Raw genomic sequence first — 113,824 nt, 5'->3', positions numbered from 1 at the left:
CAGCTTGGCCGCCATGATCATATGGGCAAGACCAAGCACGTTGGCGGCACCGCCCATGTCTTTTTTCATCAATGCCATGGAGCTGCCGGGTTTGATGTTCAAACCACCTGTATCGAAGGTCACGCCTTTGCCGACAAGCGTGATTTTGGCATGGCTCGCCTTACCCCATTTCATGTCCAACACACGCGGCGCATCTGTTGAAGCGCGGCCAACGGCGTGGACCATCGGGAAATTCTTTTTCAGCAGATCATTGCCTTTAATCACATTCACTTTCGCTTTGTGAGCACTGGCAATTTTGCGAAACGCTTTCTCGAGCTGGCTCGGCCCCATATCATTGGCAGGTGTGTTGATCAGGTCACGAGCCATAAACACGCCCTGAACTTGGAGCGCTGCCGTATCGCCTCCCGTCGCCACCAACTTGGCAGGCTTGGCGCTCTTTTTGCGATAGCGGGCAAAGTCGTATCCGCCCATCGCCCAGCCAAGATCTGCGGCAAGGGCATCTTTCGGCTTCTTCGCGAAGCGATAAGTCCCCTGCGGCAAAGCGCGGGCCAAAGCGCCGTGGGCCAAGCCGTTTTGCGGTTCGCCTTCCTCTCCCGTGCCAAACAAAACGCAGGCGATTGCACCTTTCTCATCGGGCACCACGCAATGCTGACCGGACTTTGCTGTAAAACCATTAGCCTTCGCCCAAGCAATTGCTTCTTTGCCCAGCGCGGCCGGCGGCTTCTTCATATCGTCTTTTGTGAGCGTATGAATTGGCACGGCCTTGTTGGAACGGGCTGCAAAAAGAGCGGAAGGGTCTGTATCGAATTTCATGGAGAAAGGCTTTCGTAAATGACGATGGGCGAACGCGATTGTCAGCCGATATTAACCAAGCATTAGGGTTAACAGAATACTTCTAAAAGCCACAATGGGTGCCCTCATGGGCGCAAGGCGGGCGCTCCGAAAAGCGCCTTTCGGGCACGGAAGCAAAAGTAATGACACATTCGATTTCCCTTTCCAAAACAGAGACAAGCAACACTGCTCGTTCGCTGATGGTTGCAGGAATTTTGGCGCTCAGCGTTGCCGTGAGCGGCTGCGCCTCGAAACGCCTGAGCACCGGCTCGGTCAATTCCAAGCCCGTTGACCAGATGTCCCAGACAGAGTTGAAGAGCGCTGCTGACGCTTGGGAGAAGCGCTACAAAGCCAACCCTGCAGACAAGAAAACAGGTCTGAATTTTGCCACCGCCTTGCGTATGACGGGCCGCAATGAGCAAGCGCTTGCTGTGATGAAATATCTCGCTATCCGCCATTCCACAGATGAAGAAGTACTGGCCGCTTATGGCAAAGCGCTTGCTGGTGCAGGACAGTTGAAAAAAGCGCTCACCGTCATTCAACGCGCACAGACACCAGACACACCGGATTGGCGATTACACTCCGCAGCTGGCGCGATCTACGACCAGCTTGGCAACCCCAAACAAGCGCGGATTGAATACCGCAAGGCGCTTGACCTGAAACCGAACGAACCGTCCGTCATATCCAACCTTGGCATGTCTTATCTGCTCACCGGCGATATGCGTGGAGCGGAGACGCATCTTCGCCAAGCGATTGCATTGCCGGGTGCGGACAGCCAAGTGCGCCAGAACCTTGCTCTCGTGATCGGCCTACAGGGTCGCTTTGCCGAGGCGGAAACGGTTGCCGCTGGTGAATTGTCTCCACAGCAGGCGAGCGAAAACATCGCATTCCTGCGTCAGATGCTTTCGGAACAAAACTCTTGGACCGAGTTGAAAGACAAAAAAGTAAAGCCGGCTGGCTAAACGGCCGAGAAGCGCCTTAGGCAGGTGACTGCCTGGGAAACCATCTCTTCTATGATATCGGCGGCGGGCCTTACGTCTTTGATCATGCCTGTGCCCTCGCCAACAAAGGTGTTGGCGATCTCGACATTTCCCTCTTGCCAAGCCTTGCCCCACATCTCCGCTTGTGCGCTTTGATCGGCCATCAGTCCTTCGAGATCATCGTGCCAACGCTCAGTGAACGGGTTCTTCAAAACACGCGCAGTGTAACGGTTGGGCCATTTCAACAGCCGGGCAAGATCCATGACGCTTGAGCGGATTGTGTCATCGCCCGTAGCCTTGATTGCCGCTTGCAGCATATTGGGGTGAACAAGCGCCTCTTCGCTGGCCCACAACCGGGAACCTACAAGCACGCCGTCCGCACCGAGCATGAGAGAGGCCGCCAGGCCCCTTCCATCGGCAATTCCTCCAGCAGCAACAAGCAGCGTGTCGGGCGCTGACCTGGCGAGCATGTCAGCAACTTCCGGCACGATGGTCATCGTGGCACGCTTTTCACCGTGACCGCCGGCCTCTGCCCCTTGAGCGATGATCACTTTCGCTCCGCAATCGACCGCATGACAGGCATCACGCAGACTTTGCACCTGACAGATGAGAGGGACGCCAGCGTCTGAAATCGCCGTGGCGAATGGCTTGGGATCGCCAAAGGAGAGAAACAGCGCTTGCGGCTTGCGGTCGAGCACCTGCTCTAACAGTTCAGGCTTTTGCGTCAGCGACCATGTGATGAAACCGCAGCCGACAGCCGTGTTACCCGCTTGTGCGAACTCGTTGGTCAACCAGTCGGCATCGCCATATCCGCCCCCGATAAAGCCCAATCCACCTGCCCGCGTCACGGCAGAAGCCAAGCGACCACCCGCTGCCAACGCCATGGGCGCAGACAGGATCGGGTGGTCGATATTGAAGAATTCGGTGAGCCTGGTTGAGAGCGGTTTTATGACAGCCTGTCCATCGCAGTGATAATTGCAGGGCCGAGGATGACACAGAAGATGATCGGCAGGAAGAAGATCATCATTGGAACAGTCATTTTTGGTGGCAATGCAGCCGCCTTTTTCTCGGCCTTGGTCATGCGTTCGTCGCGGTTTTCACGGCTGAGAACCCGCAGGGCTTGCGACAGCGGCGTACCGTATTTCTCTGCCTGAACGAGCGACATAACGATGTTCTTAACCGACTCAAGACCAGTGCGAGATGCAAAATTTTCCAGCGCCTGTCGACGTTCCTGAAGATAGGATAGTTCGGCAACTGTAATCATAAGCTCTTCAGCCAGCGGTAAAGACTGCGTACCGATCTCCTCCGAAACGCGGCGGAAAGAGTTTTCAATAGTCATGCCGGATTCAACGCAGATCAATGAAAGATCGAGTGCGTCTGGAAGGGCCATCGTCATGTCTTTCTGACGTGCTGACTTCTTGTTGTAGACCCACAAAACCGGCAGATAAAATCCGACGCCGCCAATCATCAGACTGAACAATATCTTCTGAAAGACACCACGCTCTGTGGGATCAATTAGAAAGAAATAGAGCAGACCAAGAATGATGAATGCGATCGGCAAAATTACCCGCATCGCCAAAAACAAGAACAAAGGTGACTGGCCCCGCATACCTGCCTGGTTGAGCGCAGCAACTGTTTTTTCATCCGCTAAAGCGTCGCGAAGGTTAAAGCGCTCGACGATGTCTTTAACCGCACGGTCCGGCTCACGGCGTTTTGCGCCCTGGCGAGGGCCTTTTTCGCTGGCAAGACGCTGCCGCTCGCGAGAGCGTATCTGATCGCGCTCAAGGGCCACGGATTTCATTCGGCTGCCCAGCCTGTCACCGCTGAACAGCGGCACGATAACTGTGTACACCGTTGCCATCACGCCAATAATGACGGCAAGAAACATGAGATTTTCGGGTTGAGTGAGGAACTCCATCAGACACGCTTTCCTAGAATTTGAAGTTCATCATTTTGTAAATTGAGCCGATGCCCATCGCGTAGAGAATAGCGATCGCAACGAGAATTTTGTGGCCCTGCTGCGTCTGCCAAAGGGGAGCCAGGAAGTCTGGTGAAACCACAAACAGCAGTGTCGCAATGGCGATTGGCAGTGAGCCAATGATGTAGGATGAAGCTTTCGCCTCCATCGCCATGGCTTTGATTTTGTCGGCCATAGCCTTGCGCTCGCGCAGTGTCCGGGAGAGGTTTTCAAGCGCTTCGGCCAAGTTACCGCCAGCGCCCGACTGGATCGAAATCACAATGGCGAAGAAGTTTGTCTCGGCAGACGGCACGTTTTCGTATAGACGCTTACAAGCATCAGGCACGGAGAGACCGACCTGTGTGGATTCAACCAGCTTTTGAAACTCGCTCTTCACTGGCTCACGCGCATCGTTGCCGATAATTCGAAGGCAATCGTTGAGCGGCAAGCCAGACTTGATACCACGTGTGATGATATCGATGGCACCGGGAAAGGCCATAATAAACTTCTTGATGCGCCGCTTGCGCTTGAAGCTGACAAACCAGTTGGTGATGCCCCAGCCAAAAATGAAGGACATGCCGGCTGCCACGTATAGCGGCGCGCCAAACATGAGCGGGAGAAGGAAAAACACCACCGAAATAACAACGCAACGCACGTAGAATTTCTTGGGCGTAATCGTCATGCCAGCCTGTTGCAATTTGCGCGCAAGGTCGGGCTTATTGACGTCCTTGTTCTGCGACTTCTGATTGTTGAGCTTTTTAATCGACTCTTCGCGCTGTTTACGCCGTTGCTTCTCATCGCTCGCATTGTTCTGCTTCTGAACTTTTTGTGCTTTGGAATGCGAAAGGCTTTTTCTGCGCTGCTCGATCTTCTTCTGGTTCGAAATAGAATTGTAGAAGACAGCGTAGACAATCAGACCCACGACGAGCATCGCGAGAGCTGCAAATATCAGGAAGTTTCTATCCATAAGCATAGCGTGTTTCCCTGTGTTCCCTATCGATCTTCTGCTGCATCAAGGGCCGCCGCGAGGCGCTGCTCTTCATTGAAGTAACGTGCGCGGTCCCACATGTGCGGACGGCCAACGCCGGTGGAGCGGTGCTTACCAATAATCTTGCCGTCAGCGTCTTCCCCCGTCATGTCGTAGATGAAGAGATCTTGCGTGATAACGACGTCACCTTCCATACCCACCACCTCGGTGATGTGCGTGATACGGCGCGAACCATCACGAAGGCGGCGAGCCTGAATGATGATGTCGACCGAACCGGTGATGATTTCGCGAACGGTTTTTTGCGGCAGCGTGAAACCGCCCATGGCGATCATGGATTCCATACGAGACAAGCACTCACGGGGTGAGTTGGCGTGAATCGTGCCCATCGAGCCATCGTGGCCAGTGTTCATGGCCTGCAAAAGGTCGAACACTTCCGGACCACGCACCTCACCCACGATGATCCGCTCAGGGCGCATACGCAGGCAGTTTTTGACGAGATCAGTCATGGTGATCTGACCTTCGCCCTCAAGGTTTGGCGGGCGTGTTTCCAGCCGCACCACATGGGGCTGCTGAAGCTGAAGTTCGGCGGAGTCTTCGCATGTGATAACCCGCTCGTCTTCGTCGATATAGTTGGTCATACAATTGAGTAGGGTCGTCTTACCCGAACCCGTACCGCCGGAAATAACGATGTTACAGCGGACCCGGCCAATGATTTTGAGGATCTCGGCACCTTCGGGCGAAATCGCACCGAAGTTTACAAGTTGATCAAGCGTGAGCTTGTCCTTCTTAAACTTACGAATGGTGAGCGTAGGGCCATCCAGCGCCAGCGGCGGCGCGATGACATTAACACGTGAACCGTCCATCAAACGGGCGTCACAAATCGGGCTGGCTTCGTCAACGCGACGGCCAACTTGGGACACGATGCGCTGACAGATGTTCATCAGCTGGTCGTTATCGCGAAACTTGACGTTGGTCGGCTCGGTTTTACCGTTCACTTCAATGTAAGTGTTCTTCGCGCCATTGACCATGATATCGGCGATGTCATCGCGCTCCAGCAGCGGCTCCAGAGGTCCGAAACCAAGAACGTCGTTGCATATATCTGCGAGAAGTTCTTCCTGCTCGGAAATCGACATGACGATTGATTTGATCGCGATGATGTCATTGACAATATCGCGGATTTCTTCGCGCGCGCCATCAGCATCCAGCTTGGAAAGCTGGGATAGGTCAATCGTATCGATGAGGGCTGAAAAGACCTGGGTTTTGACGTCGTAATAGTCTTCGGTCTTGATCTTGATGTGGTTGACATCAACCACCTCTTCCTCTTCCTCCGCGAAGGGGGCAGCGATCTTTTTGACCTTTTTCTGCCCTGTTGCGGTCAAACCTTGGCTGACCGTCGCCGGCAGAGTTTGCATGGGTGCACCGGCAGCAGGTGCGGGTGTTGCAGGCTGCAACGGCTGCGTCATGCCGGGTTGGGGCGCTGCTGTCGGAGGTGCCGTTGGCGCGGCTGCAGGCGGCTGCTGCGGTGCCATGGGTGGTTGCGCAGGCGCAGCAGGTGGAGCTTGGGGAGGCTGCGGCGCAGCGGCTTGCGGCGGCGCTTGGTGAGCTTCTGGCGGCATGGCGAGAGGCTGCTTGAAGCCACCTGCCCCACTACCATTGTCGGTCGTTCCACCCTTTTTCCCAAACATCCCTGATGCTCCTGTTACGCTTTTATACTGTTCGCCCCATTGCGGGGCATGGAGATTTTTCTGGCTCAACCCCTTTCGGGATTAAGCCTTTTTGCGGCTCAAAAATGAGAGCAGCGAACTGGTTTTCTTGCCCGGCTTCTCGCTGGCGTCGCGACGGTTTGTCAGCGTGTGCGCAAGGTTTTGAATTGCGGCTGCCACCTCTGACTTCGGATCAGCTTCAGCGATCATCTGACCGTTGTTTGATGCGTTACCGAAGAGAGCAGGTTCAAATGGAATGACTGCGGCGGCTTTCAGCTCTAGAGGCTCCATGAAATCATCAATTGAGATTTCAGGGCGCTTTGGAACGTTCACCTGATTGAGAACTATCAATGGTGCCTCGTCATTAGGACGGATCTCTTTGAGCGTCTCCAGCAGGTTTTTGGTGTTCCGCAAACTTGCAAGATCAGGCATGGCGGTAATCACAACACGGTCCGATGCCGCCAAGACATTGCGCGACCAGCCAGTCCAAACATGGGGCATGTCCAGCACAACGTTCGGCGTGCCACGTTGGGCAACTTCGAGCAATTGCATGAAGTCTTGCGGGCCGAAATCGTATTCGCGCTCCAGCGTGGAAGGCGCAGCCAGCAAGCTGAGATGGTCGGAGCACTTGGCAAGCAGGCGATCAAGATATGTGTCATCGATGCGGTCTGAGGAGAAAACAGCGTCAGCAATGCCCTGGGCCGGATCTTGGTCAAAATCGATATTGGCTGTGCCAAAGGGCAAGTCCATATCAGCAAGGATGACGTCGCTCTCGAATTCCGAAGAGATGGCGAAGGCAATGTTATGCGCCAAGGTGGACGAGCCAACGCCACCCTTGGCTCCGATGAACGTCATCGTGTTGCCGAGCGGCTCAGAATCCGGATTAACGAAGAGATCGTTCACAATGGTCATCAATTGCACCATCGTGATGGGCGCCACGAGGTATTCAGACACGCCGCGCGACATCAGTTCACGGTACAGCTGCACATCGTTGGCATGGCCAACGACCATAACGTTAGAGCCTTCGTCACAAACCTCTGCCAGACCCTGAAGCAATTGCAGTAAGCCCTCGTCGCGCAACTGGCTTTCCACGATAATGAGGTTCGGTGTCGCTGCGGTTTGGTAATAATCAGTCGCGGCAGGAATACCGCCCAATTGCACACTCACGTGCGCTTTGGCCATGCGACGGTCATTTGCGGCGCGGTCGATGATGCCGGCAACAGCTTCGGTTTCGCAAAAAGCCTGAATGGAAACGCGCGGCACCGGGCGCACGCCGGACATATCTTCTTCCGGCCCAACATAAGCATAGCCACCCATAGGGGCTTCCTGTGCTGTGGACTCAGCTTCTGGAAACACCGAAGCATCACTCATAGCCGGATCGGCATAGGCAAAGTCTTGCGCGGGTTCTGGCGCATAGCCTTGCGGCTGCAATGGCTCTCCAAAACCTTGGTCAGGGTCGGTTGGCATCACGGGTGCGGCCATTGCCGGATTAACCATTGATGCCGACATAGCATCCGCCATTGGCGGCGCTGTGGGGGCAACTGCGGGATCTTGTACAGGCATAGCCAAGCCCGCTGGCATGGGGTTAGCCTGCATCACCGGGTCTGTATAACCTGTCGGCTCGGCTGGCATGGCCAGACCAGAGACAGGCTCCATTGCTGCGGCAGCCGGGTCTCCCGGCACTGCCATAGGATCGTAACCCTGCGGGACTTGCATGTCTGGTGCCATAGGCTGATCGCCATGCGCGGCATCGACGGGAACGGCCATCGAGATAGCGTTTGGATCTTGGGCGGTGTCTGACATCTTCTTCTTTTCCTGACTGACTTACGCTTTGAGCGACAGAACTTGACGGTTTGACTTAGTCCCAGACCGGCTCGGGCATGGTTGTGAATTCCCGTGGCGGGGTCAGGGTTTCTTCACCCTTGCGATACTTGTCGATCACGTCCGCACGGCGAGCTGCATCCAGTGGTGACTGGCCTCTTGGTGCGATCAGATCCGCCGGATTGGCGATGATTGCTGCCAAGTTCTTTTGCGATGCACAGCCGAAATTGGAGTAATTGCGGTTTTCAGTGTGATTGCCGAGATCAGTATCCCACTTTCCGCATTCTCCTACTTCAGCGCGAACAGCACCGAAGGATAGGCGTATCGGTGCAGCAGTGCCGTGCTCACCTGCATAATAGGAGACGGTTGAAATGCGGTGTCTTGGAACGCCAACATTTGAGACAATGTCTACGATCTGAGGCGAAACATTCGCGGCAGCCTGCTCGTTTGGCGAGCCTTGCGGCAACATTATTGTGAACGTGCCATTGGCTGAGCGCTTGTAAGCCCGCGCAAAGCCTTCGATGGCGCTCGCATTGGGTGCGGAGATGCCATAGGAAGAGCTTGCAATCGGCATATCAAGCGTCTGCTCCCGTTCGCTCAACTCAATCGCGTGTCGCTTTTCGTAGTGATCCGGTGTCGAGCCGACCACGAAATGCCTCTTGGAGACATTTGCGCAACCCTGCAACACCATCAAAGGCGCGATTGTCGCGAGCGCCAAAATGGCGGTCTTTTTGCGAAGCGTGCCCGGCTTGCCCCGGTGGTTTTGTGCCTTGCGGTCTGAATGGGTCATGACGCTGTTACCTTTGCCCCTTATTTGAAAATGAAACCGACAGAACCTGTGTAGCGGCCCTTGGGAAGTTTGCCCTGCTTGGTGCCGTAGACGCGGTTAATGCGGCCCAGCAGATAGCCAGTGGAGTCGGAAGCTGGCTGGAAGTTCTTATCCGGCGTCGTCAGATTGCGGCGCGCGGTTGGCTTGACCAGATATGGCGTGACAATGATCACCACCTCACTCTCGTTGCGCACGAATTCACGTGACCGGAACAAGGTGCCGAAGAACGGAATGTCTTTCAGCCAGGGTTGGCCGTTAATGGCCTGACGAATGTTGTCTTGCACCAAACCGGCAATCACCATCGAGCCGCCGGATGGCAGTTCAACCGTGGTGTCAGCCAAGCGTTTGCGGGTTGTGAAAAGGCTTGCCCGAGACGTCAGTGCGTAAGTGCCCTGAGCCGTTGGCTCGGAGACTTCCGTGCGCAACTTCAGACTGATGCGACCCTGTGTCAGCACAACTGGCACAAAAGAGAGAGCGATACCGTAATCGAGCGATTCAAACTCGATGCCGCCGTCACCCTTAATTTCTTTGGGCGTCCAATAGGAACCACCGACGCGGAAGTGGGCCTTTTCGCCCGAAATTGCAGTCAGACTTGGCTCGGCAAGCGTGCGCATGACGCCCGTGCGTTCCAGTGCCCGATAGGTTGCACCAAATGTGCCTAGCGAATCCGAAGCAAGGAAGCGGCCACCCGCAACGCCAGCAGTTTCAAGCGTGGAGGCTTGGCCACCGAGGATTTGGAAACCCAGGCCATCAGTGCCTTCGCCAATGCCGTTGGAGGCGTTGAAAATATTAGGCTCAATACCAAGTTGCTTAACAACGGAGCGCTGAATTTCTGCGATAACAACTTTCAGGTGAACCTGATCTTCACCATCAACACGAAGCATGTTGATGATCGGGTCAGGCTTTTCCTCATCATTGCTGGATGTGTCGCCAACGACCAGCTGTCCAGATCCGGCAGCACCAGAATCGTCGTCGGTCTCGCGGCCCTCAACAAAAACACGCGCGATACGCATGGCACTTGCAGAATCTTGCGGCGTTGCCACGTAGCCGGTCAGCACGAGATTGTCGTTGATCATTTCCGCTTTCACGTTGGAATTCGGGATCAAACGATGGATTGTCTCTTCCAGCATGGCGATGTCGCGCTCAATGCTGAGTTCCAGCGCTGCAATCTGTTTGCCGCGACCGTCAAAGATAAAAATGTTGGTCTGACCGATCTCTTTACCGAACAGATAAATCCGGCGTGAAGTGCGGGTGACAGCATCTGCAACTTCTGGGTTTGCAACCAGAATGTCGTGCGCATCTGCTGGCAGATCAATCACGATGGACTTGTTAAGTCCCAGTCTAACCGCCTGAGTTTTGCGTGAATCGGCAACTTCCAACTTGATGTAGTTGCGCGGGCTTTCCTGTGCCGAAGCTTGTTGAGGCAAGACGATGCCCTGTGAAAACACGCTGGATAGCGCGAGGCTGACGGCGGCGGCTAAGCTCAGGCCAGATCTTGCGACAGACCGCATGCTAAAGGAGGCGGCTGATGCAGTGGTATGTGCGTTTGTGTGTTTCATTGCAAAGGACTCTGTTTCAACCGGTTTATTTTTTGGTGCGAACATCGGAGCTGTCACCACCACGGATCATCCGAACGGTGCTACCGACTTCTTCTTCTTTTGAGCCCAGGTCCGTTTTAGACGTACCTGAGAGAGATGGATTGGAATCAGCCACACTGCGCAGAACAAGCGTCAGCTGATTGCTGGAGGCGGCTTTCGAAACGGTCAGGACTTCTGCCTGATAAGCGGATAGTTCCAGCGTTGCCGTTTCGCCGATCTGGAATTTCTCGCCGTCTTTTTCTTCAACCAATTGGTCAATCGCCAAGACGCGGACATTGGTGAGAATGGTGTTCGTCATCCAACGGTCCTGATTGTCTTTGTAACTCATGATCACGTCGACGCGGTCATTGGGCAGAATGAAGCCGCCGGCGGATGTTTCAGCCTGAATGCGAACCGATGCGGCGCGCTTACCAGCAGGAAGAATTGCTGAAAGGTAGCCCGATTCAGACTGAACGAGTTTCTGCTGGCGGATTGGCTCACCTTCGAAGAAGGAAGAGCGGGCAATCTGCTTGGCATACGTCTCAAGCGCTTCTGGATCGCTTTCACGGGTGATGAAGCTGTCGCGCAAGCTGGTTTGCGGCCATTCTTCCCAGGCTAGACGCTCCTCGGTCAGCGAAGAACCCATCGGGATAGCTTCGTTGGCCACGAGCACGTCCACAGTCGGGATGCTCTGCACAGGGGCATTGGATGCCACCACAACAGGGGCGGCTGATGGGGCCATCATGTTGCGGGCTACGAAGGCAAGGCCTACGGCTGCAATCAAGGCAATTCCCAAAACGATCATCTGCATTGGTTTCATGGAACCAAACTCCGTTACGCGTGACAGTCACACTCACGGTCAGTTTTGAACGTCATTGGTGTAATTATAGTTAATGGGCGGCTGACAAAGATGGTGAATGAAAAGTTTATGCTTTCAAAGCCGCCAAAAGCCCACAAAAAAGCCCGCCGGATGGGCGGGCTTCGATGTCTGGTATGGGGCCAGCTGTGTTTAGAGCACAGCCATTTTGAACAATTGCGTGCTGGCAATCGCGTACAGACCAGCAATGCCCAGCGGCACTCCATAAGGCACACCGCCCATCGGATTGACCAGCCAAGCATGAAAGAAGGGCACTCTCTCAGCAAGCGAAAGAGGAGTGAGCTTTCGGGCGGCAAAAACCAGCGCGATGAGAACCACGCTACTGATCGCAAGCGCGTTGATGTAAGGCCCAACAGCAACCGGCCCAACCCAAAGAACGGATGAGAACATCATTTTGACGTCTCCTGCCCCCATTCCGCCGAGCAGAAACATCAGGAAACCGATGGCGAACACGACAATGCCGATCAGCATTGTTATACCCAGCAATTGCCAACTCATGCCGATCAAAGGCACCGAGATAGCAAAACCAGCCAGCAAAGCCAGCGACAAATGGTTGGAAATCTTCTGCGTGAGAATATCGGAAATCATGGCGATAATCATGCAGCAGACGAACAGCGTCAGCAAAAGTGTTGCGATCATGGGTCGGTCTCGGTGTTCACAGAATGCCGCGTAGCGGCTTGATCGAAGCAGGATAGTGTCGCTGGCTTAAATGCTGGTTAAATGCGAAGCCGCCTTCCAATGCAAAAAAAGGCCACCTCCGAGGAGATGACCTTTCTTTTGCGTCCGGGACGAGTGCCCGCGAGGGGCGCCCGATCCGTCCGATCCTGGAATTAGATGACCAGGAAAGGAACAACGCCGTTGAAGAGGTTCAACAGGCCGCCACCAAGCGCCTGGAAACCAGCAACGGCAGCAACGCCGATAAGAGCAGCCAGAAGGCCGTACTCGATAGCAGTTGCACCGGATTCGTCTTTGAAGAATTTTTTGATCATAGTCATTGTGGTATTCCTTACTCCACGTGTTACAGCAAAATCTGCCAGAGTGTTTCCCCCGATCAGATGAGCCCAACTTACGGCTGGCGATTTAGGATTGGTTTAAGGAATATGGTTGACGAAACCTAACAGCGCCAGATTGTCGCTCATGGTTTCGACTTGGCTAATTGCATCGCTAAAATTGCATCTCGCAGCGCCCGGGATCGGCTGAAGTGTCAACCTGAATTCTCCGTATTATAATGTATAGGCGAAAACCAAGGCCAAATAGGCCTGTTTCAGCCCTTCGGCGTCAACGTTGAAACCCTTAAAACAAAATTCACCATTTTCGCGGACCATGCTTGCAGTAATCAGGGTAACAAGTCTGGCGTATCCCATCATGAAGAAAATCTTCTCATTGTCTTTGAAGTCACTTGCGGCTTTGTCTGTTTTGACTACGGCTGCAGCTATCGTGACACCGATGCAGGCACAGGCCGAAGGTCAGGGTGCGTTCGCTCCATCTGGCAATGCGCTGAAGGTAATCGTTGATCGGGCGAAAGTTGTTCGGTTTGACCGCAGCGCCAGCACCATCATCATTGGCAATCCGCTGATTGTTGATGCGACCTTGCAAGACTCTCAGACAATCGTTTTGACTGGCCGTAGTTTTGGCGTGACCAATCTCATCGTCATCGATGAAGCCGGTGAAGCCATCATGGACGAGACCGTGGTTGTGGGCGCACACGAGACCAACTCCGTGCGCATCTACCGCCGCACAAACCGCGAAACGCTGGCTTGTTCTCCAGTTTGCGAACCGACGCTGACAATCGGCGATCAGGCTGCAACATTCGACAACACGCTGGATCAGGTTAAACGCCGCAACGAGCTTTCCAGGCCTCAGCGCTAGCGTACAAAAGCCGTCTTCACGAAGGCGGGGTACTTTGGTCAACAAATGGTAAACCAAACCCCGACAATTTGAGGGGTCTGTGGAAGAGTTTTTCAACCCGTTTCATCTAGCATTCAGGCGAGGGACATATCTGTCCGGGCTGGATGAAATGAGATGGAAATGGAAAAGCAGAATAAAACCCCTGTGAAAAACAGGTGGCAGCCATTCAAGCGCTTCAGAAAAAGCGAAGACGGTGCCACCGCTGTTGAATTCGCGATGATTTGCGCACCGTTCTTCATGATTGTCGGTTCGATCTTTGAATTTGCGGTCGCCTATTTGGTGCAAGGGATGCTGCATCACGGCGCAGCGGATGTAGCCCGCTTGGTGCGCACAAACCAGATTACTGCCGGCACGCACACTGAAGCGCAGTTCAAGCAGGTGGTTTGCGGGCTACCTTATATGGGCCTGTTCGATTGCGAACGGCTTGTGGTTGATCTTCAGACCGTTGCCCAGTTTGGCGCACCGGGAACGCCGCGCAACGCGGACGGCACTCTCAACACCCAAAACATGAGCTTCAGCCCCGGCGGACCGAATTCAATCAACGTTATGCGTTTGTACTACGAGTTTCCCGTGCTGATGGCATGGATGCAGGGACTTGGCACTGATGCGACACCGAATGGCCGACTGATGACCGCCACCCAGGCGTTCATGATCGAGCCATAGGAGAGGGATGATGACGATGACAATGGAAAAGAACATGCGCAAAGCAAAGCGCACGATCCGCCGCTTCCTTCGAGAACAAAAGGCGCTGGCAGCAACTGAATTTGCGCTTGCCCTGCCCTTCTTGCTGACACTCTATCTGGGTTTTGCCCAGCTCGCTCGGGTGGACGCTTATCATTCCCGCGTTGGCGATACGGCATCAACGATCAACGACCTTGTGGCAAAGCTGCCGCAGGTTGGAACAGCTCAACTGGACGCTGTGATGTTGGCCGGAGCGGCCATTGCCGGTTCCATAGGGCCGCAAATACAGGTGCAGGTGATTGGTGTTTCAGTGGACGATCAGGGAGACGCGACAGTGCTTTGGTCTCGCGGCCGAAACGCTACGCCGCCTGCCGCTGGCTTGCCTTACGATCTGCCGGATAGCCTGACAAACGAGGCCGGATTTATCGTGGTCACCAAAAGCGAATACAACTACGACTGGTCGCCTACTAAATTTGCGCCCATGCCGCCGGTGAACATCAAATACAACTATTACCATGTGCCGCGTTCGAGCGACATCACGGACTGCGTTGGCTGCAATACTTAAGCCATTCCAACGCTAGGAAACAAAGGCCCGACAGCTCAATATTTGGAGCGGTCGGGCTTTTTTGCTTTAGAGCCCGAACAGTCGGTTGAACCATAAGTCAATCAGCAGCGAGACGCCTGCTGAGATGGCGAAAAACGTGAAGGCTTGGCCATTTGATATGCTGAGCGATATACGCAACAACCGCACTCCAATGACGACCAGACACGCAATAGCGCCAAACAAAATGATCGTCGCAAGGCTGCCAGATGGTTCGGGGTGGCTGAATGCCTCCAGCTTCAACAACACAAAGAACGGCACTGCAAAGATAAGGCTCACCACCGGTGAGGCCCAATTGTGCACGATCACAGCGGTGGAAAATCGCCGCTGGAGATCTTCCGTCCGGCACAGCAAAAACAGCGCCAACATTGAGGCAATGTAGGCCATTAGGGCGATGAACAGCATCGTCGCGGCAAAAACGAGTGGGTTTTCGATTTTGGTGACTTCAATATCGAAGCGCGCACCGTGGGTGAATACCATAATCGCTCCATCGATCAGGGCGACCAGCGCCAACCCTTTGAATGATCGGTAAAAGCCATCTGCACTGGTATCCAGTCGCTCCAGCCCACGCTCCCGACCCAAAATGACGTCAGTTGCGGCGCTAAGGTTTGCGATCACGGTCATGTGGCTCGGCCGAGATAGTCTTCCAGGAACCGCTCATACACGGCGGTGAGCTGATCCAAATCAGCCAGCGGCACGTGCTCATCCACCTGGTGCATAGTCTGACCAACAAGTCCGAATTCAACGACCGGGCAAACATCTTTGATGAAGCGCGCATCAGAGGTTCCACCGCCAGTCGTCAAAGCAGGCGCTTGGCCGGTGACGGCCTCAACGGAAGACGACAAGGCTGCGATGAGAGCATCATCGCGGGTTAGGAAAACGTGGCTTGGGCGCTCGGTGTAAGCAATTGAGTACGAGACCGGCGGGCGACGTCCACCCTTTTCCGGCTTGCGCAGGCGTTCTTCGCGGGCGGCTCTGGCCAAGCGTTGTTCGATCTCTTGTTTAATCGTGTCTGCTGTCCACGTATCATTGAACCGCACGTTGAACGTGGCCGTGGCCCGCGCGGCGATAACATTGAACGATGGATTGCCCACATCGACGCTGGTGACCTCCAGATTGGTAGGCTGGAAAGCGTCAGTTCCTTCATCAAATGGTTCCCACAAAAGACCATCAATCAACATCGTCATTCCGCGAACGGGATTATCGGCCAAATGCGGATAGGCGGCGTGGCCCTGAACACCCTCGACAGTAATGGTGCCCGATACCGAGCCGCGTCGACCAATCTTGATCGTGTCGCCCAAGTGATTTGCATTGGTTGGCTCGCCGACGATGCAGGCCTCGATGCCCTCTCCCTGCTGAACCAGCCAGTCCAGAATGGCTTTTGTGCCATTTATTGCCGGTCCCTCTTCGTCACCCGTTATCAGCAGTGAGATGGAGCCCGCTATTGGCTTGCCCGCTGCCAGATGTGCTTCCACGGCTGCAAGAAAGCAGGCAATGCCACCTTTCATGTCTACCGCGCCGCGCCCAAACATGATGCCGTCGCTTACATCGCCACCGAACGGTCCGTGGGACCAGGCGGTTTCATCGCCAACAGGAACAACATCTGTGTGACCGGCAAAGCAAAGATTGGGCGCAGCCTCTCCCAATCGTGCGTAGAGATTTTCAACGTCTGGTGTGCCCGGTGCAGAAAACGTTTTGCGCACCGTGCGAAAGCCCAGCGCATCCAGCCGCGTTTGGAGATAGGTAAGCGCTCCGCCTTCTTCCGGCGTTACCGAAGGACAGCGAATGAGGTCACGCAAGATTGCGGCGGGGGGCGTAAGGCTGGTCATGCAAGCGGTTTATGACCGACGCGCTAATGGGTCAATCGGTGAGATCAATCAAAGCTGCGCGGAGCATAGGAAACGCCGGGCATCAGCATCACGGTTGGCTGTTTTGGAAGGTTGCGCAATGAGAGAACCAACTTCTTCTCGCTCACCGTTTGAACCGGAATGTCGTCTCCCAAATGCGCGAGAAACTGCGGCAATGCACCTGCGAAGCGCACATGCATGGGCAAAATCACTGAGGAGCGCAGTCTGTCGAGCAATTCGCGAACGCTGTCATGGCGCAATGTCAGGCCACCATCCACCGGCACCATCACAACATCCAAACGGCCGATCTTCGCCAAATGATCTTCCGACAATTTGTGATGCAAATGCCCTAGATGGCCGATGCACAAACCGGCAACCTCGAAAATGAAAATCGAATTGCCATCTGGAACCGTTCCATACCGCAGCAGATCTGTCGTCACGTTGCGCACGATAACATCGTTGATTTGCTCATTATGTTCGGCAATTTTTCCGGGCTCGTTGTTCCACCCGCGAAAAGCGCGGGTGACATTCGGATCGTAGCTGTTGGTGTAGTGCGAAGAGTGCGCTTGGTTCATCGTTGCAATTGTCGGGACAACGCCGTCCGTCGTCCAACCCGCATAATCTGTGATGATGCGCTCGCCCGATGCGGTTTCGATAAGATACATCGAATGGCCCTGGTATGAGATTGCAACTTCAAACTGGCTCAATTCTGCGCTCTTGAAAGAGGCGAATTGAACATGAGGCATCTCCGGTCCGCGCAAATTGTCAGCGACAGCGAGGCATGTGCTTACCGGACCCTTTGATTGTGCAGATGCGGGGATGAGTTGCGCAACGAAAGCAAACGCAGCTGTGGCAAGCGCGAGAGATGTCTTTCGGGGGGAGAACATGGGGCTGAGCACTCCTTTGGTTATTCCAAGGCTATGTCTGCCAACAAGGGTTCGGCAACCCCCCTAAAACGCCGCAGGTGGTCGCGCGCTATTCAAAAACCTCAACATCAACCTCACCAACACCCAACGGGTTGGGACCGAAACGGTTGGGGCCGTCAGTGCCGCGCAGAAATCCCAACTCAACGAAAAACCAGAGAAACACAATAAATGTTCCGAACGAGCCCATCACAGCCAAAATAGAAGATGGACCCTGAATTTCTTGGATAAAGCCTTGCACCGCGCCTATGGCAACCGGCAGCAGGATCCACCAGCCGGACTTGTTGCGGTCATGCAAACGACGGACTGCAAGAGAGAATATCGAAACATAAAAGGCAAGAACAAACGGAATCACCACAACGATGAGCCCGAAAATGCCGATTACAGAATTGGCGGTCCCCGAGCCGAGGGAGCCGATGCCCACCATCAAGACGGCAGCAGCTGCATAGAGGGCTAAAATGCAGCCCAAGAAAGCGAAATACCTCAACCAAAAGGGTTGGCGGTTGAGGCGTCCTTGAAACGAGAAATATCTGCCGAGCAACGCCTTAATCGTCTATACCCTTTGTCCAGCTAGTGATTCAATCGCGCAGCAATTCGTTGATGCCTGTCTTCGAGCGTGTTTTTTCGTCAACGGTTTTCACGATCACTGCGCAATAGAGGCTTGGGCCAGGTTCGCCATTGCCCATCGGCTTGCCGGGCATAGCGCCTGCAACGACCACCGAATAAGGCGGGACTTCGCCGTAAGTGATCTCGCCCGTTGCACGGTTCACGATCTTGGTGGACTGGCCGATATAGACGCCCATTCCCAACACCGAGCCTTCACGCACGATGCAGCCTTCAACCACTTCTGAGCGCGCGCCGATGAAACAATTGTCTTCGATAATGGTCGGGCCAGCTTGCAGCGGCTCCAAAACGCCGCCGATTCCAACACCGCCGGAGAGGTGCACGTTCTTGCCGATCTGCGCGCAAGAGCCAACGGTTGCCCAGCCATCGACCATTGAACCATCATCTACGTAAGCACCAAGGTTCACGAAGGACGGCATCAGCACGACGTTCTTGCCAATATAAGCTGCGTGGCGGCAGATCGCGCCGGGAACAGCGCGGAAACCGGCTTCGCGGAACTGTGCAGCACCCCAGCCTTCAAACTTGGATGGCACCTTATCCCACCAGACGGACTTTCCGTTTCCGCCGTCAATCACTTCCATATCGTTCAAGCGGAAAGACAACAGCACGGCTTGTTTCAGCCATTGATTGACGACCCAATTGCCGTCGTCGCCCTTGTGCGCAACGCGCGCTTTGCCACTGTCGAGCAGATTCAGCGCTTCTTCCACCGCTTCGCGCACCGCACCTTGGGTGTTGATGGAGACGCTGTCGCGTTCTTCGAAGGCTTTTTCGATGGTAGCTTGCAGGTCGGCGTGGCTCATGGGTTTCTCGCAGTCTTGAAGTTTTGTTGCGCCTTTATAGCGGTGCGCCTGTTCGCTGCAACGGCTTTTGCACTTTGACGCATCGCGCCCCTATCGTTATGCGTTCGCGTTGGACGCATACGCGTCAAATTCCATGCTCCATCAGGAAAATTTCATGGCAAAAAATCAGATGCCCCAGCCGCACAACCCGTTGAAGCGTTCGTCAAAAGACCGCGAGCAGGTCAAAGCCGTTCCCGACACGCCACAAACGCGATCGCCTGCCTATAAGCTAGCCTTTGATGACCCCGACTTTCTGTGCAGGCCAGAGACACGGCCAATCCGGTTACAGTTAGAACTTCTCAAGCCGGAAATGATGCTGGAAGAGGCTGGAATTGTTTCCACCACAGTGCTTTTCGGCGGTGCTCGCATTGCAGAACCAGGCACGGAGCCTTGGGCTGCGAAGAACGAAACCCAGCGTAAGAACCTCAAAGCGAGTTCGAAATACTACACCGAGGCCCGCCGTTTCTCCCAGTTGGCGTCGGAGGCTTCGGCCAAGACAGGTTTCACTGAGTACGTTGTCGTCACAGGCGGTGGCCCCGGCGTCATGGAAGCAGGATCGCGCGGCGCACTGGATGTTGGCGCACCCAATATCGGCCTCAACATCGTGCTGCCCCACGAACAAGCGCCCAACGAATATGTAACGCCGGAATTTTCGTTCAACTTCCACTATTTCGCGATCCGCAAAATGCACTTTTTAATGCGGGCATCTTCAGTTGCAGTCTTCCCCGGTGGCTTTGGCACATTGGACGAGTTTTTTGAAACGCTGACGCTAATCCAAACAGGGCGCATGGAGCGGGTGCCTGTTTTGTTGTTTGGAAAACACTTTTGGGACCGAGCCATAAACATCGAAGCGCTTGCAGAAGAGGGCACGATTTCGCCGGATGACATGAACCTGTTCACCATCGTCGATAGCGCTGAAGAGGGCTGGAAAGTCGTCAGCGATTTTTACGGATTGTCAGCGTGAGCGAGCCAACACCGGAGGAGCTTGAACGCGCCGCAAGAAAGGGCGCGGGGCGAAAGTTCTTTGCCAATCCATGGATTTTTGTGCGTGGTGTGCCGTCAATGGAGTTTCTGCCGCCGGAAGGTCCGTCTGAAATTGCGTTTGCGGGCCGCTCCAATGTGGGCAAGTCTTCGCTCATCAATGCACTGACGGGTACTAAAGGATTGGCGCGAACATCAAATACGCCCGGGCGGACGCAGGAACTGAATTTCTTCGTTCAGGAGGGTGAGTTCGAAGACGGCATTCCGCCGCTCGCGCTGGTTGATATGCCCGGTTATGGCTTCGCGAAAGCACCAAAAGAAGCCGTCGACAAATGGCAGCAGTTGATCTTCTCTTACCTACAGGGTCGAACCACCCTGAAGCGCGTGTTCGTGCTGATCGACAGCCGTCATGGCATCAAGAAAAATGATGAAGCTGTGCTCGACCTGCTGGACAAGGCTGCCGTCTCGTATCAAATCGTTTTGACGAAGGGCGACAAGATTAAAGCGCCTGCGCTGGTAAAGCTGGAGGCGGACACGCTGCTGCGGATTAAAAAACGTCCCGCCGCTTTTCCAGAGCTTGTATCCACATCGAGTGAAAAAAGCGCAGGGATCGACGATTTAAAGGCCGCAATAATGTATTCCGCCGGGCTCGCTTGAGCCGGCGGCATCATTAAATTCCTGAAAGCCGGGTTTGCTTAGAAAGCGTAGGCTAGGCCGAAGCGTGCCAGCATCAGCTTGTTGTCAAACGTGTAGTTGATTTCCTGACCGGGGAAGTTGGTCGGATCAACGGCGTTGACTGTAACATCACCCAAATCGACATGCTGGAGTTCCAACGAGAAGCGCCAATTATCCGTGATCTGGTGCTCCACACCGATGCCGAGCACGAGGCCCGTCAAACGATTTTTCTCAGCCCAGTTCGGCGAAGTATAGGCAAGTTCCGGGATCTCAAGGTCAAAGCGGTTTTCGACTTCCGCGGTTGCAACACCGGCTGTGCCATAGATCATTGTACGGTCAAACGCATAACCCATACGCAGGCGTGCAGTCGCCAAGTAATCAACCTTGGTCATATAAGCCGTGTTGGTGTTCACGCCCGTAAATGGTGGGTTTGGGTTGGGATCAACCCGCGCGAAGGTGTTCGTGACGTCAATATTGGAGAACGTCAGATCACCCGCGACGCCCAAGACAACGTTGCCAATTTGATAGTCATAGCCAGCGTCAATGCCGCCGGCAAAAGAATTGTTATCAGCAGAGATGAGGTCCGGGAAAAGCCCGTTATAGACATCAAGGTTGATAAGATCGCCAGCCGTATCGCCCAAATTGGCGTCGGCGGATGTGTGCGTGATACCGGCATGGATACCAAGCCGAAGGCCGGTCCATCTGATAGGTTGCACTTCTGCTTCATACTGCGGTGCTGGCTCGTACTGCGTCTCGTGAACCATGTCGGCAGATATGGCTGGCGTCGTCATGAGCAAGACTGAAATTAACGACTTTTTAAACATGTGGCCCAGTTCCCTGTCCCTAATACTGTGAGGCGGAACCGACAGACCAAAAGGCGCCGCACAGCTCGTTCCCGTGGACCCAAGAAACACCGAAATGGCTAACGAACCTTTAATTGAGAATGGGTTGGGGCGAAAAAAGTTAATCATACCCGCAGCATCCAACGTTTACGGATCGGCAATGCCTTTGATCTAAAGTGAGTTCATCAATGCGTGCGGAAAGTTTCGTTTGATCGAAAAGACCCGCACCGACGGCCCAACCGTTCGTTGCATATATAAGAGCACCGACGGCCAAGGGGAGATGGGGAACCTTATGAGCAACGTCACCACAGCCACAAGAAGCGGTGTCTTCCAGTCTATTGCGAGCGCCTACCAGCGTTTGATCGATTTCTTCGTGCCAGCATCCATCAAGGGTGATCGGCAGGAAGAAAATCAGGCCAGGATGTTCCTGATTTCGCACACAATGGGTCCGGTTCTTGGCAATACTGTGCCTTTGGCGTTGTTCCTCTTTGATCCCACACCCGGCATTGACATGCTTGTGCTGGCGCTTTCGATCACCTCGTTTTGGCTGTTTCCGCCTCTGCTACGTTGGGGTGTGTCTTACAAAAAACTGGTTCTGACTTCCGTTGTGAACTTGAACTTCTGCATTTTATGGAGCTGCTATTTCTACGGCGGCGTGGCGTCGCCCACGCTGCCTTGGCTTCTGATCATTCCAATCCTGTCGCTGTTCTATATTGGAGGTGAGCGGCGCTTGCAGCCGCATCTGTTTGGTATTTCTGGCGGGTGTTTCATCACATTTGTGGCGTTTTACACTCTGACGACGCCGCCAATAAACGATATACCGCTGGTTGCAGCGCAGGGTCTTGGCCTCATCTCCACCATCGCTGCTCTGTGCTACGTGGCTACGATGGCGATCTATTATTCGCGCATCTTTGATGCCGGTATCGAGATGGAGAACGAAGTAAAGCGCCGGATGCAGGCAACGGACGAGCTTCGCCAAGCGGTTGCCTATGCTGATCGCGTTTCTTCAATGAAATCCGAATTTCTCGCTCGAATGAGCCACGAACTGCGCACACCGTTGAATGCCGTCCTTGGCTATAGCGAATTGTTGCGTGAAGACGCGGACGAATCGGGCGACGATTTCATGCGCCGTGACGTGGACCGGATTCACGATGCAGCCACTTATCTGATCCGCATGATCAACATGATCCTCGATCTGTCGAAGATTGAAGCGGGCCGTATGGGCTTTGACTTCAAATCGCAGAAACTGAGCGATACGATTCAAAACTCGGTGGACGCAAAGACCGCGCTGATTGAGAAAAACAACAACCGCGTCGAATATCACCTTGGTGACATTGATGCTGTGATCGACGAAGGCCGCTTGCAACAGGTGCTGGAATCAGTTGTCGAAAACGCAGCCAAGCACACCGAAAATGGCATTATTACACTTGCCTCCCGCACGTTCACCTATGCCAATGGCAAAACAATGATCCAGATTGACGTTCGCGATACAGGCTGCGGCATTAGAGCGGAAGACATGGCGACAGTGTTCGAGACTTTCTCAGCTTCGCGTGAGGCCTCCGATGGACGCTATGGTGGCACGGGCTTGTCGCTCACAGTCGCACGCAAGATGTGTCAGGCTATGGGCGGCTCCATCAACGTTCAAAGTCAGGCAGGTGTGGGAAGCACGTTCATTATCACGCTGCCGCTCAAGGGGCACGTGGATATGTCTCAACCCGACACAGAAGGCGACGTGCTGCCGGAAGACAATGTTGCGGGCCGCGCCAGCGCTGCTTGAAGGCAACAATGCAAAGGCGGCGTGGATCGTTAAATACGTCGCCTTTCGATCAACCCTTGCTTAACCACCAATTCAGAAGAGCCCTTTGAGGGGCCAAGTCTTATCGCCGCTTTAACCAGAGCCGTCCAAAATTGGCGTTCTAGAGTTAAGGATGGGAAACCTGTCATGACGATACAGACAGCTACATTGGATACGCGCGAAACGGTTGGCTTCAAAGCCTCGCACCGCTTAGTGCAATTGGGCCTCACCGCCGCAGCACTTGCAGGACTTGCAGCGGTAGCCCCTTCAGGCATCACCACATTTGTTGGCGGCGCAGTGCTTTCAGCCGGCCTCGCGGGCTGGAGCGTTGTTCGCGTGATCCGCGCTGACCGTTTGGGCCTATCAAACAGACCTTCCATTGTTGAAATGGCTGCAGGTGCCCTGCTCGTCGCTTCGATGATTTGGCTGGCGCATGTGCTTACTGTCGGCCTCTTTGCCGGCGGTCTTGCTTCCACTATCGCACTGTTAAGTGCATTGGCTGTTATCGCAGTGATTGAGACGGTTGATTCAGCTTTGGCCTGCTATGTGATCAAGCGGTTTGCGGCAACCGGCGCAATTGGCGCGGAAGTTGCGGTGATGCTCAACATGCAACAGAAATATGCCATATCGCTAGACGGCACAGATAGATAATCAAACCGACCCACGGGTCGCAAACAAAAGGCCGCTTCGGTAATCCCGAGGCGGCCTTTTGGTTTGCTCGATTGATCAGCATGCCTAGTCAGGCTGGTCATCTTTTTCCAAAATGCGCTCCGCCGCACCTGCCATGTCTTCATATTGGCCGCTGCGAAGCGACCATATGAAAGCTGCCAACCCGACTGCTCCTAAGCCAAGGGCAACGGGGATAAGGATCAGAACCTGGTTCATGACACTGCCTGCTTTGGTGAGAGGCCTACGGAATTGGAAGGTGGCACAGGAGCCACTTCGCTGCCAGCCTCAGCCGTCATCGCGCCCGCCACCCAGTTGAGACGCATAGAATTCGCGACCACGACAATAGAAGATGCTGACATCGCAATCGCAGCAATCAGGGGCGTGACGTGGCCTGCCATTGCGAGTGGCACGGAGATGCAGTTGTAGGCCAGCGCGATGCCGAAATTTTGCTGGATCAGGCGGCGCGTTTTCAAAGAAACCGTGTGAGCGAATGGAACGGCAGAGAGATCTTTGCGCAAGAACACGAAATCCGATGCCAGACGCCCAATCTCGGACGCCGATGCCGGTGCCATGGATACGTGAGCCGCGGCAAGGGATGGCGCATCGTTGAGACCATCGCCCAGCATCAAGACCTTGTTGCCCCTGCTTGAAAGACCAGCCAGATGGTCCAACTTGCCCTTCGGGGTTAGCTGCGCCTGATAGTCGGGAATGCCGAGTTGTGCAGCGACCGGCGCGACATTGGCGGCGCGGTCACCTGACAGAATTTCTACACTCAAATTGTGGGCCTTCAGCGCATCGACAGTTTCGCGTGCGCCAGAACGGATTTTGTCCGTCAGATAGAACAGTGCGGGTGCTTCACCTTCGATGCAAAACGCGCTGGTTGCTGTCTCATCAATGCTATCACCTTGGGAAATTTCAACGACCCATTCCGGACGACCCAAACGCACCGTCTTGCCATCGATATGCGCTTGCAAGCCAAAGCCCGCGATCTCTTCTATATCGTCAAGCTCCACAGTCTGCTGATCGCTAAAGTGCACACAAAGCGCGTTGGCGACAGGATGACTGGAGCGGGCGGCGAGTGCAGCAATGATCTTTCCATCGTTCTTGGTGACGTCGGTAGCCTTGGTCAAACACGGCGTGCCGAGCGTCAGCGTGCCGGTCTTGTCGAAGGCCACACGATCGATTTCCGCCATGCGCTCAAAGGCGGACCCGTCGCGCATGAAAATGCCCTCTTTGAGCAAGCGGCCAGCGCCAATGACGTGAACCACGGGGACCGCCAGGCCCAACGCGCATGGGCATGTGATGATGAGAACGGCAATGGCGCAGTAGAGCGAAGCCTTCCAATCGCCGCCTGTCGCAACCAACCAGCCAACAAATGTAACCAATGCGAGCAGGTGGACTGCGGGGGCGTAAATGGTCGCCATGCGTTCGGCAACGCGAACATAACGGCCTCTGCCATTTTGTGCAGCTTCCATCATCTGCATCATTTCAGCGAGGAACGAATTGGAGGCATCGCTGGTGGCGATGATATCAATCGGGCGGGTAAGGTTCAGGACACCGGCCTCAATAGTTTCACCAACGCTTGCCAAACAGCCATCGCTTTCTCCGGTCACGAGCGACCGGTCGATGTCGGTTGCACCTTCAACGATTGTGCCGTCTACGGGAAAGCGCTCTCCGGGCATAATGCGCAGGCGCTGACCCGGTTGCAGGGCTGATTGCGGCAGATAGCTCAGCTCACCGTCGTTGCCGACGACGACCCCGCCTCGAGCGGTAAGCTTGGCCAGACTCTCCACTGAGCCACGGGCGCGCTCACGCATCATATGGTCAAGATATCGGCCAATGAGCAGGAAGAAGAGCAGCATTACGCAAGCGTCGAAATAGGCTTCCTGGCCATCGCCAAGACTTTCATAAAGACCCATCAAAAGGGCCAACAGGACGGCGAGCGAAATCGGCACGTCCATGTTCAAACGACCGGCAGACAGGGCTTTCAGGGCAGACGAAAAGAACGGACGACCGGCATAAGCCACGGCCGGCACGGCAATCATGCCGGAAATGAGATGGAATAGCTTGGCCGTCTCCGCATCGGCGCCGGACCATACAGAGACGGAAAGCAGCATGATGTTGGCAGAGGCAAAGCCCGCTACAGCGAGCGACATCAGCAATTGACGGCCTTTGGCCGAGACGGTGTCATTCTCCGGTTCGTCGCCAGAATATAGCGTGTGATCGAAGCCCAAACCATCAAGTGTTTGATCCAGCGCCAACGCGTCGCCCCGGTCGGGGTTCCAAACGATACTCACACGGCGGTTGGAGAGATTTGCGCGGGCTTGTTCGACTTGCGGCAGCTTGGCGAGGCTCTTCTCGATTTTCGAGATACAAGCGACGCAGTGCATTTCGGGTACAATGAAATCGGTTTGCAGCAAGCCGTTGCCAAGTGAGCGAGCGGCAAGACGGATCTCCTCGCTGGCGAGATGCGCTTGGGCTGTGCGGTGTTCGCCAGTGCCTTGGTCAGACGTGAGGGGAACGCTGCAGCAGGTCATTTTATGCGACCGGAGAATTTATGGTTTGTGGTCAGGCCAGCATCGCGGCGATAGGGCTTGCCATCAATTGTTCCCGTGACCTGCACGAACCATTCACCCGATGCCAGATTGACGTCGACTGCGTATTGCCCCTGCCCAACTGGCACCAAATCAACTGTTTGATCCTGTTGTTCAAAGGCCGGTCGCCCAAAGGTAACACGTGCCGCATTCAGCATCAGTGGTTCACCCTCTTTGCCTGTGAGCGAAACCGACAGACGCCCATCTTGATAAGCCAGTTGCGATTTCCAGCCGGCAACCTGCTGTGCACGTGCCGCAGCCAATTCGGCATTGAAGGTTTGGCTGGCGACATAGGAATTTTTGACAATCAAGCCGGTCCAAGTGCTGGAAGCGAGTGTCGCCATAAAAACATTGACGACAATAATGACACCAAAGAAAGCGATGAACATGGATAGAACGTGCCAGCCCTTAAGGCGGAAACCATTGTCGTTTTCCATCTGAACACTCATTTTGAAACCTCCGCTGGCGCTTCGAAATTGGCGCCGGTGCTTGTCGTTTCCGCACCGCGCAGGGCGGTTACTTTGAAGCGGAACGGTGTCTTCTCAGCCGAAAGATTTTCCCTCGGTACGATGACGAAAATTCTAGTCGCTCGTAGTTTGTCCGCATTGACCTCGATCAACAATGATTCCGTCGCTTTGTTCTGCGATCCAGCAGTTTTCATGGTCGCACCTTCCAAGCCCTCAGTCTGCACCCAGAACTGGCGGGTTTCGCCGCGCATGTTGAGAATTTTGACCTCATAGCCGTTGCGGATTGAACCGTCGCTTAGTTGCACAAAAAGCGGATTGCGGTCGTGCAGCACGTTGACATCCAACGTTTCGCGCATTGCTAGAACGGTGAGCAGTGCAGCACCAATCAAGGCATAAATCGCTAGGTAAATATAGGTGCGCAGGGTCATTACCGAGCGCCAAGTTGTGTGCTTTACCTGATCGACCAGTTCGCCCGCTTTGGTGCGGACGTTGAACGGTTTGACCTGATTGTAAACGCGGTTCGACGTAACCTCTCCAACGTCACCAGAAACGCCCGCCAACCGCATATTGCCCATGTAGGTGTCGAGCGTGCTGTAGGCGATCAGGCCTTTTTCAAGGCCGAGTTTTTCCATCACGTTATCGCAGGCATCAATGCACAGGGCGCAAGTGATGCACTCCATCTGCTGGCCATCGCGAATGTCGATACCTTGGGGACAGACAGCAACGCAGGCGTTGCAATCGACACAATCACCAACAGGCTTGCCCTCTTTGCGCAGGCGCATTGCGCCCTTCGCACGGCCTTCGCCCCGCCATGCGTTGTAGGTAACGGTGAGCGAATTTTCGTCTAGCATTGCCGCCTGAATACGCGGCCATGGGCACATATAAGTGCATACCTGTTCGCGCATGAAACCACCGAATACATAAGTGGTGGCTGTAAGGATCGCGATGGTAATATAGGCTTCGGGGATCGCTTGGCCGGTTACAAGGTTCCAAAGCAGGGTTGGAGCATCGGCAAAATAGAAGACCCACGCGCCACCTGTAAGAACAGCAATCACCAGCCAGACGGCATGTTTGCCCGTTCGTTTGGCGAGCTTTGAGCCAGACATCGGTGCGCTGTCGAGCTTAATGCGCGCATTGCGGTCGCCTTCGAAGAAGCGCTCCACCACTAGAAACAGATCAACCCATACCGTTTGCGGGCACGCATAGCCGCACCACGCGCGACCCAGCGTTGAGGTTACGAGAAACAGCGCGATACCGGCCATGACCAGCATTCCGGCCACGTAAAAAAATTCATGCGGCCAGATTTCGATGAAGAAGAAATAGAAGCGCCTGTTGGCAAGATCGACCAGAACCGCCTGATCGGGTGCGCCAGGACCGCGATCCCAGCGCAACCAAGGCGTCAGATAATAGATGCCAAGTGTGACGCCCATAATCCACCATTTGAACGTGCGGAAGAAACCCGTCGTTGCTTTCGGGTGGATCTTTTTGCGGGCCTCGTAGAGCGCCTGATTTTGCTTGGAATTGACCGCCTCCGCGTCAAAGGTTTCGACGTCAGTTTTTATGGCGGTCTTTTCCGGTGCGATCTGGTCCATCAGGTTTTTATACTACTCTTCTTTGTCGGCTTCGCCGCCGCCCAGAGAGTGAACGTAGATGGCCAACTGCTTGATGTTGGCGTCACCTAAACGAGCGATCCACGGCGGCATGGCACCCTGTTGTGGGTTCCATATTTGCGCGCGAAGGCTTTCACGATCACTGCCGTAAAGTGCAATTGCGTCTGTCAAATTTGGCGCACCCAGATCGCGGATGCCTTTGCCGTTTTCGCCGTGGCAAGCGCTGCACTGTTCGGCAAAGGTCGCTTGGCCTTGGCCAGCCAACGCGGCATCGTGTTCCTTGCCGGAGATTTGCAGCACGTATTCGGCCACCGCGTTGACCTCTTCACGCGAGAGCAGCTCATCCTTGCCATAGGCAGGCATGGCCGATTGGCGCGCATCGTCGTCTTCGTCATTGCGGACGCCGTGGGCGATTGTGATATAGATCGCTTCCAGATCACCACCCCAAAGCCAGTCATCATCAGACAGGTTCGGATAGCCCTCGCCACCCTGCGCAGCAGCGCCGTGGCACTGGGAACAATTCACCTTGTAGAGCGACGAGCCGCCAGCGGTTGCGAAACGCACAAGCTCTTCGTTCTTGGCTACTTCCGTGATGTCTTGCTCAGCCAACAGCGCAACCTTATCGCGCCGGGCTAAATCTGCCGCGTCCATCTCGACCTTGAGATTGCCCCGAGCAGTGACGCCTGAAATGCCCATAGTTGAGCCTTCAATAAGCGGGATCGCCGGATAGTAGACCATATAGCCAACAGACCAGATGATCGTGGCGTAGAAGGTCCACAACCACCAACGCGGTAGCGGGTTGTTCAGTTCTTTGATGCCATCCCATTCGTGGCCGGTCGTCTCTACGCCGGTGGGTTGGTCAATGTCTTTTTCTTGGTCAGACATTTGGCTCATCCTTATCAAACGGGATCTGTGAAACCTTCTTGGCGATCTCTTTCGAGCCGGGGCGGAAGGTGAAGAAGATGACGCCCAGGAACAGCGCAAACAGGTAGAGAAGTCCCCAGGAGTCCGCGAAGATGCGGAAGATTTCGTAGTCCATTCGGGTTCTCCTTAACGCAGGTTTTCGTTCTGCTCGTAGGCCTTGCGGTCCACGAGAGTGCCGAGCATTTGCAGGTAAGCGACAAGCGCATCCATTTCCGTGAGCTGGCCGGGCTGGCCGTCAAAGTCGCGGATGCGGATGTTGCTGTAGCGGCTTTCCAACCCGTCAGTATCGGCCTCCGGGTCGGCTTGCGCCTGCATGTCGAGAACGGCGTTCTCGATCATTTCGGCGTTGTAAGGCACACCAACCATCGCGTTGGCCTGTAGATGAGCACCGAAGTTTTCGGTGTTCAGCGGCGTATTAGCGAGGAACGAGTACGGCGGCATGATCGACTCTGGCACCACGCTGCGCGGGTCTTTCAAGTGCTGCACGTGCCACTCGTCCGAATAGCGCCCACCAACACGGGCCAGGTCTGGCCCAGTGCGTTTGGAGCCCCACTGGAAGGGGTGGTCGTACATGCTTTCAGCCGCCAGCGAATATGCGCCGTAGCGTTCCACTTCGTCGCGGAACGGGCGGATCATCTGCGAGTGGCAAAGATAGCAGCCCTCACGGATGTAGACGTTGCGTCCCGCCAGTTCGAGCGGGGTGTAAGGGCGCATGCCCTCAACCTTCTCGATCGTGTTCTTGACGTAGAACAGTGGTGCGATTTCCACGATGCCACCCACCAGCACCGCCAGAAGCGAGCCAACGAAAAGCAGCGAGAGGTTGCGTTCAAGTTTCTTGTGTTTGTCGAGGAAAGACATTGCTCAACCCCTCCTATTCGGCTGGCGCGGTGGCGGGCTGGGAATAAGCGCCACCAATGGGCGCCTCTTCCCGGATGTCGCCACGGATCGTGCGCCAGATGTTGTAAGCCATGACCAGACCGCCTGCGAGATAAAGCAAGCCGCCAAAGGTGCGCATGACGTATTCAGGGTGAATGGCCGAAACGGTTTCGATGAAGGAGTTCACGAGGAAGCCCTGGTCATCGTATTCGCGCCACATCAGACCTTGCGTGATACCGGCAACCCACATCACAGCGGCGTAGACAACGATGCCGATTGTGGCGAGCCACAGATGCCAGTTGACCAGTCGCATAGAATAAAGCTGCGAACGGCCCCACAATTTGGGCACCAGATAATAGAGCGAGGCGAATGTGACCATACCGTTCCAACCCAGCGCACCAGAGTGGACGTGACCAATGGTCCAGTCGGTGTAGTGCGACAGCGAGTTGACCGCCTTGATGGACATCATCGGACCTTCGAAGGTCGACATGCCGTAGAAGGCGAGCGCGATGACGAACATGCGCAGGATAGGGTCCGTGCGGAGTTTGTCCCAAGCGCCTTGCAGCGTCATCAGGCCGTTGATCATGCCACCCCATGAGGGCATCCACAGCATGATAGAGAACACCATGCCCAGCGTCTGTGCCCAATCGGGCAGCGCCGTGTAGTGGAGGTGGTGCGGACCAGCCCAGATATACAGGAAGATCAGCGCCCAGAAGTGAATGATCGACAGGCGATAGGAAAAGATCGGCCGGTCGGCCTGTTTCGGCACGAAGTAATACATCATGCCCAGAAAGCCAGCGGTGAGAAAGAAGCCAACGGCGTTGTGACCATACCACCACTGGGTCAGCGCATCCTGCACACCCGCGAAGGCAGAATAAGATTTTACGCCGAGCAGGGAGACCGGGATCGAAGCGTTGTTGACCAAATGCAACATCGCAACGGTGATGATGAACGATAGGTAAAACCAGTTGGCCACATAAATGTGAGGCTCTTTACGCCGCACAATCGTGCCCATGAAAACGATGAGATAAGCAACCCAAACAACCGTCAGCCAGATATCAACATACCATTCCGGCTCAGCGTATTCTTTCGACTGGGTGATGCCGAGCAGGTAGCCGGTAGCAGCCATCACGATAAAGAGCTGATAACCCCAGAAGACGAACCAAGCGAGGTTTCCGCCGAAGAGTCGCGCTTTACAGGTGCGCTGAACGACGTAAAAGCTGGTGCACAAGAGCGCATTGCCGCCAAAGGCGAAGATAACCGCCGATGTATGCAGCGGGCGCAGCCGTCCGAAGTTGAACCATGGTTCGATGTTCAAAATTGGCCAGGCAAGCTGGGCTGCAATAAGCACACCAACCAAAAAGCCTGTAATGCCCCAGAACAAAGTAGCGATGACGCCGTAGCGCACCACATCGTCCATGTAGCCAGATGTGTCTTTCGGCGGCAGCGTTTGGCCTGCTGGCACAAATTCCACACGACGGATCAGGATGATCGTCGTGATGGACAGAACTGCCACCAATATCCATGCATGCGCGCGGAACAGATCGTCCTGTGCGAAGGCTGCGCCAAGCAGCGCTACAAGGGTAGCTAACCCCAGCGCGATGGCTTCCGTTGCGTTTCTCATGAATGTCTCCCTTCAGACATGCTCTTTGAAAATGACAAGAGCGGAGATCTCGCGGGAGCTAATTTAAGTGAGGTCAAAGGCAGATGGTCCGGCTCCCCTTGGACCACCTGCTTGCCTTCAAATAAGCGATAATGAGATTTTCGTTCGTTGATCTCGATCAAGGACGCAGACGTTTTTGATGGGCAAAGTCATCGGCAATTCTAGGAGGAGCTCGCCATGACGACCCCGCATACAAACATCACCAACGGTGCATCTGTTCACGCCGCAGCAATGGCGCTGTGCGAAACGCCTTGCACCACAAAATGCAATTGCCGAAGCCATCCCGAATGCGCTGGAGAAATCAAACGATTGATGAACGATCACCATCAGCGTCAACTTTCTCTATGCTCCGAACTTGAATCGATTGCCGACGGTCTGCCCGATCATGCTGATACGCAGCACATGCTGGTTGTTTCGCGCAGCCTCTACAGCACTGTGAAAGCTGCCCATGACTTTGAAGAGAAGCGGGTCTTCCCATTCCTGCAAGCGATGGGCCTTGAAGATGAAGCAATGGCCCAAAGCCTTGAACGGCTGCGCTTTGAACATTGGGAAGACGAGAGCTTTGCGGAAGAATTGTCTGATGGTTTGCGCCGTCAGGTGATGCAGGGTGACGAACACTCCAGCGAAACGCTTTCCTATATGTTGCGAGGCTTCTTCGAGGGCATCCGCCGCCACATCGCTTTCGAGGTTGAGCACGTTCTGCCCATCATGATGAATTCGCAAAAGGCGTCCCAATGATCGACCCTAAAGCGATACTTGATAAACACCCCGGCTCCGTGCCGCGGTATACCAGTTACCCGACCGCTCCACACTTTCAGCCCGATCAAGGGCCGCAGATGATGGGTGCGTTGATCGACGGGCTTTCCTCCCGCCAGCCGATCTCGCTGTACGCCCATATTCCCTTCTGTGACCGGCTTTGCTGGTTTTGTGGTTGCCACACCAAGCACACGAAACAGTACGCACCCGTTTCGACCTATGTGGGTTTCCTCGCCCGCGAGATGGCGCTTGTGGCGGAGCGGTCGGGTAAGTCCATTCCGGTCAGCCAGGTCCATTTCGGCGGTGGCTCACCCAGCATGTTGCGCAGCCAGGACGCGATTCGATTGGGCTATGCCCTGCGCGACAATTTTCTGCTGACTGATAAAACTGAGATTTCCGTTGAGATCGACCCATCGGACGTATCTGGCGACACGTTAGCCGGACTGAACGAACTGGGCATTACCCGCGCCAGCCTGGGCGTGCAGGACTTTGACCCCAAGGTGCAAAAGGCTATCAACCGTCCCCAGACCTTTGAACAGACCGAAACGGTGATCCGCTCGCTTCGCGATGTGGGGGTCGGTTCGCTGAACATCGATGTGCTTTACGGCCTGCCGTATCAGACCATCGCCACGATGAGCGACACGATCAACAAAGTGATTGAGCTTGATCCAGACCGCATTGCGTTGTTTGGCTATGCCCATGTGCCGTGGATGAAAAAGCATCAACAGATGATACCAACCGAAGCGCTGCCGGACACCCAAGAGCGGTTTCGCCAAGCGCGCCACGCAGAAGAATTGCTGAAAGAAGCAGGTTATGTAGCCATCGGCATCGACCATTTTGCCAAGCCAAATGACGCGATGGCTAAGGCGGCTGCCAGCGGTCGCCTGCGCCGCAACTTCCAAGGCTATACCACGGATGAATGTTCTACCCTTCTCGGCCTTGGTGGATCGTCGATCTCGCGCTTTGACGGCGGGTATATCCAAAATGTCTTGCCGACTGCTCAGTATCAACAAGCGATTTCGGAAGGCCGCTTGCCCGCCAATAAAGGCATGGCGCTTTCCACCGACGATCTCATCCGCGGCTTCATTATTGAGCGGCTGATGTGTGATTTCGAATTGCGGTTTGGAGATTTGGAGCGCCGCTTTGGCGGTTTGGCCGGGCCGTATCTGGCCGAGGCTAAATTGTTAGCGAAATCCGACAATGATGGATTATGCGGAATGGTCGGCGACACTTTCGTTATTCCAGAAAATGCACGTCCTTTCGCACGCATCGTTGCTTCTTGGTTCGACGCCTATATGGCCGAAACAAAGCACCGCTACTCGGTGGCCGTCTAAACGAAAACTATCGCGAAAGATCCTGCGACGTCGCGCTGTGCAGGCGGTGCAGATCCGCTACGAACACAGTGCGGCGATCCACGACATCAATCACGCCACGCTTGCGCAGCTTGGTGATATTGCGGCTGACCGTCTCGATCGTGAGCCCTAGAAAATCCGCGATGTCTCCGCGCTTCATGGGCAGATCGATGGTGATATCCGTCGTGCCATTCTGGCCTTCTGGGTCCACGTGTGTGGCGATGAGATAGAGGAAGCTGGCAACTTTTTCTTCGGCATTTTTCCGACCCAGCGTGAGCATCCACTCGCGTGCCTCGTCCAGTTCTCTCAAAGTCTGGCGATGCAAACGTTGCTCAAGCTCAGGCTCCTCTTCCATCAAACCTTCCAGGGTTTCACGCGGGAAAGAGCAAACGCGCACGTCGGTCGCAGCTTCCACGGTGATGCCATCAGCATTAGCGAAAGGACGGCCCACGAAGTCAGGAGCGAACTGCAGACCAACGATCTGTTGGCGACCATCGGCCATCAATTTTGAAAGTTTAACCACGCCGCTCATAATGTTGGCATAGCGTTCTGCCGAACGACCGCCCGTTGTCAGCTCGGCCGCATGGCTTATGGCGTGGCGCTTAGTGTGCTTGCTCAGTCTCATCAACTGCTCGCCATTCAGCGCACCGCACACGCCGCGATGGCGCACTTCACAGGCCTGACAAACTACCGGGACTTCTGAATTGTGTATGTCTTTGCGCTGGCTATTGTTCATATCTGTGCCGTCCTATTCTCGGTAACGACACTCCCTTGCCGTCAAGCAAAGATTACACATTGAAATGTCACTTGTGAAGTTAGGTTGACACCATTTCATCCAGACACATTAACGCTCTGACTTCTATGCAGTTTCCGCCATTATTTCGAAACGGGCGGCGTTTGGACAGAATTCCGGGGCGGCTCCCTTGCCCCGGTTTTCAGCCTGCCATTTCTGGCAGGTGTCCCCGCTTTTGCACGACAAACATGTTGTCATGGCGCGGCGAAGCGCAATTTCAACCATTCGTGATGTGCCCAATCGTTTAAGCGCATCAGTGCGGTTGGCCATCTTGGAGAGCATGTCGAGACGTTTGCTGAACGGTTTGAAGACCACGGGACGAAGCCCTCCATTGATTTGATGAACCATCAATAGGTCAGTCGCAATGTCCTATCTTTGATTCAGATCAACAAATTGCAACTTTCAAACCCTCTCTAGCCATCAGCCAAAGCCTGCAAAATGCGCACCCATGAACGGGTGCCTTTGTGGTAGCTGGCAAGCTCATATTTCTCGTTGGGCGAATGGATGTTGTCCTCTGCCAAGCCGAAGCCGACGAGAAGCGAGTCCATTCCCAGTTCGCGCTTGAAATTGCCAACAATCGGGATCGACCCTCCCATCGCGATCAGCGCGGCAGGCTTGCCCCACTCTTCGGTCAACGCGGTTGAAGCCTGCTTTAGCGCAGGCAGCGCATAGTCCAATTGGGTGGCCTTCGAGCGCCCGTGGGGAATGTATTCTACAGAACAATCGTCTGGCAGATGCGTTTCGACGTGTTTGTGGAAGGCTGCGATGACTTTGTGCGGGTCTTGTTCGCCTACCAGCCGGAAAGATACTTTGGCCGAAGCGATGGCCGGAATGACGGTCTTAAAGCCTTTGCCCGTATAACCACCGATAACGCCGTTCACTTCTGCCGTGGGACGCGACCAGATGTGTTCCAGAGCCGAATAGCCCACTTCACCTGCGGTCTTCTTCAAGCCTACATCGCCCAGAAATTCTGTTTCGGAAAAGCCTAATTCGTCCCACATGGCGCGAATATCATCCGGCACTGGAGCAACGCCTTCATAGAAGCCGTCCAACGTGACCCGGCCCTTATCGTTGTGAAGAGCCGACAGGATGGACGAAAGAATGTGAATCGGGTTTTGGGCAGCGCCGCCATAATAGCCGGAATGAAGATCGCGCGATGGACCGTGAACCACGATTTCTTCGCTTGCCATACCACGAAGTGCGGTTGCGATTGCTGGAGTTGATGCGTCCCACATGTTCGTGTCGCAAACCAAAGCGAGGTCGGCTTTCAACTCTTCTCCATGTGCCGCCAGGAAAGGCAGCAGACTGGGGGAGCCGGATTCCTCTTCGCCTTCGAACAATATAGTCACCTTGCACGGCAACGCGCCTGTCGCTTCCTTCCAAGAGCGGCAAGCTTCCACGAAGGTCATCAACTGGCCTTTATCATCGGACGTTCCGCGCCCACGCAGACGTTTAGCACCGTTGACCTCGATAATATCTGGTTGGAACGGATGGGTGTCCCAAAGATCAAGCGGGTCCACCGGCTGAACGTCATAATGACCGTAGAAGAGCACATGCGGCGCCCCGTCCGGCCCATCATGGTGGGCAACCACCATCGGATGACCCTCGGTGTGGTGCAGGCTGGCATCAAAACCCAAGTCATTGAGCGTATCCACCAGCCATTGCCCGGCCTTTTCGCACTCTCCTGCATAGGCGGGATCGGTGGAAATGCTCTCGATGCGCAACAGATCAAACAGGCGCTCGATCGACGCATCGAGATTGCTGTCGACCGTGCTGAGAACCGTTTCGATATCACTCATATTTCATCTCTCCCGATGGCTTTTATTCTCCAGCCATAAGCCGAAACCAACCAGACGCCAAGCGGGCAAAAAAGAGCCTCGAAAGCCGATACTCGCGGCTTTCGAGGCTCAGGACGCTTTGCAAACTGGCCTCAGGAGAGGGGAAAAGGGGCCAGTTTGTCTGCATTCGGGTTCTTGGGGGGATCACAACCACGAACGCGGCCGATGCGTCATCGGCGTGATGACAAAATGATTGCCAAAATTGGCCTTTTCAAGACGCGAAAGTGACCATTTTGGACACGCTTGCGTGAGCCTTGCGTGACGAGAAACAGCTGTTTTCTATGCTGCTCAACCCTTGCATTGAAGCGGCGGCTTGGCCATCGTTCGGGTCGTGTTGTTATCCATGCCGGAAAGGCATTTCCCTTGAAAAAAGGCGATCACCTGTTTCTTGTCGATGGCTCGGCTTATATTTTCCGCGCTTATCACGCTTTGCCGCCTCTGACGCGCAAATCCGACGGCTTGCCGATTGGCGCCGTGTCCGGTTTTTGCAACATGCTGTGGAAACTGCTGCAAGAAGCGCGTGACACGTCTGTGGGTGTCACACCTACCCATTTCGCCGTGATTTTCGACCACTCGTCGACCACGTTCCGCAACGAAATATACCCTGAATACAAGGCCAACCGCGACGCGCCGCCGGAAGATTTGCGCCCGCAATTTGCGATCATCCGTGAGGCAACCCGCGCGTTTGACGTGCCGTGCATCGAGAAAGAAGGCTATGAGGCCGACGACATCATTGCCTCCTATGCGCGAGAGGCGGTGGCGGCAGGCGGCGATGTGACGATCATTTCGTCAGACAAAGACCTGATGCAGCTCATCAACGATAACGTCATCATGTATGACACGATGAAGGACAAACGGGTTGCTAGCGCCGAAGTGATCGAGAAATTCGGCGTTGGGCCGGAGAAAATGATCGACCTGCAATCACTGGCGGGGGATTCAACCGACAACATTCCCGGCGTTCCTGGAATCGGACCGAAGACGGCGGCGCAATTGCTGGAAGAGTTTGGTGATCTGGAAACGCTGCTGGAGCGGGCGGGTGAGATTAAACAAAACAAGCGGCGCGAAAACCTGATCGAATTTGCCGATCAAGCGCGGCTATCCAAACGCCTCGTCACGCTGGACGTGAACACGCCGCTGGATGTGCCGGTGGAAGACTTGGCGCTGAATTCAGTCGATGGCCCCAAACTGATCGCCTTCCTGAAAGGGCTGGAACTCAACACGCTCACGCGCCGCGTGGCAGCGGAAACGGAAGCCGATGCGGCAGCCATCGACGCCAGCGAGATTTCCGCAGACGGCTACGAACAGCGCGGGCCGGACTTCGATGCACCGGCCGAAAGCGCTTCCACCGAGGGCGGCAGCACACCGTCAGGTTTGGTTGAAAAAGTCACTGCGGCGATGGCCGCAATGCCGGTGGACACGAGCGCTTATGAGACCGTCCGCGACGAGGCGGCTCTGCAAAGCTGGATCGACGCAGCGCACGAGGCAGGTGTGGTGGCAGTGGACACCGAGACGGATTCGCTCGACGCCATGCAGGCGCAGCTGGTGGGCGTGTCGTTAGCCGTTGCGCCGGGCAAGGCTTGCTACATTCCTCTCGGGCATATGTCTGGCGAGGGCGACATGTTTGGAGGCGGCTTGGTGGCGGACCAGATCGACCGCAACCGCGCATTGGAGATGCTCAAACCGCTGCTGGAAGATGCGTCCGTTCTGAAAATCGCGCAGAACATGAAATACGACTGGCTGCTTCTCTCACGCCCTGAAAATGGCGGGATCCACATCGCACCGTTTGATGACACGATGCTGCTTTCCTACGTGCTGGACGCTGGCCGCACCAAGCACGGCATGGACGCGCTGAGCGAAGCCATTCTTGGCCACACGCCGATCTCCTACAAAGACGTGGCAGGCACAGGCAAAAGCGCGGTATCGTTCGCGCAGGTGGAGATCGATAAAGCCACAGCCTACGCCGCCGAAGACGCTGACATCACCCTGCGGCTTTGGAAAATCCTCAAAGCGCGGCTTACGGCAGAAGGAATGAACACGGTCTATGAGCGGCTGGAACGCCCTCTTGTGCCGGTGATCTGCCGGATGGAAGCGCGGGGCATTTCCGTTGACCGTCAAATTCTATCGCGCCTTTCCGGCGAACTGGCTCAGAAAGCGGCGGCTATTGAATCAGAAATTTATGAGTTGGCCGGGCGGAAATTCAATGTCGGTTCGCCCAAGCAATTGGGTGAAATTCTGTTTGACGAAATGAACCTGCCGGGCGGCAAGAAAACCAAGACGGGCCAATGGGCGACGGGCGCACAGCAACTGGAAGACCTCGCCGCAGAGGGCCACGATCTGCCGCGCAAAATCGTCGATTGGCGGCAGCTTTCGAAGTTGAAATCGACCTACACCGACGCCCTGCCCGGCTTTATCAACCCGCAGACCAAGCGGGTCCACACATCCTATGCGATGGCCTCCACGTCTACGGGGCGGCTGTCGTCATCCGATCCAAACCTGCAGAACATTCCCGTTCGTACGGAAGAGGGACGCAAAATCCGCACAGCTTTCGTGGCTGAGCCGGGCTTCAAGCTGGTCAGCGCCGATTACAGCCAAATCGAACTGCGCGTGCTGGCCCATGTGGCCGATATTCCGCAGCTCAAGCAGGCTTTTGCCGATGGCATCGACATTCACGCCATGACGGCGAGCGAGATGTTCAACGTGCCTGTGGAAGGCATGGACCCGATGATCCGCCGTCAGGCCAAGGCGATCAACTTTGGCATTATCTACGGCATTTCCGCCTTTGGATTGGCGAACAATCTGGGTATCGGACGGTCGGAGGCGGGCGACTACATCAAGATGTATTTCGAGCGCTTCCCCGGCATCCGCGACTACATGGACAGCACAAAAAAGTTCGCCAAAGAGCATGGATTTGTGGAAACGATCTTTGGCCGTAAAGCACACTACGAAGAAATCCGCTCGTCCAACCCGCAAGTGCGTGCGTTCAACGAACGCGCCGCCATCAACGCGCCCATTCAAGGCAGCGCGGCCGACATTATCCGCCGCGCCATGGTGCAGATGGAAGGTGCTTTAGGCGAGGCCAAACTGAACGCGGAAATGCTGCTACAGGTCCATGATGAACTGATCTTCGAGGTGCCGGAAGCCGAGGTGGACGAAACCATCACGCTGGTAACGAAAATCATGGAAAACGCCACAATGCCGGTGATGCAGTTGAGTGTTCCCCTGCAGGTGGACGCACGCGCGGCAGACAATTGGGACGAGGCGCACTAATTTACGCGCTCAAGTTGCCACCATCACTGATGGTCTGAAGCCGCTTTGCGACTTGTGCATTTTTGCACATCGCGGAGCACGGGAGTGTTTGATTATGGAAACCATCAAGGCGAGCTATCGCCAATTAAAGGTTCATAAATTACACTTCGAGAGGCAAACACCATGACCACGCAATTGATCTTTGCTGCTGCCGTTGTTGCAATCGGCAGCATCTTTGTACCGCAGGTTTCCCACGCCGCGGGAGCGAAAGGCACCGTATCAAATCCATACAGCCGGAAAAGTACATCTGAGGTAAACCGTCTGACAAAAAATCGCAGTATTCCGCGGACCTGCGGCACGAGAACAACCAAGAGCAAGAGCGGGATTGCGGGAACGAGGCAGCGCAAAACCATCCGAGCATGCGCGACATTCACCTACAAATAGCCTAGCGCAACTCACTGCCGGCTATCCGATACACCTGCCCGTTGCCGCGCATGAGAGCGTGGAAGTTGCGGCCTTCGAACAGGCCCGCATAAGCCTCGTGGCGCACGTCCAAGCCGCCGGTATAAGCGCCGAAGCTGGGGAGGATCATGCGGGTTTCGCTGGCGGCGAAGCATGAGCGACGCACGTTGCGACCGCGACGCATCAAGCGTGCTTTGGGATGCAAATGTCCTGCTAATTCACCCAAGGCATCTTCCACTTGCGGTTCGTGACGGAAGATCAGGCCAGCTTCGCGCAGTTCGTCAGCGACATCGCCGCCGAGGCCGACGGGTGGTTCGGGGTCGTGGTTTCCGGTGATCCACAGCCAATCGCGACCCTTCATAAAGCCGCTGATTGTTGCTTGGTTGGCGGGCGAGAGCCGCGCAGAAGCGTCTGTATCGTGGAAAGAGTCCCCCAAGGCGATCACCCGCTTGGGGTTCCACTTTTCAATCATTTTGTCGAAGCGGCGCAGTGTCGTCTTTGTGTCGTAAGGTGGGATCAATTGGCCACGGCGGGCGAAGCTGGAGCCTTTCTCCAAGTGTAGATCGGCGACAATGAGAGTGTCAGCAGCTTCCCAAAAAGCGATGCCTTCAGCGTCCGTGAGCAACCAATGGCCGTTGATCTGATGCGGGCAGCAGCCTGACGTATCGCGCGTTGATTGAAGCGCCGCGCTTTCGTCCAAGGCCAATTGCAATTGTGCCATCAGGGTGTCGTCGTCCACGTTTTGCGACGCTTTCACCGTTCGCGCACCACGCCCCATTGGCGGCTGGCGATAAGGAAGGGTCGAATCATTCACGCCGTCACCATACAGCACAAACCACGAACATCCACCGCGCCGGTCATCAGTCTTCCAGCCTCACGATGGGCGCGGGAATATCGGTGGTCTTCTCCCGCGATTTGCACAGATCGGCGATGACGCAGGCTTCGCAATCGGGCTTGCGGGCCTTGCAGACATAGCGACCATGCAAAATGAGCCAGTGATGGGCATGGAACAAATAATCGCGTGGGATGCGCCGCTCCAGAATGAACTCCACATCATCGACCGTCTTGCCCGGCGCGATGCCGCAGCGGTTGCCTATGCGGAAAATATGGGTATCGACGGCAATCGTCGGCACGCCGAATGACATCGACAACACCACATTGGCCGTCTTGCGCCCGACGCCCGCCAGTTCCACCAGCGCGTCACGGTCTTGGGGCACGATGCCGCCGTGGCGCTCGATCAATTGCTCGCAAAGTTTGATGACGTTCTTGGCCTTGTTGCGATAAAGGCCGATTGTTTTGATGTAGTCGCGCACCTTCTCTTCGCCCAACGCCAACATCTTTTGCGGCGTGTCGGCTACCTTAAACAATTCCTTGGTCGCCTTGTTCACCCCCACATCAGTCGCCTGCGCAGATAGAACGACGGCCACAAGAAGTGTGAACGGATTGACGTGGTCCAACTCGCCCTTTGGTTCCGGCCTTTGCTGGCGGAAGCGCTCAAAGATCTCGACCAATTCGTCTTGAGTGTATTTCGCCCGTGGCAGCTTGCGTTTCAGCTTGAGACGCGGCGGATCGGGCCGCTCGATATCGCGAAACGGTGCCTGCGACGATTTTTGATTTTCCTGTTTCATGGGGTGATCTATACTGAGCAAATGAGCGCGCACAACATCACCGCCGACGATCTCGTTTTTGCCGCACGGCTAACCCCCTATCGCTCGCTCGATGGGCAGGGTTTTCGCATTCTCATGGGCGTGTTCGGGCTGATCTGTTTTGGTGTGGGTGTTTTTTTCTTTGCGCTGGGTCTGTGGCCTGTCCTTGGCTTTATGGGGCTGGATTTTCTGCTGATTTATTGGGCCTTTAAAGCCAATTACCGTTCGGCTAAAGCTTATGAGGATGTGGAAGTTTCCCGCGCGCACGTTCTGGTGCGCAAAGTAACGCCAAAAGGGCGCGAGCAAGAGCATCGCTTCGACCAATTTGGCACACGGTTTGAAGTGGAACGCCACGACGAGATCGGCATCACGAAAATGCGGGTTGCGAATCGCGCAAAGGCCGTGGAGTTGGGCTATTTCCTCAACCCACTCGACCGCGAAAGTTTCGCTGAAGCATTTTCCAACGCCCTTTCCCGCGCCAAGCGATAGTTTTCTTCCTCGTGCAGGTATCGGGTGGCTGTGTACGGCGCGATGCGGTTTGCTGACTTCACACAAACGATGTGCGAGGTTTTGCCATGACATACCAACCCGACATGACCAGCCTGACCCCGTCAGCCGATCTGCATGAGCGCCACAGTGACTATGTGATCGTGCGGCAGGTTCTGGAGCATCTGACGGAAAACTGGCGCGATCACCCGACGATGGACGAGTTGTCGGCACTGACCGGTCTTGGCGAAACACGGCTGCAAAAGACGTTCACCCGCTGGGCGGGGCTGTCGCCCAAGGCTTTCCTGCAGGCACTCACCTTAGACCACGCCAAGCGGCTGCTTGGCGATGGCTTGCCGCTGTTGGATACGGCTTATGAGCTTGGCCTTTCCGGCCCGGGGCGGCTGCACGATCTGTTCGTGACCCATGAAGCCATGTCGCCGGGGCAATTCAAGGCAAAGGGCGAGGGGTTGGAAATTCGTTATGGGTTTCACCCATCCCCTTTTGGTATGGCGCTCATCATGGCCACGGATCGCGGGCTTGCTGGCATCGCTTTTGCCGATGATGATACGGGCGAAAGTCTTGGGCGGCACCAGGGCAAGAGCCAGATTTTTGACCGCAAGACGGCGCTGGAAGATATGGTGAAGCGCTGGCCTAAAGCGCAGTATTTCGAGGACGAAGCGGCGACTGCGCCCTATGCGGCGCGGGTGTTCGACCCTTCCAAGTGGCGTGCGGAGGAGCCTTTGCGGGTTGTCTTGATTGGCACGGATTTTCAAATTCGTGTTTGGGAAGGTCTGCTCAACATTCCGCTCGGTGGTGCGACGACCTATTCGGGCCTTGCGCAATCACTGGGCCGCCCCGATGCGCCCCGCGCTGTGGGAACGGCGGTTGGCCGCAACCCGATTTCGTTTGTGGTGCCGTGTCATCGTGTCCTTGGAAAAGACGGCACGCTGACCGGTTATCACTGGGGTCTGACGCGCAAACGCGCCATGCTCGGCTGGGAAGCGGGCGTTGTGAACGCCGCATAGCGGAGAACTCTATGAGTCAAGCCAAACGCAAAGCCTTTGCCGAAGACCTGCTGAAGCCCAAACAGGTGGAAGAGCTCTACCGGCTGATGGAAAGCAACATGCCGGGCCGAACGCCGACTGCCAAAGGCCCGAAAGATCAGCCGGACCCTTTTCGCTCTTGTGTGTCGTGCATGCTGTCCGCCCAAAGCCGTGATCAAAACACGGCTGCCGCCTCACAGGCATTGTTCGCGCTGGCCGATACGCCCGGCGGGATATTGGCACTGGACGATGACGTGGTGGCACAGGCGATCAAGCCTGCTGGCCTCTACAACACGAAAACACGCAATCTGAAAAAGATGTGCCGTGCGCTGCTCGACGATCATGGCGGCGTGGTGCCGCAAACCCGCGAGGGCCTGATGAGCCTGCCCGGGATCGGGCGCAAATGCGCGGACATCGTGATGAGCTTCACCTTTGACCACGACGTTATCGCGGTGGACACCCACGTTCACCGCGTCTGCAACCGCACTGGCCTGGCGCAGGGCAAGACCGAAGCGCAGACCGCGCAAAGCCTCGAAGACCGCACACCCGACTGGGCCAAGCGCGATGGACATTTCTGGTTGCTGGAATTTGGCAAGAAGGTTTGCGCCTCACGCGCACCCAAATGCGAGACGTGTTTCGTCAACCACCTGTGCGTGTTTTACGCGGGGCGCGATTAAGCCAACAGCGCTTCCACGCTTTCAATCGTGTCCGCCTCGTTCGGCGGCTTGTCCCAGCGCAGACGGGAAATGCGTGGGAAACGCATGGCCACCCCGGATTTGTGACGCGTTGACCGTTGCAGGCCCTCGAAGGCGACTTCCAACACCAAGCCTTGCCCCCGGTTGGCAGTGACTGACCGGACGGGGCCGAAGCGCTCGCGGGTGTTGTCGCGGACATATTTGTCGATCTGCTTCAGTTCCTCGTCGGTGAATCCGAAATAGGCCTTGCCGACGGGCACGAGTTCATCGCCCTTCCAGACGCCGAACGTGTAGTCCGAATAATAGCTTGAGCGCTTGCCGTGGCCGCGCTGGGCGTACATCAGCACGGCGTCGATCAGCATCGGGTCGCGTTTCCATTTGAACCACGGGCCTTTGGGGCGACCGGGCACATAGACCGAGTCCCACCGCTTGATCATCACCCCTTCGATCACCGGATGGGGCAGGTTTTCGCGTGTGCTGGCCAGATGATCCCAATCCTCGAATTCAACCAATGGCGACAGATCAAACCCTGTCGTGTCGAGGTTTGGCAGAAAATCTTCCAGCCGCTTTCGACGGTCGCTGAAAGGGTCTTCGCGCAGGTTACGGCTTCCATCGGCCAGCAGATCGTAGGCCCGCACGAAGACAGGATGGGAGGCGAGCAGCTTCTTGGAGACCGTCTTGCGGTTAAGCCGCTGCTGCAAATCGCTGAACGAACCCACTTCAATCGTGCCATCGGATTGCGGACGGCCCACCAGCAGTTCGCCATCGAGCGAACCTTCAAAATCCATACGCTCCAGCAAATCGGGAAAGGCGCGGCCAATGTCGTCACCGGTTCGCGAATAGAGACGGCGCGTGCCCGCCTCACTCGTCACCTGAACGCGAATGCCGTCCCATTTCCACTCAGCCGCATAGTCCTGCGGATCGAGTTTGCGCATGTCGGTATCGGCCAGCGGATTGGCGAGCATGACAGGGCGAAAGGGTGCGGCAGCGAGGTGTTTGGGCTTCGGCGCGCCGCCCGTCAGCCAGGCGAAGAGATCGGTGTAGGGGATTTCCAGCCCGTGCCAGAGTTCCTCGATTTCGATGACATCAAGGTTGCCCAGTTGCGCCAGCGCCTGTTTGGCCAGCCGTGCCGACACGCCGATCCGCATGCCGCCGGTAATGAGTTTCAGCAGCGCATAGCGGCCAGAAGCGTCCAGTTGATCCAACCAATCCGCCACCTGCCGCATGGCCTGCGTCTTGCCAAGGCTGTTCAGCGTTTCAACGATGTGGGTGAGCGTGAGCGGGATAGCTTCCTCGCTTGAAGCGGGTTGGGCGGGGGCTGCCCCCGGTTTCATGGTGCGCCGGTCGGCATCCCAAACCAATGCGACAGTCTCCGCCAAATCGCCCACATAGTCATAGGAAAGCCGAAACAACTCCTCGTCCATCCGCTCCGCCACGAGCTCGCGCAACATGGCAGGCTTCACCGAAGCCACATCCAAATCCCGCGTAATCGCCGCCAGCGCATAGCCCCGATCCGGGTCCGGCGTGCGCGAAAAATAATCCACCATCAAAGCAATCTTCTGATTGCGCGATGGGGTGAGGACTAGGCGGTCTAGAAGGTGGGCGAAGGATTTCACTCGTTCTCATCCTCATACCCAACCAAATGAAGCGGGCGGGCTTTGATGTTGTTCATGGTACACCAGCGCACCAGCGCGTCGTCGCGGCCGTGGGTGACCCAGACCTCCTTGGGGGCGACTTCCAAAATTGTGTCGAGCAGTTCGTCCCAGTCGCAGTGATCGGACAGGATGATGGGCAGTTCGACGCCGCGTTGTTTGGCGCGTTGGCGCACCTGCATCCAGCCGGAGCAGAAACAGGTGATTGGGTCAGGGAAGCGCCGTGCCCATTTGTCGGTGAAGGCCGATGGCGGGCCAAGCACGATCGCGCCCGCAAAGTCGCCCTTCTTGCTGTTGGCCACCGTTGCCGGTTCCAGAACCCCCAGATCAATTCCCTGGCTTTCGTAGTAGTCGCACAATTTGGCCAGCGAACCGTGAATGTAGATGGGAGCGTTGTGGCCAGCCCCGCGGATAAGGCTGATGACCCGCTGCGCCTTACCCAAGGCATAGACGCCAACCAGATGGGCGCTTTCGGGGAATTGGCGCACGGAAGCTATAAGTTTGTCGATTTCGGCGCGGTCGTTGGGGTGGCGGAAGACGGGGAGCGCGAAGGTGGCTTCTGTTATGAACACGTCGCAGGCGACGGGCTCAAATGGCTCGCAGGTCGGGTCTTTACGGCGCTTATAGTCGCCCGATGCGACGATTCGGGTGCCGTCGAATTCGACCAGAATCTGTGCTGAACCCAGCACATGGCCAGCGGGGTAGAAGCCGACTGTCACACCGTTCAGCGAAAACGTCTCGCGTAAATCAACAGCGTGGGGAGCTGTGCAGTGGTCTGCCCCGTAACGGATGGCCATGATGTCGAGCGTTTGCTGTGTGGCGAAAACCGTGTCGTGCCCTGCCCTTGCATGATCCGCATGGCCGTGGGTAATCAGCGCGGTTTCGACGGGCTGAACGGGATCAATATAGAAATCGCCGGGCGGGCAATACAGGCCCTTGGGCGTGGGGTGGAGAAGATCGTCAGGGCGCATAAAACGAGCTTAGCGCAAATCCTGCCAAACTTCCCACTTGCGATCAGCCTGCGGCACGCGGGGAGAGCTGTATCCGGCAATTGCGGGCGCTGCTGCCACTTCCAGATCGCGGGCTTCAGCAAATTCCGCTAACGCCTTTTCAGCCGCTTCAATGCGCTCCGGCGTGCGCGGACCTATGAAACCAAAGACAATGCGGCGCTCCTCCTCAAGCTGAACCAGCTTTACATTCTCGTCCAGCGGCTTGGGCAGTGTTTCCATCGTCCATTTGGATGGCATGGTGAAGCGCACGGTGTAGCTGCCGCTTTCGCTAGGGGCGGTCGTCACAGGCGCCGTCATGGCAATCTTCTCACCCGCTTGCGGCGTGGTCGTCACGGGTGCGGTCATTGCGATTTTATCGGAGCTGATGTTCTGACCGAAAATGTAGTTGGCCAGCGGACCGAAGCCCATGCTCGACGCCGCCTCGCGCGACGGGGCAGCAACGGTTACCTCAGCGACGATGCGTGGAGAATAAACGCGCAGCTCCACACCATCAGCTTGCTCGATAATTGCGTATTTCGGGGTTTCGATCCCACTTTCTGAGGCGGTGGCGTTAAACAGGTTCATTGTGGCGAGACCTGCAAGAAAAATGGTGAGGGCTTTGCGCGGCATGGGGACTTCCAGTCTTAAAGGACGGTTTTCTCTCTACCCCATAACGTGAGTGTTGGCTGCGAAAACGCCATGCGGCTAAATCTCTTCGTCGCGGGTCCAATCATAGGTGCCTTTGTCGCGCTCTTTCACAGCCTGTTTCCAACCCACCTTTTCAGAGCGGTGTTTGAAGTTGATCCCTTCAGGCGAATGACGGGTGATGCCATCAAACAGTGTGGCGAGGCGCTGGGTATTCATCAAGCCGGTCGCTTCGATGGCCTGATTGATTACCATTTTCTGCATGGCGAGTTGGTTGATCGGCACCGACGCCATTCGCGCGGCCATGGCTTCGACCTCATCATCAAGCTTTTCAGCTGGAACAGACTTGAGAATAAGGCCCATCTCCTCCGCCTCTTTGCCGGAGACCTTATCGCCTGTCAGCATCATGCGCTTCGCCTTTTCTGGGCCAAGCCGATAGACCCACATGGCTGTCGTCGGACAACCCCAAACACGGGCAGGCATGTAACCGATCTGCGCGTCGTCAGCCATGTAAGTAAGATCAGCGCACAGCGCGATGTCGGAACCACCGGCTACAGCATAGCCGTGAACCTTGCAGATGACTGGCTTCATCGCACGCCATATAGACATGAAGTGCTGCGTGTTGGCCCACATGAACTGGTAATCCTGCAGCGGATCCCATGGCATGTCTTGCGTGAACGGATTGTCGGGATCGGCGGCATATTCGGCCATGTCATAGCCAGCACAAAATGCTTTGCCAGCGCCAGACAAGATCATCACATGCACACCGCGGTCAGTGTCCGCCCGCTTTACCGCGTCTTCAAGAGCAGCAGGCAGATCATCGTCGATAGCGTTCATCCGTTCGGGACGATTGAGGATGATGCGGCCGATCCGGCCATCTTTTTCATAGAGAACCGGATCAGCCATAGTCGTATTCCTTCTGGCGAGTGCTTAGCCGTTGGGTGCGTCTGGGAACCAGCCACCGACGGCTTTGACTTCGAGGAACTCATCCATACCCCAAACACCGCCTTCGCGACCATTGCCGGACTGTTTGTAACCACCAAAGGGCGAACGAGCCGAGCGGCCCATGCCGTTCATGTCCACCATGCCCGTGCGCATGCGCCGGGCGACGCGATTGGCCTTTTCGCCGTCTTCGGTCTGGATGTAGTTGGTAAGCCCGTAGTCGGTGTCGTTGGCGATTTCGATGGCTTCTTCTTCGGTGTCGAAGGGCATCATCGCCAGAACAGGTCCGAAAATTTCCTCTCGCATGATCTTCATGTCGTTGTGGCAATCGGCGAAGATCGTCGGGCGCACGAAATAGCCGCGGTTCATGCCGTCGGGGCGGCCCAAACCACCGGCAACCAATGTCGCTTTATCTTCTTTGATACCAGCCTCGATCAGCGCCTGCACTTTGTCATACTGCATCTGCGAGACGAGAGGGCCGATGTGGCGGCCTTCGCGGGAAGCGAGGTCTACGGCAGTTTTTTCGGCTTGTGCCTTTGCCTGCTCCACAGCCTCGTCGTAGCGTGAGCGCTCGACCAACATGCGGGTCGGTGCGTTACACGATTGTCCAGTGTTGTTGAAGCACCGCATCACGCCCTGCTGAACCGCTTTTTCTGGCGCATCGGCAAACACGATGTTCGCGCCCTTGCCGCCCAGTTCCAGCGATACGCGCTTGACTGTTTCAGCAGCATTTTTGGTGATCAGACGACCAGCGCGGGTTGAGCCGGTGAAGGAAACCATGTCCACATCCTTGTGGCCAGACAGCGTTGTGCCGACGCCGGGGCCATCACCATTCACCAAATTGAAGACACCCTTGGGCACCCCCGCCTCATGGAGAATGTCGGCAAACAACATGCCGGACAGCGGAGACAGTTCCGATGGCTTCAAGATCATGGTGCAGCCGGTGGCGAGTGCGGGCATGACCTTCAGCGCGATCTGGTTCATTGGCCAGTTCCACGGTGTAATCAGGCCGCAAACGCCAATTGGCTCGTACAAAATTTTGTCGCGCGGAGCGTCTTCGCGCAGCGGGCGCTCGAATTCGAATTCCTCCAGCGTGTCAATAAAGCCCTGAATGTGATATGAGCCCGTGCCCGACTGAGATGTCTTTGACATATCAACGGGAGCGCCCATTTCCTTGGAAATTGTTTCGCCCATTTCGTCGGCGCGCTTGTTATAGATATCGAGAATCGAGCGCATCAGATCGAGTCTCTCTTTCTTGGTCGACCAAGCCCATGTTTTGAAAGCCGTCTTCGCCGCAGCGATTGCCGCTTCAGAATCAGCGGTGCCGCCGAGCGAAATCGTGTCCACAACTTCTTCGGTTGATGGATTGATTACGTCGAGGTCAGTGCCATCTATTGGATCAACCCATTGGCCGTTTATGTAAAATTGTTTTGCGTTGTTCATGCGCTTGCCCTCTCGGCGGTGCTAAATTCGTCCTGAGTGCCATTTAGGGCTTGGAAGGGCGTTGGACCACCCCCGAATTTGCGCAGGCGTCACTTTTCCGCCACGACATCACGGTGGAAAACGGCTATAGAGGCATCATATCCGCTCACGCCCTGCCCGTTTAATTTCCATGACCCGCTTTTCGATATTCTTCGCAGCCCTTGTCTTTGCAATTTTGCAGATAACGCCGAGCTTTGCGGCAAGTGTTGTGCCTCCTGGGAACCGCAATGCGACGCAGCCGAAAATTCCGGGGGGCTCCATCAAACGCACAAAGGCACGCAAAACGACGTTCGATAAAAAGTATCTGAAAATCCGAAATCTACTAGCGCGGGACAAGAAGCTGCGCGGCAAAATCAACAGCGCAGCAAAAGCATTTGGCATTGATCCGATTCATATCGCAGGAGCGCTTGTGGGCGAGCACACCTACAATGTGGACGCTTACGACCGCCTCCAGAATTATTACACGAAGGCGCTGTCCTATCTCGGCCAATCACTTTCGTTTGAATATGACGGGGTATCGGTGGTTGAGCTTATCAACCAGCCAGCTTTTAAGAAGTGCGGATCGCTGCGCAGCGATTATGACAAGTGGACGTGTCGCGAGTCCGTTTGGAACACGGCGTATCGGGGCAAAACAGTTGCCGGAAAGCGCTGGCCCAACTCACGATTTGGGCGCGTGTTCTTCCAGCCACTTTACGCAGGTCAGACATTCGGTCTTGGCCAGCTAAACCCGCTGACGGCGCTAAAGGTGAATGACCTCGTTCGCTCGAAATTTCCCCGCGAGCCGCGCCTTCGGGCAACACGTGCACCAGAAGTTTACAATACGATCATGGAGCCGGACTCGACGCTGATTTATATGGCCGCCGTGTTGCGCCATTCGATTGACGTCTATCGCTCAACCGCCGGCTACGACATTTCGCAAAATCCCGGTGTGACAGCGACGCTTTACAATCTTGGCAATGTAACGATACGGGCCCGACAATTGGCGGCAAAAAACAAGCGGCGCAAAGCACAAGGCAAGGCCGCGCTGCTGCCGCAGGAAAACTATTACGGCTGGTTGATCAACGATAAGCTCAGCGATCTGCGCACGCTGTTTTAGGTCAACTCAAGTCTTCGGCAGCGCTTGAGTAAGACGTTCAATTGTCTCTTCATCCCAGTGAGCAATATCTTCCGCGATCAAACATGCCAGCAAGGTGGCCTTGTCGGACAGATCAGAGGTATCGATCACCGCCTTTGGATCCGACAATTGTGCAAGGCGTTCTACGGCCTCCGCCTCGTCCCAAATCACGCCTAGATAACCGATAATCCTTTGCAGCAACGCGAAAGAAGGTTTGCCGCGTTTGCCGTGTTCCAGCGCAGATAGATACGCAGAAGACACGCCGATCCCCGCTGCCATTTCTTTTTGCGATATGCCCAACGCAGCGCGTTTGTCGCGCAGGTAGATACCCAACGGTGTCCAATTTTCACTGTTTTTGATACCGCGCCGCGTTACCATATCAGCGAAGGCCCCTGCCGCCTTTTTCACGCGGACGCCGCAAGCGTACATAAAAGGCGCCATCGCCGCCGTGTGTCGGATGGGCAACACGGAAGCCGTTGACGAGATGTGTGCACGGCGGCAATTCCAGCCAATGTGGCAGGCTTTGGCGCAACACACCGCGGCCGTCCATTCCCTTGCCGGTAATCACCAAAACGATGCGGTGTCCTGCGGCGCGCGAGAGTTCGAGGAAATCCACCAAGGCAAATCGCGCGCGGTCCGAGGTCATGCCATGCAGGTCCAGCCTAGCATCGACGTCGAGCCTGCCCTTGGCGAGCTTCTTCAGCACGGGCGGGTCAATGGGTTGGGCAGGCGTCAAAGGCTTGTGGCTGCTGGGCGTTGCTGGCGCAGGCGACGGCCGCGTATGAGGCGGTTGTGGCGGGTGAACTTTGCGGAAGGCTGGCGGTGGCGAGTGTTGGCTCGTGCTGTCCTCAAGCAAGGCGGCCAGTTCCGATTCCAAATCACGCTTACGCTCCGACATCGGCGTGGTTGAGCGTGCGACGCGACGCCACAAATGCTTGTCTTCGCCTGATAACATTTTGCGTTTCATCAGACCGTCAGCGCCTTTGGCATGAGCACGATCATGTCTGCAGCGTGCTGAATACGTCCAGCTTGCATCCCCGCAGCATCACCCGTGCCGCAGAAAATATCGCCACGTGCCGGCCCAACAATCGCGGAACCCGTATCATGGGCGATCATCAGCTTGCGGAACGGTGTGGTTTCGCCCGGCAGCGGTGTGTGGGTGGAAATGAAGAACGGAACGCCAAATGTGTGCAAGCTGCGGTCTACTGCAAGAGAGCGATGGGGCATGAGCGGCACTTTTGCAGCTGCGATTGGACCATCAACTTCGCCTGCCTCGCTTGCTTCAAAGAAAATATATGAACGGTTATGCGCCAGAACCTCGTCAAGTTGAGCGGGATTCTCCATCATCCAGTCGCGCAGCACGTCGCTGGTCATTTGCGCGGTTGTCACGCCCAAACGCTCGCACAACAAGCGGCCCAATGATGTGTAAGGATGACCGGTTTTTCCAGCATAGGTAACGCGTAGGCTTTCACCATCGGGCAGCATCAACTTCGCGGCGCCCTGAACGTGAATGAAGAACGCATCAACACGGTTACGCATCCACGCGATTTCAAGACCAAGCTCCGCAAGGGCTCCGGCATTGATGGCACCACGGTCCGGGCTTTGGACGATCTTTCCATTCGCCAGCCAGCCGTAGCGGTAAGTCTCGTCCAATTCCGGCGGGCGGTTATCGTCATTGAGATCAACAAGCTCAGGCGGACGGGCATACAGTGGTTCGGGAAAGGCTTCGCTTTGCTGGAGTGATGCTTGCATCTCCGGCTCAAAGAAGCCTGTCATGAAACCAGCGGCGGCATCTTGCTGAGGCATTACATGGTGCGGTTGAAAATGACGCTCGAAAAAAACTTTTGCATCAGAGGCGCTTGTATTGTCCGCCGCCAGGGCCTTTTCGCCAATAGCGGCTAAAGCAGTCCCGTCTTCGCCAAGCGCGCGGGTCTTGTAGGGCTTTTGCGCCATGCGGCGTGCGCTGCGCAGGAAAGCGGCAAAGGCTTGAGCGTGATCGTCCTGCGCCCACCCCTTGATGGAATCAAAGCTAAGCGGCTTGAGGGATGCAGTTTCCACGGCAGCTACTGCGCGAAATTAAGCATCGGTAGCAACGAGTTTCCAGTTTGGATCGCGGGACTTCACGGGGCGCGCAAAAGTCCAAACATCGACGATTTCGGCAACTTCCTGCAAATCTCCATCAACCACATCACCGGCTTCATTAAGCGTGGCAGAAATCATCTGGCTGACAAACCGCATAGTGATCTGCGCCTCTGTCTTGACCAGTTCGGCTGAGTCGATGTCAGCTTTTTCGATACCCACAAAACTCGCCTGAACGTGCTCGCCACGCTCGCGGCGCTCGTCGATTACGGCTTCGAAATTATCATAGACCTCACGGGACAGGAGTCCTTTAAGTGCGCGTTTGTCGCCATCGGCAAAGCCGGTAACGATCATTTCATAGGCGATCTTTGCGCCGTCGATGAATTCATCCGGGTCAAAATTGGGATCACGGGAACGGATGGCGGTCAGGCCCTGCTTCAGCGCGCTTTTCTTGCCAGCGATCGCCTCGATACGCTCGGCTACAGCGTCCGTGCCAGCCTCATCTGTCGCGCGGCGGGTCCGTGAGCCGGGCAAAGTGACCACATTGTCGTTGGCCTCAGCCGCTTCCGCGCCATCAGCAGCATCCTTCTTGTCGTCGTAAGGATTGAATGGCGGGGGCGCTTCATTTCCATTTCTGGTGCCCAGAACTTGACGCAAACGCCAGAATACGAAGATCGCCACAGCAAGCGGCAACAAGGTGAAAATGTCGAATTCCATGGTGCGTATCTTTCGATCTTCTAATTTGGTGCCGCAAACAGGAGGCATGCCCAATAGAGCAGGTGTTAGGCTTCATATAGCGATTTGAGACAACCATTCAAATGGCCGCAGCAATACCTATGTAAGAAACACGCCGTCAGCATATCCTTTAAGATGGCTACAAGACGCTTTTTTGGAAAGAATGCTATGCCCTTTGCCCTCATACCCTTCATGTTGCTGGTTGTGCCGATTGTCGAGATCGCTGCATTTATCGCCATCGGCCAGCAAATTGGCATTGGTCTGACGTTGCTGATGATCCTGGTCACCGCGATTATCGGCACTTTCCTGCTCCGCAGTCAGGGTTTTGCGATATTGGAGACGATCAAGACAGAAACCAACGCTGGCCGTGTTCCCGGTCGCGCTCTGGGTGATGGTGCGATGATCCTTGTCGCAGGCATTCTGCTGCTCACACCGGGCTTTGTGACCGATACTCTGGGTTTTCTGCTGTTCGTACCAGGCGTTCGAGGCGCGATCTGGAAGTTCCTTTCATCGCGAATCACGGTGGTTACACCAATGGATGCCGCCTTTAGGGACCGGGAACCGAGCAGTCCTTATGCGTCGGATGATGTGATCGATCTTGATGACAACGAATACCATGTCCAAGACCGCGATCCGAATTCACCCTGGAAAAAAGACTGACGCACTTGCTGTTAGAACGAGCTTTGCTTGCCTGAAATCATCGCGCATGTTACCGCGCGTAACGAAATTTGCGGGTTGCCTTAGCCTGCGCGAACAAGACAACAGGAATGGGAGCCGACATGGCCAAAAAAGCTGCACCTAAGAAATCGAAAAAAGACGAAGCGCCAGCGGCAGAAGCAGCCGGCGGTGCAGCTGAGGGTGGCGCGCCTTCGCTGGGCATTATGGCGCAATACATCAAGGATCTTTCCTTTGAAAACCCACATGCCCCCCATTCGCTGCGCCCACGCGAGAAGTCGCCTGAGATCAACATCAACATCAATGTGAACGCAAACCCGCTTTCGGAAACCGACTTTGAAGTCGAGCTGAAAATGGATGCAAGCGCCGGTGAAGGCGCGGATACAATGTTCAACGTGGAGTTGACCTATGGTGGCGTTTTCCGCTTGCAGAATATGCCGCAAGAATCGGTCGCCCCTGCGATTTTGATCGAGTGCCCGCGTCTGCTGTTCCCGTTTGCACGCCAAATCATCGCGGAAGCAACGCGCAACGGTGGCTTCCCGCCGCTGTTGATTGATCCGGTTGATTTTGCAGCCCTGTTCCAGCAGCGGATGGCTGAAGAGCAGGTGAAGAGTCAGGTTACAACGTAATCTGCGATTTTATCGGCCAACAATCGATGGGGCGCGCTCTCGGGGTGCGCCCTTTTTCTTTGGCGGACCCGGCAACGAATCATCTATAAAGCGATGATGCTCAATCTTCTCAAAAAACGCCCTCCGCCCAAGCAAGGCAAAGTTGAACGCTGGACCTTGCTCGAAATTGATGGGCGCAACGTTGATGTCCGTGTCGTGGAAAATCCGCGCACGTCGCGGCTGACGTTGCGGCTCGTGCCTGCGTCAAAAACCGAAGAGAGCCTGAAAGTCACCGTTCCACCGGGAACGCCGGAAGATGAGGTCGATGGCTTTTTGCAACGCAACCGCGCCTGGGCCGCTTCGCGCCTGTCGCGCTTGCCGGAAGTTACCCGTATTGCCGATGGGGTGACCATACCCTTGCGCGGCGTGCCACACAGGATCGTTCATTCCGGCATCGGGCGGGGCGTGGTTTCCATCGGCATGGAAGACGATGGGAAGGTCATCCGCGTTTTCGGCGATCCGAAGTTTCTGCCGCGCAAAGTGGCGGATTTTCTCAAGCGCCAAGCCAAGCAGGATTTGACCAAAGCAGTTGCTCATTACGCCGATGCCTTGGGCGTGAAACCCAAATCGATCACCATGCGGGATACAACAAGCCGCTGGGGCTCGTGCTCGTCTTCAGGTGCGCTCAATTTTTCGTGGCGCATCATTCTGGCGCCGCCCGAAGTGCTGAACTATCTGGCCGCACACGAAGTGGCGCATTTGCGTGAAATGAACCATTCGGACCGCTTCTGGGCGCATGTGCGTGACATTTGCCCCGATATGGAAACCCACAAAGCATGGCTGCGCCAGCATGGGGCAAAACTGCACGCGGTTGTTGCCTAGACTCTGCTGGCGCTGCGTGGCAGCAAACGCACCATGAGCATACCCGTCAAAATCTGCGGTCTTTCAACGCCCGAATCCGTGATCGCAGCCCGCGACGGCGGGGCTTCGCATTTGGGCTTTATTTTCTTTGTGAAAAGCCCTCGCCACGTTTCGCCAGAGCAAGCGCGAGATTTGGTGGCGCTGTCGGGCGATTGTCAGACGGTTGCTGTGAGTGTCGATGCAGATGACGCCTATCTCGATGCGATTGTCGGGACGATGGAACCTGATCTGTTGCAATTGCACGGCAGCGAGAGCCTGGAGCGTGTCGCAGAGGTGAAGTCGCGGTACGGTTTGCCCGTGATGAAAGCGCTTGCCGTGCGCGGGATTGATGATCTGGCGCGGGCGCAAATCTATGAAGGCCACGTTGATCTGTTGTTGCTGGACGCCAAGCCGCCAAAGGGCGCTGAACTGCCCGGCGGCAATGGCGTTTCTTTTGATTGGTCGTTGGTGGAGAATTTGCAAAGCCAAACGCCCATTTTACTGTCAGGTGGGATAGACCAATCCAACGTTAAAGAAGCCATCGCCCTTGTGCGCGATGCGGCGAATGGACTTGTTGGTCTCGATCTTTCATCTGGCGTTGAAAGCGCACCGGGTGTTAAAGACATGGCCAAGATAGCAGCCCTGCTGGAAGCCTCCAAAACGGGCGCGTAGAGAGAGTATTTGTTATGAACGTTCAGTCACCCAACTCATTCCGCATGGGGCCAGACGACGACGGCCAATTCGGTATTTTCGGCGGTCGATTCGTAGCCGAAACGCTTATGCCGAACATTTTGGAACTGGATGAAGCGTATAAAACCGCCAAGAACGATCCGGCTTTTCATGCCGAAATCGAAAACCTCAACACCCATTATACGGGCCGCCCAAGCGCGCTTTATTTTGCAGAGCGGCTGACCGAACATCTGGGCGGCGCTAAGGTTTATTTCAAACGAGACGAGCTGAACCACACCGGCAGCCACAAGATCAACAATTGCTTGGGGCAAATTTTGCTTGCCAAGCGCATGGGCAAAACGCGGATTATCGCGGAAACGGGTGCGGGCCAGCACGGCGTTGCAGCGGCGACGGTTGCCGCCCGTTTCGGCTTCCCCTGCATTGTCTACATGGGCGCGAAGGACGTGAAACGCCAATCGCCCAATGTGTTCCGCATGAAACTGTTGGGTGCTGAGATCGTCCCTGTGGAATCAGGTGCCGGCACGCTTAAAGACGCGATGAACGAAGCTCTGCGCGATTGGGTGACAAATGTTGAAGACACTTATTACCTTATTGGAACAGCCGCTGGCCCACATCCTTATCCGGAACTCGTGCGCGACTTCCAAAGCGTGATCGGTAAAGAGTGCCGCGAGCAAATGATGGCCGCCGAGGGCCGCTTGCCCGACATGCTTATCGCCTCCGTCGGCGGTGGCTCCAACGCTATCGGCCTGTTCCACCCGTTCCTTGATGATGAAGACGTGAGGATCGTCGGCGTTGAGGCGGGTGGCAAAGGTCTGGAAGGCGACGAGCATTGTGCTTCGCTGACCGCAGGCAAGCCTGGCGTGCTTCACGGCAACCGCACCTATTTGCTGCAAGATTCCGAAGGCCAAATCGAGGAAGGCGCGTCGATTTCTGCGGGGCTGGATTATCCCGGCATCGGGCCGGAACATTCATGGCTGAAAGACATTGGCCGCGTCGAATACGTGCCGATTATGGACACCGAAGCGCTCGAAGCGTTCCAGCTGCTGTGCAGGCTTGAAGGCATCATCCCCGCACTCGAACCCAGCCACGCGCTCGCCGAAGTCATCAAACGCGCGCCGACCATGGACAAAGACCAGATCATCGTGATGAACCTGTGCGGCCGTGGCGACAAAGATGTGCACACTGTCAGCGAACATTTGGGCGTGGAGCTTTAAAACATGACCCAACGCATGGACACACGCTTCGCCAAATTGGCGGAAGAGAACCGGCCTGCTTTCGTCACCTATTTCATGGGCGGCGATCCGGATTTGAAGACTTCCATCGAGATCATGAAGGGCCTGCCAGCGGCGGGGGCTGATGTGATTGAACTTGGTATGCCGTTTTCTGACCCTATGGCCGATGGCCCTGCCATTCAGGCGGCCGGTCTGCGGGCGCTCAAAGGTGGTCACACGATGGCGGCCACGTTTGCGATGGTGCGGGCGTTTCGTGAGACGGACAAAGAGACGCCGATCGTGGTCATGGGTTATTACAATCCGATCTATCAATATGGGCCGGAGCGGTTTCTTGACGAGGCGCTTGAGGCTGGCATTGATGGGATGATCGTTGTCGATCTACCACCGGAAATGGATGAGGAATTGTGCATTCCCGCCACCAAGCGCGACCTGAACTTCATCCGTCTGGCAACGCCAACGACCGACGCAAAGCGTCTGCCCAAAGTGCTCTCCAACACGTCCGGCTTTGTCTACTACGTCTCGATCAACGGCATTACGGGTGCAGCGACCCCGGACCCAACCCAAGTGTCCCAATCGGTTGCCCATATCAAAGCAAAGACCGACCTACCGATCTGCGTGGGCTTCGGCGTTCGCAATGCGGAGCAGGCGGCGATGATTGGGCGTGCGGCGGATGGCGTGGTGGTTGGCTCGGCCATCGTTTCAACAGTGGCAGACAGCCTGACCAACGGAATTGCCGGTGGCGAGACGGTTTCCGCGCCACTCGCATTGGTCTCGCAGATCGCAGAAGGTGTGCGCAACGCGCGTGCGTAGAGGCATCGTTCTGGTCATGGGCGCAAAAAATTGGCAATTCGGGATGCAGGCTCCATATTAAGCCGACACCATCAGCGGCGCAGGTCGACCGCGCAACAAAGAGCGATGCGATGAACTGGATCTCCGACTACGTTCGCCCAAAGTTTGATTTTTTTTCCCGCCGTGACATGCCGGAGAACCTCTGGATCAAAGATCCCGAGAGCGGCGAAATGGTGTTTCACAAGGATTTGGAGGCCAACCAGTGGGTTGTGCCTTCGTCCGGCCATCACATGTATATTCCAGCCGCAGAACGGCTGAGCCATTTTTATGACGATGGCGCGTTTGAGGTTTTGAAGCAGCCAGAAGTGGCTCAAGATCCGTTGAAGTTTCGCGACGAGCGGCGATACATTGACAAGCTGAAAGAGAGCCGGACCAAAACCAAGATGGACGACACCATCATGGGCGCTGTCGGCAAACTGTTTGGCATGGAAGTCACCTGCGCCGTTCATGAATATAAATTCATGGGCGGTTCGCTTGGCATGGCGGCTGGGGAAGCCATCGTGAAAGCGATGGAGGAAGCGGTGAAGCGCAAAACACCGTTTATCATGTACACCGCATCGGGGGGCGCTCGGATGCAAGAAGGTATTTTGAGCCTCATGCAATTGCCGCGCACCACGGTCGCTGTGCAAATGCTGCGAGAAGCCGGTCTTCCCTATATCGTCGTGCTCACCAATCCCACCACAGGCGGCGTGTCTGCCTCTTATGCGATGCTGGGCGATATTCACATCGCCGAACCGGGCGCGCTCATCTGTTTTGCCGGCCCGCGCGTGATTGAACAGACAATCCGCGAAAAGCTGCCTGAAGGTTTTCAGCGCGCAGAGTATCTAAAGGAACACGGCATGGTCGACATGGTTGTGCCACGCACTCAGCTTCGCGAAACGATTGGCGATTTACTATCTTTGCTGACAAAGCAGCCCAAGCGTGAAGAGATAGAGATCGTTGAAGAAGAAGCGTCTAACGAAGCGCCGACGGTAAAAGCGGAAGGCAAACCCGAAAAATCGGCTTCGAAAGCAGACTGACAGACTTCGCTCTTTTGAGGCCCGCGCCATGACCAGTGCTGCCGAGCGCATTGAAGCGCTGATGCAAATTCACCCCAAGGGCTTCGATCTTTCGTTGGATCGAATGATGGGCCTGCTGGAAAAACTCGGCAATCCGCAAAACACCATGCCGCCGGTCATCCATTTTGCGGGAACCAACGGCAAAGGCTCGACCATCGCGTTCACTCGCGCGATTTTGGAAGCTGTGGGTCTTTCCGTCCACGTCCACACATCGCCCCATCTGGTCAATTGGCACGAGCGCTATCGCATGGGCCGCACGGGCGCATCGGGTGCATTGGTGGATGATGCGGTGTTTGCCGACGCTATCCGGCGTGTGGCCGAGGCCAATGGCGGCAAGCCGATAACGGTTTTTGAGGTGCTTTCGGCAGTCATGTTCGTTTTGTTCAGCGAACACGAAGCGGACGTCGCACTTGTTGAAGTTGGTCTTGGTGGACGGTTCGATGCAACCAACGTCATGGAACGCACGGATCTGTCAGTAATCACGCCCATATCGCTAGACCACGAGGCGTATCTTGGCGACACGATTGCGAAGATCGCGTTTGAAAAAGCGGGTATAATCAAACCCGGCGTTCCCGTGGTTGTGTCGGTACAAGAAGACGATGCACTGGATGTGATTGAACGTCAGGCGGCGCGTCAAAAGGCGGATGTAATCGCCGCAGGTCAACACTTTTCCGCCCAAGCGGAGGACGGACGGCTGGTATATCAGGGCGAGGATGTTCTGCTCGACCTTCCCCTGCCAAAAATGCAGGGCCGCCATCAGATCGAAAATGCGGCCACCGCTATCACTGCCTGTCGGCGCTTCGCTGCAGATCGTGGTTTTTCGTTGACGGATAAAGCCATAGAGCGAGGCATTGAGACCGCCTTTTGGCATGGCAGAATGCAATCTCTTGACCATGGCAAACTGGTTCAGGCCGCACCGGACGGCGCGGAAATCTGGCTGGATGGTGGGCACAATCCGGGTGCAGCGGTGGCGATTGCCGATTGGCTGGATGCTCGCAACCGCATCAGCCCGAAACCGCTGACGCTGATTTGCGGTATGCTGACGACAAAAGGCCCGAAGGGCTATTTCGACAATCTGGTGCGTTACCAGCCCGATGTAGTTTGCGTCCCGATCGTCTCCAGCGACGCGGGTGTGGAACCAAAAGCGTTAGCCGACGTGGCGCGCAGTTGCGGGCTTTCCGTTACAACAGCTCCCGATTTGGCAACTGCCTTGGCGTCAATCGAGCCTGCTGGTGAGCGGCGCATTCTGATTGCGGGGTCGCTCTATCTGGTTGGCGATGCGCTGGAGCAGAATGAAACTCCACCAAGCTGAATCCAATAAGTCTATTGACCGCAATGGCTTAGGATTCAAGAATAGTTTTTTATGGCTAATTCTTGGGTAACGCCATGCAGTCTCTTTCAGCGTTTTCGCTGTTTTCTGAACTCGATGAAACGCATATTCAAGCGCTCGATCAGCGGTGTACGTGGCGAAGCTACGAACCCAACGAACTGGTCATAGACTTTGAGGAAGACACCCGCGATGTTCGGTTTTTGACCGTTGGATGGGTGCGTATAATCTTGCGCATCGCTACCGGCAAAGAGATGATTTTGACCGAAATGAAGGATGGCGAGTTCTTCGGAGAAATTGCGGCTATCGACAATCATTCCCGCTCGGCCAACGTCACCGCGCTGAGCAAATGCCAATTATGCATTATGCCGCAAAATGTGTTTCTTGAACTTCTGGACAGCCATCGTTCGGTTAATCGTTCGGTGATGAGCATCCTGGCAAGTCGTGTTCGCTCGCTTAACACGCGTCTGGCAGAGCACTCGTTTTTGCAAACCAAACATCGGCTCTACTGCGAGCTCCTGCGCCTTTCAAAGCCGCGCATGGGACATGAAGGCCAGCGTTCTATCAGCCCCCCGCCAACGCAAAAGGAACTGGCCTCGCGCATTGGCACGCGGCGGGAAGTGGTATCCCGAGAGATTGCAAACATGAAGCGTTCCGGGGTTTTGGACAAAACCACCGGAGCGCTGGTTCTGACCGACGTGGCTAAACTCAACGCGATGATTTCTGCCGGATGGGCGGAGGCAGAATAGGACAAACGTCACGCGCTTGATTGCGCAACGTTTAGTAAAGGCCCTAGACTGCGCTTTGCTCTGAAGCGTGAGGCAACGGTGGACAAACCACTACCCAAATGGATGCTTTTTGCCTGCCTGCTGACCTTCGGGTTCCTGTGGGGTTGCACTGTTCCGGCTCAGAAAATCGCTGTTGAAACGGGCCATCATCCAATCGGAATGATTTTCTGGCAATTGGTGATTGCTGTGGTGCTGCTCACTCCTGTGGCCTTGATACGCGGCTCGAAACTGGTGCTGGACGCGCGGCATTTGAGGTTTTTTCTCTTCGTGGCTTTGTGCGGAACAATCGTCCCAAACTCATTTTCTCTCATCGCCAGTTTCCATCTCCCCGGCGGGGTGATGGCGTTGGCAATTGCAACTGTGCCCGTGTTCTCGTTGATGTTTGCAGTACTGTTGAGGATTGAGCAAATTCAGGCACGCAGATTATTGGGTGTTCTATGTGGTGCAGTGGCGGTTTCGCTGCTGATTGTTCCCGAAGCTAGCCTGCCAGATCCGTCGAAGTGGTTGTTCGTTTTCGTCGCGCTTATCGCACCGATTGCTTACGGACTGGAAGGCAATTACTTGGCACTGTCAAACCCGCCAGCCACCGGCCCAGTCGCGACTTTGCTTGGCGCTTCAATCTTGGGCGCATTGATTTGCGTGCCATTGGTGGTCGCTTTGGGAGCGTTTATCAATCCGGTTGAGATCGGTATGGGCCGGTCGGAGTGGGCCTTGTTTGCCTCCAGCGCTCTGCACGTTGCAGCGTATCTGGGGTATATCTGGCTCGTGTCACGCGCCGGGCCTGTCTTCACCAGCCAAGTCGCCTATATCGTCACACCTGCGGGCGTCGTTTTGAGCGCAATCGTTTTGGGCGAAACCCACTCGCCGTGGCTTTGGGCATCACTCGCCATCATGCTGCTAGCGCTAACATTGGTTCAGCCAAGGCGCAAAAAAGTTGCCGAGGCTGTAGCAGTCTAAAATTTGGTGCGAGAGCGCATGGCGGCTGAGAGCGTGCCCTCGTCCAAATAGTCCAACTCGCCACCGACAGGCACGCCGTGTGCCAAGCGGGAAATAGAGACGGTGAAGTCTTCCAACTGGTCCGTGATATAATGGGCGGTGGTTTGCCCTTCGACTGTGGCGTTGACGGCAATGACAATTTCTTTAACGCCGCCCTGCGCTACGCGGTCAACCAGTGCCGAAATCGTAAGATCTTCGGGCCCAACACCATCGAGCGGCGACAGCACACCGCCGAGCACATGGTAAGATGCGTTCAACACCGCAGCGCGTTCAAGCGCCCAGAGGTCGGAGACGTCTTCCACCACAATGATTGTGTTTCGGTCGCGGCGGTGGTCTGTGCACAGTGTGCAGGGATCGCTGGTATCGACATTGCCGCATGTGGAGCAGGTCACCACATTTTCCACCGCTTCCACCATCGCATCGGCAAGCGGCGCCATAAGCACATCTTTTTTCTTGATGAGATGGAGAGCCGCGCGGCGGGCCGAACGGGGGCCAAGGCCCGGCAAGCGGGCGAGCAGTTGTATTAACCGCTCAATTTCCTGGCCTGTTATGGAATCCGACATGGAGAAATCCGTTTGCGAGATTGTCCCTCAATGCCGGATTTGTTCACGCAATCCAAGCCCGAACGGACGGGCTTAGATCGCTTCGACGGCCTGCACTTCCGGGATGAAGTGTTTGAGCAGGTTTTGAATTCCGTGCTGCAATGTCGCCGTTGACGACGGGCAACCAGCGCACGCGCCACGCATGTGCAGGTAGACGTGGCCATCGCGGTAGCCGTGGAAAGTGATATCTCCGCCATCTTGCGCCACTGCCGGACGCACGCGCGTTTCGAGCAGTTCTTTGATGGTCGCAACGATCTCCTCAGAGCCTTCGTCGTTGACCTCTTCATCCAGATTCGGCTGTTCTGCCTGATCGGACAGCATGACGGGAGCGCCAGACATGAAGTGCTCCATGATACCGCCCAAAATGGCAGGCTTCAGGTGCGCCCAGTCTTTGTCTTCCGCCTTGGTGACAGTGACGAAATCAAAGCCGAAAAACACGCCGGTTACGCCATTGATTGCAAAAAGGTTGGCTGCGAGCGGGGAACGCTCCTCAGCGTCCTGTGCCGATTTGAAATCAAAAGGACCGTTTTGCACAACGGTCTCGCCGGGCAGAAATTTCAGCGTTGCTGGGTTTGGCGTCGCTTCGGTTTGGATGAACATTTCAGTCTCCGTGGAGCAAATCGGTTCGTGCAAATCGCACGTTGTTTGGAACGATTCCAAAATAGGGGCTTTGTAGCCGCCAATCAAGAAAACACTGCGCGGCGAATTGGACCTTTTTGGGTCCGATATCCCGCCGCGCAGCACACTTTATTTATCGCGCCGCACTTTCTGCTTTTGCTGGCCCAAACCTTCAATGCCCAGTTCCATCACATCGCCTTCTTTCAGGAAGACGGGCTTTGGTTTCATACCGAGGCCAACACCAGGGGGCGTGCCGGTAGAAATCACGTCGCCCGGGTGCAGCGTCATGAGTTGTGACAGGTGCTCGATGATTTCTGCAACGGTGAAAATCATCGTCTTGGTGCTGCCAGTCTGCATGCGCTTGCCGTTAACATCCAGCCACATGTCCAGACTTTGTGGGTCTTTCACTTCATCTTTCGTCACCAGCCAAGGGCCAGTCGGGCCAAACGTGTCGCAGCTTTTTCCTTTGGTCCATTGGCCGGTCAGTTCGGTCTGAAATTCGCGCTCGGAAACGTCGTTCACGACGCAATACCCTGCCACATAGTTCAGTGCCTTCTCTTTGGTCACGTATTTGCACTTGCGGCCGATCACGACCCCAAGCTCAACCTCCCAATCGCCCTTCTTGGAATTGCGGGGCAGATAAACGGGATCGTTTGCGCCCTGCACGGCCGAATTGGCCTTAAAGAACAGGATTGGGTGTTCGGGGATGGCGGCACCTGTCTCCGCCGCATGGTCGGAGTAGTTCAGCCCAATGCAGAGAAACTTACCAATGTTGCCGACGCAGGGACCGAAGCGCTGTTTGCCTTCAACCTTTTTCAGCTTTTTCGGGTTCAGCTCCCGCAGCATTTTCAGCGTCTTGGCGTCGAGCGTGTCGCCGGTGATGTCTTTCACCTTTTTCGACAGATCGCGCAGATTGCCCTCGTCATCAATCAGGCCCGGCTTTTCTTCTCCGGCCTTGCCGTATCGTACCAATTTCATGTCGTGTGATCCCCGTTGTTGTTTGGTCGCAACTTTTCCCAAAGCGCCGCGCGATGCAAGGGTTACAGGTCAATCTCTAGAACACCATCCGGCTCGGCAGCCCGGCTTTGGCACAAGATCATGCGGGTTTCGCGCTGCTTCTTCGACAGCACGAAATCGCGATGCTCCACCTCGCCAGCAATAACATCGCACTGACACACGCCACACAGGCCATCGGAGCATTTCACATCGACATGGATGCCAGCAGCCAACAGGGCATCGGTGGGCAGTTGATCGGCAGCGACGTGGACATCTTTGCCGCTCTTGACGAGACGGAGCGTGAAATCGTGGTTCACATAATCCGGTGCTTCGGGAACCGAGAAAAATTCCTTGTGCACCTGTTCATCGGGCCAACCCGCTTTTTCAGCCGCTTCCAAAATGGCGTTCATGTGACGGTCAGGCCCGCAAGTGTAGATGTGAACCCCATTCTGCGGCTTTGCCAGCAAAGCTGCCACATCAAGACGGGTTCCTTCGTCGGAGAAATGGAAAGTGATTTTGTCCCTCCACGGCACGGCGGCCAGATCGTCCATGAAAGAAGCGACCTCCCGGCTCTTGCAGGAATAGCGAAATTCAAAATCAGCCCTACGCGCGTGCATTTCATGCGCCATAGCGATCATCGGTGTAATGCCTATGCCGCCGCCAAGCAGAATGGTTTTCTTCGCGTCCTCCAGCAGATGGAAATGATTGATCGGGCGCGAAATGAAAACCGTGCGGCCTTGCGTGAAAATGCGGTGCATGAGGGCGGAGCCACCGCGTCCTTCGTCCTCGCGCAAAACCGCAATTTGATATTTTGAGCGATCAGCAGGGTCGCCCGACATCGAATATTGCCGCAAGAATTCGGGGGCAACGACGATATCCAGATGAGCGCCGGCGCTCCATTCCGGCAAGGGTGAACCGTCGAGGGTTTCGAACTCGTATTTGGTGATGTCAGGCGTCATTGCTTCTGCTTTGGACACTCGCACAGGAATCACAGGCGCGTCGCCATCGGGCAGATTGTAGACATGGCCGGATGGATTCTCCTCGCCCGCCTCTTTGCGCTTGCGGTATTCATCAGCGGATATCATCCGCTCATACGCCTCGATGCCCTTATCGCGATCCATCGGGAAGGGAAAGGGATATGGCGGCGGTGCGAGCGGGGCGGGGTAGACGGCGAGCGTCTGGTCTTCATATTTCAGATCGAGGTCTTTTTGCAGGTCGCGCTCGTTGAGCGGCTTGTCGGTGGGCGCGTAGTTCCCTTGCGGCTGAAGCTCCAGATCCCACCACCACTTTTTCGTCAGGTTAAGTCCGCCATTGCCCACCATGTCATCCAGCTTGGCCAGCACCGGCGCAGCCTTTGGCATGTTCATCGCCGCCCAGCGGAAGGGCGCTTCGGCAAACAGGCCCTCTAAGTTCCAAGGGCAGGTTTTCATGCAGCGTCCGCACATCGCGCCGCCTTCGGTTGTGATGCGGTAAGTGGCGCATTTCTGGCTGTCGGATTTCCAGATCTCATAGCCGTTGAACATCCGCTTCGGACCAGCTGTGATCGCTCCGGAGGGGCATTCGCGGGCGCACTTGTTGCAGCTTTCGCAGAACTTCTGCATGCCGAAATCAATCGGTTTGTCGTGGACCATCGGCATGGTGGTGGTCACCGCGCCGGACTTCAGACGCGGACCGAGATAGGGGTTGAGGATCACTTCACCGATGCGCGAAACCTCGCCGAGACCCGAGAGCAACAGAAGCGGCGGCTGCAACACTTCGCCATCCATCACCGAATGGGCCTTCGCGGAAAAACCAAGATTGCGGATGTGCTTGGCAACGACACCGCCAAGCAACGAGAAACGCAGATAAGCGCGCATGGATTGGGCGACCGAAATCCAGTCGTCGCCCGATGCGCCTTCCATTGTCTCGTAGCCTTGGTCGATAATCATCGAAATTGCTTGATCGTGCGGCGGGTCGATGGGGTCGCCGCGGGCATCGTGGGAATACCATGTCCAATCGGGACAGCGAGACAGGCCCACGGCATCCACGCCGAGGAAATAGCAGGCAGCCTTGATGTTGTCGGCATTGCGCTGTGCGTCACTTGCCAGCGGCGATGGTGTCTCAGCCCATGCGCCGTCTTGCAGCAAGACGAAAGCACCGAGAGCGCGGCGCTGGCCGGCTGACGGTGCGGCTTTGATCGCGTATTTGCCGCCGGTCGCATTGGCTTGAACGGCCTTGCCCATATCGCCAAACTGGGCACGGGCGAACATGTCGGCCCGTTTGGGCACACGGGCAACTTGGTCTTCGTCGATATAGGTCGTCGGCTTGTCCACGCGCTTGAGTTTCTCAAACGGGTGGGCACCCGCAACATAGTCTCGCTTGGCGAAGGGATCGCGGTTCAGTGCCGACTTGCCAGTGCCCTTGCCGTATTTCCAAGCAAAGCCGTTGACTACCGAACGCGGCTGCTCTGCGAAAGGCGCGAGTGTCCGGTCTGGCTTCATCTCGAAAGTGGTGGTGATGGCTGCTAAACCGAAGCGGGAGCCGAGGTAAGGATTGTGCAAGCCGTCGCTTTCCAATGTCGCCAAACCGGCTGCTACGGCCAGCGCGTTCAGGTTCACATCGCTCGTCGTGCCGCTGTGGCACCGCGCGTCGAAGCCAAGCGTGCGCAGGTAGTTTGCCATGACAGAGGCCGTCTCTGTAGCTCTCAAACACGCCCGGTGATCTTGAGCGTCCATGATCCATTCGCTCCCCGGTTCGTCAGGGCGCGGGTCTCGGTAATGCTCGTAGAGAAAAACGATAGCGTGGGTGTGATGGTCGCAATCGGTTGGCGGCGCGTCCATGGATTCCTTCAGGCTTGCCATGATCATGTCGATGCCTGCTGCCAGTGTTTTCGTCTGCTTGGTGCGCAGATCATTGGCTAGGCGCTCAATGTCGAGATTACGGGTTGGGGTTTGAAGAAATGTCTCTTTCGGCAGTTCGCAAACTCCGACCATCGAAGCGTCGGAGAAATAGCCGAAGCCTTTGATATGGTTTGCCCGCTCGGTCAGATCATCCGGCACGATGGAGCGGACTTTTGCTACCAGCCCATCGCGGATCGCATCCATCATCGCCTGATATTCGCCCATCGCGTTAACGATTGATTGCGGCTCGTTCGCGCGGTGGAACGAGAGCGGCGCAGGCACAGGAATATTGGCTATATCAGGCAGCCCGTCAGCGCGGGTCAGCCGCTCCAGCGGGTATGGGCCAAGATGGGGCGGACGGTCTTTAGTTGAGAAAAAGCGCATTTGGTCTGCCCCATGAACAATGCAGCAAACGTATCAGTGAGTGTGTTCTTCGCAAAGGTGCCGGATGCAATAGTTTCGCTGCGATCTACGGTTCGGGAAAACCAGTTTAAGGTTGCAACGGATTGAACCTGCGAATGAAGGCAACCTGCTCAATGGTCTCGGGGCACTTTTCTCCTCGCGCCGCGCTCACGTCTTTCATCGCTTGATCGGCTTGCCAACCATGGGCGATCAGCAAACATGAGGCGGTGGTTCCGGCGCGGCCAACGCCGCCAGCGCAGTGGAGGAAAACGTGCTTTCCACTGGCGAGTTTCTCGCTCAGGGCAGTGATCAGATTTTGGAAGGCACCCGCATCGGGAATGTCAAAATCGTCAACCGGAAAACGCTCAAACCCGATCCCGTTTTCGGCTAGCACCGCATCTTCATCAGCCAGACCGTAGCGCGCAACTTCGCTGTCTTCGATCAGCGAAACCACGTGATGCACGCCCGCCATCCGCAAGGCATCGCACCAATCGTCCAGCCCTTCCGCCATGGGTCTCGGCCCGATGGACACATGGCCGTTTCCAACCGGACCAACGGTAAAGACACCCTGCGCGCGTGCCCGCCTCAAACGGCCGCTTTCATGTTTTCTTCGATATAGAGTTCGCGCAGCTTGGCCGACACTTCACCCGGCTTGCCGGAGCCGACTTTCTTGCCGTCAATCTCGACAATCGGATTGGCAAAACCCGACGCAGAAGTGGCGAAAGCCTCGTCGGCTGCGTAGGCCTCGTCTACCGTGAAGGGTCGTTCCTCAACCTTCATCTGCAAAAGTTGCGCGCAGGCCAGAATGCTCTTGCGGGTGATGCCGTGGAGAATGTCGTTCGACAGGTGGCGGGTAATGATGGTGCCATCCTTCACGATATAGGCGTTGTTGGACGTGCCTTCGGTGACGAACCCGTCCTGCACCATCCACGCATCGTCCGCGCCACGCGCCTTGGCTTCCATCTTGGCAAGCGATGGGTAAAGCAGCTGCACGGTTTTGATATCGCGGCGACCCCACCGCAAGTCTTCCAGCGTGACAACTTTCAGGCCATTTTCCTCAACCGCAGTGCCGACAACCTTCTTCTCCTGCGTGAACATCACCAGCGTTGGCTTGGTGTCTTCCGGCGGGAAGGCGAAGTCCCGGTCGCCCGGATTGCCGCGTGTGTATTGCAGATAAATCATGCCTTGGTCGAGATTGTTGCGCTTGACCAGTTCACGGTGGATTTCCAGCATTTCAGGTTCATCCACTTTAATGTTCATCTTCAACTCATCGGCGGAACGCTGAAGACGCTTGATGTGACCGTCAAAGCCGATCAGCTTGCCGTCGACCACGGTTGTGACTTCGTAGATTCCATCGGCAAACAGAAAACCGCGATCAAAGATGGAAACGGTGGCTTCGTTTTCCGGCAGGTAATCGCCGTTCACATAGACAGTACGCATGAATCTAACCCCAAAGTTCAGGCCGTGGCGGGTGAACGCCGGCCTTGTCGAATTGCAGTGGTGTGGAACGATCTTCGGCCAGAAGCAGCGGTCCGTCCAGATCGGTATAGGCACAACCCTGCGCCACCAGTGTCGCAGGCGCCATGGCAAGCGATGAGCCGACCATGCAGCCGGTCATGATGGCAAAACCCTGTTTTTCGGCTTCGGCTTTCAGAAGCAGTGCTTCGGTCAGACCGCCGGTCTTGTCCAGCTTGATGTTGACCATATCGTATTTGCCCGCAAGGTCTGGCAGCGAAGCACGGTCGTGGCAGGATTCATCCGCACATACGGGCAGGACGCGCTTCAGACCGCGCAAGGATTCGTCCTCGCCCGCAGGCATAGGCTGTTCGACCATCTTCACGCCGAGCTCGACCAGAACAGGGGCCAGCGTGTTGTAGGTATCGGCGTCCCAACCCTCATTAGCATCAATGATGATGTCGGTCTTGGGCGCACCGGCGCGAACGGCCTCCAGCCGCGCCATGTCGCCCTCGCCGCCGAGCTTCACTTTCAAGAGCGGTCGCCATGAATGTTCAGCCGCCTTGGCTTTCATCACATCGGGCTCAGCCAGCGACAGCGTATAGGCCGTGATTTCCGGGCCGGGCGCGGGCAATCCTGCCAAGTCCCAAACCCGCTTGCCTGCCCGCTTGGCTTCTAGATCCCAAAGTGCGCAATCAAGCGCATTGCGAGCGGCACCGCCGTTAAGGCGATCTTGCAGGGCCGCACGGTCCAAACCATTGGCAAAGTCATTCGCCAAAGAATGGATCGTCTCGATCACGCCTTCGACCGTCTCGCCATACCGTCCATAAGGCACACTTTCGCCCATGCCCGTATGCGTGCCATCAGTGAGCGAAACCGTCACGACCCGCGCTTGCGTGCGCGAGCCTCGAGAAATGGTGAATACTTCGGCGAGCGCGAAGACGGTTTCTTCTACAGTGAGAGTAAGATGCATCAGGCGACCAAAGCATCCACCAAACGCTCCGCACCATGGCGGAAAGGATCAACTGTAGGCAGACCCATTCTGGCTTCAGTTTCCGCGCAAAGCGCCTTGGCGTCTTCTTCCGATAAATGTTGTGTATTGATAGAGATACCAACCACCTTCACATCTGGATTCACCACTCGCGCCATAATCAGCGCCGTGTCGCGCAACTCTTCCAGCGAAGGTTGCTGATAATCCGGCAGGCCGCGCATGTGTTCGCGGGTTGGCTCGTGGCACAGAACCAGCGCATCTGGTTGGCCGCCGTGGATCAGCGCCAGCGTCACGCCAGAGTAAGATGCATGGTAAAGCGACCCTTGGCCTTCAATGAGATCCCAATGGTCTTCATCGTTGTCCGGTGTGAGCCATTCGATCGATCCGGCCATGAAGTCCGCGATCACCGCATCCAGCGGCACGCCGCTGCCCGTGACCAAAATTCCGGTCTGGCCAGTCGCGCGGAATGTGGCTTTCATGTTCCGTTCGCGCATCACTTTTTCCATGCAAAGCGCGGTATACATTTTACCGACCGAACAATCCGTGCCAACAGCCAGACAGCGCTTGCCCGCGCGCTTCACACCACTGGCGATGGGATAAGCAATCGTCGGCACGCGCACATCGTGCAGTGTGCGCTCGTTCATATCGGCAACCGATACGAGATCTTGCTCATCCCGCAACAGGTTGTGCAGACCGGATGCGATATCGAAGCCCTTCTCAAGCGCCTCTTTCAGCACTGCACGCCAGGAATCCGAAATGTAGCCACCACGGTTTGCAACGCCGATGACTAGCGTTTTCGCACCGGCGGCCAGAGCCTCGTCCAGCGTCATGTCTGTCAGCCCCATATCGGCGTTGCAGCCGTCCATGCGGTATTGACCAACGCACAATTCAGGACGCCAATCCTTGATGCCCTGAGCGACCTTGGCCGCCAAACGGTCCGGCGCATCGCCTAGGAAAAGAAGATAGGGAGTTTCGATCATAAAGAAGGCCCTTTGCTGGATATACGCAAAACATCTCAGGTGATGCGTGATTTACAGTTCTCCAGCCTACGAAGGCAACGCCCAAAAGTCGTGGTGCTACGGGATGAGGCGAACTGGACTCAGCGGCGTGGAGCAAGCTAGCTACGATCAACTGCCAACAGCTCAAAGAGGGCCATGTTAACGTAATAATTGTTACGGCCTTCAGTCATTTTTTCTACTCGCAATTCGGGATCGGCAGCTAGTCTTTCAAGGTATGATGTTGCCGTTGGTCGTGAGACGTTGAGTTCAGTCATGACAAACTCAATTCGGGTATAGGGGTGGCGGAATAGATTATTCACCAGATCCTGCGAATAGACCTTAGGATGGTTTTGCCGGATGAGCCGTTTGAAATCGGCCATGAGTTTTCGGATGCCTTCGATCAATTCAAGCGTTAGTTTTGCCGTATCATCAACAATGTTGAGCAAATACACGACCCAATCTTCCCATGCGTTGTCCTCTCGAACCGCTTGGAGAAGCCTATAGTATTCACCTTTTGATCGGTTGATCCCTCGGCTCATATATAAAATGGGCGTTCCTAGGAGCCCAGCCTTGGTAAGGTAGAGGACATTTAGCATGCGGCCTACGCGGCCATTGCCATCAGGAAAAGGGTGAATGCTCTCAAACTGATGATGGACAATTGCCATCTTGATAAGCGGATCAAGGTCATCTTCTTGATTAATATAAGCTTCAAGCTCGCTCATTCGATCCGCAACCTCAGAAGGAATTTGAGGGGGCACATAGATTATATCGCCGTTGTTGTTTGTGAGAGCTGTTCCCGGCAAAGTTCTGAAACCATCATTGCGGTTTTTGAGCATTCGAAACATTTCAATAATTGTGCGGTTAGTAATAAGCCCAGTGTCGGTCAATGCATTAAAGCCATGGCGCATGGCGTCCCGATACATAGCTACCTCTTTTGCGGGGCCTGCTAATGCGATGTCTTTTTCAGGTGCGCCTTTGAACAACTCATCGTTGGTGGTTACGATGTTTTCAATTTCCGAACTGTCTTTGGCTTCCTGCAAAGACAGTGTGTCGATCAAAATAGCTTGGTTGGGTATGACAGGCGCACGGCCTTTGACCTCAGCTAGACTGCGAGAGGCATTTTTCAGCGCTTTCAAGACCGTCAGCGTCTCAAAATCGAGGGTTAGCGGTAAGCTTGGGATTGTGTAAGTTTCTTTCAACATCGATTTTATATGCAAAGATTCCCTAATTTTCTTTACATATAGCCCGACCATCGCAAAATTTCGACCGTTTTCTTTGCATGAATGCGATACAGATAATCGCTCACTTTTTCTCCAGCAACAGTTTCGTGCCTTGCGCCAGTTTTTCTTTCACGGTGCCAGACAGCTTGGCCAGCAGCCAAGGCAGGTCGACTTCGATGTGAACCTTGTCATCCATAACGGTCAGCCGTCCGCTAAGCTTTTGGCCCATGGCTCCGGCGGTGAAACTCATTATGTCGCCATCCCAAGACTGTTCCACCGCAACGCCCTTGCCACCGATCTGTTCTTGAACTTTCGCGAATCCCTTGTCGATTTTCTCGTGTGCGCCCTCTTTGGTGAGTTTGTGCGGCACATTGACGGTGATTTTTTCGCTCGTTTGGTTTGTCCTTGGTCGGCCTCTTCTCGTTCAAGTGGGTATGCAGAAAGGTTTTTTCAAACTGTAGGCCACCATCGCCCCGCCGCGACACATCAAGCCCTTGCCAGCAAGCAAAAGACAACCATACACTCCGCATGGAGGAATTGGTTGTAGCGCGGTTTACCCGTTGGCAACCCCGTGTATCACAGGGAGAGACTTACATATGTCCAAAGTAGAAATCACCGTGAACGGCAAGGCGACTTCCGCCAATGTCGAAGACCGGATGTTGCTGGTTGATTATATCCGCGAACAGCGCAACCTGACAGGAACCCATGTTGGCTGCGACACATCGCAGTGTGGCGCTTGCGTGGTGCATATTGATGGCAAGGCCGTCAAATCCTGCACCGTGCTGGCCGTGCAAGCCTCAGGCAGCGAAGTAACGACGATTGAAGGTCTGGCAGGAAACGATGATCTGCACCCGATGCAGGCTGCGTTCCGCGAAAACCACGGCCTACAATGTGGTTTCTGCACACCGGGCATGATTATGGCCGCCGTTGATATGGTGAACCGTCATGGTCCCAATCTCGACGAAAAGACAATCCGCGCCGAGCTTGAAGGCAATATCTGCCGCTGCACGGGCTACCACAACATCGTCAAATCAATCGCCGCTGGCGCTGCTGCCATGGGCGAAAGCGCTAAACAGGCTGCTGAATAAGTTTTGTAAATGACAAGACGGGCAAGCCCCGTCCGGCGCCAGTTGCGCCGCCCCCGCGGAGCGCAGGGCAACAGCCCGATAGCGTGAGCGAACCCAATATGAGGAGGAACGACGAATGGGAATTGAAGGAATTGGCGCACGCGTGTTGCGCAAGGAAGACAAGAGATTCATCACTGGCAAGGGCCGTTATACGGACGACTTCAAGGTCGCGGGCATGCACTATGCGGCCTTCGTCCGCTCGCCCCACGCCCACGCGAAAATCAATGGCATCGACAAGTCCGCAGCCGAGGCCATGCCCGGCGTGGCAGGTGTGTTTGACGGCAAGCAACTAACCGGCGACGGCATCGGCAACATCATTTGCGGCTGGATGGTCCATTCCAAGGACGGCTCGCCTATGAACATGGGCGCATGGTCGGCGCTTGCTACCGAATACGTGCGCTACGTGGGTGACGCGGTAGCAGTGGTCATCGCCGAGAGCCTGGACGAAGCCCGCGCGGCAGCGGAAGCTGTTGAGGTGGATTACGAAGTTTTGGCCGCTGTTGTCAGTGCGGTGGACGCCATGAAAGACGGCGCGCCACAGCTACATCCTGAAGCGAAGAACAACATCATCTTCGATTGGGACATCGGCGAAGAAGCCCCGACCGACGACGCGCTGAAGGGTGCAGCCAAGATTGTCGAGATCGACATTCGCAACAACCGCCTGTCGCCCAACCCGATGGAGCCGCGCTCGGCGCTCGCTCAATACGACAGCGCAGAAGACCATTTCACACTGCACACAACCAGCCAGAACCCGCATGTGGCGCGGCTGGTCCTTTCGGCGTTCTACAATGTCGCCCCAGAAAACAAATTGCGCGTGATCGCCCCCGATGTTGGTGGTGGCTTTGGCGCAAAAATTTACATTTACCCGGAAGAAATCGTTTGCCTTTGGGCCGCGAAGAAAGCCGGTGTTGATGCGGTCAAATGGACGGCGGACCGCTCGGAAGCCTTTGTCACTGACGCCCATGGCCGCGACCACGTGTCGACCGCGAAAATCGGCTTCGATAAGAACAACAAGATCGTGGGCCTCAAGGTGGAAACGATTGCAAATCTCGGCGCGTATATGAGCCTATTCTCTTCGTCCGTGCCGACATATCTCTATGCGACGCTGCTCTCGGGCCAATACAACATCCCCAACATCCACTGCAACGTGAAGACGGTTTATACCAACACCGTGCCGGTAGACGCCTATCGTGGCGCTGGCCGTCCGGAAGCGACCTATTTGCTGGAACGTCTAATGACAAAGGCGGCCAAGGAATTGGGTGTCGATCCAGCCGATCTGCGCCGTCAGAATTTCATTATGGAATTCCCGCACCAGACGCCGGTTATCATGTGTTACGATGCGGGCGACTTTAACGCTTCGCTCGATGCCGCGATGGAAGCCATCGACTACAAAGGCTTTGACAAGCGGCGGGCAGAATCCGAAAAGAACGGCATGAAGCGCGGCATTGGCATGTCCTGCTACATTGAGGCTTGCGGCATCGCACCGTCTGCGGCGGTTGGCTCGCTTGGCGCTGGTGTTGGCCTTTGGGAATCGGCGGAAGTTCGCGTGAACCCTGTCGGCACGGTGGAAATTCTCACCGGCTCCCACAGCCACGGCCAAGGCCATGAAACGACGTTTGCCCAGCTTGTGAACGAGCGCTTTGGTCTGCCGATGGAAAACGTCCAGATCGTCCACGGCGACACCGACAAGGTGCAGTTTGGCATGGGCACATACGGTTCGCGCTCCGGCGCGGTCGGCATGTCGGCTATCGTCAAGGCGCTTGATAAGGTGGAGGCCAAAGCCAAGAAAATCGCAGCGCATCTGCTTGAAGCGTCGGAAGGCGATATCGAGATCAAGGACGGCGAAGTGTTGGTCAAAGGCACCGACAAGAAGCTTGGCTGGCACGAAGTGTGCCTCGGCGCATACACCGCCCACAACCTGCCAGAAGGCATGGAGCCGGGCCTGAAGGAAGGCGCGTTCTACGATCCGTCCAACTTCACCTTCCCCGCCGGTTGCTACATCTGCGAAGTCGAGGTTGATCCCGATACGGGTGTGACCAAGATTGAGCGTTTTGTGGCAGCGGACGATTTTGGCAAGATCATCAATCCGATGATTGTGGAAGGTCAGGTCCATGGCGGCCTCACCCAGGGCATCGGCCAGGCCATGCTGGAAAACGCGGTCTACGATGATGACGGCCAGTTGCTGTCAGCATCTTACATGGATTACACCATGCCGCGTGCTGACGATGTGCCAAACTTCGAAGTCTCGACCACCGAAACGCTGTGCCCGGGCAACCCGCTCGGCATCAAGGGTTGTGGCGAGGCCGGAGCCATCGGTTCGCCCCCAGCGGTTATCAACGCGATTGCAGACGCGATTGGCAACGACAAACTGGCTATGCCGGCCACGCCGCAGAATGTCTGGGCCGCGATCAACAACGCTTAAATCAGCGCAAGGAGAAAAAGCTATGTATGAGACTTCCTATCACCGCGCTTCCAGCGCTGACGATGCAGTCGCCAAAATGGCGGGGGCGGATGATGGCAAATTCATCGCGGGTGGCCAAACGCTGCTACCAACGATGAAGGCCCGTCTTGCCGCTCCGTCCGATCTGATTGATGTGACTCATATCGGCGATATGCACGGCATTACTATCAACGGAAAAAATGTGCGTATTGGTGCTGCTACAACCCATAACGAGGTCGCCACGAACGCGGAACTTCGCAAAGTCTGCCCTTCGATCAGCAATCTTGCTTCTCACATTGGTGATCCGGCAGTTCGTCACCGCGGCACAATTGGTGGCTCGGTTGCCAACAACGATCCGGCTGCGGACTACCCATCTGCCATGATGGCGTTGGGGGCGACTATCCACACCACAAAACGGGAATTGGCTGCAGAGGATTTCTTCACCGGCATGTTCGAAACTGCGCTGGACGATGATGAAGTCATCACCGCTGTCTCGTTCACCGCGCCGGAAAAAGGGGCTTACGCCAAATTCCCCAATCCAGCTTCGCGCTATGCAATGGCTGGTGTGTTTGTTGCCCACGGCGCGGATGGTGTGCGCGTCGCGGTGACGGGAGCGTCTTCCGGCGGCGTCTATCGCGCAACCGATATGGAAGCGGCGCTTTCAAGTTCGTGGAGCCCGGACGCTCTTGATGGATGCGATCAAGACGCTGGCATGATGTTGTCAGATATTCACGGGACCTCGGAATACCGGGCCAATTTGGTGAAGGTTATGGCTAAGCGGGCTGTTGCCGCGGCTGGCTAGTCATTTTCAAAGCACGATCAAAAAAGGCCCGAACATACGTTCGGGCCTTTTTTGTTTCATAAACCAGACGAATGTTCGCCTCGTCACTGGACATGGGCCGTGATAGGGAAAACGCCGAAACCAAAGTCTCTCTAAAGTCCCTTCATGCCCGCACCCCTGAAGCATTCAGATTTTCCCACCAGCCTTGTCCTGCAAGGTGGCGGCGCGCGTGGGGCCTATCAAGTCGGCGTTTTGAGGGCACTGGCGGAGCTCGCTCCGCAGAGTGCAAATCCCTTCCCTATCATTTCGGGTACTTCGGTTGGTGCAATCAACGCAGCTTGCCTTGCGGCCAACGCGGAGAATTATTCCACCGCGACTGACAAGCTGGAAACCCTTTGGCGAAGTCTCACTACCGGCTCGATCTTCGATCCGCGCTGGCGATCGGTTCGCGCAACGATCTGGCGAATCATTCGCACCTTCGTCTTTCGCGGATCAACCAACCGCTACGGCTGGCTCGACAACCGACCGCTGCGCCGATTGTTGGAACGAGAGTTTGATCGGGATGGCATGCAGCGTGCGATGGAAAGCGGAGCGCTTACAGGATTTTGCATCACCACGTCATGCTATGGCTGCGGCATCGCTGTTACGCATTATGAATCCACAACTGGCGTCGAAGAATGGATGCGCCATCGTCGCGAGGGTCTGAATGAGCCAGTTACAGTAGATCACCTGATGGCCTCATCCGCCCTGCCTTTGATTTTCCCGGCGGTTAAAGTGGGTCCCACATGGCATGGTGACGGTGCGCTTCGCTTAACAGCGCCCTTGTCGCCAGTCATCCGCATGGGCGCTCGACGCATCGTTGTCGTTGGCGTTCGGGATGCGCATGTCGATATGTCCCAAGCTGATATCGAGCAGCCCTACCCTTCCATTGGCGAAATGGGTGGCACAATGCTGGATATCCTCTTCAACGATAATCTGGAAGCCGATGTTGAGCGCGTGAATCGGGTGAACCGATTGCTCGCAACACTCACACCGGAACAGCGCGAGAAGGAGCATCTGCAGAGGATTGATGTTCTGTCGCTCCAGCCATCAAAAGACCTTCGCACGATTGCCAGCCGCCATGAGCACGAAATGCCGCGCGCCATACGCACTCTCATGCGGATAAGCGGCGCATCGGGGTCTGACGGACGTTTGCCAAGCTATCTGCTGTTCGAGCCTGGTTATATCGCCGAGCTGATTGATCTCGGCTACGCCGATACTATGGCACGGCGCGAGGAAGTGGCCGCGTTTCTCGCAGGCACTACTTCCCGGTAAACTTCGGTTTTTGCTTATTGAGGAAAGATGAAACCCCGTGCGGGCCATCAACGGTGTTCATCATCGATCCTATACTTTGCGCCTCCTTGTCGAGCTGGGTTTCCATCGTGTCGCTGTAGGCGGTGAGCAGCAACCGCTTCGTTCCGCCATAGGCCTTGGTTGGGCCGTTGGCGAATTGTTGTGCCAGCTTTATCGCCTCGTCCATCAACTCGCTGGCGTCCACGACCCGATTTACGATGCCCCATTCCTGCGCCTCATGGGCGGTCAGCACACGGTTGGTGAGCATAAGTTCTTTAGCCCTCAACAACCCCACATGCTTGGCAAGAAAATAAGTCGAGGAACCATCCGGCGTCAGGCTGGACGCGGTATAGGCAGACACGAATTTGGCGTGATCAGCGGCGATGACGAAGTCGCCGGCCAGCGCAACAGAAAATCCTCCGCCGCCAGCAGTGCCATTGACCGCCATAATAACGGGAGCGTCCATTTTGGCGAAGCGGATCAGCGCCGCGTGAAGGATTGTCGCAACGTGAATGAGGTGGGCCTCACCACGGTGCATGTTTTGATCAAATTCCTTGAGGTCGCCGCCGCCGCAGAACAATTTTCCAGCACCGGTAATCACGACAGCACGGATTGCGTCATCTGTCTGGCAAATGACAGATGCGTCGAACAATTCTTCCGCCAGTTTTTGCGTGAGCGCGTTGGCGTCTTCGGGCCGATTGAGTGTGATGATGGCAACGCCATCGTTAATCTCAAACTTAATGGTTTCGTAGCTCATGAAAATGCTTCCCTATGCCGCCTGATGGGCTGTAATCGCCGCTTCGATGGCTGACTTCAACTCATCACGAAACGGGCGTGTGTGCTTCAAAATGGCGATGGATTTTCCAAAATCGAGCACCCGAAACCGACCGACGTCAGGCCGCAGAAAAATATCGACCTGATAATTTTGGGCCATCGCTTTCGCAATCGATCGCTGCATCAATTGGCTGGATGCATACAGTACATCAATCTTGCTGGGCCGCTTACCCGGCGTCCCCTCCGGACCACCAGCAACGTCAATGCCGATCACAATGTCCGCCTTGCCCGCCAATTGGTCGAACGGCACAGGGTTGGTGATGCCGCCATCGACATAAACTGTGCCATCCACAATCACAGAATTGAATACGGCAGGCACGGCTGCCGAAGCGGCCAGCGCCGGCTTTAAGGGGCCGGCGGAAAAGACGGCAGGACTGTGGGCATAGTAGTCCGTTGCTACCGCAGTCAGCGGAATGGCAAGTTGTTCAAACGTTGCTGGGATGGCTGCGGGAAGAAAAACATCGACGATCTTCTCGACATTCAGTTCGCCCAATCGTGGCCCTCCGGCCTTCATGAATTCTGCGAAGGAGCCGGGTCGCAAACGCCAGATATCCGAAAGCAGATCGGTTCCTATCCGAAAACGATCTTTGGCGAATGTCTCTATTTCCGCAGCCCTCATGCCACTGGCGTAGGCCGCCGCCATAATAGAGCCTATGGATGTGCCAGCCAGGGCGACAGGCTTAAGACCCAGTTCATCAAGGGCAGCGAGCGCATGAATGTGGGCCAAGCCCCGCGCACCGCCTGCGCCTAAAGCGAGAGCTATTGTTGGTTCTGTCATGGCCTAACGATGAGCCAGCAAAGGCTTACACGCAAGATGATATTTGCGACTGGCAGTGCCATAGTCTAGGTCGAACAAAAGAAGTTCGCGTGGGTGAGCAAGCATGGGTGAGACGGCTTACAGAATTGACAATCTGCAATATGCGAATTGGTCTGAAAAGATTTTTCACCAGATGCGCGAAGGGCGTGTTGACGCTGTCCACGTGACCATCGCGTATCACGAAACATTCCGCGAAATGGTGCTCAATCTTGAAGCTTGGAACACTTGGTTTGAGCGGCACAACGACCTGATCATGCCGGGCCGCACAGGTGAAGATGTACGCATCGCACGGGAAGCTGGAAAAACGGCGATCTTTTTTGGCTTTCAAAACCCGTCACCAATCGAAGACGATATCGGGCTCATCGAAATCTGCCATCAACTTGGCGCACGCTTTATGCAGCTTTCCTACAACAACCAATCGCTGCTTGCGACGGGGTGCTATGAGGCTGAAGATCCGGGCATAACGCGCTTTGGCAAACAGGCGATTGCGGAGATGAACCGCGTTGGTCTCGTGATCGACATGAGCCATTCCGCTGATCGCTCGACGCTGGACGCCATTGATCTGTCTGCACGCCCCATTGCGATCACCCATGCCAACCCCCATTGGTGGCACGCGGCTTTGCGCAACAAGAAAGACGAAGTTCTCAAAGCGCTGACGACGCGGGGTGGCATGTTGGGCTTTTCGCTCTACCCGCATCACCTGAAAGATGGAGGCGACTGCACGCTGGAGAGTTTCTGCCAGATGATTGCTGAATCCGCTTCACGCTACGGCGCACAAAACTTGGGCATTGGCACCGATCTTTGTCAGGACCAGCCCGATTCCATTGTCACATGGATGCGCAATGGTAGATGGTCAAAAGAAACTGATTTTGGCGAAGGCTCAGCCGCCGCACCGGGCTTTCCGCCAATGCCGTCCTGGTTTGAAGACAACCGCGATTTCGACGCCATTGAAGTTGGCTTGAAAGCGGTCGGCTTTTCATCCGACGAAGTGGCGGGGATTATGGGCAATAACTGGTTGCGCTTTTACGATGCAAATTTTGGGCCTGCCGAAAAAGAGTAAAATCACTCCTTTGCTTCGTCAGACTTTTCTTCTTCCGGCGTTTTGCGACGCACGGGGTGGCGGCTGATCTGAACAATTTGCAGACGGCGCACACGGCGTGGGTCAGCGTCCAGAATTCTGAATTCAAAGCCGGGCATGCCGCGAACAACTTCGCCGCGAACAGGGATATGACCAGCCAGCGCAAACACAAGGCCACCGATCGTGTCCATGTCATCGCCTTTGCTTCCAGGATCAAAAGCCTCGCCAATGACTTCCTGAATATCTTCAAGCTCGGTGCGTGCATCAACCGTCCAGCGCAGATTGCCGTCAACGGTGATCAATTCGTCGTCTTCATCGTGTTCGTCTTCGATATCGCCAACAACTTCCTCAACGATATCCTCCAGCGTCACCAAGCCGTCAGTGCCGCCATATTCATCGATCACCAGCGCCATCTGCGTGCGCGTGGCCTGCATACGTGCCATCAAATCAGCCGCAAGCATGGAAGGCGGCACAAAAAGCACGGAGCGGACCGCTTTGATGGACGACAGTGGCTTATCGAGATCAACCTTGCCAAAGTTTAGCTTTGCATGGCCGTTACCCGCTTTCTTGCTGCGGCTCTTCACGGTGGATTTCGCCACCAGATGCAACAGCACATCCTTCACCAGAACCATGCCGCGTGGATCATCAAGGTTGTCGGAATACACGGGCATCCGCGAATGACCATTATCTTCAAAGATCTGGAGAAGCTCGCCCAATGCGATGTGCTCGTCCACTGCGCGGACTTCGGCACGGGGCACCATCACGTCTTCGACCCGCCGTTCGCGTAAGCGCAAAATGTTTTGCAGCATTGCGCGCTCTTCGGGCGAGAAAAGATCGCCTGCCTCGCCTTCACCGGCGAGCGCTTCATTAAGATCATCACGCAAGGTGCCGCTAGAGCGCAGGCCCAGCTTGGTGAGGAAACGATAAACCCAGCTTTCGCGTTTCTCTTCCGCCTCAAACGGCACCAACTCGCGGCCAGTTTCTTGCGGGCTTTCTGTTGGAGCCGTCGTTGGGACAGGCAAATTTGCGTTGTCTTGGCCCGCCTCAGCGGGCTTGATAGGTCGATCGTTCATAAATCTTCAGCTCGATGATGTGTGAAGCCCAATTTAGGTATCCTGATACGGATCGGCAATGCCAAGACGCGCCAACGCCCGTGTTTCGATCTGCTCCATCGTGTCGGCTTCATCGTCGTTTTCGTGGTCATAACCCAACAGATGCAGGAACCCGTGCACAATAAGGTGGGTAAGGTGCGCCTCTACGGCTTTGCCCTGCTCTTTTGCTTCACGAACAATCGTCTCTTGCGCCAGCACAATATCACCCAATAAGGGCGACCAATCAGGCGGGGCAAGTCCATCATTGGCAGCAAAGGACAGCACATTCGTGGGCTTGTCCTTGTCGCGCCAATCGCGGTTCAACTCTTTCACCATCGCATCATTGCCAAAGACAACGCTGACCTCGGTGCCTTTCGGCAATGCAACACCAACCTCTGCTATAGCAGCCTCGATTGCTTGTCGTGCCTGCTCATGAAGCCTGGGTTGCTCATCCCACTCACCCGCTTCGATGGTAATGTCTATACCGACCAAAACGATCAAAACCCACCACGCAGGCGTTCGGATTTTTCTCGCCCTGCCTCGTCGTAGGCTTCGACGATGGCCGCGACCAACCGATGACGGACAACGTCTTTCGAAGAGAACGCGATTGGAATGACGCCTTCAATCGGTTGCAGCAGATCGAGCGCTTCCACCAGACCGGAGACTTGGCCAGGTGGCAGATCGATTTGGCTCGGGTCGCCGGTGACGATCATCTTTGAGCCTTCACCCAGGCGTGTGAGAAACATCTTCATCTGCATAGATGTTGTGTTCTGCGCTTCATCCAGAATAACGGCCGAATGGGCAAGCGTGCGGCCCCGCATGAAGGCAAGCGGCGCGATTTCGATGATGCCGGATGTGATCGCTCGTTCCACCTTGTCGCCGGGCATCATGTCGTAAAGCGCGTCGTAGAGCGGGCGCAAATAGGGATCGACTTTCTCTTTCATGTCACCGGGCAGAAAGCCAAGCCGCTCGCCTGCTTCCACGGCAGGACGCGAAAGGATGATGCGGTCTACCGCACCGCGCTCCAACAGCGAAGCGGCATAGGCGACGGCGAGATAAGTCTTGCCAGTACCAGCGGGGCCGGTGCCAAAGACCAACTCTGCCTTTTCCATCGCGCGAATATAGGCGTCTTGGGTCGCTGTGCGTGCATGGACGGTACGCTTGGCAGTGGAGATGGCGGCTTGGGCTCGATTGCCCTTTTTCTCCATCGTTGGCAGAGTCATTTGCGCATCGGAAGCGATGGCGTGGCGGATTGCCCCTTCCACATCACCCACATCAACTGAGTCGCCATCTTCCAATCGTGTGTGCAACGTTTCCAGCACGCGGCGAGCCTGGTCGGTTGCTACATTGGAACCCGTTAGAATCACGGAATTGCCTCGCGCTACCGCGTCAAGATGCAAATCACGCTCAATTATCGCCAAGTGTTCGTCGAACTGACCGAACAGTTCTCTCGCCAAATTATTGTCTTCAAATTTTACGGTGATGGTACCGTTGTCGCTTGTGCTTCTATCAGCGTTGCCTCTCTGTGGCTCGCGGGCGATGAAGTCTGGAAGTTGGTTCGGTGCCAAGCGGTTCTCCAAAAACTAGGCGGCCTGTCGGGCGCTTTCACCCGTCAGGCTGTTGGGGGCGGCGTCAGTGATGGTCACGTCCACAATATCGCCAATGCGACCAATAGACGACGGCACGATGACAGATTGAAGCCAAGGCGAACGACCGATCAGTTGATCAGCATGTTTACCCGGTTTTTCAAGCAATACAGACATGGTTTTGCCGATGCGTGAGCGGTTAAATGCCTCTTGTTGCTCGCCAAGCAGGGCTTGCAGCTGAGCCAACCTTTCGGTCTTCACAGCTTCATCCACCTGACCGTCCATCTCCGCGCCCGGCGTTCCGGGACGCTTGGAATATTTGAACGAGTAACACTGAGCGTAGTTCGTGCGACCCACGATCTCCATCGTGGCTTCAAAATCTTCGTCGGTCTCGCCGGGAAAGCCCACGATCATGTCACCAGAAATCGCGATGTCAGGCCGCACTTCACGAACCCGCGCGATGATATCAAGGTATTCAGCAGCGGTGTGTTTCCGGTTCATCGCTTTAAGGATCTTGTCAGACCCTGCCTGAACCGGCAGATGCAAATAAGGCATCAGCACGTCAAGATCGCGGTGAGCTTCGATGAGGTCATCGCTCATGTCGCAGGGATGGCTGGTAACGTACCGCAATCGCTCGATACCCTGCACAGCGGCGAGTTCGTGCAGCAAGTGGCCCAAACCCATAGCGGCGCCAGAGGGCGTCTCGCCATGCCATGCGTTGACGTTCTGGCCGAGCAAAGTGATTTCGCGAACGCCGGCATCGACCAGTGAACGGGCTTCATCGAGGATCTGCTGACGGGGGCGAGAAACCTCCATGCCGCGTGTGTAAGGCACAACGCAGAAGGTGCAGAATTTATCGCAGCCTTCCTGCACCGTCAGAAACGCTGTGACACCACGCGCCTGCACTTGCTTTTTCTGAGCAGCAGGCATGTGCTCGAATTTGTCTTCCACCGCATATTCGGTTGCCACTTGCGGGCCATCGGTTTTGGAACGGGCCAGAATTTCCGGCAATTGGTGGTAAGTCTGCGGGCCGACAACCAAATCGACCGAGCGCTCACGGGCGATGATTTCGCGGCCCTCGGCTTGGGCAACACAGCCAGTCACACCAACAGTCATCGGACGGTCGGTTCCGGCGCGGTCTTCCTTCAGCTTTCTGATGCGGCCGAGGTGGGAATAAACCTTCTCGGCTGCGCGTTCACGAATGTGGCAAGTGTTGAGCAGGACAAGATCAGCGTCTTCGATCACGGAGGTGGCCGAATAGCCGTCTTGTTCCAGCGCGTCTTGCATACGCGTGGAATCATAGACGTTCATCTGACAGCCCCAAGTCTTGATAAAGACCTTCTTGCCCGTGTTTTCGCTGTTCGCAGTCATCTTTGTTCTGGTCTGATCCGCACGCTGGTTATTTCGCCCGTCCCATACGCCAAATCACGTGTGCGAGTCGAGCGTTCGCCCTGCAAGCGCAGAGCGAATTGCCGCACGAGCCTGCTCAGCCACCACCTTTCGGTTGCTTTCAGCAGTCAACAATATTGGTGGCATGAAATGCACCGTTACATCCAATCCGCCACTTTTGATAATTGGCACGATGCTCTCGATCAATCCGATTTCGCCGGGCCACGCCACGTGTTGACGCCATTGCCGCCCAATCGGCATGCCATGGAGGCGCTGATAGTCTAGGGCTACGGGTTGGACAGCAGCGCTCTCCATTTCGCCTTCGACAAGCGCAAAACGGGCAGCTTCAAACAACGGGGTTTTGAACGGATAAAGGCCGTGGCCGTCCGATGTGGTGCCCTCGGGGAAAAGGATGATCACATCGTCTTGTTTCAACCTGCTGGCAATATCGTTCGCCTGGTGGCCGACAGTGCGTCGGGACTCACGCTTGATAAAGATTGTGCGCTGCAATTGGGCCAATTGGCCAAAGACGGGCCAATTCTTCATTTCAGCTTTGGCAACAAAGGAAACAGGGGCGATGGTAGAGAGCACCACGATATCCAGCCAGCTGACATGGTTTGATATCAGCATCAAAGGCCGTTGCGTCTCCGCTTTGCCCTCCACCCGCACACACACGCCAAAAAGCCATGCAAGGCAGCGGTGGAAAACAACCGGAACGTGCCGCGCTAGGGGCGTTACGCCTAACAGGCCCATGATCTGGAACGGCAGCAACAGGACAACCAGCGCAACAGCTGCTAGCAAAACCAGAACGAGCCTGATGCGCGATAACACTTATTTCTTCGACTTTGCGGCAGCTTTTTCGTCTGCTGAAAGCGGCACGCCGTAGAGCTCAAGCCGGTGATCCACAAGCTTGAACCCAAGTTCTCGCGCGATCACTTCCTGCAGCGCTTCGATCTGTTCGTTGCGAAACTCGATCACGTCACCCGTCTTCATGTCGATGAGGTGATCATGGTGGCGCTCAGGCAGCGTCTCGTAGCGCGCGCGTCCATCGCGGAATTCCACCCGCTCGATAATGCCTGCCTCTTCAAACAAGGCAACCGTGCGGTAGACGGTTGAGATTGAGATTTTCGGATCGATTTGAGATGCGCGACGGTAGAGTTCTTCTGTATCGGGGTGGTCTTCGGATGTTTCCAGAACGCGCGCGATCGTGCGGCGCTGATCCGTCATCCGCATGCCTTTGTCGATGCACTCTTGCTCAAGTGACATGGCCTGTCCGCTCCATCACCGCGCCCAATTTGGGTGTGATCTAGCCAAGGTCCAGCCGCATGACAAGCGCGGACGAGCGCTGCACGGAACCAGCAACCGGATCAACTGCGCGATAATAACCCGGACGCGAGCCGACCTGTTTGAAACCAAGTTTCTCGTAAAGCCGCACAGCGCCAAGATTGTTTTCGTCAACTTCCAGCAGCAAGGCAGGCACCCTATCGGCCAACAAACGATTGATTGCCTCTCGCATAAGACGTTCGCCGATATCCCGCCCCCGCCACGCGGGATCAACCGCTATGGAGAGAATTTCGGCTTCCTCAGCGGTTTCTCGCATGATGTTAAAGCCAACGATGGGCAGCTTCGGCTTGCCAACAACTTTTGCCACAAGGAAGATGTTTTCCGGCTTTTCCATCAACGCGATCATTTCATCCTCGGTCCAGCCACGACGGAAACCCTCTTGGTGCAGATGGGCGAGTTCAGCGATGTTATCGACCGATCCGGGCAAGATCATCACATCCACTTCGCGGCGGCCAAACATTACTTCGCTCCGTTTTGCGCAAGCGGCGTCTGCGGCTTGGCATCCGGTGCGCGTAGGTAGAGGGGGTTGGCTTCGATGATTTCCTGCGCAACCAAAGCAGCATTGGCGACGGCAAGAATCGGCGGTGATGGAATGTGGCTCACGACATCAATTTTCGCGCCAGAGTCAATTAGAATTGGTGCGCCCGATCCAATGACGCGTTCACCGCTTTCCAATTGCGCAAGGCAATCACTCACGCTGAGCGCCATTGGCTCGCTGACTGGTAGTCCTTCTGCAAATTTCTGGAACCACACTTCACCTCGACGCGCATCGAGTGCGATAGTCCCCACACCACCATCATAAAACGCAAGCGCTTCAAAGGCTGTGACGCCTTGGGCTGGAATGTTGCAGGCAAGTGCCAGCCCTCGCGCAGCGGCTAGACCCACGCGTAAGCCGGTGAAGGAACCTGGGCCGCGCACGACCGCTATGCGCTCTACATCGGCCCAAACTTTGCCCACCTCCCGCAACACTTCTTCCAGCATCGGCATGAGGCGTTCCGCATGGCCTCGCCCTATTTCCTCGCTGATGTCTGCAAGCCTTTCACCAGAAAGCGAGACGAGAGCGGCGCTGCAAAACGGGCCGGAAGTGTCGATGGCGAGCAAGGTCATGGCTTGCTGCCCAACATCTGCTTGAGTGCGTAGAGCGCTTCCATCGCATCACGCGGGGTCATATCGTCAATATGCAGAGATGACAGTTTTTCCTCGATTTGCGATGCTTTGCTGGATTGCGCAGGCGCTTGCGGCGTTGCAGAGAACAGCGGCAGATCATCGATGAGAGTGTCTGTGCCCCGCTCGCGGTTTTGGCTTTCCAACTGGTCCAGCACAGCACGGGCGCGTGAAATGACGGCATCGGGCAATCCAGCGAGGCGCGCCACTTGGATGCCATAGGATCGATCAGCGCTGCCCTCGATTATTTCGTGCAGGAAGACCACATCGCCGTCCCACTCCTTCACCGAAAGGGTGACGTTAGACAGCCGCTCCAGTTTTGCCGATAGCGCGGTGAGTTCGTGATAATGGGTTGCAAAAAGCGTGCGGCTTTTGTTGACGGCGTGCAGATGTTCAATCGCGGCCCACGCAATCGACAGTCCATCAAAAGTGGCTGTGCCGCGACCAATTTCATCCAATATGACCAGAGACCGTTCGCCCGCTTGATTGAGGATTGCGGCTGTTTCCACCATTTCCACCATGAAGGTAGAGCGGCCACGCGCCAGATCGTCTGCCGCACCCACGCGGGAAAACAGTCGGTCGACAACACCGATGTGAGCGGCACCCGCAGGCACGAACGAACCCATTTGCGCCATGATGGCAATGAGTGCGTTTTGGCGCAGGAAGGTGGATTTACCGCCCATATTTGGGCCGGTTAGAAGCCAGATGCAGCCTTCGTTTCCACCGATAGCACAGTCGTTTGCAACGAAGGGATTGGCCGCTTGTTTACGAAGCGCCTGTTCCACCACAGGATGCCGCCCGGCAGTGATGGAGAACTCAAGCGAGGCGTCGACCGTTGGTCGTGCATAGCCCTGTTCCTCAGCAAGCTCCGCCATTGCCGCCGCAACATCAAGGCGAGCGAGTGCTGCTGCAATGGCTTGCAGGGGTGAGGCGTGATCTAGCACGGCCTTCTGCATGGTCGTGAAATGCCCTAGCTCGATCTGCAATGCGCGTCCGGCTGCGTTGGCTATCTTGCTTTCGAGTTCCGCAAGCTCGTCTGTTGTAAACCGCATCGCGTTGGCCATGGTCTGACGGTGGCGAAAGCGTTGCAAATCGGCCTGCAGAGGTTCTGCGTTCAGCGCAGTCACTTCGATGAAAAACCCAAGAACGTTGTTGTGACGGATCTTCAACGATTTGACGCCGGTTTCCTCCGCATAAGCCGATTGCAGCCCTGCGATAACCTTCCGGCTCTCACGGCTTAAGCCGCGCTGCTCGTCCAGATCAGCATCATAACCATCACAAACGAAGCCACCGTCACGCGCAAGCAGCGGCAAGTCCTCGGCCAGGGCGCAGGTTAGAAGGTCGGAGAGTTCAAGCGGCTTGTCCTGTAACAACGCGACATCGCGGGCCGTATTTTCCGGAAGCGGATCATTGAGAGTTTTGAACAGATCAGCGCACATTTGAGCGCCTTCAAGCCCAATGCGGATAGCAGCCAGATCACGTGGCCCTCCGCGGTTGAGCGCCAGCCGTGAAAGGGCACGCGGCATATCTGCCAAGCCTTTGAGCACGCTCCGCACATCGTCACGAAGACGGTCCTGACCGAGAAAAAACGACACTTCATCAAGGCGCTTTCCGATTTGATCGGCATCGGTCAACGGCCCGGTCAATCGCTCGGCCAGCAAGCGTGCGCCGAGACCACTAACCGTGCGGTCCATCGCTTTCAGCAAGCTGCCATCACGGTGGCCGGAAAGGGTTTGGGTGAGTTCGAGATTAGTACGGGTGGCGGCGTCGATATAGACAAGGCGATCGGCCTGTTCACGGCTGGGACGCATCAAGGCGGGGCGCTCACCGATCTGGGTTTTTTCGATATAGGCAATGGCACCGTTCGCGGCAGCCAGTTCAGCGCGGTTGAACTGGCCGAAACCATCGAGCGTTTTAACACCATAAAAGCGCTGCAAATTCTCCGCTGCGCGAACACTATCAAACATGCTAGCCGGTTGTGGTTGGATGGCACAATCGAGCATCTCGAAAACAGAGCGCATATCACCATCCTCAAACACCGTGTCGGCCATAATCAATTCGCGCGGTGCTATGCGGGCAAGGTCTGCTGACAGACGCGAGGCGTTTGTGGAAGTGAGATGAAACGCGCCTGTGGAAATATCGATTGCGGCGATTGCGTAGTCGTCGCCATCGCTGCCGCGAACACGGGCAAGCGCTGCAAGCACGCTGGCCTGCCCTGCGTCCAATAAACGTTCTTCCGTTATTGTGCCGGGGGTGACCAGGCGCACAACATCGCGCTTAACCACCGATTTCGAGCCACGCTTCTTGGCCTCAGCCGGGTCTTCCACCTGTTCACACACGGCAACACGGTGGCCCAACCCGATTAGTCTTTGAAGGTAATCATCAGCCGCATGAACAGGCACGCCGCACATGGGAATGTCTTGCTCCATGTGCTTGCCGCGCTTGGTAAGCGTGATTCCAAGCGCCCGCGAGGCGATCTCCGCATCGCCGAAAAACAACTCGTAAAAGTCGCCCATGCGATAAAACAGGAGCGAATCGGGATTGGCTGCCTTGATCTCGATATATTGCGCCATCATTGGCGTCGGTGCGGACATGGAATTTACGCAGCTACACAGGCTTGGAAAACTGGCAGGACCCTATCAGCGTGGCCCCCGCATCGCAAAGCGAAGACTTAACGCTTCAACGCTTGTTCCACCGGCACGGCAAAGCGCGAGGCCTGCGCGCCGTAGTGGTCAATGTATTTTTGCGAGATTTTGGCGACGTCCAAAACAATGAGCACATCTGTCGTGCCGAATTGCCGGTCAATCACCGCATGAGAAGCGACCTTTGCGCCAAGGCGAAGATAGCCTTTGAGCAAAGGTGGTAGCTTGGCGAACGCGCGACGGTCTATAGACCCGCTGGATGTCGACTGTTGCAGAGCAAAGGCGGCTGCATGTCGCGGCGGGCAGTCTTGCTGCGGGTCAATCAATGCCGTCTCGCCTAACAGCGAGAAGCACTCGGCATGGCTCTGCGGATCAGTGCCATTGAAAGAGGCGCAACCGAACATGACGTCGATTTTACGCTCGACCACCAAGCTCCACACACCGTGCCATGCAAGCTCCATTGTGCGGCGCGAACGATGGCTTTCTGCGATGCATGAACGGCCAAGTTCGAGAAAACGTTGGCCGGGCCGAGCCGATAACAGCGGGGTCAGGTCAAATTCATTCTGCGAATAAAAGCCGAGCGATGCACACATCTTGCTACTGTCGAGCAATCGGTATGTGCCGACAATTCCGTGGTTGTATTCAGCTTCGCGATCAATAACCAGCAGGTGTTCGCAGTGATCATCAAAGGCATCTTGATCGAGCCCTGAAGCTTGTGCCGTTTCGCTGGGCTTAGCACCCATATCTTCGAAAAATACCTGATAGCGCAGCTTCTGTGCAGCCTCTACCTCTTCGGGCGAAACTGCCAAGCGCACGTCAAGTGCGCCCAAGCGGCCAATTATCCGGTGCGGTTCATAACCTTGGGAGGCGGGTGCCTGCGGTTTTGATTTTGTAGATTGCGCCGTTTGCATGATCCGCTGCTCCTCAAGCGCACCGTTGGTCACGGCATATTCAAATCACAGGATTGTGTCGGTTTTGCAAGCCGTTGCAGTGCCTCATGCGGCAAGAGCGTTGCCTTTTAGCAGAGCACGAACAGCGTCAATATCGAGAGGCTTTAACAAAAATGCGCTACCGCCAGCGGCCAAAGCGTCCTCGCGAGCGCTTTCCTGGCCATCTGCCGATAGAACAACGATGGGCAAGCGCTGCTGGCCGTTTTGCTTCTCCCATCGACGGATGCGGCGGATGGCTTCGGTGCCGTCCATTTCGGGCATGTGAAGGTCCATCAAGACAAGGTCAAACGGACCGCGCCCGGTTTGAATGGCATTCACGGCTTGCCGTCCAGTTTCCACGCGAACCACGTGATGACCCATTTTGCCCAGCAGCGCAGTGACGAGCAGCGCGTTGATCGGATTGTCTTCAGCCACCAAAACCGACAGTGCTTTCTTAGGCTTGATTTGAGGGACGGGCAGCGCTTGCTCTTTTTTGGGAGCAGACTTCAGATCGTGCGACACCAAACGCTCCAACGTTTCGCGCCGCACTGGCCATGTGAGCCAATTGCGAGTGAGGCCCCCTTGTACGCCTGCGTTCTGGCGCTGACCTGGGCTGCCGAGCCAGTAGACAGGAACATCGGTGGATGCCAACTCAGGTGGCACGTCGATGGTTTCATCGGCGATGATTACAGTGGGCGCGGCATCCTTTAAATTGTTTGTCACGCGCAAGCCAAGTTCTTGCAGAGTTTGAGCCAATGCGGTTCGAGCCGGTGTTTTCGCAAGCAAAAGAGATACGGTTTCCTTTATTTGTGATGGGCTGGAAACTTTGTCGTTTGAAGCCTTCACAATTGGCAACGAGAATGAAAAACGCGAGCCCTTTTCGGGCGCACTTTCCAGGGTGATGGCCGCTTGGTCATCGCCATTCATCGCCCGGACCAGTTGGCGGGAAATTGACAAGCCAAGGCCTGCGCCTTCGTGGGAGCGGGTGTGGCCACTGGAAACCTGCATGAATTCATCGAAAATTTGGGCTTGGTCTTCAGCATTAAGTCCAGAGCCTGTGTCTTCGATGGCAAACTGCAGACTGTTTTCCTGCACAGTTGCAGAAATCGCCATCCCGCCCGAGGCGGTGAATTTTGCGGCATTGCCTGCTATGTTCAGCAACACTTGGCGCAAGCGGGCGGCGTCTAGCATGACCTCTTTTGGTACTTTCGCGCTCACATAGGTGGCAATATCAACACCCTTTGCCCGCGCACGAGGGGCAATAATATCCGCAACGTCTTCTACAATTTGAAGGATGTTGCAGGCGCTCGGTTTTAGCTCGAACTGGCCCGCCTCAATGCGAGCGCTGTCGAGCAGGTCCTCAATAAGGCCAAGAAGAGCGCGGCCCGATGTGTCGATGGCTTTTACGTAGTCGGCTTGTGCGGGATCGAGCGACGTTTCCTTCAGTAATTGTGCCATGCCGAGAACTCCGTTCAGCGGAGTGCGGATTTCGTGGCTGACCATAGCAACGAATTTTGACTGCGCAGCGCTAGCGCTGTTGGCTTGTGCGAGCGCTGTGCGCAGATCGGCTTCGGAAGCAGCGACGCTGGACAGCAACTTGGCACGGCGGCGGGCGAGAAAATGCAAAGTGACTGCGCCGCCGAACGCACCGCTGCCAAGGCCAACAGTTACAAACGTTGGCAAGACGAGTGCAGCGGCAGATGCAACAGCAACACCCAAACACCCACCGACAGCCATCCGTGTCGGAGCGATACCGGCACAGTCGGTTTCCGCATTCGCTTTGCGTTCAATTGAACGCATGTGGCGACGGTTTGGGTTCTCGTTAACCATGAGCCCAAACTAGGGGCAAATGCCTTGCAAATGCTTACCGTAATCGTTCGAATTTGGTCACGCCGCCTGCATCGCCCGATCACCCGCCATGCGGTAGGATATGGCTTCGGCCAGATGGATGCGGCCCACGGTTTTCACGCCTTCCAGGTCTGCCAGTGTTCGCGCCACTTTCAACATGCGGTGATAGCCCCGCGCAGAAAATTTGAGCGCATCGGCAGCTTCTTCCAGCAGGGCCTGCCCGGCAGCATCCGGCTTGGCAATTTCCTCGATAATCGTGTTGGAGGCATGAGCGTTGGTAACAGCATTGCTGCCGAAAGCAGCGTAACGTTCAACCTGTATGGCACGGGCACGCGCCACGCGCTCGGCAATGGATGCACTCGCCTCGCCCGGTTGCGGGCGAATGAGGTCGCTGGCGGCAACAGCTGGCACTTCAATGCGCAGGTCGATGCGGTCCAGCAGAGGGCCGGAAATGCGGCCCTGGTAGTCGCTCGCGCAACGCACTCCACGGCGACACTGGTGACCCGGCTCTCCCGCCATGCCGCAGCGGCAGGGATTCATGGCGGCGATCAGTTGCAAACGCGACGGATAAGACACACGGTGATTGGCGCGGGCGATCACAGTTTCCGCCGTTTCTAACGGTTGGCGCAAACTGTCGAGCACTTGGGGGGTAAATTCGGGCAATTCGTCGAGAAACAGCACACCATTGTGGGCAAGAGAGACTTCACCGGGTTTGGCCTTCAACCCACCGCCAACCATCGCCGCCATTGAAGCCGAATGATGTGGTGTTCGGAAGGGGCGCGCAGACGACAATTGACCGTCCGCCAGCAGGCCAGCGATGGATGAAATCATTGAGACTTCCAACAATTCCTTCGGGCTGAGAGGCGGCAGGATGCCGGGTAGACGGCTGGCCAAAAGGCTCTTGCCGGAGCCGGGCGGGCCGATCATCAGCATGTTGTGGCCACCGGCTGCTGCAACTTCCAGCGCCCGTTTGGCCGTCTCCTGCCCGCGAATGTCTGCCATATCGCCCAAGCCGCCGTTGCCATCGCGCACTTTGGCGATGGGGCGGGAGAGGACTTGCGTGCCCTTGAAGTGATTGGCCATGCCGATCAGCGAACGGGGAGCGAGAATGTCCATGTCTGGCCCCGCCCAAGCCGCTTCCGGCCCAGATGCGGCGGGGCAAATGAGGCCCTTGCCCAGCGCATTGGCGCCGATGGCGGCGGGTAAGGCCCCTGCAACGGGCGCAATCGTGCCGTCGAGCCCCAACTCGCCCATCACGACATAACCTTCGAGCGCATCGCCTGGTATCGCCCCCATTGCGGCCATCAACGCCAGTGCAATCGGCAGATCGTAGTGCGAGCCTTCTTTCGGCAGATCGGCCGGAGCCAGATTGACCGTGACGCGCTGCGTCGGCATTGACAGACCCGATGCGTGGAGCGCCGAGCGCACCCGTTCGCGGCTCTCAGCCACCGCTTTGTCAGCCAGACCGACGATCGACATTTTCACCTCGCCAGGACTGAGCATGACCTGCACATCCACGGGAATGGCCTGGATGCCTGAAAAGGCGATTGTCTTACAACGCGAAACCATGACGTTACTTTCTGCCAGCCACACTGCGCAGCTTTGCTACGCCTATGCTAGATGCATGGATTTCAATTCGTCAAGAACAAAAATAGAACAAATTTGCCAGTGTGCATAAAGTTCCTTCTGCGGTATGCCATCGGCGATGTGAATCAAGGCGCCCCAACATGAGCGAATTGCGCGCAACCCTGTTCGGCATTGGGGCAATTTTGCTGTGGTCACTTCTGGCTCTTCTTACGGCGATGAGTGGCGATGTTCCGCCGTTCCAATTGACCGCCATCTGTTTCGCGATAGCGACAATAATCGGCGCGGTGGCGCTGGTGCAGTCGGGTGCGGGGTTTGCGCCTCTGCGCCAGCCTTGGCCGGTGTGGTTGCTCGGTGTGGGCGGCCTGTTCGGCTATCACTTTTTCTACTTCACAGCCCTGCGCAACGCGCCGCCGGTGGAAGCAGGTTTGATTGCTTATCTTTGGCCACTGCTTATCATTCTGTTCTCAGCCCTGTTGCCGGGGGAGCGGCTGTTGACGCGGCATGTAATCGGCGGTTTGGTCGGGCTTTCTGGCGCTTATCTCATCGTGACGAAGGGCGCAGGCCTCGCGCTCGATCCGGCGCATACATTCGGCTACGCAATGGCGGCGGCTTGTGCGCTCACGTGGTCTTCTTATTCGGTGCTTTCACGGCGTTTTGCAGAAGTGCCGAGCGCGGCGGTGACCGGCTTTTGCGCGGTCGCAGCAGTGCTCGCAACGTTTGCTCATTTCGGGCTGGAAACGACGCAATGGCCAACGACGCCCTTGCAGTGGATGGCGACTTTGGGGCTGGGACTGGGGCCGGTGGGTCTAGCATTTTACATTTGGGATATCGGGGTGAAGCGCGGCAACATCCAGCTGCTTGGCTCCGCCAGCTATGCCGCGCCGGTGCTTTCCACCATCGCGCTGCTGTTGGCCGGATTTGGCGCTTTCACATGGCATGTGGCAGCGGCGGCACTGTTGGTGACGTTGGGAGCGGTCATCGCCTCTTGGAAAGGGTGACAAGGTGCCATCTCGCCTAAAATCGTCGATGCAGGCAAACAACAACTTATGAAAATACTCACTTTGTTTTTCGCGCTGCTGTTCAGCACGTTTGCCCACGCCAACAGCCTTGATCTTGCCAAGCAGGATGGGGTGATCCTGCTCATGCGCCACGCCATCGCGCCGGGTGGCGGTGACCCATCCAATTTCACGCTCAACGATTGCTCCACCCAGCGAAATCTTTCGGACGCCGGACGCGAACAGGCGCGCGCGACGGGTAAGATGCTGCGCGATGCGGGTGTGGAAATTGATCTGGTCGCCACATCCCAATGGTGCCGCTGCCGCGAGACGGCGCAGTTGCTGGATTTAGGCGAGCCTCAGGACTGGCCGTCACTCAATAGCTTTTTCGGCAATCGGTCGCGTGAGCCGGAACAGACGCGCGAGACTCTTGAGAAGCTCAAAGCCCTGCCCGCTGGCACAACCGCAATGCTGGTCACCCATCAGGTCAACATCACCGCACTAACCAACGTGGTGCCCCGCTCCGGTGAAATCATCATGGTGCGTGTAGTAGACGGGGAACTTGAGCTGGTGGGTATGATCGCCCCGCGCTAGGCGCGTTTGGCTTCCACCGCGTCCCAGAACAATGCGGCGATGTCTGCGCCACCGAATTTCTTCACTTCGCGGATGCCGGTGGGGGATGTGACGTTGATTTCGGTCATGTAGTCGCCGATCACATCAATGCCGACGAAGATAAAGCCGCGGCGCTTTAGCTCCGGGCCGATGGCGGCGCAGATTTCACGCTCGCGGTCGGTGATGGCAACGGCCTCCGCGCGGCCGCCCACATGCATGTTGGAGCGGGCTTCGTCTTCGCCCGGCACGCGGTTGATCGCGCCGACGGGCTCGCCGTCAATCAGGATGATGCGCTTATCACCGGCACGGACCTCTTTCATGTAGCGCTGAGCGATGAACGGCTCGGGCCACGTCATTTCAAACATTTCCAGCAGCGACGAGAGGTTCTGGTCACCCGGCTGGATCCGGAAAACGCCTGCGCCGCCATTGCCGTAAAGCGGCTTGATGATGATGTCTTTATATTCATCGCGGAACTTGCGGATTTCCGTGCGCGAGCGGGTGATCAGCGTTTCGGGCATCAGATCGGGAAATTCGGTGACGAAAATCTTTTCCGGCGCGTTGCGCACTTCTGCTGGGTTGTTGGCGACCAGCGTATCGGGGTGCACGCGCTCCAGCAAATGGGTGGCGGTGATGTATCCCATGTGAAACGGCGGATCCTGGCGCATCAGCACGACGTCAACATCGCGCAGATCAACGCGTTGGCGCTCGCCCATTTCGAAGTGCTTGCCCTTGGTGTCGGAGACTTTCACATCCTCGCCCCATGCGAACACCTCGCCATCGCGCATGGAGAGGTCTTGCACCTCGTAGTGGAAAAGATGATGCCCCCGCGCCTGCGCTTCCAGCATCAGGGCGAAGGTGGAATCACCACCAATATCAATGGAGGAAATATGGTCCATCTGGACCGCAACGCGCAGCGCCATGCTTTCGGCTTTCGTTTGATCGTTTGTGCCTATGTAGAAAGGAGCGAGCGCAATTGGAAGCCTCTACCACGCGCCTTCCCCTACCACGCGCCTTCGATGTGAACGGGCGGTTCGTTCGGTACGATAGCTATGAGATCGCAGCGCCATGAAAGCCTTGCGTGGTCTTCTTGCTGCAACAGCCATCCCTGACCGGCGGCCTTGATCCGCGCTTTCGATTTTGCAGAAACGCTTTCGAGCGCCGAGACTGTATTGGCGCGGGCTTTGACTTCAACGAAGATCACCAAACTGTCTTTGAGCGCGATGAGATCAACCTCACCCGCTTTGGTCTTGTAGCGCGTCTCCAGTATTTCCCAGCCGTGCGAACTCAGGAAACGGGCGGCTTGGTCTTCGGCCACGACGCCGCGTTTGTAGGCGGCCTGCTTTTTCTCAAGCATCGCCACCACCCTTTAGCGCCAAGGCGCGGCGGTAGATTTCCTGCTTGGATTGTCCTGTCTGGGCGGCAACGTGGTTGGCGGCGTCCTTGGTTTTCATGGTTGCGAGAGCCTCGATCAGAAGTTCGTCGATATCCGCTCCGCTCGCTTCTTGCGCTTCTGCGCCTTCGATGATGAGCACGATTTCACCGCGCACGCGCTCCATCGCGGCGAATTCATCGGCCAGTTCCGCGAGCGTCCCGCGGTGGAACGTTTCGTGCATTTTGGTCAATTCCCGCGCCACGCAGGCGGGCCGGTCTTCGCCCAAAGTGGCGACAGCGTCTTTCAGGGCAGAAGCGATGCGGGTCGGAGCTTCGAAAAACAAGGTCGTTGTGGACGTGTTCAGGCATTGCTCGAATGCCTTCTGGCGGGCCTTCGATTTGGGCGGCAGGAAGCCTGCGAAACAGAACGATGCGGCCGACAGACCGCTGCCGACAAGGCCTGTCACTGGCGCGTTTGCTCCCGGAATGGGAACGACGGTGATGCCATGCTCTGCAGCTTCCCGCACCAGCCGGAACCCCGGATCGCTGACCAGCGGCGTGCCGGCATCGGAAATCAAGGCGACGCTTTCGCCGCTCTCAATGCGGCGCAGCAATTCAGCGCCACGGGCGTCGGCATTGTGTTCGGTGTAGGAAATTTTGGGGCGGTCAATGCCATAGCGTGACAGCAAAACGCCACTGGTGCGGGTGTCTTCGCAGGCGATCACATCACAGGCGGCGAGCGTTTCCAATGCGCGAATGGTGATGTCGCCGAGATTACCGATAGGGGTTGAAACCAGATAGAGCGCTGGCGGCAGAGCGGGCGCGGAAAAGACCTGTGAGCGGATGGTGAAAGATGGAGCCATCGCGCTTGCCGCCTATCCCGCCAGATCGGCGATAACGGCATCGAGCACCAGCGCGCCTTGCGGCGTGGCGCGGATGCGGTCGCCGGGCATGGGTTCGATCATGCCGTATTCGATCAGATCAGCGATGCGGCCACCATCGAGATAGTGACCCGCGAAATCCTCGTATCGGCCAAGGTCCAATCCTTCTTTGAGCCGAAGGCCCATGAGCAGATATTCGTCGCCCACATCTTCGTGTTCCAATAGATCGTCCGCAATCGCCCCGTGGCCGTGTTCGGACACCCGCTCCAGCCATTTTTCGGGGTTGCGCTCGTTGGAAAGCGCGTGGCGGCCATCGTTCATGTCCAGCCGACCGTGAGCGCCGGGGCCGATGCCTGCCCAGGTGCCAAAGCGCCAATAGGTGAGGTTGTGGCGGCTTTCATAGCCGGGCTTGGCGTGATTCGAGATCTCATAAGACGGCAGGCCGTGGGCTTCTGTGATGTCCTGTGTCAGTTCGTAAAGATCGGCGGCACGGTCGGCATCCGGCACGGATAGTTTTCCGCGCTTGTGCAGATCGTAGAACGGCGTGCCCTGCTCGATGGTCAGTTGATAGAGCGACAGGTGATCGGCGGAAAGTTCAATCGCTTCTTCCAGTTCGCGCTGCCAACCCTCGGCTGTTTGGCTGGGCCGTGCATAGATAAGATCAAACGACATGCGCGGAAACAGATCGCGGGCGAGGCGGATCGCCTTGCGGGCTTCGTCAGCACTGTGCAGGCGACCGAGGAATTTCAATTGCTCATCGTCCAGCGATTGCACACCCAGGGAGACGCGGTTCACGCCAGCCTTGCGGTAGCCCTCAAAGCGCGCTGCATCGACACTGGTTGGGTTGGCTTCAAGCGTAATTTCTATGTCGCCCTCAACCGTCCAAGCGCCGCGAATGGCCTTCAACACGCGGTCAACCGTCTCCGGCTCCATCAGTGATGGCGTGCCGCCGCCGAAGAACACGCTGGTGACGCTCTTGCCCGGTTGCCGCGCCGCCATATGAGCGATTTCGCGCTCGAAAGCGTCGGCATAATCGCTCTGGTTGATCGGCTTGTGCCGGACATGGGAATTGAAGTCGCAATAGGGGCATTTGGCGGCACAAAACGGCCAATGGACGTAAATGCCGAAACCGGGCGTGCCATCATCGCCGTTAATCGCGCTCATGACGGCAACGTGTCGGGCAGAAGGGCATTGGCAAGTTTGGCGAAGGCGCGGGCGCGGTGGGACAGAGGCTCTTCCTTTTGGCCCGGTGTCCAGGAGTGTTTTTCTTCCGCTGTCATTTCACCAAATGTGCGCTTGTGGCCGTCTGGCAGAAAAACCGGATCGTAGCCGAAACCATCGTCCCCCCGTGGGGGCCATACGAGAACACCCGGCGCGATGCCCTTAAAATATTCCGCATGGCCATCGGGCCAGCACAAGCACAGAACCGCATTGAACTGCGCTTTGCGTTCGGCGGGTTTGGTGGCCGCTTTCTCCGCAAGCGCGGCTTCAACCTTTTCCATCGCCATCATGAAATCGCGGCCCGAACCATCGTCCTTTTCCGCCCAATCCGCAGTGTAGACACCCGGCGCGCCACCAAGCGTATCAACACTCAGGCCGCTGTCATCGGAGAGCGCGACCATGCCAGTGGCCGAGGCAGCGGCCCACGCTTTGGTGAAAGCGTTTTCTTCAAACGTGGTGCCGTTTTCTTCTGGCTCCGGCAGGTCTTGTTCGCCTGCTGACGTGATCTTGAAGCCGTAAGGCTCCAGAAGCTGGCGGATTTCGCGCAGCTTGCCGTCATTGTGCGTGGCGACAATGATCTCACGGGTTTCCAGTTTGCGCACGGTACGGGTTCCTCAGGCGGACAGGTTCTGGAGATCGACGAGCTCCTTGATGCCCTTTTTGGCCAAGCGCATTAGTTCGGAAAACTGCTCTTCGGTGAATGGATCAGCTTCGGCCGTGCCTTGAATTTCCACGATGCCGCCGGAGCCGGTCATCACGAAATTCGCATCTGTTTCGGCCTCGGAATCCTCGTCGTAGTCAAGATCAAGAACAGGCGTGCCCTCGTAGATTCCGCAGGAAATGGCCGCGACGTTGTCCTTAAGCACATTTCCGCCGACCATTGAGCGGGCCTGCATCCAATCGAGACATTCCTTCAGTGCAATATAGGCTCCCGTGATCGAGGCTGTGCGTGTGCCGCCATCGGCCTGGATCACATCGCAATCGAGTGAAATCTGGCGTTCGCCCAAGGCTTCCATATCGACAACAGCGCGAAGCGAACGACCGATCAGACGCTGAATTTCCTGCGTGCGGCCCGATTGCTTGCCAGAAGACGCCTCACGGCGCATCCGCGAGCCTGTAGAACGGGGCAACATGCCGTATTCAGCCGTGACCCAGCCTTTACCAGCGCCGCGCAACCACGGTGGCACACGCTCTTCCAGCGAGGCGGTGCAAAGAACGTGGGTGTCACCAAATTTGATCAGGCAGGAGCCCTCGGCGTGTTTGGAAAAGCCGCGTTCGATGGAGACGGCACGCATTTCGTCGGGGGCACGTTTGGATGGTCGCATGGAAAATTTCTCTCAACAGATGATTGAAGCGGTTGGTAGCGCTCGCATGGCTGCGATGCAATGCAGTGCGACATTGAAATTCAGTTGCGGAAGCCGCAGCGGAGTTTGTATATTGCGCTCATGAATGTCCTTTCAAACACTCCCAACAGCGGCATACCCGTCGAAACACTGGATGATCGCTCCCGAGCGATCTTCCGGCGTATCGTAGAGACATATCTCGACAGGGGTGAGCCGCTTGGCTCGCGAAATTTGGCGCGGCAGTTGGAAATGTCGCTTTCACCCGCGACAATTCGCAACGTTATGTCCGATCTTGAACATTTGGGCTTGATCTACGCACCCCATATATCTGCCGGTCGTCTGCCAACGGAAGTGGGACTGCGGTATTTTGTCGACGGGTTCATGGAGGTCGGTAATCTGACCGCAAGCGAGCGTAAGGGCATCGAAACTCAGGTCAAAGCCGCAGCCCAAAGCCGCACTGTGGATTCTGTGCTGACAGAGGCCAGCCAGTTGCTTTCGGGGCTGACAGCCGGCGCTGGATTGGTGATTGCAGGCAAAAGTGACGTTCGGCTGAAACACATCGAATTCGTGCGGCTGGAGGCCACTAAGGCTTTGGTTGTGATTGTCGGCGAAAACGAGACTGTCGAAAATCGCATTGTCGATCTGCCTCCTGGTTTAAGCGCGTCGACGCTGATTGAGGCTTCGAACTATCTCAACGCCCACATTGCCGGACGCACGATTTCCGAAGCACGCGCTGCCATTGCGCAGCAACTTAAATCGGCAAAGGGTGAATTGGACAGCGTGGCCGCAACCTTGGTGGAACAGGGGCTTGCCGTTTGGGCAGGAGCGGAAAGCAACGCCATGCCGCAACTTATCGTGCGCGGACGCTCCAACCTGATCGACAATCTGGAAGCCAAGGAAGACATGGACCGCCTTCGGCGATTGTTCGATGAGCTGGAGACCAAACAGGGTTTGATGCAATTGCTGGACCTCGCAGAAGAAGGTGAAGGCGTGAAAGTCTTCATCGGGTCGGAGAACAAACTGTTCTCGCTTTCCGGCTCTTCAGTAGTCGTTGCGCCCTACCGCGATTCCAACCAGCGCATTGTTGGTGCGGTCGGTGTGATAGGCCCGACCCGCCTCAACTATGGACGCATCGTGCCTATGGTCGATTATACCGCGCAGGTTGTGAGCCGGATTCTTGGCTGAAGCCTTGATTTTTCAAACCCAAACACTGATATGCGGCGCGTGATATTTGTCAGCGCTGAACACGAGAGACAACCATGACCGGCAGAAACGACGAAGACGCCTTTTTTGACGATCTGGAAGCAGACGAAGAGCGTATGGCTGCTGAAGAGCAGGCTGAACTTGACGCTGCCGACGCGGAAGAAGAACTGGACGACTCCGCTCGTGCCAAGAACATTGGCAGCAATCCGGAAATGGTGCTGAAACTGCTCGATAATCTTCGCGCTGAGAACGAAGAGTTGAAAGACAAAGCACTTCGCGCAGTGGCCGAGATGGAGAACATGCGTCGCCGAACCGCCAAAGAGGTGAAGGACACACGCGTTTATGCTGTGTCAAACTTTGCCCGCGATATGCTGAACGTCTCCGACAACCTCGCACGAGCCATTCAGGCCATTCCCGTCGAAAAGCGCACGGAAGGCTCCGAGGAATTCAAGGCGCTGATCGAGGGCGTGGAAATGACCGAGCGCGAAATGCTGCGTGCGCTGGAAGCCAATGGCGTGAAGAAGTTCAACCCCGAAGGCGAGAAGTTCGACCCAAACATCCACCAGGCGATGTTTGAAATGCCAAATCCCGATCTGCCGAATAACTCCGTTGGTCAGGTCGTCGCCGAAGGTTACATGATCGCAGACCGAGTGCTGCGCCCTGCAATGGTAGGCGTCGCCAAGGGCGGGCCAAAGTGGGAAGACGTGAACCCGGAGCCAACCGAAGAAGAGTTGGCGGCAGCGGAGGCTGAGGCCGGGCGTGAGGAAGACAACAACGAAGCGTAAGCTCGTGAAGTAAAACTCAAAGCTACTGGAACATGCGTTGCCGCTGGCGTAGAACGGCGCCATGGCGACGATTGATCCTTTGCAAAACCATCTCATTGACGCGGACCAATTGCGCCGTGATTTGACGGCTCTCACCGAAGCTTCCGGCCACGATGGTTCGTCTTCGGACGTGCGCCGCGAGGTTTTGGCGCATCTTAAAGCCACATCAAAAAGCGCCCGCGCGAAGGCTGAAGCACTTTTGATTGAGGATGGTCAGGGGTGGGAGTGCGCCCACCGTCTTTCTCGGGCGCAGGACGATCTCATCAGAGTGATTTACGATTTCGCTGTAACGCACGTATTCCGCGTTCCCAATCTATCAGAAGGTGAGCGCATGGCTGTTACGGCCGTTGGCGGCTACGGGCGCGGTTCGCTGGCACCGGGTTCGGACATCGATCTGCTGTTCGTGCTGCCGTACAAAAAGACGGCCTTGGTGGAAAGCATCGTTGAATACATCCTCTACATGCTTTGGGACATGGGCTTTAAGGTCGGCCACGCGACGCGATCGGTGGACGATTGTATCCGCCTTTCGCGCGAAGACATGACCATCCGCACCTCCATTCTGGAAGCGCGTTTTCTTTGGGGGCACGAGCCGCTTTTCGAGGAACTAGTAGAGCGCTTCGACAAAGATATTGTGGCCAAGACTGCGCCGGAATTCATCGCCGCCAAGCTGGCCGAACGGGATTCACGCCACGAAAAGGTTGGGCGTTCGCGCTATATGGTGGAGCCAAACATTAAGGACGGCAAAGGCGGGCAGCGAGATCTGCACACGCTGTTTTGGATCGCCAAATATTACTACCGGCTGCCAACGCAGATTGAGTTAAAAAAGGCGCAGGTTTTCTCAAAGGCAGAGTTTCGTCGCTTCACCAAGGCGCAGGACTTTCTTTGGGCGGTTCGATGCCATCTGCATTTTCTGACGGGTCGGGCGGAAGAACGTATTTCGTTCGATCTCCAGCCCGATCTCGCAGCGCGTCTAGGCTATCAGGACCATCCCGGCATGAGCGCGGTTGAGCGCTTCATGAAGCACTATTTTCTAGTGGCTAAAGATGTGGGCGACCTGACCCGAATACTTTGTTCCAAACTTGAAGATGAACAGGCGAAACAGGCTTCGTCCTTCACCGGAGTATGGAACACGCTAACCGGCAAGCGGCGGCAAAAGAAAATCAAGGGAACGGACCAATTTCTCGTCGTCAACAACCGCATTACGCCGATTGATGACAAGGTTTTCAAACGCGACCCCAATCAGATTTTGAAGATATTCCGGTTGGCGGAAGAAAACGGGTTTTTGTTTCACCCAGACGCAATGCACCTGCTTTCACGGTCTTCAAGGCTGATTACCAAAGCATTGCGCAACGACCCGGAGGCAAATGCAGACTTTCTCGCCGTTTTGACATCTCGTCAAACGCCTGAGCGGGTGTTGCGCAAGATGAATGAGACAGGTGTGCTTGGTCGTTTCATTCCTGACTTCGGCAAGATCGTCGCCATGATGCAGTTCAATATGTATCACCACTTTACCGTCGATGAGCACCTGCTGCGCTCCATCGGTATCTTGTCGGAAATCGAAAAAGGCGAGTTGGGCGAGGAGCATCCGCTTGCTAATGAAATCATGGGCACGTTTGATCATCGGGTTGAGCTTTACGTCGCTCTGTTGATGCACGACATCGCCAAGGGAAGGCCGGAAGACCATTCGATTGCCGGCGCGAAAGTTGCCCGCAAGTTGTGCCCCCGCCTTGGGCTGGACGCGGCACAGACCGAGTTTGTTGCGTGGCTGGTAGAGCAGCATTTGGTCATGTCTTATGTCTCGCAATCGCGAGACTTGGGTGATCCGAAGACAATCTCTGATTTCACAACCACCGTACAATCGCTGGACCGATTGAAAGCGCTATTGGTGCTAACGGTATGCGATATCAAAGCGGTTGGGCCGGGCGTCTGGAACGGCTGGAAAGGTCAGCTTTTGCGGACGCTTTACTACGAGTCCGAGCCGCGCCTTACCGGCGGGTTCACAGCCGCACCACGTAAGCAGCGGGTGTTGGAAATGCGCGAACAACTCAGCGCTCGATTGACCGATTGGGAGGAGGCCGAGCGAAAGCGCGTGATAGGGCTGCACTATGACAACTATCTGCTGAATACCCCGCTTGAGCATCAAGTGCGCCATGCGAACTTCATCCGCGAAAACGACCTCAACGGAAATTTTTTCGCTATCAACACCATTCCGCACGAATTCGAAGCCATGACCGCTATCGATATTCTCACCGCCGATCACCCCAATTTGCTGTCGATTATCACAGGGTGTTGCGCGTCAATCGGGGCGAACATCGTCGATGCTCAAATCTTCACAATGCGTGATGGGCGAGCGCTGGATACCATTCTTTTGAGCCGCGGTTTTGACGACCCTAACGACGAGAAGCGCCGCGGTGATCGTATAGGCGATCTAATCAGGCAGGTGTTGACCGGCGAAATTTACATGCCGGAAGTTATGAAGCGACCTGCTCCGCTGCGCAGGCGTGTACAGGCATTTTCTGTGCCGGTGGAAGTGACGCTCGACAACACGTTGTCAAACCAGTTCACCGTTCTTGAAGTCGTCTGCCGCGATCGGGCTGGATTGCTTTCCGATTTGACGGGCGAAATTACCGCTATGTCCCTCGACATCAAATCCGCTCACATTGCCACCTTCGGCGCGCGGGTAACGGACACCTTTTACATCACCGACCTTGTCGGCCAGAAGATAGAAAACCCCACACGCATTAAGAAAATCCGTGAGCGGCTGACCAGCATGCTGGACCAAACGCCCGCAGTTTCAACCAAAAAACCGCGCAAGAAAGCTGTTGCCTGATGGCAAAGGGGCTGATCGCCAAGTTCGCCACAGTTGGCGGCGCAACGATGGCAAGCCGCGTGCTGGGCCTTTTGCGCGAGGCGCTGATGGCATCTGCGCTGGCAGCGGGGCCAGTCGCAGACGTGTTTTACACATGCTTTCGGTTTCCCAATCTGTTCCGCAGGTTGTTCGCAGAAGGCGCTTTCAACATTGCCTTCGTGCCGCTGTTCGCCAAAGAACTCGAAGGCGGCGGCGAAGAGGCTGCGCGGAAATTCGGGCAGGAAGTGTTTGCCGTTTTGGCATCGTGGCTGCTGGTTTTTACAGCTCTTGCCTTGGTGTTCATGCCCTATCTGGTTGCCACCGTGGTTGCGCCGGGCTTCGCCGACACGCCAGAGAAATTCGATCTTGCCGTCACAATGACGATGATCATGTTCCCCTACCTGCTGTTCATGTCGCTGGTGGCGATGTTCTCCGGCATTTTGAATTCGCTGCGAAAATATTTCATCGCGGCCATCGTGCCCGTACTGCTCAATGTCATTTTGGTCGCCATCCTGCTCTATGCGCTTTGGGCCGATATGGAGCCGCGGCAGATCGGGCTAACGCTGGCCTGGGGCGTGTTTGCATCCGGTGTCGCACAGTTTGGCCTGCTTTGGTGGAGTGTGCGGCGCGAGAACATGCGTTTTGCGCTAGCGTTTCCCCGCCTCACCGCGCCGGTGAAGCGATTGCTGGTTCTGATGGGACCAAGCCTGCTGACAGGCGGCGTGCTGCAAATTAACATCCTCATCGGCACGGTCATTGCGACCATGCAGGACGGGGCCAATGCGCTGCTGAACTATGCTGACCGGCTCAACCAATTGCCGCTGGGTATTATCGGCATTGCGGTGGGTGTGGTGCTGCTTCCGGAGCTTTCGCGGGCTCTGCAATCAGGAGATCCGGACGAAGCCGAGAAACTGCAAAATCGTTCGCTGGAATTTGCGCTGGCGCTCACTTTGCCTGCTGCCGTCGGCCTGATGCTGCTGCCACATGACATAATACGACTGGTCTATGAGCGGGGCGCGTTCACCGCCGAGACGACCGAACTGACAGCCAACGCGCTCATTGCCTTCGCTTCCGGCTTGCCCGCCTATGTTTTGATCAAAGTATTCCAGCCAGCCTTCTTTGCCCGCGAAGATATGAAGACGCCATTCTACCTTTCTTGCGTGATGGTTGTGGTGAATGTGGTGCTGAGCCTGTCTCTTTTCCCAACGCTCGGCCATGTCGCAATCGCGTTATCGACGTCGATTTCCGCTTGGGTGAACGTGTTGGGTCTGGCAACGGTGTTGTGGATGCGCAATTCATTTCGACCACAGGCGAGCACATTGAAAGCGGTGCTTTTCATCGCCATCGGGAGCGCGTTGATGGCCGCGCTGATTATGCTGGTGCAACCACTGCTGGCGTCGTGGCTGCTGGAAGGCGTTTTCCTGACGAGGTTGGCGGCATTGGGTGCGTTGATCGCATCAGCGATGGTTGTCTATTTCGGCTTCATCATCGCAACGGGCGTCATCGAGAAATCGCAGATCAAGCGGCTGGTCAAGCGCGGCTAGAGCGGTTGCGCCATTGCGCAATTTGGCCCAAGAGAGCGCGTGAAATATCAACCTGTCGAGCGCGTCCAAACCGTTCGGCCAATCGGGTCCAAAATCATGAACACGATACCAGAACGCGTCTTTTCAGGCGTTCAGCCCACGGGCAATCTCCACCTCGGCAATTATCTTGGCGCAATTAAAAAATTCGTCGCCCTGCAGGACAGCCACGACTGCGTCTATTGCGTTGTCGATCTGCACGCCATCACTGTGTGGCAAGACCCAGCAGAGCTTCAGCGCAATATTCGTGAAGTGACAGCAGCCTTCATCGCCAGCGGCATCGACCCGGAAAAGCACATCGTTTTCAACCAAAGCCAAGTTGCCGAACACGCAGAACTGGCGTGGATTTTTAACTGTGTTGCCCGCATGGGCTGGTTGAACCGCATGACACAGTTCAAGGAAAAGGCAGGCAAGGATCGCGAGAAAGCCTCTGTTGGCCTGTTCGCCTATCCCACGCTTATGGCGTCGGACATTCTCACCTACCGCGCCACCCACGTGCCTGTGGGCGAAGACCAGAAACAGCATTTGGAACTAACCCGCGACATCGCGCAGAAGTTCAACAATGACTATTCCGCACGCATCGCGGACCTTGGCATCGGCGTGCCCATGCAGGTAGGCGACGAAAATGTGAACGGCTATTTCCCGCTTACCGAGCCAATTATAGGCGGCCCAGCAGCACGGGTTATGAGCCTGCGGGACGGGACCAAGAAAATGTCGAAATCCGACCCGTCGGACCTGTCACGCATTGTCATGACCGATGACGCAGATGCGATTGCCAAGAAGTTTCGTAAGGCCAAAACGGATCCCGATGCGCTGCCTTCAGAGGTAGAAGGCTTGGAAGGCCGTCCGGAGGCTGACAATCTCGTCGGACTATACGCAGCGCTTTGTGAAGCCACAAAGGCAGATGTTCTGAGCGAATATGGCGGTCAGGAGTTTTCTCGCTTCAAGCCTGCTCTTGCCGATCTGGCGGTCGCTAAAATTGGCCCAATCGCTGATGAAATGAACCGCCTGCAAGGCGATCCAGCAGAAATCGACGTCATCCTTGCCAAAGGCGCAGACCGCGCCCGCGCCATCGCGTCCAAGACACTGGCAGATGTGAAAGAAATCGTTGGTTTCATCGGCGGACGGGTTTAGTCTCACCGTCAGTTCATAAGAATGCGGCGAACCCTCGATGGTTACGAAAAGACAAGTCAGACAGGAAGGTCACAATCGCAAGTTTCTTGCGGTGGCCGACAATACGGCGGAATGCGCCCGGGCAATTCACTATGCGGCACGTCGTTCAGCGGCGATCGGCGCGGATCTCATTCTGGTTTATGTCATTGCTCCCGCTGACTTCCAGCACTGGCTGGGCGTAGAGGAGGTCATGCGTTCGGAAGCCCGCGCAGAGGCCGAAGCAACGCTTGCCAAATATGCCGACCTTGCCATTCAGGATGGGTGCAAATCACCGGAAACGGTTATCCGCGAAGGCCCGCCAGCTCATGAAATCGTGGCATTGATCGAAGAAGACCCCGATATCGCATTGCTTATTTTGGCAGCAGGCGACGACAACGACGGACCCGGCCCTCTCGTCTCGTCGGTTGCTGGCACGGGCGCAATTTTCCCGATCCCGGTTACAGTTGTTCCCGCCACGCTGACCGATCAGGATATTGATGATCTGGTTTAATCGCGTGGGCCCGCTTTGCCGTGATATTGCTAGGTTTGCGCGTCGATAAAGGTTTGCGCGTCCTTGGATGTCAGAGGGCGGCTGAAGAAATAGCCTTGAATCTCGGTGCACCCCTGTTTGGTAACAAAATCCAGCTCTTCTGCCGTCTCCACCCCTTCGGCGGTGGTCGACATGCCAATTCCAGCGGATAGCTCGACAATTGCCTGCACGATGGCAGCATTGCAGTCGTCTTCCTGGATCGACTGAATGAAACATTTGTCGATTTTGATCTTATCGAAGCGGAAATGCTTCAGATAGCCGAGCGACGAATAGCCAGTGCCGAAATCATCCATTGAAATACGCACGCCAAGCTGACGCAATGAATTCAAAATTTCGGTGTTTCGTTCCTCGGTCGACAACAGTGCCGATTCCGTGATCTCAAGTTCCAGACGGTTCGGCGCGAGGCCGGAAGTCGCCAGCGCGTTCATGATTGTGGTCATCAGCGATGGATTGCGGAACTGAAGCGGCGACAGGTTGACCGCAATGCGCATGTGTTCCGGCCATGTCGCGGCCTGAGTGCATGCTTGGCGCAAAACCCAATCACCGAGAGGCATGATCAGCCCCATTTCCTCCGCCAAGGGGATGAAAATTTCCGGCGAAATCATGCCGCGACTCGGGTGATCCCAGCGCAGCAGGGCTTCAAAACAAGTGATCTTGCGGGTCTGGGCGTCGATCAGCGGCTGATAGAACAATTGGAAATCGCCATTGCGAACTGCAGCTTTGAGGTCGATTTCCAAAGAGCGGCGTTGTTCGCGCTCGACCAGCATCTGAGATTCAAACAGCACAACGCCACCGCGGCCGCTGGCCTTCGCGTGATACATCGCGAGGTCTGCGCTCTTGATCATGGCATTGAGATCATCGCCGCAAGCATTGGCGCGCGCCACGCCACAACTGACGCCAACTTCGCAATTGCGGTCATCTATCAGGAACGGCTTGGTCATCGCCGTCACGATTTCTTCGCCGAGTTGCACTGCCACTTCCGGCTGTTGTTCGGCCATAACAATAGCTGCAAATTCATCGCCACCAAGACGTGCAATTGGCGTCTGCGGTCCCAAAATTTCGCGCAGTCGCTCGGCGACTTGTTGCAACAACACGTCACCGACCTTATGCCCGTGTAGATCGTTGATCGCCTTGAACCCGTCCAGATCGATAAACAGCAAGGCCGGCTCTAAGTCGCTGCTCTCCATGCTTTCAAAAGCGTGCGAAAGAGCATCGTCAAACGCCGTGCGGTTTAACAATGTCGTCAGCGAGTCATGATAGGCGAGGAAGTTCAGTTCTTCTTCGGTACGTTCGCGGCGTTTGGTTTCAAATGCAAGTTCCGCGCTTGTGCGGCGCAATTGGGCCTTGCTCTCCTCGACAGTAGAAGAAAGCTCAACAGTCTGGCGCGCCAGCGCTTCTTTGTCGAAACGCTCTTTATCAGCTGCGCGTTTTCGCTGAACCTGCGCGTTCACGCGAGACAGCGCGACAAGGAAATCGACCGGCTTGGTCACGTAGTCATTAGCGCCGTGGTCCAGACAATCGACCACGTCTTCGCTCTGGCTTTTGGCGCTGACCATGATAATTGGCAATTCAAGCTCGTTGTATTGCTCGCGCAGCTTGATGAGCACGTCACGGCCATTGAGGTCCGGCATCATGATATCGAGCAACACGCAATCAAAACTCTGCTCTTCGATTTTTTTCAGCGCATCGTATCCGCCCACAGCTTCAACAACCTCAAAGTTGCGGCGCTCAAGACGGCGGGTCAGCACTTCACGGTTATCGGCCACATCATCGACGACCAAAACGCGAATTTTTGCTTCGGCCTCGGTGTTCGGCTGTCCGTCCGGTTGAAGCGCATTTAGCGATGGGTTGGTCGACATTTTAGGCCCCGGTTCTTAGTTCAGTTCGTTACATGGGTCAGGCGAAAGACGGGTTCATACCACCAAGGTATGCCGCGTCTTCAAGTTGCTCTGAGTTTCGAATTCTTGCGTCGTTCTGCTCTACATCAGCAGGATCCAGTCTTGCTGGAATGTCGATGGAAAAGACCGAACCCTTGCCTGGTGTTGACGATACGTTGATCGCCCCCCCGAGAAGAATCGAGAATTTGCGTGAGATCGACAAACCAATACCTGTGCCGCCAAAACGGTTGGAAATGGTCGAGTCCGCCTGAATGTATTGGTCAAATAGTTTGCCGAGGCTTTCCTGCGAGATGCCGATGCCCGTGTCGGAGACGTTGGCGTGCAGTCGGTCTTCTGCCACGCCGCCATCGATTGCAGCGTGTAGGGTGACGGTGCCATTCTCGGTGAATTTACCGGCATTTGACAGCAGGTTAATCAGCATTTGCTGAAGTTTCTGACGGTCGGTTGTCACGACATCATTGGGCCGTGGGCAATCAACGACAAATTCGTTGTTGTTTTTCTCCACCAGCGGCAAAGCGTTCGCAACGACGTCATCACAAAGCTCGCCCAGCGTGAAAGAAGTAATATCTACGCGGGTCTGGTCATCTTCCATCGTGTCGTTGTCCAACACTTCGGAGACGAGCGACATAAGGTGCTTACCGGCAGTGTTAATGCGGGTGATATCTTTCAAACGTTGCTTGTTGTCGCCTGAACGTTCTTCGCAGTCTTCCAACAGCAGTTCCGAATAGCCGATGATGGCGTTCAGCGGCGTGCGCAACTCATGGCTCATCTTGGAGAAGAAGGTTGAGCGATTGCGGTTGATTTTTTCCGCGATTTTCCGTGTGCGCTGCAATTCCGAAGAGGCTTGCAGGTAACGTTCCGCCTCCAATTCCAGTTCGGAACGCATGGCGATCATGCGAGCGTAGTAAAGCGCCATCCACCACATATAAGTAGTGGCAGCCGCAATCGACAGCCAACCAAGCATCCGCAGATCTTCAATTGGCACGCGCGTTGGGAAGCCGAAATAGGCCAAAACACCCAAGAATACCACGACATCGAAGATGAACAACGCCAAAACCAGCTTCACCCGCTTCGACAGATAGAAGAAGCCGAGCAGCAAGCTCACAATAAGCCACGGCAAGAAAGGCGAGGAAAATCCGCCGTAATGGAATGTGCCGAACAGTGATGCTGTGGTCAGCCCCTGGAACGACATTAGTGTGCACAGCATCATATTGCCGGTGAAGCGCAGCATGAATGCAAGCGCCCAGAACGAACAAATGGCACCAACCATGACCCAGAGGGGCCAAGAATCGGGGCTGTCATAGATAAAGAGATAGATCGCCATCGGTTGGGCGATAAGGGGGCCAAACAAGTGAGTGAACACGAAGATACGCGCCATTTCGACATTCGTGCGGCCACGAATTTTATCGGCTGGAATGAACCAGTTGATCAGCTTGTTGTTGGTCATCGTGTCCCCACCACCCATTTTGCTGGGCCATCGTGATCCGAATTCGTTAGATTTCGGTTTAAATTCAAATCATTTCTCCAAACGCCGCCTTCCCCAACGGCAGGCCGCTTTCGAAAAATTGGCTGCCATGCCGGAACCATAGTGCCGGCATGGCGCATTTCTTGTTCAAGCCACGGGGCTTGAATTAGCTGGCCAAAGCAACCGGCGTTTCGGCCGCCTCGCCTTTGTTGACCAATTCGAGCTGATGGCCCGCCATGTTCATCGCGTAATCAATACGCGATGCTGCGGCTTCGATTTCCTGCTCGGAATGGTTGGCCATAACCTGCAGACGGAAACGAGCCTGACCTTTTTGCACGGCCGGGAATTCAACCAGGTTTGCCAACAGGCCAACCTGCGGCAGAAGACGGGCTGTCATGCGGGCCAAGCCTTCATCACCGGTTTTGACGGCAACGATGGCAGACGGGTCGCCATAGACATCCATTCCGCGCTCACGGATTTTCTCGCGCAAGCTGAGGACGTTCATCATCAGTTTTTCGCGCAGCTGCTTGCCTTCTTGCGTCTGGATAATGTCCAGCGCCTTGGAAAC

General features: G+C 56.0%; 110 protein-coding genes (2 of these 110 running past the window's edge). 38 read left to right on the top strand and 72 right to left on the bottom strand.

All coding sequences use genetic code 11. The features are described 5' to 3' along the window. Window positions 1-813: the 5' portion of a leucyl aminopeptidase family protein gene (locus ACFQ14_RS11500; protein ID WP_377212874.1), read on the bottom strand. 573 nt of this gene lie to the left of the window's left edge; only the first 813 of its 1,386 coding nucleotides appear in the window; the start codon lies at window positions 811-813; its stop codon lies off the left edge, out of view. Window positions 814-974: 161 nt separating this feature from the next. Between ACFQ14_RS11500 and ACFQ14_RS11495 the strand changes: the two genes are divergently transcribed. Then, window positions 975-1,793: a tetratricopeptide repeat protein gene (locus tag ACFQ14_RS11495; RefSeq protein ID WP_377212873.1), complete on the top strand. Its 819-nt coding sequence runs from the start codon at window positions 975-977 to the stop codon at window positions 1,791-1,793. On the opposite strand, the gene ACFQ14_RS11490 is transcribed toward ACFQ14_RS11495, so the two are convergent. From ACFQ14_RS11490 to ACFQ14_RS11445, 10 genes are all read right to left on the bottom strand, one after another. Continuing rightward, window positions 1,790-2,761 (bottom strand): NAD(P)H-dependent flavin oxidoreductase, encoded by a 972-nt coding sequence (locus ACFQ14_RS11490; RefSeq protein WP_377212959.1) that lies wholly within the window; start codon window positions 2,759-2,761, stop codon window positions 1,790-1,792. The two genes, ACFQ14_RS11495 and ACFQ14_RS11490, sit on opposite strands and share 4 nt — an antisense overlap. Further along, window positions 2,758-3,729 (bottom strand): type II secretion system F family protein, encoded by a 972-nt coding sequence (locus ACFQ14_RS11485; RefSeq protein ID WP_377212872.1) that lies wholly within the window; start codon window positions 3,727-3,729, stop codon window positions 2,758-2,760. The genes ACFQ14_RS11490 and ACFQ14_RS11485 overlap by 4 nt, the downstream gene beginning before the upstream one ends. Window positions 3,730-3,742: 13 nt before the next feature. After that, window positions 3,743-4,741 carry a type II secretion system F family protein gene (locus tag ACFQ14_RS11480; RefSeq protein WP_377212871.1) on the bottom strand — a complete coding sequence of 333 codons (999 nt, stop codon included), beginning with the start codon at window positions 4,739-4,741 and terminating at the stop codon, window positions 3,743-3,745. A gap of 20 nt (window positions 4,742-4,761) precedes the next feature. Then, window positions 4,762-6,441: a CpaF family protein gene (locus ACFQ14_RS11475; protein WP_377212870.1), complete on the bottom strand. Its 1,680-nt coding sequence runs from the start codon at window positions 6,439-6,441 to the stop codon at window positions 4,762-4,764. Window positions 6,442-6,522: 81 nt separating this feature from the next. After that, window positions 6,523-8,262, bottom strand: a complete 1,740-nt coding sequence (locus ACFQ14_RS11470) for an AAA family ATPase (RefSeq protein WP_377212869.1) — start codon at window positions 8,260-8,262, stop codon at window positions 6,523-6,525. A 55-nt stretch (window positions 8,263-8,317) separates the two neighbouring features. Then, window positions 8,318-9,070: a CpaD family pilus assembly protein gene (locus ACFQ14_RS11465; RefSeq protein ID WP_377212868.1), complete on the bottom strand. Its 753-nt coding sequence runs from the start codon at window positions 9,068-9,070 to the stop codon at window positions 8,318-8,320. A 20-nt stretch (window positions 9,071-9,090) separates the two neighbouring features. Continuing rightward, complete coding sequence (locus ACFQ14_RS11460; protein WP_377212867.1) at window positions 9,091-10,620, bottom strand: type II and III secretion system protein family protein; 1,530 nt, start codon at window positions 10,618-10,620, stop codon at window positions 9,091-9,093. 73 nt (window positions 10,621-10,693) lie between these two features. Then, window positions 10,694-11,506 carry a Flp pilus assembly protein CpaB gene (cpaB, locus tag ACFQ14_RS11455; RefSeq protein ID WP_377212866.1) on the bottom strand — a complete coding sequence of 271 codons (813 nt, stop codon included), beginning with the start codon at window positions 11,504-11,506 and terminating at the stop codon, window positions 10,694-10,696. A 189-nt stretch (window positions 11,507-11,695) separates the two neighbouring features. Continuing rightward, window positions 11,696-12,202 (bottom strand): A24 family peptidase, encoded by a 507-nt coding sequence (locus ACFQ14_RS11450; RefSeq protein ID WP_377212865.1) that lies wholly within the window; start codon window positions 12,200-12,202, stop codon window positions 11,696-11,698. Window positions 12,203-12,393: 191 nt separating this feature from the next. Then, the gene (locus tag ACFQ14_RS11445) at window positions 12,394-12,558 is read right to left on the bottom strand and encodes a Flp family type IVb pilin (RefSeq protein WP_377212864.1); all 165 of its coding nucleotides are present in this window, start codon (window positions 12,556-12,558) and stop codon (window positions 12,394-12,396) included. 370 nt (window positions 12,559-12,928) lie between these two features. Here ACFQ14_RS11445 and ACFQ14_RS11440 point away from each other — a divergent pair, with 370 nt between their 5' ends. The 3 genes from ACFQ14_RS11440 to ACFQ14_RS11430 all read left to right on the top strand — a co-directional run bounded on the left by ACFQ14_RS11440 (window position 12,929) and on the right by ACFQ14_RS11430 (window position 14,717). Beyond that, window positions 12,929-13,432 carry a pilus assembly protein N-terminal domain-containing protein gene (locus ACFQ14_RS11440; protein WP_377212863.1) on the top strand — a complete coding sequence of 168 codons (504 nt, stop codon included), beginning with the start codon at window positions 12,929-12,931 and terminating at the stop codon, window positions 13,430-13,432. A gap of 159 nt (window positions 13,433-13,591) precedes the next feature. Next, entirely contained in the window at window positions 13,592-14,134 is a 543-nt protein-coding gene (locus tag ACFQ14_RS11435) for a TadE/TadG family type IV pilus assembly protein (protein ID WP_377212862.1), read from the top strand. 10 nt (window positions 14,135-14,144) lie between these two features. Further along, window positions 14,145-14,717: a TadE/TadG family type IV pilus assembly protein gene (locus tag ACFQ14_RS11430; protein ID WP_377212861.1), complete on the top strand. Its 573-nt coding sequence runs from the start codon at window positions 14,145-14,147 to the stop codon at window positions 14,715-14,717. A gap of 66 nt (window positions 14,718-14,783) precedes the next feature. Here ACFQ14_RS11430 and ACFQ14_RS11425 read toward each other — a convergent pair whose 3' ends face one another. The 5 genes from ACFQ14_RS11425 to dapD all read right to left on the bottom strand — a co-directional run bounded on the left by ACFQ14_RS11425 (window position 14,784) and on the right by dapD (window position 18,947). Beyond that, window positions 14,784-15,377 (bottom strand): hypothetical protein, encoded by a 594-nt coding sequence (locus ACFQ14_RS11425; RefSeq protein ID WP_377212860.1) that lies wholly within the window; start codon window positions 15,375-15,377, stop codon window positions 14,784-14,786. Then, window positions 15,374-16,582 (bottom strand): succinyl-diaminopimelate desuccinylase, encoded by a 1,209-nt coding sequence (gene dapE, locus ACFQ14_RS11420; protein WP_377212859.1) that lies wholly within the window; start codon window positions 16,580-16,582, stop codon window positions 15,374-15,376. Before dapE ends, ACFQ14_RS11425 begins: the two co-directional genes overlap by 4 nt. Window positions 16,583-16,626: 44 nt before the next feature. After that, window positions 16,627-17,487 (bottom strand): MBL fold metallo-hydrolase, encoded by an 861-nt coding sequence (locus tag ACFQ14_RS11415; protein ID WP_377212858.1) that lies wholly within the window; start codon window positions 17,485-17,487, stop codon window positions 16,627-16,629. Window positions 17,488-17,575: 88 nt separating this feature from the next. After that, window positions 17,576-18,064, bottom strand: coding sequence for a DUF805 domain-containing protein (locus ACFQ14_RS11410; RefSeq protein ID WP_377212857.1), 489 nt, complete (start codon window positions 18,062-18,064; stop codon window positions 17,576-17,578). A 37-nt stretch (window positions 18,065-18,101) separates the two neighbouring features. Further along, complete coding sequence (dapD, locus tag ACFQ14_RS11405) at window positions 18,102-18,947, bottom strand: 2,3,4,5-tetrahydropyridine-2,6-dicarboxylate N-succinyltransferase (protein WP_377212856.1); 846 nt, start codon at window positions 18,945-18,947, stop codon at window positions 18,102-18,104. Window positions 18,948-19,101: 154 nt separating this feature from the next. Here dapD and ACFQ14_RS11400 point away from each other — a divergent pair, with 154 nt between their 5' ends. Together ACFQ14_RS11400 and yihA are read left to right on the top strand one after the other, a co-directional pair. Continuing rightward, window positions 19,102-19,950 (top strand): LOG family protein, encoded by an 849-nt coding sequence (locus tag ACFQ14_RS11400; RefSeq protein WP_377212855.1) that lies wholly within the window; start codon window positions 19,102-19,104, stop codon window positions 19,948-19,950. Beyond that, window positions 19,947-20,624 carry a ribosome biogenesis GTP-binding protein YihA/YsxC gene (gene yihA / locus ACFQ14_RS11395; protein WP_377212854.1) on the top strand — a complete coding sequence of 226 codons (678 nt, stop codon included), beginning with the start codon at window positions 19,947-19,949 and terminating at the stop codon, window positions 20,622-20,624. Before ACFQ14_RS11400 ends, yihA begins: the two co-directional genes overlap by 4 nt. Window positions 20,625-20,662: 38 nt before the next feature. Here the strand turns inward: yihA and ACFQ14_RS11390 are convergent, their stop codons facing one another. Beyond that, window positions 20,663-21,466, bottom strand: coding sequence for an outer membrane protein (locus tag ACFQ14_RS11390; protein WP_377212853.1), 804 nt, complete (start codon window positions 21,464-21,466; stop codon window positions 20,663-20,665). Window positions 21,467-21,776: 310 nt separating this feature from the next. On the opposite strand from ACFQ14_RS11390, the gene ACFQ14_RS11385 reads away from it, so the two are divergent. Further along, window positions 21,777-23,261, top strand: a complete 1,485-nt coding sequence (locus ACFQ14_RS11385) for a sensor histidine kinase (protein WP_377212852.1) — start codon at window positions 21,777-21,779, stop codon at window positions 23,259-23,261. A 165-nt stretch (window positions 23,262-23,426) separates the two neighbouring features. After that, window positions 23,427-23,930: a hypothetical protein gene (locus tag ACFQ14_RS11380; protein WP_377212851.1), complete on the top strand. Its 504-nt coding sequence runs from the start codon at window positions 23,427-23,429 to the stop codon at window positions 23,928-23,930. A gap of 84 nt (window positions 23,931-24,014) precedes the next feature. Here the strand turns inward: ACFQ14_RS11380 and ccoS are convergent, their stop codons facing one another. From ccoS to ccoN, 8 genes are read right to left on the bottom strand one after another with little or no spacing between them, the layout of a single operon-like run. Beyond that, on the bottom strand, window positions 24,015-24,164 hold the full coding sequence (ccoS, locus tag ACFQ14_RS11375; RefSeq protein WP_377212850.1) for a cbb3-type cytochrome oxidase assembly protein CcoS: 150 nt from the start codon (window positions 24,162-24,164) through the stop codon (window positions 24,015-24,017). Next, the gene (locus ACFQ14_RS11370) at window positions 24,161-26,485 is read right to left on the bottom strand and encodes a heavy metal translocating P-type ATPase (RefSeq protein WP_377212849.1); all 2,325 of its coding nucleotides are present in this window, start codon (window positions 26,483-26,485) and stop codon (window positions 24,161-24,163) included. The genes ccoS and ACFQ14_RS11370 overlap by 4 nt, the downstream gene beginning before the upstream one ends. Further along, window positions 26,482-26,991 (bottom strand): FixH family protein, encoded by a 510-nt coding sequence (locus ACFQ14_RS11365; protein ID WP_377212848.1) that lies wholly within the window; start codon window positions 26,989-26,991, stop codon window positions 26,482-26,484. Before ACFQ14_RS11365 ends, ACFQ14_RS11370 begins: the two co-directional genes overlap by 4 nt. After that, window positions 26,988-28,601: a cytochrome c oxidase accessory protein CcoG gene (gene ccoG, locus ACFQ14_RS11360; protein WP_377212847.1), complete on the bottom strand. Its 1,614-nt coding sequence runs from the start codon at window positions 28,599-28,601 to the stop codon at window positions 26,988-26,990. Before ccoG ends, ACFQ14_RS11365 begins: the two co-directional genes overlap by 4 nt. A 12-nt stretch (window positions 28,602-28,613) precedes the next feature. Beyond that, window positions 28,614-29,504, bottom strand: coding sequence for a cytochrome-c oxidase, cbb3-type subunit III (gene ccoP, locus ACFQ14_RS11355; RefSeq protein WP_377212846.1), 891 nt, complete (start codon window positions 29,502-29,504; stop codon window positions 28,614-28,616). After that, window positions 29,497-29,658, bottom strand: a complete 162-nt coding sequence (locus tag ACFQ14_RS11350) for a cbb3-type cytochrome oxidase subunit 3 (RefSeq protein WP_377212845.1) — start codon at window positions 29,656-29,658, stop codon at window positions 29,497-29,499. The genes ccoP and ACFQ14_RS11350 overlap by 8 nt, the downstream gene beginning before the upstream one ends. An 11-nt stretch (window positions 29,659-29,669) precedes the next feature. Then, complete coding sequence (gene ccoO / locus ACFQ14_RS11345; RefSeq protein ID WP_377212844.1) at window positions 29,670-30,401, bottom strand: cytochrome-c oxidase, cbb3-type subunit II; 732 nt, start codon at window positions 30,399-30,401, stop codon at window positions 29,670-29,672. Between the two features lie 13 nt (window positions 30,402-30,414). Beyond that, complete coding sequence (gene ccoN, locus ACFQ14_RS11340; protein WP_377212843.1) at window positions 30,415-32,043, bottom strand: cytochrome-c oxidase, cbb3-type subunit I; 1,629 nt, start codon at window positions 32,041-32,043, stop codon at window positions 30,415-30,417. A 216-nt stretch (window positions 32,044-32,259) separates the two neighbouring features. On the opposite strand from ccoN, the gene ACFQ14_RS11335 reads away from it, so the two are divergent. Continuing rightward, entirely contained in the window at window positions 32,260-32,820 is a 561-nt protein-coding gene (locus ACFQ14_RS11335) for a hemerythrin domain-containing protein (protein WP_377212842.1), read from the top strand. Next, on the top strand, window positions 32,817-34,172 hold the full coding sequence (gene hemN / locus ACFQ14_RS11330) for an oxygen-independent coproporphyrinogen III oxidase (protein ID WP_377212841.1): 1,356 nt from the start codon (window positions 32,817-32,819) through the stop codon (window positions 34,170-34,172). The genes ACFQ14_RS11335 and hemN overlap by 4 nt, the downstream gene beginning before the upstream one ends. Window positions 34,173-34,179: 7 nt before the next feature. Here hemN and ACFQ14_RS11325 read toward each other — a convergent pair whose 3' ends face one another. The 3 genes from ACFQ14_RS11325 to ACFQ14_RS11315 form a co-directional block, all read right to left on the bottom strand. Then, entirely contained in the window at window positions 34,180-34,926 is a 747-nt protein-coding gene (locus ACFQ14_RS11325; protein ID WP_377212840.1) for a Crp/Fnr family transcriptional regulator, read from the bottom strand. 123 nt (window positions 34,927-35,049) lie between these two features. After that, window positions 35,050-35,331: a DUF6455 family protein gene (locus tag ACFQ14_RS11320; protein WP_377212839.1), complete on the bottom strand. Its 282-nt coding sequence runs from the start codon at window positions 35,329-35,331 to the stop codon at window positions 35,050-35,052. A 65-nt stretch (window positions 35,332-35,396) separates the two neighbouring features. Further along, complete coding sequence (locus ACFQ14_RS11315; RefSeq protein ID WP_377212838.1) at window positions 35,397-36,782, bottom strand: dipeptidase; 1,386 nt, start codon at window positions 36,780-36,782, stop codon at window positions 35,397-35,399. 402 nt (window positions 36,783-37,184) lie between these two features. On the opposite strand from ACFQ14_RS11315, the gene polA reads away from it, so the two are divergent. Next, a complete protein-coding gene (polA, locus tag ACFQ14_RS11310; protein ID WP_377212837.1) occupies window positions 37,185-40,088 on the top strand; it encodes a DNA polymerase I in 2,904 nt (967 codons plus the stop codon). A gap of 424 nt (window positions 40,089-40,512) precedes the next feature. Here polA and pdeM read toward each other — a convergent pair whose 3' ends face one another. Together pdeM and nth are read right to left on the bottom strand one after the other, a co-directional pair. Beyond that, a complete protein-coding gene (pdeM, locus tag ACFQ14_RS11305; RefSeq protein ID WP_377212836.1) occupies window positions 40,513-41,343 on the bottom strand; it encodes a ligase-associated DNA damage response endonuclease PdeM in 831 nt (276 codons plus the stop codon). 46 nt (window positions 41,344-41,389) lie between these two features. Beyond that, complete coding sequence (gene nth, locus ACFQ14_RS11300) at window positions 41,390-42,157, bottom strand: endonuclease III (protein ID WP_377212835.1); 768 nt, start codon at window positions 42,155-42,157, stop codon at window positions 41,390-41,392. A 21-nt stretch (window positions 42,158-42,178) separates the two neighbouring features. Here nth and ACFQ14_RS11295 point away from each other — a divergent pair, with 21 nt between their 5' ends. The 3 genes from ACFQ14_RS11295 to ACFQ14_RS11285 all read left to right on the top strand — a co-directional run bounded on the left by ACFQ14_RS11295 (window position 42,179) and on the right by ACFQ14_RS11285 (window position 44,384). Next, entirely contained in the window at window positions 42,179-42,664 is a 486-nt protein-coding gene (locus ACFQ14_RS11295; protein ID WP_377212834.1) for a DUF2244 domain-containing protein, read from the top strand. 86 nt (window positions 42,665-42,750) lie between these two features. Then, window positions 42,751-43,689 carry a methylated-DNA--[protein]-cysteine S-methyltransferase gene (locus tag ACFQ14_RS11290; protein WP_377212833.1) on the top strand — a complete coding sequence of 313 codons (939 nt, stop codon included), beginning with the start codon at window positions 42,751-42,753 and terminating at the stop codon, window positions 43,687-43,689. Window positions 43,690-43,700: 11 nt separating this feature from the next. Continuing rightward, window positions 43,701-44,384, top strand: coding sequence for an endonuclease III domain-containing protein (locus ACFQ14_RS11285; RefSeq protein ID WP_377212832.1), 684 nt, complete (start codon window positions 43,701-43,703; stop codon window positions 44,382-44,384). Here ACFQ14_RS11285 and ACFQ14_RS11280 read toward each other — a convergent pair. The 5 genes from ACFQ14_RS11280 to ACFQ14_RS11260 all read right to left on the bottom strand — a co-directional run bounded on the left by ACFQ14_RS11280 (window position 44,381) and on the right by ACFQ14_RS11260 (window position 50,073). Beyond that, window positions 44,381-46,018 (bottom strand): cisplatin damage response ATP-dependent DNA ligase, encoded by a 1,638-nt coding sequence (locus ACFQ14_RS11280; RefSeq protein ID WP_377212831.1) that lies wholly within the window; start codon window positions 46,016-46,018, stop codon window positions 44,381-44,383. The genes ACFQ14_RS11285 and ACFQ14_RS11280 overlap by 4 nt on opposite strands. Further along, window positions 46,015-47,025: a ligase-associated DNA damage response exonuclease gene (locus ACFQ14_RS11275; RefSeq protein ID WP_377212830.1), complete on the bottom strand. Its 1,011-nt coding sequence runs from the start codon at window positions 47,023-47,025 to the stop codon at window positions 46,015-46,017. Before ACFQ14_RS11275 ends, ACFQ14_RS11280 begins: the two co-directional genes overlap by 4 nt. A gap of 9 nt (window positions 47,026-47,034) precedes the next feature. Beyond that, window positions 47,035-47,673, bottom strand: coding sequence for an SOUL family heme-binding protein (locus ACFQ14_RS11270; protein ID WP_377212829.1), 639 nt, complete (start codon window positions 47,671-47,673; stop codon window positions 47,035-47,037). A 75-nt stretch (window positions 47,674-47,748) separates the two neighbouring features. Further along, on the bottom strand, window positions 47,749-48,594 hold the full coding sequence (locus tag ACFQ14_RS11265) for a crotonase/enoyl-CoA hydratase family protein (RefSeq protein ID WP_377212828.1): 846 nt from the start codon (window positions 48,592-48,594) through the stop codon (window positions 47,749-47,751). 24 nt (window positions 48,595-48,618) lie between these two features. Beyond that, window positions 48,619-50,073, bottom strand: a complete 1,455-nt coding sequence (locus ACFQ14_RS11260; protein WP_377212827.1) for an aldehyde dehydrogenase family protein — start codon at window positions 50,071-50,073, stop codon at window positions 48,619-48,621. 169 nt (window positions 50,074-50,242) lie between these two features. Here ACFQ14_RS11260 and ACFQ14_RS11255 point away from each other — a divergent pair, with 169 nt between their 5' ends. Next, on the top strand, window positions 50,243-51,208 hold the full coding sequence (locus tag ACFQ14_RS11255; protein WP_377212826.1) for a DUF1402 family protein: 966 nt from the start codon (window positions 50,243-50,245) through the stop codon (window positions 51,206-51,208). A 6-nt stretch (window positions 51,209-51,214) separates the two neighbouring features. Here the strand turns inward: ACFQ14_RS11255 and ACFQ14_RS11250 are convergent, their stop codons facing one another. The 4 genes from ACFQ14_RS11250 to ACFQ14_RS11235 are packed head-to-tail and all read right to left on the bottom strand — an operon-like array spanning window position 51,215 to window position 54,022. Beyond that, window positions 51,215-51,604: a helix-turn-helix domain-containing protein gene (locus ACFQ14_RS11250; protein ID WP_377212825.1), complete on the bottom strand. Its 390-nt coding sequence runs from the start codon at window positions 51,602-51,604 to the stop codon at window positions 51,215-51,217. A gap of 1 nt (window position 51,605) precedes the next feature. Further along, window positions 51,606-52,193 (bottom strand): Smr/MutS family protein, encoded by a 588-nt coding sequence (locus tag ACFQ14_RS11245; RefSeq protein ID WP_377212824.1) that lies wholly within the window; start codon window positions 52,191-52,193, stop codon window positions 51,606-51,608. Further along, entirely contained in the window at window positions 52,193-53,284 is a 1,092-nt protein-coding gene (gene mltA / locus ACFQ14_RS11240; protein WP_377212823.1) for a murein transglycosylase A, read from the bottom strand. Before mltA ends, ACFQ14_RS11245 begins: the two co-directional genes overlap by 1 nt. Before the next feature lie 18 nt (window positions 53,285-53,302). Continuing rightward, window positions 53,303-54,022, bottom strand: a complete 720-nt coding sequence (locus ACFQ14_RS11235; RefSeq protein WP_377212822.1) for a Tim44/TimA family putative adaptor protein — start codon at window positions 54,020-54,022, stop codon at window positions 53,303-53,305. 186 nt (window positions 54,023-54,208) lie between these two features. On the opposite strand from ACFQ14_RS11235, the gene ACFQ14_RS11230 reads away from it, so the two are divergent. The 10 genes from ACFQ14_RS11230 to ACFQ14_RS11185 all read left to right on the top strand — a co-directional run bounded on the left by ACFQ14_RS11230 (window position 54,209) and on the right by ACFQ14_RS11185 (window position 63,124). Beyond that, a complete protein-coding gene (locus ACFQ14_RS11230; RefSeq protein ID WP_377212821.1) occupies window positions 54,209-54,700 on the top strand; it encodes an FxsA family protein in 492 nt (163 codons plus the stop codon). Window positions 54,701-54,819: 119 nt separating this feature from the next. Next, a complete protein-coding gene (secB, locus tag ACFQ14_RS11225) occupies window positions 54,820-55,344 on the top strand; it encodes a protein-export chaperone SecB (RefSeq protein ID WP_377212820.1) in 525 nt (174 codons plus the stop codon). Between the two features lie 96 nt (window positions 55,345-55,440). Continuing rightward, on the top strand, window positions 55,441-56,205 hold the full coding sequence (locus ACFQ14_RS11220; RefSeq protein ID WP_377212819.1) for a M48 family metallopeptidase: 765 nt from the start codon (window positions 55,441-55,443) through the stop codon (window positions 56,203-56,205). A gap of 33 nt (window positions 56,206-56,238) precedes the next feature. After that, entirely contained in the window at window positions 56,239-56,895 is a 657-nt protein-coding gene (locus tag ACFQ14_RS11215) for a phosphoribosylanthranilate isomerase (RefSeq protein ID WP_377212818.1), read from the top strand. A gap of 14 nt (window positions 56,896-56,909) precedes the next feature. After that, on the top strand, window positions 56,910-58,127 hold the full coding sequence (gene trpB, locus ACFQ14_RS11210; RefSeq protein WP_377212817.1) for a tryptophan synthase subunit beta: 1,218 nt from the start codon (window positions 56,910-56,912) through the stop codon (window positions 58,125-58,127). Between the two features lie 3 nt (window positions 58,128-58,130). Beyond that, entirely contained in the window at window positions 58,131-58,955 is an 825-nt protein-coding gene (gene trpA, locus ACFQ14_RS11205; RefSeq protein ID WP_377212816.1) for a tryptophan synthase subunit alpha, read from the top strand. Window positions 58,956-59,065: 110 nt separating this feature from the next. Then, complete coding sequence (accD, locus tag ACFQ14_RS11200; protein ID WP_377212815.1) at window positions 59,066-60,013, top strand: acetyl-CoA carboxylase, carboxyltransferase subunit beta; 948 nt, start codon at window positions 59,066-59,068, stop codon at window positions 60,011-60,013. A 28-nt stretch (window positions 60,014-60,041) separates the two neighbouring features. Continuing rightward, window positions 60,042-61,364 (top strand): bifunctional folylpolyglutamate synthase/dihydrofolate synthase, encoded by a 1,323-nt coding sequence (locus tag ACFQ14_RS11195; protein WP_377212814.1) that lies wholly within the window; start codon window positions 60,042-60,044, stop codon window positions 61,362-61,364. A 74-nt stretch (window positions 61,365-61,438) separates the two neighbouring features. Further along, window positions 61,439-62,128 carry a Crp/Fnr family transcriptional regulator gene (locus ACFQ14_RS11190; protein WP_377212813.1) on the top strand — a complete coding sequence of 230 codons (690 nt, stop codon included), beginning with the start codon at window positions 61,439-61,441 and terminating at the stop codon, window positions 62,126-62,128. Between the two features lie 78 nt (window positions 62,129-62,206). After that, a complete protein-coding gene (locus tag ACFQ14_RS11185; RefSeq protein WP_377212812.1) occupies window positions 62,207-63,124 on the top strand; it encodes a DMT family transporter in 918 nt (305 codons plus the stop codon). Here ACFQ14_RS11185 and recR read toward each other — a convergent pair. From recR to ACFQ14_RS11135, 10 genes are all read right to left on the bottom strand, one after another. Next, on the bottom strand, window positions 63,121-63,726 hold the full coding sequence (gene recR, locus ACFQ14_RS11180) for a recombination mediator RecR (RefSeq protein WP_377212811.1): 606 nt from the start codon (window positions 63,724-63,726) through the stop codon (window positions 63,121-63,123). The genes ACFQ14_RS11185 and recR overlap by 4 nt on opposite strands. A gap of 72 nt (window positions 63,727-63,798) precedes the next feature. After that, entirely contained in the window at window positions 63,799-64,365 is a 567-nt protein-coding gene (locus tag ACFQ14_RS11175) for a NifU family protein (protein WP_377212810.1), read from the bottom strand. A gap of 147 nt (window positions 64,366-64,512) precedes the next feature. Further along, the gene (locus ACFQ14_RS11170) at window positions 64,513-65,361 is read right to left on the bottom strand and encodes a fumarylacetoacetate hydrolase family protein (protein ID WP_377212809.1); all 849 of its coding nucleotides are present in this window, start codon (window positions 65,359-65,361) and stop codon (window positions 64,513-64,515) included. A gap of 62 nt (window positions 65,362-65,423) precedes the next feature. Next, window positions 65,424-68,642, bottom strand: coding sequence for a reductive dehalogenase (locus ACFQ14_RS11165; protein WP_377212808.1), 3,219 nt, complete (start codon window positions 68,640-68,642; stop codon window positions 65,424-65,426). Window positions 68,643-68,748: 106 nt separating this feature from the next. Next, the gene (locus ACFQ14_RS11160; protein ID WP_377212807.1) at window positions 68,749-69,249 is read right to left on the bottom strand and encodes a protein-tyrosine phosphatase family protein; all 501 of its coding nucleotides are present in this window, start codon (window positions 69,247-69,249) and stop codon (window positions 68,749-68,751) included. Further along, window positions 69,246-70,100 carry a D-amino-acid transaminase gene (locus ACFQ14_RS11155; protein ID WP_377212806.1) on the bottom strand — a complete coding sequence of 285 codons (855 nt, stop codon included), beginning with the start codon at window positions 70,098-70,100 and terminating at the stop codon, window positions 69,246-69,248. Before ACFQ14_RS11155 ends, ACFQ14_RS11160 begins: the two co-directional genes overlap by 4 nt. A 4-nt stretch (window positions 70,101-70,104) precedes the next feature. Next, window positions 70,105-71,088, bottom strand: coding sequence for an N-acetyl-D-Glu racemase DgcA (gene dgcA, locus ACFQ14_RS11150; protein ID WP_377212805.1), 984 nt, complete (start codon window positions 71,086-71,088; stop codon window positions 70,105-70,107). Then, window positions 71,088-72,086 (bottom strand): N-acetyltransferase DgcN, encoded by a 999-nt coding sequence (dgcN, locus tag ACFQ14_RS11145; RefSeq protein WP_377212804.1) that lies wholly within the window; start codon window positions 72,084-72,086, stop codon window positions 71,088-71,090. The genes dgcA and dgcN overlap by 1 nt, the downstream gene beginning before the upstream one ends. A 137-nt stretch (window positions 72,087-72,223) precedes the next feature. Further along, on the bottom strand, window positions 72,224-73,306 hold the full coding sequence (locus ACFQ14_RS11140; RefSeq protein ID WP_377212803.1) for a Fic family protein: 1,083 nt from the start codon (window positions 73,304-73,306) through the stop codon (window positions 72,224-72,226). 100 nt (window positions 73,307-73,406) lie between these two features. Next, the gene (locus ACFQ14_RS11135; RefSeq protein ID WP_377212802.1) at window positions 73,407-73,694 is read right to left on the bottom strand and encodes a polyhydroxyalkanoic acid system family protein; all 288 of its coding nucleotides are present in this window, start codon (window positions 73,692-73,694) and stop codon (window positions 73,407-73,409) included. A 226-nt stretch (window positions 73,695-73,920) separates the two neighbouring features. Between ACFQ14_RS11135 and ACFQ14_RS11130 the strand changes: the two genes are divergently transcribed. The 4 genes from ACFQ14_RS11130 (at window position 73,921) to ACFQ14_RS11115 (ending at window position 78,986) form a co-directional block, all read left to right on the top strand. After that, on the top strand, window positions 73,921-74,412 hold the full coding sequence (locus ACFQ14_RS11130) for a (2Fe-2S)-binding protein (protein ID WP_377212801.1): 492 nt from the start codon (window positions 73,921-73,923) through the stop codon (window positions 74,410-74,412). A 115-nt stretch (window positions 74,413-74,527) separates the two neighbouring features. Beyond that, a complete protein-coding gene (locus tag ACFQ14_RS11125) occupies window positions 74,528-76,873 on the top strand; it encodes a xanthine dehydrogenase family protein molybdopterin-binding subunit (RefSeq protein WP_377212800.1) in 2,346 nt (781 codons plus the stop codon). 22 nt (window positions 76,874-76,895) lie between these two features. Then, window positions 76,896-77,693, top strand: coding sequence for an FAD binding domain-containing protein (locus ACFQ14_RS11120; RefSeq protein ID WP_377212799.1), 798 nt, complete (start codon window positions 76,896-76,898; stop codon window positions 77,691-77,693). A 144-nt stretch (window positions 77,694-77,837) separates the two neighbouring features. Then, window positions 77,838-78,986, top strand: a complete 1,149-nt coding sequence (locus ACFQ14_RS11115) for a patatin-like phospholipase family protein (RefSeq protein WP_377212798.1) — start codon at window positions 77,838-77,840, stop codon at window positions 78,984-78,986. On the opposite strand, the gene ACFQ14_RS11110 is transcribed toward ACFQ14_RS11115, so the two are convergent. Then, on the bottom strand, window positions 78,973-79,761 hold the full coding sequence (locus tag ACFQ14_RS11110) for an enoyl-CoA hydratase/isomerase family protein (protein ID WP_377212797.1): 789 nt from the start codon (window positions 79,759-79,761) through the stop codon (window positions 78,973-78,975). The two genes, ACFQ14_RS11115 and ACFQ14_RS11110, sit on opposite strands and share 14 nt — an antisense overlap. Before the next feature lie 12 nt (window positions 79,762-79,773). Continuing rightward, window positions 79,774-80,616 carry a patatin-like phospholipase family protein gene (locus ACFQ14_RS11105; protein ID WP_377212796.1) on the bottom strand — a complete coding sequence of 281 codons (843 nt, stop codon included), beginning with the start codon at window positions 80,614-80,616 and terminating at the stop codon, window positions 79,774-79,776. A 103-nt stretch (window positions 80,617-80,719) separates the two neighbouring features. Here ACFQ14_RS11105 and ACFQ14_RS11100 point away from each other — a divergent pair, with 103 nt between their 5' ends. After that, the gene (locus ACFQ14_RS11100) at window positions 80,720-81,715 is read left to right on the top strand and encodes a membrane dipeptidase (RefSeq protein WP_377212795.1); all 996 of its coding nucleotides are present in this window, start codon (window positions 80,720-80,722) and stop codon (window positions 81,713-81,715) included. A gap of 2 nt (window positions 81,716-81,717) precedes the next feature. On the opposite strand, the gene ACFQ14_RS11095 is transcribed toward ACFQ14_RS11100, so the two are convergent. The 12 genes from ACFQ14_RS11095 to ACFQ14_RS11040 all read right to left on the bottom strand — a co-directional run bounded on the left by ACFQ14_RS11095 (window position 81,718) and on the right by ACFQ14_RS11040 (window position 95,295). Further along, on the bottom strand, window positions 81,718-82,806 hold the full coding sequence (locus tag ACFQ14_RS11095) for a hemolysin family protein (RefSeq protein WP_377212794.1): 1,089 nt from the start codon (window positions 82,804-82,806) through the stop codon (window positions 81,718-81,720). 33 nt (window positions 82,807-82,839) lie between these two features. Beyond that, window positions 82,840-83,325 carry an rRNA maturation RNase YbeY gene (gene ybeY / locus ACFQ14_RS11090; RefSeq protein ID WP_377212793.1) on the bottom strand — a complete coding sequence of 162 codons (486 nt, stop codon included), beginning with the start codon at window positions 83,323-83,325 and terminating at the stop codon, window positions 82,840-82,842. Continuing rightward, window positions 83,322-84,365, bottom strand: coding sequence for a PhoH family protein (locus ACFQ14_RS11085; RefSeq protein WP_377212958.1), 1,044 nt, complete (start codon window positions 84,363-84,365; stop codon window positions 83,322-83,324). The genes ybeY and ACFQ14_RS11085 overlap by 4 nt, the downstream gene beginning before the upstream one ends. Window positions 84,366-84,407: 42 nt before the next feature. Further along, the gene (gene miaB / locus ACFQ14_RS11080) at window positions 84,408-85,781 is read right to left on the bottom strand and encodes a tRNA (N6-isopentenyl adenosine(37)-C2)-methylthiotransferase MiaB (protein ID WP_377212792.1); all 1,374 of its coding nucleotides are present in this window, start codon (window positions 85,779-85,781) and stop codon (window positions 84,408-84,410) included. Between the two features lie 54 nt (window positions 85,782-85,835). Then, window positions 85,836-86,630: a lysophospholipid acyltransferase family protein gene (locus tag ACFQ14_RS11075; protein WP_377212791.1), complete on the bottom strand. Its 795-nt coding sequence runs from the start codon at window positions 86,628-86,630 to the stop codon at window positions 85,836-85,838. After that, the gene (locus tag ACFQ14_RS11070) at window positions 86,631-87,065 is read right to left on the bottom strand and encodes a Fur family transcriptional regulator (protein WP_377212790.1); all 435 of its coding nucleotides are present in this window, start codon (window positions 87,063-87,065) and stop codon (window positions 86,631-86,633) included. It abuts the gene before it with no gap. A 40-nt stretch (window positions 87,066-87,105) separates the two neighbouring features. Then, window positions 87,106-87,603 carry a ribosomal protein S18-alanine N-acetyltransferase gene (gene rimI, locus ACFQ14_RS11065; protein ID WP_377212789.1) on the bottom strand — a complete coding sequence of 166 codons (498 nt, stop codon included), beginning with the start codon at window positions 87,601-87,603 and terminating at the stop codon, window positions 87,106-87,108. After that, window positions 87,603-88,250, bottom strand: coding sequence for a tRNA (adenosine(37)-N6)-threonylcarbamoyltransferase complex dimerization subunit type 1 TsaB (gene tsaB, locus ACFQ14_RS11060; RefSeq protein WP_377212788.1), 648 nt, complete (start codon window positions 88,248-88,250; stop codon window positions 87,603-87,605). Before tsaB ends, rimI begins: the two co-directional genes overlap by 1 nt. Beyond that, entirely contained in the window at window positions 88,247-90,901 is a 2,655-nt protein-coding gene (mutS, locus tag ACFQ14_RS11055; protein ID WP_377212787.1) for a DNA mismatch repair protein MutS, read from the bottom strand. The genes tsaB and mutS overlap by 4 nt, the downstream gene beginning before the upstream one ends. A 77-nt stretch (window positions 90,902-90,978) precedes the next feature. Continuing rightward, on the bottom strand, window positions 90,979-91,860 hold the full coding sequence (locus ACFQ14_RS11050) for a GNAT family N-acetyltransferase (RefSeq protein WP_377212786.1): 882 nt from the start codon (window positions 91,858-91,860) through the stop codon (window positions 90,979-90,981). 84 nt (window positions 91,861-91,944) lie between these two features. Beyond that, window positions 91,945-93,708, bottom strand: coding sequence for an ATP-binding protein (locus tag ACFQ14_RS11045; RefSeq protein WP_377212785.1), 1,764 nt, complete (start codon window positions 93,706-93,708; stop codon window positions 91,945-91,947). A 57-nt stretch (window positions 93,709-93,765) separates the two neighbouring features. Next, window positions 93,766-95,295 carry a YifB family Mg chelatase-like AAA ATPase gene (locus ACFQ14_RS11040; RefSeq protein ID WP_377212784.1) on the bottom strand — a complete coding sequence of 510 codons (1,530 nt, stop codon included), beginning with the start codon at window positions 95,293-95,295 and terminating at the stop codon, window positions 93,766-93,768. Window positions 95,296-95,453: 158 nt separating this feature from the next. Between ACFQ14_RS11040 and yddG the strand changes: the two genes are divergently transcribed. Both yddG and ACFQ14_RS11030 read left to right on the top strand, forming a co-directional pair. After that, window positions 95,454-96,311: an aromatic amino acid exporter YddG gene (gene yddG / locus ACFQ14_RS11035; protein ID WP_377212783.1), complete on the top strand. Its 858-nt coding sequence runs from the start codon at window positions 95,454-95,456 to the stop codon at window positions 96,309-96,311. A gap of 48 nt (window positions 96,312-96,359) precedes the next feature. Further along, window positions 96,360-96,902, top strand: coding sequence for a histidine phosphatase family protein (locus tag ACFQ14_RS11030; RefSeq protein WP_377212782.1), 543 nt, complete (start codon window positions 96,360-96,362; stop codon window positions 96,900-96,902). Here the strand turns inward: ACFQ14_RS11030 and gshB are convergent. The 6 genes from gshB to rph all read right to left on the bottom strand — a co-directional run bounded on the left by gshB (window position 96,899) and on the right by rph (window position 101,718). Further along, window positions 96,899-97,840 carry a glutathione synthase gene (gshB, locus tag ACFQ14_RS11025; protein WP_377212781.1) on the bottom strand — a complete coding sequence of 314 codons (942 nt, stop codon included), beginning with the start codon at window positions 97,838-97,840 and terminating at the stop codon, window positions 96,899-96,901. The genes ACFQ14_RS11030 and gshB overlap by 4 nt on opposite strands. Before the next feature lie 80 nt (window positions 97,841-97,920). Then, entirely contained in the window at window positions 97,921-98,274 is a 354-nt protein-coding gene (locus ACFQ14_RS11020; RefSeq protein ID WP_377212780.1) for a YraN family protein, read from the bottom strand. Next, entirely contained in the window at window positions 98,267-99,154 is an 888-nt protein-coding gene (gene rsmI, locus ACFQ14_RS11015; RefSeq protein WP_377212779.1) for a 16S rRNA (cytidine(1402)-2'-O)-methyltransferase, read from the bottom strand. The genes ACFQ14_RS11020 and rsmI overlap by 8 nt, the downstream gene beginning before the upstream one ends. A gap of 12 nt (window positions 99,155-99,166) precedes the next feature. Then, window positions 99,167-100,336, bottom strand: coding sequence for a radical SAM family heme chaperone HemW (gene hemW / locus ACFQ14_RS11010; RefSeq protein WP_377212778.1), 1,170 nt, complete (start codon window positions 100,334-100,336; stop codon window positions 99,167-99,169). Then, the gene (gene rdgB / locus ACFQ14_RS11005; protein WP_377212777.1) at window positions 100,333-100,995 is read right to left on the bottom strand and encodes an RdgB/HAM1 family non-canonical purine NTP pyrophosphatase; all 663 of its coding nucleotides are present in this window, start codon (window positions 100,993-100,995) and stop codon (window positions 100,333-100,335) included. The genes hemW and rdgB overlap by 4 nt, the downstream gene beginning before the upstream one ends. Before the next feature lie 12 nt (window positions 100,996-101,007). Then, entirely contained in the window at window positions 101,008-101,718 is a 711-nt protein-coding gene (gene rph, locus ACFQ14_RS11000; protein WP_377212776.1) for a ribonuclease PH, read from the bottom strand. Between the two features lie 120 nt (window positions 101,719-101,838). Between rph and hrcA the strand changes: the two genes are divergently transcribed. From hrcA to ACFQ14_RS10970, 6 genes are all read left to right on the top strand, one after another. Continuing rightward, entirely contained in the window at window positions 101,839-102,921 is a 1,083-nt protein-coding gene (hrcA, locus tag ACFQ14_RS10995; protein ID WP_377212775.1) for a heat-inducible transcriptional repressor HrcA, read from the top strand. Between the two features lie 134 nt (window positions 102,922-103,055). Next, a complete protein-coding gene (gene grpE / locus ACFQ14_RS10990) occupies window positions 103,056-103,724 on the top strand; it encodes a nucleotide exchange factor GrpE (RefSeq protein WP_377212957.1) in 669 nt (222 codons plus the stop codon). A gap of 61 nt (window positions 103,725-103,785) precedes the next feature. Then, on the top strand, window positions 103,786-106,593 hold the full coding sequence (locus ACFQ14_RS10985) for a [protein-PII] uridylyltransferase (RefSeq protein ID WP_377212774.1): 2,808 nt from the start codon (window positions 103,786-103,788) through the stop codon (window positions 106,591-106,593). Further along, window positions 106,593-108,155 (top strand): murein biosynthesis integral membrane protein MurJ, encoded by a 1,563-nt coding sequence (gene murJ, locus ACFQ14_RS10980; protein WP_377212773.1) that lies wholly within the window; start codon window positions 106,593-106,595, stop codon window positions 108,153-108,155. The genes ACFQ14_RS10985 and murJ overlap by 1 nt, the downstream gene beginning before the upstream one ends. Before the next feature lie 96 nt (window positions 108,156-108,251). Continuing rightward, window positions 108,252-109,325: a tryptophan--tRNA ligase gene (gene trpS / locus ACFQ14_RS10975; RefSeq protein ID WP_377212956.1), complete on the top strand. Its 1,074-nt coding sequence runs from the start codon at window positions 108,252-108,254 to the stop codon at window positions 109,323-109,325. A gap of 37 nt (window positions 109,326-109,362) precedes the next feature. After that, the gene (locus ACFQ14_RS10970; protein ID WP_377212772.1) at window positions 109,363-109,854 is read left to right on the top strand and encodes a universal stress protein; all 492 of its coding nucleotides are present in this window, start codon (window positions 109,363-109,365) and stop codon (window positions 109,852-109,854) included. A 29-nt stretch (window positions 109,855-109,883) separates the two neighbouring features. On the opposite strand, the gene ACFQ14_RS10965 is transcribed toward ACFQ14_RS10970, so the two are convergent. The 3 genes from ACFQ14_RS10965 to ACFQ14_RS10955 form a co-directional block, all read right to left on the bottom strand. Continuing rightward, a complete protein-coding gene (locus tag ACFQ14_RS10965) occupies window positions 109,884-111,752 on the bottom strand; it encodes a putative bifunctional diguanylate cyclase/phosphodiesterase (protein WP_377212771.1) in 1,869 nt (622 codons plus the stop codon). A gap of 37 nt (window positions 111,753-111,789) precedes the next feature. Then, on the bottom strand, window positions 111,790-113,238 hold the full coding sequence (locus ACFQ14_RS10960; RefSeq protein ID WP_377212770.1) for a sensor histidine kinase: 1,449 nt from the start codon (window positions 113,236-113,238) through the stop codon (window positions 111,790-111,792). 184 nt (window positions 113,239-113,422) lie between these two features. Continuing rightward, window positions 113,423-113,824, bottom strand: the 3' end of a protein-coding gene (locus tag ACFQ14_RS10955) for an aminotransferase class I/II-fold pyridoxal phosphate-dependent enzyme (protein WP_377212769.1). It continues 948 nt past the right edge of the window; 402 of the gene's 1,350 nt are visible here — the last part of the coding sequence; its start codon lies off the right edge, out of view; the stop codon is at window positions 113,423-113,425.

The organism is Pseudahrensia aquimaris (assembly GCF_042676045.1).
GTDB classification, from domain to species: Bacteria; Pseudomonadota; Alphaproteobacteria; order Rhizobiales; family Rhizobiaceae; genus Pseudahrensia; species Pseudahrensia aquimaris.
The sequence above is the reverse complement of the archived record's forward strand: the minus strand, read 5'-3'. Positions and strand labels throughout refer to the sequence as shown.

Bases quoted from the DNA above. Each gene is read 5' to 3' on its own strand.
- yddG (WP_377212783.1), top strand. From the start codon at position 95,454: ATGAGCGAATTGCGCGCAACCCTGTTCGGCATTGGGGCAATTTTGCTG.
- ACFQ14_RS11335 (WP_377212842.1), top strand. From the start codon at position 32,260: ATGACGACCCCGCATACAAACATCACCAACGGTGCATCTGTTCACGCC.
- ACFQ14_RS11265 (WP_377212828.1), bottom strand. From the start codon at position 48,594: ATGGCTGATCCGGTTCTCTATGAAAAAGATGGCCGGATCGGCCGCATC.
- ACFQ14_RS11270 (WP_377212829.1), bottom strand. From the start codon at position 47,673: ATGCCGCGCAAAGCCCTCACCATTTTTCTTGCAGGTCTCGCCACAATG.
- ACFQ14_RS11275 (WP_377212830.1), bottom strand. From the start codon at position 47,025: ATGCGCCCTGACGATCTTCTCCACCCCACGCCCAAGGGCCTGTATTGC.
- ACFQ14_RS11100 (WP_377212795.1), top strand. From the start codon at position 80,720: ATGGGTGAGACGGCTTACAGAATTGACAATCTGCAATATGCGAATTGG.
- ACFQ14_RS11495 (WP_377212873.1), top strand. From the start codon at position 975: ATGACACATTCGATTTCCCTTTCCAAAACAGAGACAAGCAACACTGCT.
- dapE (WP_377212859.1), bottom strand. From the start codon at position 16,582: ATGACCAGCCTTACGCCCCCCGCCGCAATCTTGCGTGACCTCATTCGC.
- ACFQ14_RS11070 (WP_377212790.1), bottom strand. From the start codon at position 87,065: ATGTCACTTGAGCAAGAGTGCATCGACAAAGGCATGCGGATGACGGAT.
- ACFQ14_RS11320 (WP_377212839.1), bottom strand. From the start codon at position 35,331: ATGGTTCATCAAATCAATGGAGGGCTTCGTCCCGTGGTCTTCAAACCG.
- ACFQ14_RS11190 (WP_377212813.1), top strand. From the start codon at position 61,439: ATGCAGTCTCTTTCAGCGTTTTCGCTGTTTTCTGAACTCGATGAAACG.
- ACFQ14_RS11485 (WP_377212872.1), bottom strand. From the start codon at position 3,729: ATGGAGTTCCTCACTCAACCCGAAAATCTCATGTTTCTTGCCGTCATT.
- ACFQ14_RS11260 (WP_377212827.1), bottom strand. From the start codon at position 50,073: ATGAACAACGCAAAACAATTTTACATAAACGGCCAATGGGTTGATCCA.
- ACFQ14_RS11285 (WP_377212832.1), top strand. From the start codon at position 43,701: ATGAGTCAAGCCAAACGCAAAGCCTTTGCCGAAGACCTGCTGAAGCCC.
- ACFQ14_RS10960 (WP_377212770.1), bottom strand. From the start codon at position 113,238: ATGACCAACAACAAGCTGATCAACTGGTTCATTCCAGCCGATAAAATT.
- ccoG (WP_377212847.1), bottom strand. From the start codon at position 28,601: ATGGACCAGATCGCACCGGAAAAGACCGCCATAAAAACTGACGTCGAA.
- ACFQ14_RS11350 (WP_377212845.1), bottom strand. From the start codon at position 29,658: ATGGACTACGAAATCTTCCGCATCTTCGCGGACTCCTGGGGACTTCTC.
- ACFQ14_RS11315 (WP_377212838.1), bottom strand. From the start codon at position 36,782: ATGAGTGATATCGAAACGGTTCTCAGCACGGTCGACAGCAATCTCGAT.
- secB (WP_377212820.1), top strand. From the start codon at position 54,820: ATGGCCAAAAAAGCTGCACCTAAGAAATCGAAAAAAGACGAAGCGCCA.
- trpA (WP_377212816.1), top strand. From the start codon at position 58,131: ATGACCCAACGCATGGACACACGCTTCGCCAAATTGGCGGAAGAGAAC.
- ACFQ14_RS11220 (WP_377212819.1), top strand. From the start codon at position 55,441: ATGCTCAATCTTCTCAAAAAACGCCCTCCGCCCAAGCAAGGCAAAGTT.
- trpB (WP_377212817.1), top strand. From the start codon at position 56,910: ATGAACGTTCAGTCACCCAACTCATTCCGCATGGGGCCAGACGACGAC.
- ACFQ14_RS11125 (WP_377212800.1), top strand. From the start codon at position 74,528: ATGGGAATTGAAGGAATTGGCGCACGCGTGTTGCGCAAGGAAGACAAG.
- ccoO (WP_377212844.1), bottom strand. From the start codon at position 30,401: ATGTCTTTCCTCGACAAACACAAGAAACTTGAACGCAACCTCTCGCTG.
- ACFQ14_RS11295 (WP_377212834.1), top strand. From the start codon at position 42,179: ATGAGCGCGCACAACATCACCGCCGACGATCTCGTTTTTGCCGCACGG.
- ACFQ14_RS11230 (WP_377212821.1), top strand. From the start codon at position 54,209: ATGCCCTTTGCCCTCATACCCTTCATGTTGCTGGTTGTGCCGATTGTC.
- ACFQ14_RS11120 (WP_377212799.1), top strand. From the start codon at position 76,896: ATGTATGAGACTTCCTATCACCGCGCTTCCAGCGCTGACGATGCAGTC.
- ACFQ14_RS11020 (WP_377212780.1), bottom strand. From the start codon at position 98,274: ATGCTTGAGAAAAAGCAGGCCGCCTACAAACGCGGCGTCGTGGCCGAA.
- accD (WP_377212815.1), top strand. From the start codon at position 59,066: ATGAACTGGATCTCCGACTACGTTCGCCCAAAGTTTGATTTTTTTTCC.
- ACFQ14_RS11170 (WP_377212809.1), bottom strand. From the start codon at position 65,361: ATGAAATTGGTACGATACGGCAAGGCCGGAGAAGAAAAGCCGGGCCTG.
- trpS (WP_377212956.1), top strand. From the start codon at position 108,252: ATGAACACGATACCAGAACGCGTCTTTTCAGGCGTTCAGCCCACGGGC.
- ACFQ14_RS11465 (WP_377212868.1), bottom strand. From the start codon at position 9,070: ATGACCCATTCAGACCGCAAGGCACAAAACCACCGGGGCAAGCCGGGC.
- cpaB (WP_377212866.1), bottom strand. From the start codon at position 11,506: ATGAAACCAATGCAGATGATCGTTTTGGGAATTGCCTTGATTGCAGCC.
- ccoP (WP_377212846.1), bottom strand. From the start codon at position 29,504: ATGTCTGACCAAGAAAAAGACATTGACCAACCCACCGGCGTAGAGACG.
- ACFQ14_RS10970 (WP_377212772.1), top strand. From the start codon at position 109,363: ATGGTTACGAAAAGACAAGTCAGACAGGAAGGTCACAATCGCAAGTTT.
- ACFQ14_RS11365 (WP_377212848.1), bottom strand. From the start codon at position 26,991: ATGAGTGTTCAGATGGAAAACGACAATGGTTTCCGCCTTAAGGGCTGG.
- ACFQ14_RS10985 (WP_377212774.1), top strand. From the start codon at position 103,786: ATGGCGACGATTGATCCTTTGCAAAACCATCTCATTGACGCGGACCAA.
- ACFQ14_RS11290 (WP_377212833.1), top strand. From the start codon at position 42,751: ATGACATACCAACCCGACATGACCAGCCTGACCCCGTCAGCCGATCTG.
- ACFQ14_RS11325 (WP_377212840.1), bottom strand. From the start codon at position 34,926: ATGAACAATAGCCAGCGCAAAGACATACACAATTCAGAAGTCCCGGTA.
- ACFQ14_RS11130 (WP_377212801.1), top strand. From the start codon at position 73,921: ATGTCCAAAGTAGAAATCACCGTGAACGGCAAGGCGACTTCCGCCAAT.
- ACFQ14_RS11235 (WP_377212822.1), bottom strand. From the start codon at position 54,022: ATGGAATTCGACATTTTCACCTTGTTGCCGCTTGCTGTGGCGATCTTC.
- ACFQ14_RS11040 (WP_377212784.1), bottom strand. From the start codon at position 95,295: ATGGTTTCGCGTTGTAAGACAATCGCCTTTTCAGGCATCCAGGCCATT.
- ACFQ14_RS11030 (WP_377212782.1), top strand. From the start codon at position 96,360: ATGAAAATACTCACTTTGTTTTTCGCGCTGCTGTTCAGCACGTTTGCC.
- recR (WP_377212811.1), bottom strand. From the start codon at position 63,726: ATGTCGGATTCCATAACAGGCCAGGAAATTGAGCGGTTAATACAACTG.
- ACFQ14_RS11115 (WP_377212798.1), top strand. From the start codon at position 77,838: ATGCCCGCACCCCTGAAGCATTCAGATTTTCCCACCAGCCTTGTCCTG.
- ACFQ14_RS11450 (WP_377212865.1), bottom strand. From the start codon at position 12,202: ATGATCGCAACACTTTTGCTGACGCTGTTCGTCTGCTGCATGATTATC.
- ACFQ14_RS11415 (WP_377212858.1), bottom strand. From the start codon at position 17,487: ATGTTCTCCCCCCGAAAGACATCTCTCGCGCTTGCCACAGCTGCGTTT.
- ACFQ14_RS11385 (WP_377212852.1), top strand. From the start codon at position 21,777: ATGAGCAACGTCACCACAGCCACAAGAAGCGGTGTCTTCCAGTCTATT.
- ACFQ14_RS11425 (WP_377212860.1), bottom strand. From the start codon at position 15,377: ATGACCGTGATCGCAAACCTTAGCGCCGCAACTGACGTCATTTTGGGT.
- ACFQ14_RS10965 (WP_377212771.1), bottom strand. From the start codon at position 111,752: ATGTCGACCAACCCATCGCTAAATGCGCTTCAACCGGACGGACAGCCG.
- grpE (WP_377212957.1), top strand. From the start codon at position 103,056: ATGGCTGCTGAAGAGCAGGCTGAACTTGACGCTGCCGACGCGGAAGAA.
- ACFQ14_RS11435 (WP_377212862.1), top strand. From the start codon at position 13,592: ATGGAAAAGCAGAATAAAACCCCTGTGAAAAACAGGTGGCAGCCATTC.
- tsaB (WP_377212788.1), bottom strand. From the start codon at position 88,250: ATGACCTTGCTCGCCATCGACACTTCCGGCCCGTTTTGCAGCGCCGCT.
- ACFQ14_RS11380 (WP_377212851.1), top strand. From the start codon at position 23,427: ATGACGATACAGACAGCTACATTGGATACGCGCGAAACGGTTGGCTTC.
- gshB (WP_377212781.1), bottom strand. From the start codon at position 97,840: ATGGCGCTGCGCGTTGCGGTCCAGATGGACCATATTTCCTCCATTGAT.
- ACFQ14_RS11110 (WP_377212797.1), bottom strand. From the start codon at position 79,761: ATGAGCTACGAAACCATTAAGTTTGAGATTAACGATGGCGTTGCCATC.
- dgcN (WP_377212804.1), bottom strand. From the start codon at position 72,086: ATGATCGAAACTCCCTATCTTCTTTTCCTAGGCGATGCGCCGGACCGT.
- rph (WP_377212776.1), bottom strand. From the start codon at position 101,718: ATGCGACCATCCAAACGTGCCCCCGACGAAATGCGTGCCGTCTCCATC.
- ACFQ14_RS11480 (WP_377212871.1), bottom strand. From the start codon at position 4,741: ATGCTTATGGATAGAAACTTCCTGATATTTGCAGCTCTCGCGATGCTC.
- ccoN (WP_377212843.1), bottom strand. From the start codon at position 32,043: ATGAGAAACGCAACGGAAGCCATCGCGCTGGGGTTAGCTACCCTTGTA.
- ACFQ14_RS11445 (WP_377212864.1), bottom strand. From the start codon at position 12,558: ATGACTATGATCAAAAAATTCTTCAAAGACGAATCCGGTGCAACTGCT.
- ACFQ14_RS11370 (WP_377212849.1), bottom strand. From the start codon at position 26,485: ATGACCTGCTGCAGCGTTCCCCTCACGTCTGACCAAGGCACTGGCGAA.
- hemW (WP_377212778.1), bottom strand. From the start codon at position 100,336: ATGAGCGCGATTAACGGCGATGATGGCACGCCCGGTTTCGGCATTTAC.
- ACFQ14_RS11045 (WP_377212785.1), bottom strand. From the start codon at position 93,708: ATGGTTAACGAGAACCCAAACCGTCGCCACATGCGTTCAATTGAACGC.
- ACFQ14_RS11390 (WP_377212853.1), bottom strand. From the start codon at position 21,466: ATGTTTAAAAAGTCGTTAATTTCAGTCTTGCTCATGACGACGCCAGCC.
- ACFQ14_RS11155 (WP_377212806.1), bottom strand. From the start codon at position 70,100: ATGCGTACTGTCTATGTGAACGGCGATTACCTGCCGGAAAACGAAGCC.
- ACFQ14_RS11105 (WP_377212796.1), bottom strand. From the start codon at position 80,616: ATGACAGAACCAACAATAGCTCTCGCTTTAGGCGCAGGCGGTGCGCGG.
- ACFQ14_RS11140 (WP_377212803.1), bottom strand. From the start codon at position 73,306: ATGTTGAAAGAAACTTACACAATCCCAAGCTTACCGCTAACCCTCGAT.
- ACFQ14_RS11255 (WP_377212826.1), top strand. From the start codon at position 50,243: ATGACCCGCTTTTCGATATTCTTCGCAGCCCTTGTCTTTGCAATTTTG.
- ACFQ14_RS11195 (WP_377212814.1), top strand. From the start codon at position 60,042: ATGACCAGTGCTGCCGAGCGCATTGAAGCGCTGATGCAAATTCACCCC.
- ACFQ14_RS11165 (WP_377212808.1), bottom strand. From the start codon at position 68,642: ATGCGCTTTTTCTCAACTAAAGACCGTCCGCCCCATCTTGGCCCATAC.
- ACFQ14_RS11430 (WP_377212861.1), top strand. From the start codon at position 14,145: ATGACGATGACAATGGAAAAGAACATGCGCAAAGCAAAGCGCACGATC.
- ACFQ14_RS11475 (WP_377212870.1), bottom strand. From the start codon at position 6,441: ATGTTTGGGAAAAAGGGTGGAACGACCGACAATGGTAGTGGGGCAGGT.
- hrcA (WP_377212775.1), top strand. From the start codon at position 101,839: ATGAATGTCCTTTCAAACACTCCCAACAGCGGCATACCCGTCGAAACA.
- ACFQ14_RS11050 (WP_377212786.1), bottom strand. From the start codon at position 91,860: ATGCAAACGGCGCAATCTACAAAATCAAAACCGCAGGCACCCGCCTCC.
- dgcA (WP_377212805.1), bottom strand. From the start codon at position 71,088: ATGCATCTTACTCTCACTGTAGAAGAAACCGTCTTCGCGCTCGCCGAA.
- miaB (WP_377212792.1), bottom strand. From the start codon at position 85,781: ATGACTGCGAACAGCGAAAACACGGGCAAGAAGGTCTTTATCAAGACT.
- ACFQ14_RS11250 (WP_377212825.1), bottom strand. From the start codon at position 51,604: ATGGTAACGCGGCGCGGTATCAAAAACAGTGAAAATTGGACACCGTTG.
- mutS (WP_377212787.1), bottom strand. From the start codon at position 90,901: ATGTCCGCACCGACGCCAATGATGGCGCAATATATCGAGATCAAGGCA.
- rimI (WP_377212789.1), bottom strand. From the start codon at position 87,603: ATGTTTGGCCGCCGCGAAGTGGATGTGATGATCTTGCCCGGATCGGTC.
- ACFQ14_RS11400 (WP_377212855.1), top strand. From the start codon at position 19,102: ATGGCAAAAAATCAGATGCCCCAGCCGCACAACCCGTTGAAGCGTTCG.
- ACFQ14_RS11175 (WP_377212810.1), bottom strand. From the start codon at position 64,365: ATGTTCATCCAAACCGAAGCGACGCCAAACCCAGCAACGCTGAAATTT.
- ACFQ14_RS11215 (WP_377212818.1), top strand. From the start codon at position 56,239: ATGAGCATACCCGTCAAAATCTGCGGTCTTTCAACGCCCGAATCCGTG.
- nth (WP_377212835.1), bottom strand. From the start codon at position 42,157: ATGAAACAGGAAAATCAAAAATCGTCGCAGGCACCGTTTCGCGATATC.
- ACFQ14_RS11470 (WP_377212869.1), bottom strand. From the start codon at position 8,262: ATGTCAGACACCGCCCAAGATCCAAACGCTATCTCGATGGCCGTTCCC.
- ACFQ14_RS11095 (WP_377212794.1), bottom strand. From the start codon at position 82,806: ATGAACGATCGACCTATCAAGCCCGCTGAGGCGGGCCAAGACAACGCA.
- rsmI (WP_377212779.1), bottom strand. From the start codon at position 99,154: ATGGCTCCATCTTTCACCATCCGCTCACAGGTCTTTTCCGCGCCCGCT.
- ccoS (WP_377212850.1), bottom strand. From the start codon at position 24,164: ATGAACCAGGTTCTGATCCTTATCCCCGTTGCCCTTGGCTTAGGAGCA.
- murJ (WP_377212773.1), top strand. From the start codon at position 106,593: ATGGCAAAGGGGCTGATCGCCAAGTTCGCCACAGTTGGCGGCGCAACG.
- hemN (WP_377212841.1), top strand. From the start codon at position 32,817: ATGATCGACCCTAAAGCGATACTTGATAAACACCCCGGCTCCGTGCCG.
- ACFQ14_RS11245 (WP_377212824.1), bottom strand. From the start codon at position 52,193: ATGAAACGCAAAATGTTATCAGGCGAAGACAAGCATTTGTGGCGTCGC.
- ACFQ14_RS11440 (WP_377212863.1), top strand. From the start codon at position 12,929: ATGAAGAAAATCTTCTCATTGTCTTTGAAGTCACTTGCGGCTTTGTCT.
- dapD (WP_377212856.1), bottom strand. From the start codon at position 18,947: ATGAGCCACGCCGACCTGCAAGCTACCATCGAAAAAGCCTTCGAAGAA.
- ACFQ14_RS11460 (WP_377212867.1), bottom strand. From the start codon at position 10,620: ATGCGGTCTGTCGCAAGATCTGGCCTGAGCTTAGCCGCCGCCGTCAGC.